This window comes from Gordonia sihwensis NBRC 108236 (assembly GCF_000333035.1).
In the GTDB taxonomy this organism is placed as follows: Bacteria; Actinomycetota; Actinomycetes; order Mycobacteriales; family Mycobacteriaceae; genus Gordonia; species Gordonia sihwensis.
On the sequence record NZ_BANU01000029.1, the window covers coordinates 1 to 83,382 of the forward strand.

The 83,382-nt window shown below is 66.4% G+C and carries 78 protein-coding genes; 36 read left to right on the forward strand and 42 right to left on the reverse strand.

Annotated elements, in window-relative coordinates; all coding sequences use genetic code 11:
• Nucleotides 1-696: 696 nt before the first annotated feature.
• From GSI01S_RS19565 to GSI01S_RS15395, 13 genes are all read right to left on the reverse strand, one after another.
• Complete coding sequence (locus GSI01S_RS19565; RefSeq protein ID WP_006897515.1) at nt 697-1,671, reverse strand: hypothetical protein; 975 nt, start codon at nt 1,669-1,671, stop codon at nt 697-699.
• A complete protein-coding gene (locus tag GSI01S_RS15360) occupies nt 1,672-1,860 on the reverse strand; it encodes a hypothetical protein (RefSeq protein WP_006897516.1) in 189 nt (62 codons plus the stop codon).
• Nucleotides 1,861-1,933: 73 nt separating this feature from the next.
• Nucleotides 1,934-2,125 (reverse strand): hypothetical protein, encoded by a 192-nt coding sequence (locus tag GSI01S_RS15365; protein ID WP_006897517.1) that lies wholly within the window; start codon nt 2,123-2,125, stop codon nt 1,934-1,936.
• Nucleotides 2,125-2,682: a hypothetical protein gene (locus GSI01S_RS15370; protein ID WP_006897518.1), complete on the reverse strand. Its 558-nt coding sequence runs from the start codon at nt 2,680-2,682 to the stop codon at nt 2,125-2,127. Before GSI01S_RS15370 ends, GSI01S_RS15365 begins: the two co-directional genes overlap by 1 nt.
• A 54-nt stretch (nt 2,683-2,736) precedes the next feature.
• Entirely contained in the window at nt 2,737-2,913 is a 177-nt protein-coding gene (locus tag GSI01S_RS20790) for a zinc finger domain-containing protein (protein WP_439644242.1), read from the reverse strand.
• A 1,359-nt stretch (nt 2,914-4,272) separates the two neighbouring features.
• Nucleotides 4,273-4,701 carry a hypothetical protein gene (locus GSI01S_RS20180; RefSeq protein WP_006897522.1) on the reverse strand — a complete coding sequence of 143 codons (429 nt, stop codon included), beginning with the start codon at nt 4,699-4,701 and terminating at the stop codon, nt 4,273-4,275.
• Nucleotides 4,698-4,976, reverse strand: a complete 279-nt coding sequence (locus tag GSI01S_RS20185; protein WP_006897523.1) for a hypothetical protein — start codon at nt 4,974-4,976, stop codon at nt 4,698-4,700. Before GSI01S_RS20185 ends, GSI01S_RS20180 begins: the two co-directional genes overlap by 4 nt.
• A gap of 109 nt (nt 4,977-5,085) precedes the next feature.
• Nucleotides 5,086-5,268, reverse strand: a complete 183-nt coding sequence (locus tag GSI01S_RS20700; RefSeq protein WP_081598133.1) for a helix-turn-helix domain-containing protein — start codon at nt 5,266-5,268, stop codon at nt 5,086-5,088.
• 364 nt (nt 5,269-5,632) lie between these two features.
• Nucleotides 5,633-6,103, reverse strand: a complete 471-nt coding sequence (locus GSI01S_RS20190) for a hypothetical protein (RefSeq protein ID WP_006897524.1) — start codon at nt 6,101-6,103, stop codon at nt 5,633-5,635.
• Between the two features lie 631 nt (nt 6,104-6,734).
• The gene (locus tag GSI01S_RS15380) at nt 6,735-7,253 is read right to left on the reverse strand and encodes a hypothetical protein (protein ID WP_006897526.1); all 519 of its coding nucleotides are present in this window, start codon (nt 7,251-7,253) and stop codon (nt 6,735-6,737) included.
• Entirely contained in the window at nt 7,250-7,405 is a 156-nt protein-coding gene (locus tag GSI01S_RS15385; RefSeq protein WP_101841725.1) for a helix-turn-helix domain-containing protein, read from the reverse strand. The genes GSI01S_RS15380 and GSI01S_RS15385 overlap by 4 nt, the downstream gene beginning before the upstream one ends.
• A 211-nt stretch (nt 7,406-7,616) precedes the next feature.
• Nucleotides 7,617-8,852 (reverse strand): tyrosine-type recombinase/integrase, encoded by a 1,236-nt coding sequence (locus GSI01S_RS15390; protein WP_233500098.1) that lies wholly within the window; start codon nt 8,850-8,852, stop codon nt 7,617-7,619.
• Between the two features lie 214 nt (nt 8,853-9,066).
• Nucleotides 9,067-10,131 (reverse strand): lactonase family protein, encoded by a 1,065-nt coding sequence (locus tag GSI01S_RS15395; protein ID WP_006897529.1) that lies wholly within the window; start codon nt 10,129-10,131, stop codon nt 9,067-9,069.
• Between the two features lie 44 nt (nt 10,132-10,175).
• On the opposite strand from GSI01S_RS15395, the gene GSI01S_RS15400 reads away from it, so the two are divergent.
• The gene (locus GSI01S_RS15400; RefSeq protein ID WP_006897530.1) at nt 10,176-11,774 is read left to right on the forward strand and encodes an FUSC family protein; all 1,599 of its coding nucleotides are present in this window, start codon (nt 10,176-10,178) and stop codon (nt 11,772-11,774) included.
• A 43-nt stretch (nt 11,775-11,817) separates the two neighbouring features.
• The gene (locus GSI01S_RS15405; RefSeq protein ID WP_006897531.1) at nt 11,818-12,420 is read left to right on the forward strand and encodes a DUF998 domain-containing protein; all 603 of its coding nucleotides are present in this window, start codon (nt 11,818-11,820) and stop codon (nt 12,418-12,420) included.
• A gap of 33 nt (nt 12,421-12,453) precedes the next feature.
• Here the strand turns inward: GSI01S_RS15405 and GSI01S_RS15410 are convergent, their stop codons facing one another.
• On the reverse strand, nt 12,454-13,722 hold the full coding sequence (locus tag GSI01S_RS15410; RefSeq protein WP_006897532.1) for a competence/damage-inducible protein A: 1,269 nt from the start codon (nt 13,720-13,722) through the stop codon (nt 12,454-12,456).
• Nucleotides 13,723-13,824: 102 nt separating this feature from the next.
• Here GSI01S_RS15410 and GSI01S_RS15415 point away from each other — a divergent pair, with 102 nt between their 5' ends.
• The 5 genes from GSI01S_RS15415 (at nt 13,825) to GSI01S_RS15435 (ending at nt 17,948) form a co-directional block, all read left to right on the forward strand.
• The gene (locus GSI01S_RS15415) at nt 13,825-14,235 is read left to right on the forward strand and encodes a hypothetical protein (protein WP_006897533.1); all 411 of its coding nucleotides are present in this window, start codon (nt 13,825-13,827) and stop codon (nt 14,233-14,235) included.
• Entirely contained in the window at nt 14,202-14,615 is a 414-nt protein-coding gene (locus tag GSI01S_RS15420; protein ID WP_051999673.1) for a hypothetical protein, read from the forward strand. The genes GSI01S_RS15415 and GSI01S_RS15420 overlap by 34 nt, the downstream gene beginning before the upstream one ends.
• A gap of 96 nt (nt 14,616-14,711) precedes the next feature.
• The gene (locus GSI01S_RS15425) at nt 14,712-15,242 is read left to right on the forward strand and encodes a DinB family protein (protein ID WP_006897535.1); all 531 of its coding nucleotides are present in this window, start codon (nt 14,712-14,714) and stop codon (nt 15,240-15,242) included.
• A 53-nt stretch (nt 15,243-15,295) separates the two neighbouring features.
• Nucleotides 15,296-16,147, forward strand: coding sequence for a patatin-like phospholipase family protein (locus GSI01S_RS15430; RefSeq protein WP_006897536.1), 852 nt, complete (start codon nt 15,296-15,298; stop codon nt 16,145-16,147).
• A 100-nt stretch (nt 16,148-16,247) separates the two neighbouring features.
• The gene (locus GSI01S_RS15435; protein ID WP_006897537.1) at nt 16,248-17,948 is read left to right on the forward strand and encodes a fumarate hydratase; all 1,701 of its coding nucleotides are present in this window, start codon (nt 16,248-16,250) and stop codon (nt 17,946-17,948) included.
• A gap of 32 nt (nt 17,949-17,980) precedes the next feature.
• Here GSI01S_RS15435 and GSI01S_RS15440 read toward each other — a convergent pair whose 3' ends face one another.
• The 5 genes from GSI01S_RS15440 to GSI01S_RS15460 all read right to left on the reverse strand — a co-directional run bounded on the left by GSI01S_RS15440 (nt 17,981) and on the right by GSI01S_RS15460 (nt 23,596).
• Complete coding sequence (locus GSI01S_RS15440) at nt 17,981-19,387, reverse strand: class II fumarate hydratase (protein WP_006897538.1); 1,407 nt, start codon at nt 19,385-19,387, stop codon at nt 17,981-17,983.
• Between the two features lie 90 nt (nt 19,388-19,477).
• Nucleotides 19,478-20,467 (reverse strand): siderophore-interacting protein, encoded by a 990-nt coding sequence (locus tag GSI01S_RS15445; protein ID WP_006897539.1) that lies wholly within the window; start codon nt 20,465-20,467, stop codon nt 19,478-19,480.
• A gap of 23 nt (nt 20,468-20,490) precedes the next feature.
• Nucleotides 20,491-21,534, reverse strand: a complete 1,044-nt coding sequence (locus GSI01S_RS15450) for a FecCD family ABC transporter permease (protein WP_006897540.1) — start codon at nt 21,532-21,534, stop codon at nt 20,491-20,493.
• On the reverse strand, nt 21,531-22,514 hold the full coding sequence (locus tag GSI01S_RS15455; RefSeq protein ID WP_231650041.1) for a FecCD family ABC transporter permease: 984 nt from the start codon (nt 22,512-22,514) through the stop codon (nt 21,531-21,533). The genes GSI01S_RS15450 and GSI01S_RS15455 overlap by 4 nt, the downstream gene beginning before the upstream one ends.
• 62 nt (nt 22,515-22,576) lie before the next feature.
• Nucleotides 22,577-23,596 carry an iron-siderophore ABC transporter substrate-binding protein gene (locus GSI01S_RS15460; RefSeq protein WP_039867848.1) on the reverse strand — a complete coding sequence of 340 codons (1,020 nt, stop codon included), beginning with the start codon at nt 23,594-23,596 and terminating at the stop codon, nt 22,577-22,579.
• 175 nt (nt 23,597-23,771) lie between these two features.
• Here GSI01S_RS15460 and nagE point away from each other — a divergent pair, with 175 nt between their 5' ends.
• Nucleotides 23,772-25,838 (forward strand): N-acetylglucosamine-specific PTS transporter subunit IIBC, encoded by a 2,067-nt coding sequence (nagE, locus tag GSI01S_RS15465; protein WP_006897543.1) that lies wholly within the window; start codon nt 23,772-23,774, stop codon nt 25,836-25,838.
• A 216-nt stretch (nt 25,839-26,054) separates the two neighbouring features.
• Here the strand turns inward: nagE and GSI01S_RS15470 are convergent, their stop codons facing one another.
• On the reverse strand, nt 26,055-26,684 hold the full coding sequence (locus tag GSI01S_RS15470) for a phosphoribosylanthranilate isomerase (RefSeq protein ID WP_006897544.1): 630 nt from the start codon (nt 26,682-26,684) through the stop codon (nt 26,055-26,057).
• Nucleotides 26,685-26,785: 101 nt separating this feature from the next.
• Between GSI01S_RS15470 and GSI01S_RS15475 the strand changes: the two genes are divergently transcribed.
• The 9 genes from GSI01S_RS15475 to GSI01S_RS15515 all read left to right on the forward strand — a co-directional run bounded on the left by GSI01S_RS15475 (nt 26,786) and on the right by GSI01S_RS15515 (nt 36,468).
• Nucleotides 26,786-27,403, forward strand: coding sequence for a TetR/AcrR family transcriptional regulator (locus GSI01S_RS15475; RefSeq protein WP_006897545.1), 618 nt, complete (start codon nt 26,786-26,788; stop codon nt 27,401-27,403).
• Nucleotides 27,404-27,453: 50 nt separating this feature from the next.
• Nucleotides 27,454-28,611, forward strand: a complete 1,158-nt coding sequence (locus tag GSI01S_RS15480) for an acyl-CoA dehydrogenase family protein (RefSeq protein ID WP_006897546.1) — start codon at nt 27,454-27,456, stop codon at nt 28,609-28,611.
• A gap of 37 nt (nt 28,612-28,648) precedes the next feature.
• On the forward strand, nt 28,649-30,049 hold the full coding sequence (locus GSI01S_RS15485) for a YibE/F family protein (protein ID WP_006897547.1): 1,401 nt from the start codon (nt 28,649-28,651) through the stop codon (nt 30,047-30,049).
• A gap of 47 nt (nt 30,050-30,096) precedes the next feature.
• On the forward strand, nt 30,097-32,352 hold the full coding sequence (locus tag GSI01S_RS15490) for an MMPL family transporter (protein ID WP_006897548.1): 2,256 nt from the start codon (nt 30,097-30,099) through the stop codon (nt 32,350-32,352).
• 9 nt (nt 32,353-32,361) lie between these two features.
• Nucleotides 32,362-32,982 (forward strand): TetR/AcrR family transcriptional regulator, encoded by a 621-nt coding sequence (locus tag GSI01S_RS15495; RefSeq protein WP_006897549.1) that lies wholly within the window; start codon nt 32,362-32,364, stop codon nt 32,980-32,982.
• 113 nt (nt 32,983-33,095) lie between these two features.
• Nucleotides 33,096-33,785, forward strand: coding sequence for a hypothetical protein (locus tag GSI01S_RS15500; protein WP_006897550.1), 690 nt, complete (start codon nt 33,096-33,098; stop codon nt 33,783-33,785).
• Nucleotides 33,786-33,793: 8 nt separating this feature from the next.
• Nucleotides 33,794-35,335 carry a serine/threonine-protein kinase gene (locus GSI01S_RS15505; protein WP_006897551.1) on the forward strand — a complete coding sequence of 514 codons (1,542 nt, stop codon included), beginning with the start codon at nt 33,794-33,796 and terminating at the stop codon, nt 35,333-35,335.
• A gap of 117 nt (nt 35,336-35,452) precedes the next feature.
• The gene (locus GSI01S_RS20350; protein WP_006897552.1) at nt 35,453-35,614 is read left to right on the forward strand and encodes a hypothetical protein; all 162 of its coding nucleotides are present in this window, start codon (nt 35,453-35,455) and stop codon (nt 35,612-35,614) included.
• Nucleotides 35,611-36,468, forward strand: coding sequence for an SDR family NAD(P)-dependent oxidoreductase (locus GSI01S_RS15515; RefSeq protein ID WP_006897553.1), 858 nt, complete (start codon nt 35,611-35,613; stop codon nt 36,466-36,468). Before GSI01S_RS20350 ends, GSI01S_RS15515 begins: the two co-directional genes overlap by 4 nt.
• Nucleotides 36,469-36,490: 22 nt before the next feature.
• Here the strand turns inward: GSI01S_RS15515 and GSI01S_RS15520 are convergent, their stop codons facing one another.
• From GSI01S_RS15520 to GSI01S_RS15530, 3 genes are all read right to left on the reverse strand, one after another.
• Nucleotides 36,491-37,339, reverse strand: a complete 849-nt coding sequence (locus GSI01S_RS15520) for an alpha/beta hydrolase (RefSeq protein ID WP_006897554.1) — start codon at nt 37,337-37,339, stop codon at nt 36,491-36,493.
• Between the two features lie 4 nt (nt 37,340-37,343).
• Nucleotides 37,344-38,123, reverse strand: a complete 780-nt coding sequence (gene aqpZ, locus GSI01S_RS15525) for an aquaporin Z (protein WP_006897555.1) — start codon at nt 38,121-38,123, stop codon at nt 37,344-37,346.
• A 74-nt stretch (nt 38,124-38,197) separates the two neighbouring features.
• The gene (locus GSI01S_RS15530; protein ID WP_006897557.1) at nt 38,198-38,611 is read right to left on the reverse strand and encodes a hypothetical protein; all 414 of its coding nucleotides are present in this window, start codon (nt 38,609-38,611) and stop codon (nt 38,198-38,200) included.
• 112 nt (nt 38,612-38,723) lie between these two features.
• Here GSI01S_RS15530 and GSI01S_RS15535 point away from each other — a divergent pair, with 112 nt between their 5' ends.
• Genes GSI01S_RS15535 through GSI01S_RS15550 form a run of 4 tightly spaced genes read left to right on the forward strand, consistent with a single transcriptional unit; the run spans nt 38,724 to nt 42,283 of the window.
• Complete coding sequence (locus GSI01S_RS15535) at nt 38,724-39,695, forward strand: pirin family protein (protein ID WP_006897558.1); 972 nt, start codon at nt 38,724-38,726, stop codon at nt 39,693-39,695.
• Nucleotides 39,692-40,144 (forward strand): MarR family winged helix-turn-helix transcriptional regulator, encoded by a 453-nt coding sequence (locus tag GSI01S_RS15540; RefSeq protein ID WP_006897559.1) that lies wholly within the window; start codon nt 39,692-39,694, stop codon nt 40,142-40,144. Before GSI01S_RS15535 ends, GSI01S_RS15540 begins: the two co-directional genes overlap by 4 nt.
• Nucleotides 40,141-40,899: a pirin family protein gene (locus GSI01S_RS15545; RefSeq protein ID WP_006897560.1), complete on the forward strand. Its 759-nt coding sequence runs from the start codon at nt 40,141-40,143 to the stop codon at nt 40,897-40,899. The genes GSI01S_RS15540 and GSI01S_RS15545 overlap by 4 nt, the downstream gene beginning before the upstream one ends.
• A 28-nt stretch (nt 40,900-40,927) precedes the next feature.
• The gene (locus GSI01S_RS15550) at nt 40,928-42,283 is read left to right on the forward strand and encodes a dipeptidase (RefSeq protein ID WP_006897561.1); all 1,356 of its coding nucleotides are present in this window, start codon (nt 40,928-40,930) and stop codon (nt 42,281-42,283) included.
• 34 nt (nt 42,284-42,317) lie between these two features.
• On the opposite strand, the gene GSI01S_RS15555 is transcribed toward GSI01S_RS15550, so the two are convergent.
• The 4 genes from GSI01S_RS15555 to GSI01S_RS15570 form a co-directional block, all read right to left on the reverse strand.
• Nucleotides 42,318-43,181, reverse strand: coding sequence for a serine hydrolase (locus GSI01S_RS15555; protein ID WP_006897562.1), 864 nt, complete (start codon nt 43,179-43,181; stop codon nt 42,318-42,320).
• A gap of 179 nt (nt 43,182-43,360) precedes the next feature.
• Entirely contained in the window at nt 43,361-44,278 is a 918-nt protein-coding gene (locus GSI01S_RS15560) for a serine hydrolase (RefSeq protein WP_006897563.1), read from the reverse strand.
• 14 nt (nt 44,279-44,292) lie between these two features.
• Nucleotides 44,293-45,750 (reverse strand): serine/threonine-protein kinase, encoded by a 1,458-nt coding sequence (locus GSI01S_RS15565; RefSeq protein WP_006897564.1) that lies wholly within the window; start codon nt 45,748-45,750, stop codon nt 44,293-44,295.
• A 44-nt stretch (nt 45,751-45,794) separates the two neighbouring features.
• Nucleotides 45,795-46,487 (reverse strand): TetR family transcriptional regulator, encoded by a 693-nt coding sequence (locus GSI01S_RS15570; protein WP_006897565.1) that lies wholly within the window; start codon nt 46,485-46,487, stop codon nt 45,795-45,797.
• 167 nt (nt 46,488-46,654) lie between these two features.
• Here GSI01S_RS15570 and GSI01S_RS15575 point away from each other — a divergent pair, with 167 nt between their 5' ends.
• The 5 genes from GSI01S_RS15575 (at nt 46,655) to recQ (ending at nt 52,183) form a co-directional block, all read left to right on the forward strand.
• Entirely contained in the window at nt 46,655-47,731 is a 1,077-nt protein-coding gene (locus GSI01S_RS15575; protein WP_006897566.1) for a ferredoxin reductase, read from the forward strand.
• A gap of 5 nt (nt 47,732-47,736) precedes the next feature.
• Nucleotides 47,737-48,906, forward strand: a complete 1,170-nt coding sequence (locus GSI01S_RS15580) for a fatty acid desaturase family protein (protein ID WP_006897567.1) — start codon at nt 47,737-47,739, stop codon at nt 48,904-48,906.
• Between the two features lie 154 nt (nt 48,907-49,060).
• Nucleotides 49,061-49,996 carry an alpha/beta fold hydrolase gene (locus GSI01S_RS15585; RefSeq protein ID WP_006897568.1) on the forward strand — a complete coding sequence of 312 codons (936 nt, stop codon included), beginning with the start codon at nt 49,061-49,063 and terminating at the stop codon, nt 49,994-49,996.
• Nucleotides 49,997-50,042: 46 nt separating this feature from the next.
• Nucleotides 50,043-50,348: a hypothetical protein gene (locus tag GSI01S_RS15590; protein ID WP_006897569.1), complete on the forward strand. Its 306-nt coding sequence runs from the start codon at nt 50,043-50,045 to the stop codon at nt 50,346-50,348.
• 8 nt (nt 50,349-50,356) lie between these two features.
• Nucleotides 50,357-52,183: a DNA helicase RecQ gene (gene recQ, locus GSI01S_RS15595; protein WP_006897570.1), complete on the forward strand. Its 1,827-nt coding sequence runs from the start codon at nt 50,357-50,359 to the stop codon at nt 52,181-52,183.
• Between the two features lie 3 nt (nt 52,184-52,186).
• Here the strand turns inward: recQ and GSI01S_RS15600 are convergent, their stop codons facing one another.
• Nucleotides 52,187-53,038: a putative endonuclease domain-containing protein gene (locus GSI01S_RS15600; protein WP_174302303.1), complete on the reverse strand. Its 852-nt coding sequence runs from the start codon at nt 53,036-53,038 to the stop codon at nt 52,187-52,189.
• A gap of 154 nt (nt 53,039-53,192) precedes the next feature.
• Here GSI01S_RS15600 and GSI01S_RS15605 point away from each other — a divergent pair, with 154 nt between their 5' ends.
• Nucleotides 53,193-53,702, forward strand: coding sequence for a DUF4395 domain-containing protein (locus tag GSI01S_RS15605; RefSeq protein ID WP_039867854.1), 510 nt, complete (start codon nt 53,193-53,195; stop codon nt 53,700-53,702).
• Nucleotides 53,703-53,725: 23 nt separating this feature from the next.
• Here the strand turns inward: GSI01S_RS15605 and GSI01S_RS15610 are convergent, their stop codons facing one another.
• The 5 genes from GSI01S_RS15610 to GSI01S_RS15635 all read right to left on the reverse strand — a co-directional run bounded on the left by GSI01S_RS15610 (nt 53,726) and on the right by GSI01S_RS15635 (nt 58,041).
• On the reverse strand, nt 53,726-54,688 hold the full coding sequence (locus GSI01S_RS15610; RefSeq protein ID WP_006897573.1) for a Ppx/GppA phosphatase family protein: 963 nt from the start codon (nt 54,686-54,688) through the stop codon (nt 53,726-53,728).
• On the reverse strand, nt 54,685-55,212 hold the full coding sequence (locus GSI01S_RS15615) for a DUF501 domain-containing protein (protein WP_006897574.1): 528 nt from the start codon (nt 55,210-55,212) through the stop codon (nt 54,685-54,687). Before GSI01S_RS15615 ends, GSI01S_RS15610 begins: the two co-directional genes overlap by 4 nt.
• Nucleotides 55,213-55,578 (reverse strand): FtsB family cell division protein, encoded by a 366-nt coding sequence (locus tag GSI01S_RS15620; RefSeq protein ID WP_006897575.1) that lies wholly within the window; start codon nt 55,576-55,578, stop codon nt 55,213-55,215.
• 355 nt (nt 55,579-55,933) lie between these two features.
• On the reverse strand, nt 55,934-57,217 hold the full coding sequence (gene eno / locus GSI01S_RS15630) for a phosphopyruvate hydratase (RefSeq protein ID WP_006897576.1): 1,284 nt from the start codon (nt 57,215-57,217) through the stop codon (nt 55,934-55,936).
• Nucleotides 57,218-57,297: 80 nt separating this feature from the next.
• Nucleotides 57,298-58,041 (reverse strand): lytic transglycosylase domain-containing protein, encoded by a 744-nt coding sequence (locus tag GSI01S_RS15635; protein WP_051999676.1) that lies wholly within the window; start codon nt 58,039-58,041, stop codon nt 57,298-57,300.
• Between the two features lie 308 nt (nt 58,042-58,349).
• Between GSI01S_RS15635 and efeU the strand changes: the two genes are divergently transcribed.
• The 6 genes from efeU (at nt 58,350) to GSI01S_RS15665 (ending at nt 66,950) form a co-directional block, all read left to right on the forward strand.
• Complete coding sequence (efeU, locus tag GSI01S_RS15640) at nt 58,350-59,243, forward strand: iron uptake transporter permease EfeU (RefSeq protein ID WP_006897578.1); 894 nt, start codon at nt 58,350-58,352, stop codon at nt 59,241-59,243.
• A gap of 81 nt (nt 59,244-59,324) precedes the next feature.
• Nucleotides 59,325-60,542, forward strand: coding sequence for an iron uptake system protein EfeO (gene efeO, locus GSI01S_RS15645; protein WP_006897579.1), 1,218 nt, complete (start codon nt 59,325-59,327; stop codon nt 60,540-60,542).
• A gap of 94 nt (nt 60,543-60,636) precedes the next feature.
• A complete protein-coding gene (gene efeB / locus GSI01S_RS15650; protein WP_372452502.1) occupies nt 60,637-61,938 on the forward strand; it encodes an iron uptake transporter deferrochelatase/peroxidase subunit in 1,302 nt (433 codons plus the stop codon).
• A 35-nt stretch (nt 61,939-61,973) separates the two neighbouring features.
• Nucleotides 61,974-62,387 carry a TIGR02611 family protein gene (locus GSI01S_RS15655; protein WP_006897581.1) on the forward strand — a complete coding sequence of 138 codons (414 nt, stop codon included), beginning with the start codon at nt 61,974-61,976 and terminating at the stop codon, nt 62,385-62,387.
• Between the two features lie 120 nt (nt 62,388-62,507).
• Nucleotides 62,508-63,812 carry a hypothetical protein gene (locus GSI01S_RS15660; protein ID WP_006897582.1) on the forward strand — a complete coding sequence of 435 codons (1,305 nt, stop codon included), beginning with the start codon at nt 62,508-62,510 and terminating at the stop codon, nt 63,810-63,812.
• A 63-nt stretch (nt 63,813-63,875) separates the two neighbouring features.
• Nucleotides 63,876-66,950: a DEAD/DEAH box helicase gene (locus GSI01S_RS15665; protein WP_039867845.1), complete on the forward strand. Its 3,075-nt coding sequence runs from the start codon at nt 63,876-63,878 to the stop codon at nt 66,948-66,950.
• A gap of 96 nt (nt 66,951-67,046) precedes the next feature.
• Here the strand turns inward: GSI01S_RS15665 and GSI01S_RS15670 are convergent, their stop codons facing one another.
• Together GSI01S_RS15670 and GSI01S_RS15675 are read right to left on the reverse strand one after the other, a co-directional pair.
• On the reverse strand, nt 67,047-68,189 hold the full coding sequence (locus tag GSI01S_RS15670; RefSeq protein ID WP_006897584.1) for a nucleoside triphosphate pyrophosphohydrolase: 1,143 nt from the start codon (nt 68,187-68,189) through the stop codon (nt 67,047-67,049).
• A 64-nt stretch (nt 68,190-68,253) separates the two neighbouring features.
• The gene (locus GSI01S_RS15675; RefSeq protein WP_006897585.1) at nt 68,254-69,231 is read right to left on the reverse strand and encodes a LysR family transcriptional regulator; all 978 of its coding nucleotides are present in this window, start codon (nt 69,229-69,231) and stop codon (nt 68,254-68,256) included.
• Between the two features lie 72 nt (nt 69,232-69,303).
• On the opposite strand from GSI01S_RS15675, the gene dapA reads away from it, so the two are divergent.
• A complete protein-coding gene (gene dapA / locus GSI01S_RS15680) occupies nt 69,304-70,236 on the forward strand; it encodes a 4-hydroxy-tetrahydrodipicolinate synthase (protein ID WP_006897586.1) in 933 nt (310 codons plus the stop codon).
• A 19-nt stretch (nt 70,237-70,255) separates the two neighbouring features.
• On the opposite strand, the gene GSI01S_RS15685 is transcribed toward dapA, so the two are convergent.
• From GSI01S_RS15685 to GSI01S_RS15705, 5 genes are all read right to left on the reverse strand, one after another.
• The gene (locus GSI01S_RS15685; RefSeq protein WP_006897587.1) at nt 70,256-71,812 is read right to left on the reverse strand and encodes an HNH endonuclease signature motif containing protein; all 1,557 of its coding nucleotides are present in this window, start codon (nt 71,810-71,812) and stop codon (nt 70,256-70,258) included.
• Nucleotides 71,813-71,873: 61 nt separating this feature from the next.
• A complete protein-coding gene (gene mfd, locus GSI01S_RS15690) occupies nt 71,874-75,464 on the reverse strand; it encodes a transcription-repair coupling factor (protein WP_006897588.1) in 3,591 nt (1,196 codons plus the stop codon).
• Nucleotides 75,465-75,820: 356 nt separating this feature from the next.
• The gene (locus GSI01S_RS15695) at nt 75,821-77,038 is read right to left on the reverse strand and encodes a Dyp-type peroxidase (protein WP_006897589.1); all 1,218 of its coding nucleotides are present in this window, start codon (nt 77,036-77,038) and stop codon (nt 75,821-75,823) included.
• On the reverse strand, nt 77,035-77,622 hold the full coding sequence (locus GSI01S_RS15700) for a copper chaperone PCu(A)C (protein ID WP_006897590.1): 588 nt from the start codon (nt 77,620-77,622) through the stop codon (nt 77,035-77,037). The genes GSI01S_RS15695 and GSI01S_RS15700 overlap by 4 nt, the downstream gene beginning before the upstream one ends.
• A 74-nt stretch (nt 77,623-77,696) precedes the next feature.
• Nucleotides 77,697-78,278 carry a hypothetical protein gene (locus GSI01S_RS15705; protein ID WP_101841605.1) on the reverse strand — a complete coding sequence of 194 codons (582 nt, stop codon included), beginning with the start codon at nt 78,276-78,278 and terminating at the stop codon, nt 77,697-77,699.
• Between the two features lie 341 nt (nt 78,279-78,619).
• On the opposite strand from GSI01S_RS15705, the gene GSI01S_RS15710 reads away from it, so the two are divergent.
• Nucleotides 78,620-80,386, forward strand: coding sequence for a BCCT family transporter (locus GSI01S_RS15710; RefSeq protein ID WP_006897592.1), 1,767 nt, complete (start codon nt 78,620-78,622; stop codon nt 80,384-80,386).
• A gap of 23 nt (nt 80,387-80,409) precedes the next feature.
• On the opposite strand, the gene GSI01S_RS15715 is transcribed toward GSI01S_RS15710, so the two are convergent.
• Nucleotides 80,410-80,907 carry a GNAT family N-acetyltransferase gene (locus GSI01S_RS15715; RefSeq protein ID WP_006897593.1) on the reverse strand — a complete coding sequence of 166 codons (498 nt, stop codon included), beginning with the start codon at nt 80,905-80,907 and terminating at the stop codon, nt 80,410-80,412.
• 41 nt (nt 80,908-80,948) lie between these two features.
• Here GSI01S_RS15715 and GSI01S_RS15720 point away from each other — a divergent pair, with 41 nt between their 5' ends.
• Entirely contained in the window at nt 80,949-82,370 is a 1,422-nt protein-coding gene (locus GSI01S_RS15720; RefSeq protein ID WP_006897594.1) for an amino acid permease, read from the forward strand.
• Here GSI01S_RS15720 and GSI01S_RS15725 read toward each other — a convergent pair.
• Nucleotides 82,315-83,049 (reverse strand): TetR/AcrR family transcriptional regulator, encoded by a 735-nt coding sequence (locus tag GSI01S_RS15725; RefSeq protein ID WP_006897595.1) that lies wholly within the window; start codon nt 83,047-83,049, stop codon nt 82,315-82,317. The genes GSI01S_RS15720 and GSI01S_RS15725 overlap by 56 nt on opposite strands.
• Nucleotides 83,050-83,382: the final 333 nt, after the last annotated feature.

The window sequence follows — 83,382 nt, forward strand, 5'->3', positions numbered from 1 at the left end:
GTACATCGTTCAATCTTCGCTCCCTTTCACCGGTTGCAACATCTTCAAGTTTCGGACGCAGAACGCTTACGCATCGACGCGACAAGTCAGGCAAAGACACACCAGACAGTTTGGCTATTCCCCGGTTCGACGCACGACTCAAGTGAGTCATTCACCAGATGCCTACGGAAGGTCTCAGGGTCGATGCCAGGCTGATCGGAAGACGACTTGATCGTCACGCCTGGCCTCATAGAGCCAGTCAGAAACAGCTACACCACTAATGGCAATCATTGCCACTAAACAGCGGGCGGCAATAGAGTCGCCCGATCAGACCACACCTCACCGCCCCGAGGGTGGGGGGTGACCCCTGATTTCCAGGGTGGGCTATATCCAACCCATGTCCCGCTTTACACACAGCAGAAAACCCCCGGAGAAACTGGTCTGAAACCGTTTACCGGGGGCTTTCGCTGCCTTCTTTAACTTATGGTCCTAGTGTACACGCTGCGTCGAAATTGGCAAGCATATTCGTCTCTGACTTTTCCGCTGCCGCGTGCTACGCGTGAGCGTTCTGCATTGTCTGGTCTTTACCAGCCCGAGGGTCGCGTGACCCTACGTGGATTATCGTTCTCAGTGTGCTCTTGTTCGTCGGCGCCCTGGCGTATTTTTGCGGCCCGGTAGTCGTCCCTTGCATGCGGAGCCACGTATGGCTCATGAGTGTCACGCATCGGGTGGTGTTATCCGCTTCGAGTTGCGCTGGCCGAACGAGGGCGATTCCCAACGCCGAGAAATGTTGATGTGCTCCGTGGGAGCCTGTGTTCCGAATGCGTCGAAATGGGCGGCGTCGATTCGGTCGGGGTCAACGTGGTCGCGCATTCGGTCCCGAATCTCTCGCGCTTCTTGTCGCTCTTCGGCCTGGGCGCGGGCGTCGTTGGGCGCGGGCTCAATATCAGCAGCGGGTGTTTCTGCGTCGTTCCAGCTCGCGAGCACGGCTGCGGCCTCTTCTTCTGTTGCAGGGACGTACGGCCCGCACTTAAACACGATCAGCTTCTTCTCGACGGTCCCGGTGTACCGGTCAAAATAGTGATCCGGGAGCGGGTGGCGCAGCTGCCAGTGATCGCCCTGTGCTTTGCTGCCCCGGGGCTTCGCGATAGGGGCGCTGTCGCGCATGGTGGTGACGACGCTGATTAGGTCGGCGAGTTCGTCGGCGGCAACGTGGAACTCTCCCCAGGCTTCGGCTAGGCCTGCGCGGATGGCCTCATCGGCAGAACTGATCTTCTTAGCGGTCAGCGCTTCTCCGAGAGGAATCGCGATGTCGCAGAGTTCGCTCATCCGCGCGTTGAGGGCGTCGATCAGCGCCGGTGTTGCATCGACCAGAACGCCCCAGGCGTTGTCGCCAGCATTTGTGTAAGCGGCTGCTGCGACGGCGTTTACCGCGTCGGCGGACGGCAGATCGGCGGCGAGTGCCACGATTGCGGCGGGATCGGCCGTCGTGGCCTTCGTCGCCAAATTCTCGGCGCGGGTCACGACGGTGCGCTCTAGGTTGTTTGCGGCTGTCGTCGCGGCTTCGGCGATGTCGAGTTGGTTCCGAACCTCGGCCCGCTGCGCGTCGGTCAGCGCGTGCTCGGAGTAGATGTCAAGCAGCTTCCGGACTTTGCCGATTGTGTAGCTACTGGGGTTGAATGCGATTGCCATTTACTTGCCTTGCTTTTCGTAGTCTGCGATTTCGTTCACGATTTCCTGAATCTCATCCGGCTTTACCGCAACAGTGTGCGGGATGATCACCAGAACCGAATCAATTGTGTTTCTCACGCGGATACTGGTGTCGCTTTCGTGTTCCGGACGCTGCCCTGACGTGTACTCGTGCAGTGCTTTGGCGAGCATCGGGAGAGCAGCCGTTGGAATGGTCGCGTTCCTCCGCTGGTCGTGATGGTTACCGAGTTCTCATGCGGGAAGATCACTCGGCGTCCGCCTTGTTCGTGAATCCGTCTAAGTTGTCTACCGCGTCAATAATTTCATCGAGCGTTTCGTCGTCAACCCTGATGCTTATCCCAGATTGTTTGATGATGATGTGGTTTGTGTTCCGGTCACGGCGAACGTGGATGGGGGCGATGGTTTCCCCGATGATTGTGATGCTCGGGTTCTGCATTATTTCGTCGCCTTCTTCGCCGTCGCCTTCTTGGCGGGTGCCTTCTTCGCGGGGACTGCTCGCACACCAGCAGGAGCCTTCGCCTCAGCCTTGCCGTTCTCCCACTCCTCGTCGGTCAAGTCGGGGCGCATCGCGCGCATGCGCATTTCCGTTCGCTGGATCGTCGCTTCCTCATCAATGCCGTTCGGGATGAGCCGCATCAGTCCCTCAAACAAATCCATCAGGAGTTCCAAGTACGCGGTGGCGGGACTGCTGTCGAGCACCTCGATCACGTCATCGAACTGGTCACCGAGGAAGGCTTTCAAGAACGCCATAAGCTGCTCTTCTGTGGGGTCGTTGCCTTGCTTTGCCCAGCTATCCATGATTATTGCGACAGTCCGGAGTGCCCGGGAGTTTGGCCGCTTGATGACAATGCCGGGCGCGAAGTAGTAGCCGAGCGTGTCGTTGTGGCGTGCGGAGATTCGCTCGGCTGCGCTAACTTCTGGCATAACTCCGTCGATGATCATCCCGACGTTGAGGTCTGCGAGAAGGTCGTCGTTCTTGTTTTCGGTCGTCATTCTTCTTCTTTCGTGTTATTTCTTTGAGTTCGCCAAACTTGGTGTTTGGCCGCCTTATTGTTTGCGGAATCTGTTGGGCCGGAGTTTCATCGCGGCCCAGCGCTCTACACGTTTTTGATGGCTTGCACCGGATCGAGTGTCGCAGGATTGTCCTGGTGGTGCGCCACACATTGTGCACGTAACCCAGCGAATTTGGTTTCGGCCTTCCGGGAATACTGGAACGATGCCCATTCCCACCCTCTCTGTAGTTCACAGACGGCCTAGAATCCGCTTCGGGTCCTTGAGTGCCGGGGGTGAACTGAACTGGTCTCAAATCACCAGGTGACTGGCCCGCCCAGGTAGTCGCCCGGTCGCGGAGTGAGGGCGTGCGCTGAGCTACGGCAGTTCGGCATCCACTTCTCGCCAACACACGTACACGGATAATCCGAGACTGTCGGCATGACGGACTTGCGGGTTCCACATTCCACACGCCGGGGTTCCACGTTCTTCGGGGAAGGTTCCACATCGCTCTCCCCCACAGCCCCGCGCAGGGTTCCAGCGTTCCCGCGTTCCATCTGCGGAGCAGTGGAATGAGGAATGTGGACCCGAGCACCATCACGCACCAACCGGCCATCAGTAACGGCACGATCAACAGCACTGACGATATGCGCACGATGCTTGGCCGCTGCCATACGACGCAGGGCGCCGACAGTGCTCGGACCTCTGTCTGTGACCTTGCGGACGACCCATTCGACGCGATTGTCAATCATGTTCATCGTCGCCAGTCTCGTGCCTCAGCCGAGTTCCTTGTGCGCCTGATGGCCTTCGCTCGGCACTTGAGGTAGGCGTCGTGTGAAATCCAGCCTTCAACAACATTGTCGTTTCCGCCGTGGACCGAGACGTGGAGTTTGGTGATCTGTCCATCGACCTGGTTTGTCCCGAGAACCGTGAACTCGTGTTGTTCAGCAGCAGCAAGTCGCTTTTCAAGTTTATTCATGCTTCAAGTCTTCTTTGTGATAGCGATTCCCACCGTCGCGGTAGGCGACAGACGGGATAAAATCAGGGTCCGGTCACTGAGTACCGGATTTGAGAAATCGACGCTTAGAATCGCGTAGCGAACATCTCCATCGCCGCGAAGCGGCGATAGCGCCGTCAGGCGCGGTCGGCTTTTCTTGCGGGAGTCCCGGCAGTCGCTCACCGCCGCGAGGCTCCCCACTCGCCAAGAACCTGCGCTGGAAAGACGCGCAGAACCTTGCTCGGGGATGTGGTTCTTCGGTTTGAGAATCAGTCCGCTGTCAATTGCTCTCGGTAATGGGCGTTGGCCTGCTCGAACTCATTAAATGTCAACAGGACCTTGTTGCCGTGCCGCTTAAATCGAACTGTCTTAGTCTCGTGGTCGATAGTGAACTCGACCCATTTCGCGCCAGGCGCGCAGTTCTTCAACATCATGCTGGTACCTCATTAGCGACATATGCGCAGGTCACACGCGGTTTTGTCGCCTTCTCACTTGGTGTTCTAGATAAGAGTCATAAGAGTGTTTTGCGGAACCGCAGGTCAAACCACGTATTCGGTCCCATTAATCGGGGCCAACGGTCCCATCAAACGGGACCATCAGTGGAGCGGACACCGCTTAGTAGACGTAGAACGTCCATAAACCATGTCGAACGGCAGAATCAGACACCGGACAGTCGAACCATGACCAAGCCATTCCTCTTCGATGGCAATCTTGATCTGCTCCTGTGCCTTCTTATTCTTCATCGTCGGCTTGCCAAGAATCTCCTGCAACTCGCCATCACCCAGCGGACAGTGCCCATTCTTGCCCGAGTTCCCCCACGCATGTAGAGCGATATGCTGCCAGTCAGGGACTCGCTTGCTCTTCGAGATTCTGGTAAACCAGCTTCGTCCTGCCTTCACCCAATCCCCTGGCATGTAAGTCTTGCCGTCAGCACTATCACCCGGCGCACTTCCGTAATCGGGACCATCAAGCGCCTTGAGGTCATCGAGATTCTTAACGCCATCAAGGCCGGTGACACTACTCACGCAGGGCCAACCTTCATGCCGTTCCGCTGTTCATCCAACGTCGCATAGCGCGAGTTCGGGCCAGTGAGCGCCATCCGGCTCTCAGCCAGCATCAGCAGAAACACGTCCGCCGGGCCGTAGCACTTCCCCAACCCGTAATAGTTCTGCGAGAACCGCACCCCCGCCGCATGAACACGTGCCTTCATTTCGCCGTGTTCGCCGCCCCACTTGACCGGAACCTCTGTGGCTCCACAGCAAGGGCATTCGATCACGATTCCAGTTCCATAGTTTGCCATCGTGGTTAAGCCTCTCTATTCAATGGGCGATTCCCGCCTTAGGAGTAGGCGTGAATCGGCCGAAAATTGATATTGGGTCTCTCAGTACCCGAAACGGGTTTCAATCGCTCTAATTCGAGCCACGCAGTGGACCGCACAGAACCTCAAGATCAGCACGCCGGATCAGGATTCGGGACATTCCTTTGCGGCGCACCGGCAGGAATCCGCTTCGGACGTAACGCCGGATCGTGGACAAGCTCAAGCCGGTCAGGTCAACCGCCTCACCTACAGTCACGTAATCATCATGGTTCATTTTCTAGCCCCCCTCGTGACACTATTTGAACGTCGACACACCTTAATGAAACCATTTGGCGGCACATCGACCTTTTCTAGAATTTCAGTTGTCAACGAACGCACGGATCGACCGTCAGGACGACCCCAAAAATAGAACGAGTTCAGTCGTCGCCTCGCGCGCGCGTACGCGCGAAAGGTTCAAATCAAGGGAAATCGCCAACAGACTGGAACGCGTTCTATCAAGAGAATGCTAGAATCAACTGATGCGTGAGCAGGACCAAGAATGGACCGAAGAGGATCAGGCGTTCAGTGATGAACTGACCCGCATCCTTGAAGTGATCGACGGCGGGCTGATCGAGATGCTTCGCGATGCCTAACTCTCGTCATGCTCGGCTACCGGTAATTTCACCTCCGCTTGCTACGTCATCGGGTTTCGGTGCAGGGCGCCTACGGATGCTCGCCACGGTCGGATGAGACACACCTGTCCGCTTGGCTATTTCCCGGTTCGACGCATCTGGTGATTCCTCGATTGCGTCACGAACCTTCGATTCCTTCTGCGCGGCAGTGGTAAAAGTTCGTCCGTGAATATTTTCCACTTCATGCTTGTGCCCAAGGCCGACTGATACCCCGGTCTGTTCTGCCGCAGACTTGATCGAAGCCCCGGCCTTGCGCAGTCGATCAAACAACTCCAACCGCCGAGACTGCGCCAACTCATACCCAGCAATCGACAACGCCGAATCGGACAACTCATCCAGCACATCACCAGCATCGCCCGAGATGGTGTTCCATGCGCCAGATTCGACAATCTCGTCATCTTGCTTGCGGATCAACTCGAACACCTTCTCGTACTCCACTGCAACAGCCGCCCGCTGAGAGGTGACAGTCGATTCCCACCCGCAGGGTAAGCACCAGACGCGACAGAATCACGCCGGGGTCACCTGGTGGCCGGGAAAGATTCACGGCGTCTGGAAACTGGCATCGCAGCAACCTTGATTTAGGTTCAGGCAGTGCGGGTTCGCCGCCTGGCTCTGGCCCATCCTTTGGCAGGCTTGATGGCCTTGAGGGCTTCCCGGATGGATAGGTCGGGGTTATCCGCGAGCAAATTTCGCCCGCGTGCGAAATTTGCCGGGTCAGCCAGTTTCATGTATCTGGCGCTGGTGTCTTTACCGCCGTCGAAGTTTTGTTTCAGCCACGGCAACCACTCGCCGTGTGGAATCTCGCCCGTGTCTTAGCCGCAAGCCTTAGCCGCAAGCGACGCCTTACCAGACTCGATAGCGAACTCAATCCGAGCGCGGCCCGCATCCTCAGACCGTAGACGGAAGTCGTTCGCGATGAACGCGACCTGACGCACGCCGAGAAGTCGATAGATGGGCGGATTCCAGCGTCAGCAGTGTGCGACAGCCCGAACGGAATCACGTCCTGGTCACCCAGTAGCCAGGAGCACCTTCACGACGCTCTGAGTACTGCATCGACTCGGGTGACACCTCACCCGCCGTAGATTCCCCTTACTTCCCGAGCGTTGTCAATAATTTGGTCAATGGACGCGATTGCCTGGTCGAGTTCGTGCGCCGTGAAGTCGCGGACGTTGACCGATGCCAAACCGGCCAAGAGGTCATGGATTCGAGTCTCAGCCAGGAACACCGGACGCAGGCGCGAAGGTTCCTGCGCCGGTTCCTCGTCCCCCTCATCAGGCCGCGCGCCGACCAGCGTTCGCCGTACCTGGGTCCACGACTCGCAACCATCCACCACCGTGGACAGTTCCGCCTCCGACACATACCGCTCCGCCAACTGAATCCGATACGAAAGCTCCGACCGCGAACGACCAGACAACGCGACCAACTCAGTCATCCGACCGTTCCGCAAGCGTCCCGCATCGCCGCGTTCGGCAAGCACGTGCTTGCCCCACTCCCAGCGGGCGAACACTGAGACGACATACGAGTCGCGGATTGATGCGTCGGCTTGGTCGATGGTCTCTTCCAGTTCGAGCAGTGCAACGTCGCTCACGCGGCCACGTCCAGCAGTGCCGAACGCCGGATGCGCACCAGGCGAGGGCCGAGACGATCAACTTCAAGACGACCAGACGTGTACCAGCGCCGGATCGTCTTCTCCGACACCTTCGCGAACGCTGCCGCCTCGGCCACCGTCAACCACTCCACGTGAACCCTCACTACTGCACCCGAACTCACCCGCACGGGCTGATCAATCACCGCACCCCTTTGGCCCGGTGCGAGTTGTCCTAGCCTGGCGTGTCCAGACTTGACTTCTCGTGCCTTCTACTATATGCGCAGTGGCTGAGATTTCTTTAGACCGCAAGAACATGCGTTCGAATCCGCATGTCGCGTCGGCGTGTCGCCCAAGCGGCCAGACTCAGCCGAGCACGGCGCGCACATCGTCCCACCGGGATTCGCCCGCGTCCGCGTACCGCTGGGTGACTAAGACTGACGAATGGCCCAGCAGCGCGCTTACAGTCTCCAGCGGGACGCCCTTCTGCAACAGACTGGACGCGTACGTGTGGCGCAGATCGTGCGGACGAACATGCCCAACACGACGCCTGTCTGCGCCCTCGCCCACCGACGCGGCCCTGCCCGACGCTCCGAGCGCATGCGAGAAGGAGGTTGAGGTGATCGGACGCCCCTTCTTCGACCCGGCGAGGATCAGGCCATACATCGGTCGATTTCCGCCGACGTACTCGACGCGCGGAGCCTCACCCAGGCCGCGATCTTCCAGCAGCTTGCGGAGTACGGACACGAGCGTGTCGCCAATCGGTATGCGGCGCTTCTGCTTCGACTTAGGCGACTTCATCACCTCGCCGTCCCACCCCCAGCGCACTGTTATGGCCTTGCCGTCAAGGTCCACGTGATCCCAGTGCAGGGCGACAGCCTCGCCCCAGCGCATGCCGGTGCCCAACAGTAGATCGAACGTCAGGCGATACCGTTCATCGAGCACATCGCGTACAGCAGCAACCTCATCATCGGACAGCCACCGCTCTGGGGATGGCGTCAGCGCCGGAAGGTCCAAACCTCGGGCGGCAGCCTCACACCGATAGCCCGCGTTGGCAGCGGCCTTGAGCGAACTCCCCAACGCCGCCACACACTTACGAACAGTAGACGGCGACAGGTGAGACAGGTCGTCATCAACCCAGCCCTGCGCCTGGACACGAGTAATCTCCGACAGCCGCATGCCGCCCCACTTCGGGATCAGGTGGGTATCGACTCGACCCTGGTCACGTCGTCGTGTCGACTCTTCCACCTTGCGGCGCTGCATCCATACCGTCGACCATTCAGCCCAGGTCGGATTGGTGGACTGCCCGCCGCCGCGTGCATGCTTCTCCGCGAGTTCGGCAGCGGTGATCGCCTCATCCTCGGTGTCGAACGTGCCCGCCGATTTCCGCTTGCCGTCCGCATCGCGGTACATGCCGTTAAACCGGCCAGATGGGAGCTTCCTGTGCCATGCCATGCGATGACCATAGCGTGTGCCACATGTGCTTGTCGTGTGCCACATCGTGTGACACATGGAGTACTCGCGTGAGATATCGTGATCCACGGTGTCCACATGGAAATGCGCTGACCAGGTGACATCCCTTGACTTGACCAGCAGGAACACTACATGCTATAAATCCTTCTCGGAAGGACTTAAAATCCGCTCAGTCCGGGTTCGAATCCCGGTGGGGGCACCCCATATTCGCGGTCACATCCGCAGTGGCGGAGATCAGTACGCACACCTCCGGCCGACCGAACGACAACGTCGGCGCAGGCTGTCGCCTGCGCCGACGTCGCGTCCACGGTCCACCGCGACCGTGGTCACCGGCCGGGGGTGACTACCGGCCGGGGGCCATTGTGATGACCTTTCCGTCGGAGATCAGCGTTCCAGTTCGCACATAGGTGGAGCGGTCGTGGCGCAGCGTGCCGTTGGGCATCACGAAGAACCGCTGCATGATGCACTCGTTGCCGCGCGCCATGTCCTGGCCGAGTGTCCACAGCACCTTGCCGCTCGGCGAGAGCGTGGAGGACTCGGGCATCGGCCCGAGCGGGCTGGTGCCGGTCTGCGCATTCGGCAGCGCGCGGAGTGTGCCGTTCGAATTGATCGCGAACACGCTGATGAACGTCGACGCCAGATTCGGGACGTACATGAATCGGCCGTCGGGAGTCACGCTGGCCACATGCGGGAACAGACCCGTCGGCATCGGAGCCTGCCCGGTCGGCACCAGTCGCCCGTCACCCAGGATGTTGTAGCCGGACACGCTGTTGCCGGTCTCGTTCATGATGTACACGTGCCGGCCATTGGGCGTGATGACCGGGAAGATCGGGCCCGACTGCGTCGGCACGCGCTGCCGCACCGGGGTGAGGGTGCGGTCCGCCTTGATGTCGAAGCGGAGCAACTCGTGGCGCAGGTAGCTGCCGACGATGAGATGGCGGGTGTTCGGCGTCACCATCACCGTCGTGAGACCGTCGAGCGGCTGCCCCACCGGAACCCGCCGGCCCAACGGCCGCGCCGAGCCGTCGTCCGTCATGCGGTACGGCTGAATCGTGGCGTTGGCGACGCCCATCGTGAGATAGAAGTTCTTGCTGTCCGGAGTGAACTCGAGACCGACCGGAATGTCCGGTAGCGGCGTCTCCTGCCGCAGGTGCAGTCGGCCGACGTTGTCGATGTCGTAGTTGCGCAGGACCGCGGGCACACCGGATGCGACGAGCAGATGCCTGCCGTCGGGCGACGCTGTCTTCGGCCACGAGCCCATTCCCGCGACGGGGTTGCCGCCGATCTTGCGCACCGGCCCGTGGTCGGTGACCCGGTAGCCCACGGTCGGCGAACTCAGGAAGCCGTGCGTGTACAGGTTGTACGGCTTCGACCCGGAGACGCCGCCCGACGGGGGCGGATCGGCCATCCCGCCGCGTCATCGGCTCGAGCGTTCGACTAACGTCGAACGGTGTGAATGAGAACGGTCCCGTACGCTCCCCCGCACTGCGTCGCGTGACCCGCGGGTTACTGGGCCTCTTCGCGGTGCAGCACATCCCGGGCGCCATCCGGCCGGCACTCGTCAAGGCCGCGATCACCGCGACGACAGTCCTGATCTGCTGTGCGCTCTTCGGCCCTGAACTCGGCATCTTCGGGATGCTCGGCGCCTTCGTCACGTTCTGGGAGACCGATCGCCCGCTGTGGCCCCGGGTGCGCAACACCCTTCTGGTCACGGCGCTGATCGTAGGATCCATGTCCTTCGGTGTGGCGATCGCGCCGCACCGCTGGGCCTTCGTTCCGGCGGCGGTACTCATCGTGGTGGTCTTCTCGATGCTGTACAACACCTTCATGCTCGGCCGGGGGCCGTCACCGGTGCTGCCGATGTACGCGGGCATCGTCGGCGCGTTCTTCGGTGTCGACCAGCACCTCGGCTGGAGTCTGGTCGGTCTCACCGCACTGGCCGGAACCATCACGGCGGCATTGCTCACCGTCCCCCTCCTGTTCGAGCCGCACGGGCCTGAGGAGCGTGCGGTGGCGCGAGCGAAGGCAGCGGTGGCCGCGTACGTCGGTCTGCCCGACGACGTCCCGGACGAGATGCGCCGCCAGATCCGGAACACCGCCTTCGCGGCGTGCGACAGCGCCCTCGTCACTCTCCGATCAGCATGGCCGGCGACCCGCAACGCACGGCACCACGAACTCGCGGACACACTGTACGAGGCGCAGTCAGCGTTGTACTCACAGATGCTGACCCGTCTCGGGGAGGACCCGACGCTGCGCGACGACGTCCCCCGCGCCGCGCTCGTCGAACGCAGGCCCGCCACTGCGTACCTCGCCTACCACGCGTTGCACTGGACCTCGGTGGAGTGGTTCACGTCATGGCGAATGGGCTTCGTCGCCGCCCTCGGCGGACTGGTAGCGCTCAGCACCGGCGCCGGACACCCGTACTGGGCGATCCTCACCGGCGTCATCATCCTGAACCAGTGGTCCCACCGCGCGACGTCGATCCGGCGAGCCGGTCAACGCACCGTCGGGACCATGATCGGCGTCGGTGCGACGTACCTGCTCTCGCTGCTGCACCCGAACGAGTGGTGGTCGATCGTGATCGTTCTGGCGTGCATGACCGGCATGAACGCGCTGCTCGCGCTGAACTACGCGATCGCCCTCATCTTCATCACGCCGATGGCACTGGTGATGGTCGAGTCGGTCACCGGTGCCGGAGCCGAACTCGTGTCCGCCGACCGCTTCCTCGACACCATCGTCGGCGCGCTCGCCGCGCTCGCCGTCACCTGGCTCACCTCGTACCGGTTCCCGAGGAAGCTCGCTCTGACCCAGTCGCGGCGAACCGCCCGAGCCATCGACGCCGTCGACGCCGTCAACCGTGCCGGCCGGGCCTTCGAGCCCGACGGCCATCGCGCGCGCGTGGCTCTCCACTACGAGCTGTCTCAGCAGCTCGCCGTCGTCGAACGAGCGGTCAACGACGATCCGCAGCTAGCCGATCTGCGCGCATCGGAACACGCGTTGTCCGAGCGCGGATACCGTGCGCTCGCGCGGTCGTGGCAACCGACCGTCTGAGATTCGGCGAGCGGCGTAGGCTCCGACGCGCAAGAATGCAGAGATGAGTTCCGTACTGGCCGTCATCTCGGTGATTCTGTGGCTTGCGCGCCTCGGCATGTTCGCCGGGCTGCACATGGTTGCGAGCCCCTACAACGCGATCGAGCACGCGGTCAGCGATTACGCCGTCGGTCCCACCAAGCGACTCTCCGCCGCGATGACCTGGACCACCGCCCTGGGCTGGCTCACTCTCGCAGGCGCGGTGTGGTGGGGCCTGACCGACTGGCCCGACCGCGGTCTGACGGTCTTCCTCCTGCTGATTCTCACGGCGATCTTCACTGTGCTTCCGCTGGTCCCGACCGACGTCGAAGGCCAGACGATCACGCGTATCGGCATCGTCCACTACGTCCTGGCGATCGCCTGGTTCGCCATCGCATACTCACTCACCGGGAACTTCTCCCGCTGGATGACCGACGCGGTCGGCGGCAGCCTGGCGGTCGCCGGACAGGTCCTTCACATCGTCACGCTCGTCGCCCTGATCGCGGCGATCGCGGCGTTGGTCATCACACCCCTGCGTCGCAGACTCTTCGGCACGGCCGAGCGGGTCTTCCTGGTCGCCGTCACGCTGTTCTACCTTCTGGTCGCGATCGCCCTGTTGGGTGCGTGACTGGGCCGGTTCCGGCCGCGGTTCTCGTCGGCGCTACTCGCGCAGTGCGCCGGCCACCATGTGCAGCGCCGCGGAGGTGGCGAGCCGCCGCACCGCACCGCGGTCGCCTGGGAACTTCCGCGTGACGGTGACGGTCGGGCGACCGTCGATCGCCAGGCCGAAGCACACCGTCCCGACCGGCTTTCCGGGACGTTCTCCGCCGGGCCCGGCGATTCCGGTGGTGGAGACCGCGATGTCGGAGCGCAGGACGCGCCTCGCGCCCTCGGCCATCGCAGCGGCGACGGGTTCGCTCACCGCCCCGAGATCGGCGATGAGGTCTTCGGGGACGCCGAGCACGCCCGACTTCACGTCGTTCGCGTACGAGACCACGCCGCCGAGCATGTAGGCCGAGGATCCCGCACGGTCGGTGAGCGCCGCCGCCACCATTCCGCCGGTGCACGACTCGGCCGTACCGATGGTGCGTGACCCGAGCAGCCGCGCGAGAACCTCGTTGATCGGCTCGCCGTCGGTCGAGAACACGCGGTCGCCGTGCCTGGTCAGGATGAGTTCTTCCAGATCCCGATACGATTGCGCGGCACTGGATTCGAAGCGGGTGACGATCTCGAGTTCGCCGCCTCGCATGCACGTGGTGATCTCGAGCTCGTCGAAGCCTTCGACCACTCCCTCGGCGCGTCGCAACGACACCGCCAGGTCCGCCTCCGACAGCCCGTACGCGAGGATCGTGTGCTGGTCGTACGAGTCGCGCCCGGCGATCGCGTCCTCGACGGCGGAGGTCGCGAGGGCTGCCGGCCACATCCCGTGCACCTCGTGCGGCGGGCCGGGCAGGACCAGGATCGCCGGAACGTCGTCGGTGGCGGCCACCGCCACACCCGGCGCGGTGCCGACAGGCGCAATCGCCTCCGCGCCCGCCGGAATCAGCGCCTGCTTGTCGATCGCCGCCACCACTGCGTCGGGGAGCACGTCGTCGTACTTGCGCCAGCCGCGGATCACCGACTCGATGGTCTGTCGCATCACCGGATCGGCGACGAGGTCGCGGCCGGTGAAATCCGCGACCGCGGCCACGGTGAGATCGTCGGCGGTGGGTCCGAGCCCGCCGGTGGTGACGATCAGATCGACGCGCTCATCGGAGAGGAATCGGAGTTGCGCGGCGAGATCGCGCGGGCGGTCGCCGCAGACGGTGATGTGCGCGACGTCGACTCCGATCTCCAGGAGTCGCTGCGAGACCCACGGACCGTTCCGGTCGGTGATTCGGCCGCTGAGGACTTCGGTGCCGGTGACGACGATTCCTGCGCGAATGCTCACACAGACGAGGTTACGTCGCGAGTGCACACCCGGCCATGAACCCGGCTTCCCGGACCAGCACGCCGTTGCGATGACTCGGTTCGTCTCGTTTACGGTTGGCACATGCGCGGTTCGACTCTTCTGGGCACCTTCGCGAGGGTTCTCGGCTTCTCCCTCCTCGCCGGCATCGTGTTCCCTGTCTTCATCATCGTCTACCTGGTGGTCCCGAGCCCGCCGCTGTGGCTGCTGATCGTCGGCGTCATCGGGCTGGTCGACGTCGTCGTCATCGCGACCTTCATCGCCCTCAAGCTCCACAGGTCGCATCCTCCGGTCCAAGAGCTCGACGAGCCCGGGGTCCCCGGCATCGGCACCATCGCGCACGTCGCCGACACCGCCACCGAGATCGGCGGCCACCGAGTGATGGCCTTCGACTGGAGATCCGCGGGCCGCGGATCGACGAGTTCACCACCGAACTCAAGACCGTGGTACCGACCGCTTCGGTGGGCTCGCTCGGCCGCGGGCTGGTCGGCGTGACTGTCGGCGCCGACGGCCGGGTCGTGATCGACTGGCACGCCACCGCGCTGTACACGGGTGCGGTGCCGGCCCGGTTCGTCTCGGAGGACGACGGTCGCACCCACGACCTCACGGGACAGGCTGAACCTCTGCTGCGGATCGTCGACGCGCTCAGCAGACACGGCGTCGCACTCGGCCCCACGCTCGACATCCGGAGCCATCCCGAGGTCCGCTCCGAGATCCAGACGATTCTCACCGAGCACGAGGCGTCTCGACCCGCGACCGCCGACGGCCGGTCGACTTCGCAGCGACTCGACGAACTCGCCGGGCTGCTCGACGGCGGGCGGATCTCGCGCGAGGAACACGATCGGCTGCGCCTGAAGATCCTCGACGGTCTCTGACGCGGTGAGCGCGGATCGAACCGCCGGCCTCGGGCGCCACGCGGACGGAGGTCGGAGGCCGCGCCTCTCCGGCCTCGGTGGACTTAGTCTGATTTCATGACTTTCGAGCCAGACGGCAAGGATTGGACCTGGGTGACGAGGCAGCGATGCCCCGCGTGCGGATTCGATCCCGCCACCGTCCGGCGGGAGGACGTCGCCGACCGGATCGCCGCGTCGATCACCGGATGGAACACCGTTCTGGCTCGTGCCGACGTGCGCGTGCGGCCCGACGACCACACGTGGTCGGCGCTCGAGTACGCCTGTCACGTCCGCGACGTCGGAAGCGTGATGACCGAACGCCTCGACGAGATGCTGCGCACGCAGCCGGTCTGCTTCGATGACTGGGATCAGGACGCCGCGGCGGTGGAAGCCGACTACGGGTCGCAGAGTCCCGACGCGGTGAGCAGCCAACTCACCGCGGCGGTGGCGGGCTTCGCCGAGATGTACCGGCTCGTGCGAGAGGACGATTGGTCGCGCGAGGGACTGCGCGGAGACGGCACCGTGTTCACGGTGGAGACCTTCGCGATGTACGTCCTGCACGAACTCGAACACCACCGCACCGACGTCGGGCTTCCCGCGCGCGAGTGATCGCACCCACTCCCGTGCCGCCCGACCTATCGTGGAGTCGAGGAGGTGGGGCGATGACCACGGGTTTCGTACTGTCCGGCGGCGCGAACCTCGGGGCGATGCAGATCGGTATGCTCCGCGCTCTCGCCGAACGGGAGGTGCAGCCCGATTTCCTGGTCGGTACCTCGGTGGGTGCGTTGAACGCGGCGTACGTGGCGGGCCGAGGGTTCGGTCCACGCGTCGTCGACGAACTCGGCGACATCTGGCGCGGCTTGCACACGTGGCAACTGTTCCCGCCCAGTCCACGGCACATCGTCAGCGGTCTCCTCGGGCATCAGCCCGCGCTCTTCGGCGACCAGGGACTGCGCAACCTGACCGACCGGTATCTCGACTTCGAGCAGATGGACGACGCGGCCATTCGGCTGACAGTGGTCGCGACCGACCTGCTGACCGGCGACGAGGTGAACATCGATCACGGCCCCGTGGCCGAGGCAGTCCTGGCCAGCACCGCGATCCCCGGACTGCTTCCACCCGTCGAGTGGAACGGCCGGCTGCTGATCGACGGCGGCGTCGCCGACAACACCGCGATCTCGCAGGCGCTCTCCGCACGGGCGGACACCGTCTACGTCCTTCCCTGCGGGTATCCGTGCGCGTTGACCGAACCTCCCACGGGTGTGGCGGGAACGCTGATCCACACGATGACCCTTCTCATCCACAAGCGGCTGATTCGGGACATCCGGGAGTACACCGGCGACGCGGAGCTGATCGTGCTGCCGCCGCCGTGCCCACTCGACATCGGCCCGATGGACTTCTCGCGCGGCGACGAGTTGATCGTCCGCGGCTACGAGTCGGCCGTCGACGCTCTCCGGGTCGACGGCGGCCGCCGCGCGTCTCCCGCGGACCACATCGACATGCATTGGCACTGAACGGACCTCGCGCCTGCACACCGGTCGCCCGGCCCGCCGGCGGCGCCCTCACCCCCGGCGGCGGTCAGCCGCGCACATCGCGAGGGCTACGATGCCAGTCGTGAGTGAATCAGCCTCAGCCCCCGAATTCCTCTACTCCGACCTGCTGCCGATCGGTGCCGACGAGACCCCGTACCGTCTCGTCACCACCGAAGGCGTCTCGACCATCGAGGTCGACGGCCAGACCTTCCTCAAGGTGGCACCCGAAGCGCTCCAGAGACTGACCGCCGAGGCGATGCACGACATCAGCCACTACCTGCGGCCGGCGCACCTGCGGCAGTTGCGGAAGATCATCGACGATCCCGAGGCCTCGGGCAACGATCGCTTCGTGGCCCTCGACCTGCTGAAGAACGTGAACATCTCGGCCGGCGGCGTGCTTCCGATGTGCCAGGACACCGGCACCGCCATCGTGATGGGCAAGAAGTCCGAAGGCGTGCTGACCGGCGTCGACGACGGCGAGTGGATCTCGCGCGGCGTCTACGACGCGTATACCAAGCTGAACCTGCGGTACTCGCAGAACGCTCCGATCACCATGTACGAGGAGCGCAACACCGGCACCAACCTCCCGGCTCAGGTCGAGATCTACGCGACCGAGCAGGGGCCCAAGGGACCGGAGTACAAGTTCCTTTTCATGGCCAAGGGCGGCGGCAGCGCCAATAAGTCGTTCCTGTTCCAGGAGACCAAGGCGATCCTGAATCCCAAGCGGCTGCTGGAGTACCTCGATGAGAAGATCCGCTCGCTCGGCACCGCGGCGTGCCCGCCGTACCACCTCGCGGTGGTCGTCGGCGGCACCTCCGCAGAGTTCGCATTGAAGACCGCGAAGTACGCCTCCGCGCACTACCTCGACACCCTGCCCACCGAGGGCGACCTCTCCGGGCACGCCTTCCGCGACCCGGAACTCGAGGAGGAGGTGTTCAAGCTGACCCAGTCGTTCGGGATCGGCGCGCAGTTCGGCGGCAAGTACTTCTGCCACGACGTCCGGGTGATCCGGCTGCCGCGCCACGGAGCGTCGCTGCCCGTCGCGATCGCCGTCTCGTGCTCCGCCGACCGTCAGGCTCTCGGCAAGATCACCGCCGACGGCGTCTTTCTGGAGCAGTTGGAGACCGATCCCGCGCAGTACATGCCGGACGCCGGCGTCGCCGAGGACATCGCGGGCGGCGAGGTGGTCGAGATCGATCTGAACCAACCGATGGACCAGATCCTGGCCGAGCTCACCAAGCACCCGGTCAAGACACGGCTGTCGCTGACCGGTCCGCTGGTGGTGGCCCGCGACATCGCGCACGCCAAGATCAAGGAACGACTCGACGCGGGCGAGCCGATGCCCGAGTACCTGAAGAACCACCCGGTGTACTACGCCGGTCCGGCCAAGACCCCGGAGGGCATGGCGTCGGGATCGTTCGGTCCCACCACGGCCGGCCGGATGGACAGCTACGTCGAGCAGTTCCAGGCCGCCGGCGGGTCGATGGTGATGCTCGCCAAGGGCAACCGGTCCAAGCAGGTCACCACCGCGTGCGATACGCACGGCGGCTTCTACCTCGGATCGATCGGCGGCCCCGCCGCTCGTCTCGCGCTCGACTGCATCAAGAGTCAAGAGGTCATCGAGTATCCCGAGCTCGGCATGGAAGCCGTGTGGAAGATCGAGGTCGAGAACTTCCCCGCCTTCATCGTCGTCGACGACAAGGGCAACGACTTCTTCACCGATCCGGGCGGCACGGTCAGCGTGCCGCTGAGCGGTGTGCGCATCCGCTCGAAGGAGCGGTAGGTCGCCCAGGTGACGCCGGGAGCGGGGAACGTCTACCGTTCCCGCTCCAGGTTCGCCATCTTGAGGACGTCGAGCCGCCGATCGAGTTCCTCCTCCGACAGCCGGTCGCCGAGGAGCCCGCGATCGATCACCGTCTGCCGGATCGTCTTTCCTTCGCGTAGCGCCTCCTTGGCGACGGCGGCGGCCTCCTCGTACCCGATCGCGGAGTTGAGCGGGGTGACGATCGACGGTGACGATTCGGCGAGCGTCCGCAGGCGGTCCTCATGTGCCACCAGCCCGCTGATGCACCGGTCGGCGAACAGTCGGGAGACGTTGGCGAGCAGAGTCACCGATTCGAGGACATTGCGCGCCATCATCGGGATGTAGACGTTCAACTCGAAGGCGCCATTGCCGCCGCCCCAGGTGACGGCGGCGTCGTTGCCGATCACCTGCGCCGCCACCTGTGTGACGGCTTCGGGAAGCACCGGGTTCACCTTGCCCGGCATGATCGAACTCCCCGGCTGGAGGTCGGGCAGCGCGATCTCGCCGAGCCCCGTGAGCGGCCCCGACCCCATCCAGCGGACGTCGTTGGCGATCTTGGTCAACGACACGGCGATCGTCTTCAGCTGTCCCGACAGTTCCACCAGCCCGTCGCGCGCGGCTTGAGCCTCGAAGTTGTCGCGCGCGAGGCGCAGATCCTCGACACCCGTCAGTCGGACGAGTTCGGCCACCACGAGCGACCCGAACCGGTCGGGCGCGTTGAGCCCGGTCCCGACGGCGGTGCCGCCGATCGGGAGTTCACCCACGCGAGGCAACGTCGATCGGAGGCGTTCGACGCCGGCTTCGACCTGCCGCGCATATCCGCCGAACTCCTGGCCGAGCGTCACCGGGACCGCGTCCATCAGGTGTGTGCGGCCCGACTTGACCACCGACCGCCACTGGTCCGACTTCTCGGCGAGGGCGCCCCGCAGATGCTCCAGCGCCGGAATGAGGGTGCGGACGACGGCCTCGGTGGCGGCCACGTGCGTGGCGGTCGGGAAGGTGTCGTTGGAACTCTGCGACATGTTCACATCGTCGTTCGGATGCACGGTCACGCCGCCGGCCGCCGCGATCGACGCGATCACCTCGTTGGCGTTCATGTTCGACGACGTCCCCGACCCCGTCTGGAAGACGTCGATCGGGAACTGGTCGTCGTGCAGGCCGTCGGCGATCTCCCGCGCCGCTGCGATGATCGCATCGGCCTTGGCCTCGTCGAGCAGCCCGAGATCACGGTTGACCTGTGCGGTCGCCGCCTTCAACAGTCCGAGCGCACGGATCTGAGTGCGTTCCAGCGGACGGAAGCTGATCGGGAAGTTCTCGACGGCCCGCTGCGTCTGCGCACGCCACAGCGCATCGGCCGGGACCTTCACCTCGCCCATCGTGTCGTGTTCGATTCGGTACTCACCAGTGTCTTCAGCCATGTTCTGTTCAACCTCTCCGTCTCGACCGATGTTCCGCTGGCCTGTTCCGTCTGTCCGACCATCCGCGGGCGGACCGAGCAGTTCCGCCCGTCATCCCTTCATCGCCACTCCCTCGCGCCAGTACCCCATGAAGGCGACCTGCGCGCGCGGAATCCCCAGGTCTTTGACCAGTCTGCGCCGCAGCGTGGTGACGACGCGACTCTCGCCCGCGATCCAGTAGTACGCCTGCGCCGCCCTCCCGTCACGACCCGTCTCGTCATGGCCCGTCCCGTCATGGCCCGAACCGGCATGGATCTCCTCGCCGAGTCCGGAGAAGGTCGGCGTCTCCCAGACCAGCGCGTCCGTGTCGGGTGCGTCGACGGCACCGTCCAGGTCGCCCGCGGACTCACCCAGATGACCCAGGACAGCCGCATGCAGCCGCACTCCCTGTCCCGCTCCCTCGCGCGGGAGCCAGTGCACCGCGACGCCCTCGGGCGCATCGATCGGCAGCGCGTCGTCGGGCTCGGGGATCTCGATGTAGGCCGCTCCCGCCAGATCAGCGGGCGCGTCCTCAAGAATGCGGGCGATCGCGGGCGCGGCCGTCTCGTCGCCGGCCAGCAGCACACGTTCGGCCGCGCCCGGCATGTACTCCACTCCGCCGCCGTCGAGTCGCCCGCGGCGCGGTCCCACGATCAGCAACTCGTCTCCCACCGCCGCCGCTGCCGCCCACGACGAGGCCGGTCCGGTCTTGTCGGGCGCCAAGTGCAGGACGAAGTCGACGTCGAACTCCGTCGCGCCGCCGTCGTCGATCCGGAGGTCACGGATCGAGTACGTGCGCATCGCTCCCCTCCGGTCCTCGGGAATCGCCAGCCAGTCCTGATACCAGGTGTCGGAGTCGGACAACTCCGGGAGCTCACCGGCGGCCGGAGGGAAGATCAACTTCATCCGCTGGTCGAATGTGGCGCCGGGATTGCCGAACCCGGTGAGGCCGGCCCCGGTGAACGTGATACGGACGAAGTTCGGCGACAGCCGCTGCACGGCGCCGACGGCGGCACGCGTGACGCACAGCGGCGGCAGCGGGGTGGTCTCGGCGACAGGCATGGATCTCCAATCGGTGCGGTCGGCTACATCGACGAGCCGGCGCGGTTGACACGGATGAGCAGGTAGATGAGGAAGGGCGCACCGAGGACACCGGTCACGACACCGACCGGATAGCGGTGGCCGAGCGCGTATTGACCGACCAGGTCGCCCGCCAGTACCAGGGTGGACCCCACCAGCGCCGACGGGATCAGCGGTGAGGAACCGGGGCCGACGAGCCGGACCGCGATGGGGCCGGACATGAACGCGACGAAGGAGATCGGACCGGCCGCCGCGGTTGCGAATGCCAACAGCAGCACGGCTCCGAGGATGAAGACCAGACGCGCGGCATCGACGCGAGTGCCGAGACCTGCGGCGGAATCGTCACCCAGGGTGAGCACCGCCAGGTTCCGCGAGTTGACGACGAGTGCCGGCAGCAGCACCGCCATCGCGGCGGCCAGCGGCACCAGTTGCGGCCAGGAGGCGTCGGCGAGGCTTCCGGTGAGCCACTGCAACGCGGCCGCCACATCCCACTGCGATGCCTTGGCCAGCACGTACGAGACGAGGCTGCTGAGCATCGCCGCCACGCCGATGCCGATGAGGATCAGGCGTGTTCCGGCGAACCCTCCGGCGATCGACAACCCGTACACCGCCCCCACGGTGAGCAGTGCACCGACCAGCGCGGCCACCGACACCGCCGGTCCGGTGAGTCCGAAGACCACGATCGCGCCGACCGCCGACGCCGACGCACCCCAGGAGATCCCGATGATGTCGGGCGAGGCGAGCGGATTGCGCAGCAGAGACTGAAAAGTCACCCCGGCCAGACCGAAGGCGGCGCCGGTGAGCAACGCCGTCGCCGCTCGGGGAAGTCGCAGCTCGCCGACGGTGAACGAGGCGCCCGGAACCGTCTGCCCGCTCAGCACGCGCAGGACGTCGCCGAGCGGATAGAAGGTCTTGCCGACCATCAGACTGACGAACAACAGCCCGATCACAGTAAGAGCCAACACCCCGGTCACGAGCCGGGCGCGCCGAACCCGTGCACGACGGCCGGCGAAGAGGTCGAAGGCGGGAGATTCCGTCGCGGCGGTCACAGCGCACGCACCCGCTGACGACGAACTATCCAGATGAACACGGGCGCTCCGATGAGCGCCGTCACCACGCCGACGTCCACCTCGCTCGGTCGGGCCACGAGCCGGCCGACGACGTCCGACAGCACCAGCAGCCCGGCGCCGGCGAGTGCGGAGAAGGGCAACAGCCATCGGTGGTCGGCGCCGATTGACGCGCGGCATGCGTGAGGCACGAGCAGGCCGACGAATGCGATCGGACCGGCGATGGCGGTGGCCGCACCCGCGAGCACGACCGCCGCGATCCCGGTCACCAGACGAGTGCGGAACACGTTCTCCCCCAACGCTGTCGCGACATCGTCGCCGAGTGACAGAGAATTCATCCCGCGAGCGCATCCGAGCATCACGATCGCCCCCGCCGCGAGGAAGGGCGCGACCACACCGATGCGGTGCCAGTCCGCGCCTCCGACGCCGCCGACCTGCCAGTGCTGGAACTTCTGCATCACGTCGACGCGAGGGAGCAGGACTGCGCTGATGAGGCAGGTCAGCGCGGCGGCGGTGGCCGCGCCGGAGAGGGCGAGCTTCAGCGGCGTCGCACCGCCGAAGCCCATGGAACCGACCGCGTAGACGAAGACCGCGGTGGCGAACGCTCCCGCGATCGCCACGGCGATGTACCAGTAGGGGTCGGACATCCCGAAGGCCACGATGCCGGTGACGACGGCGAGCGAGGCGCCCGTGGAGATCCCGAGGATGCCGGGATCGGCCACCGGATTGCGAGTCACGGCCTGCATACCCGCGCCCGAGAGAGCGAGGGCCGCGCCGACCAGCATCGCCAATACGGTGCGCGGAATCCGTTTGAGCACCGCGGCTTCGGCGATGCCGTCCGATCCGCCGGTGAGCGCGCCCCAGATCTCTGCTGGACTCACCGCGCGTACACCGAAGGCCACCGAGACACCGAACAGGATGACGAGGAGGAGCGCGCCCGCGATCAGACTCCCGATTCGCACCCCGACGCCGCGAGCCGCCGATCGGTCCGGGACAGTGTCCCGTCGGGTGGGCGCGACCGCGGTCACTTGTCGGTCAGTCCCGCGGCCAGAGTGGAGAAGTAGTCGTCGATGCCCCACGGGATCGACAGCGGCGACGGATTCGCCATGGCGGCCAGCGGGGTCGCGTCCTTCAAGATCGCGACGTGCCCGGCAGCGATCGCGGGGATCTTCGACAGCAGCGGGTCGGCCTTCAGCCGCGCGACCGTGGAGTCGTCGCCGTAAGTCACGACCAAATCGACGTCACGGAACCGTTCGGCCTGCTCGGCACTCTCCTCGACGTAGAACTCGTCGGTCCCCGCGCTCTTCGCGGCCACCTCCGCCGGCGGCGCCATTCCGACGCTGTCGAGGAAGCCCTGCCGAGTGTCGTGCGTCGTGTAGAAGCCGATCTTGCTCAGATCGGTCGGGTCGAGGTACGCGAACATCACCTTGCGCCCCTTGAGCTCGGGATGCTTGTCGAGGGAGCCGATCACCTGACCGGTGAGCTTCTCGATCAACCGATCCCCCTCTGCTTGGAGCCCGATCGCTTTGGAGTTCATGCGGACCATGTCCTGCCAGGACGTGCCCCACGCGGTCTTCGGGTAGGCCACCACGGGTGCGATCTTCGAGAGCTTGTCGTACTCCTCCTTCGAGAGCCCCGAGTACGAGGCGAGGATGACGTCGGGCCGCGTGTCGGCGACCGCCTCGTAGTCGATGCCGTCGGTTTCGTCGAACAATTCCGGCGTCGGTGCACCGAGTCGCTTGAGTTCGTCCTCCACCCACGGCAGCACACCGTTGCCGTTATCGTCGCCCCACGCCGCCTTGCTCATGCCTACCGGGACCACGCCCAGCGCCAACGGCACCTCGTGATTGGCCCACGCGACGGTCGCCACACGCTCCGGCTTGCTCTCGATGGTCGTGGTTCCGTACACGTGCTCCACCGTCACCGGGAATCCTGCGCCCCCGGCACCCGATGATCCCGCCCCGTCGCCGGAGGAAGAACAGGCCGCCAGCGAGACGGTGAGGGCGGTCGCGAGAACGAGGCCGAGCAGTCGGCGAGGTGACATCAGCAGCACTTCCGAATTGTCGAATTAGGTCAGCCTATTATTGGCTAGGCTTCCCTAATGTAACAGGCCCGGTCGTTGGCTCAGAACAGGCCCGTGACCCGCGACACTCGGGTTAAGGTCCATCCGAACGCCCCGTCAGTTCGCATGTCTCACGACCGAATGGGAGCCCACCGAGATGATGAAATTCCTGCAGAACCTCGGCAAATCGATCATGCTGCCGGTGGCCGTCCTGCCGGTGGCGGCGATCCTCGTCGGTATCGCCAACTGGATCATCGGTATCAACGACGACAAGCCGAACGTCGTCACCTCGTTCCTGCAGACCGCGGGCCTTGCGGTGCTTTCGAACATGGCTCTGCTGTTCGCGGTCGGCGTGTCGATCGGTATGGCCCGCAAGTCCGACGGCACGTCGGCGCTCGCCGGTCTGGTGTCGTGGCTGGTCGTCACCAGTCTGCTGGCGCCCACGTCGGTGATGACACTCCTCGGCCGCGGGTACACGACGTCGATCGCCGAAGAGGGCGCGACCATCACCGAGGGCCAGAAGCTCGTCATGGAGAACGGCCATCTGGCGATCCAGACCCCGGACGTCAACGAGGCCTTCGCACCCGGAGCGTTCCAGAACGCGTTCATCGGCATCCTGTGCGGCATCATCGGTGCGCTCTGTTACAACCGCTTCAAGGACGTCAAGCTGCCCGACGCGCTGTCGTTCTTCTCCGGCCGCCGGTCGGTGGCCATCGTGACGGCGGGAGTCTCCCTGATCGTCGCGCTCATCCTGCTGTTCATCTGGCCGCTCGTCTACAGCGGCCTCGTCTGGTTCGGTGAGCACATCGTCGATCTCGGCGCCGTCGGCACCGGGCTCTACGGCTTCTTCAACCGGTTGCTGATTCCGTTCGGACTGCACCACGCTCTGAACTCGGTGTTCTGGTTCGACGTAGCGGGGATCAACGACCTGAACAACTTCCTCTCGGGTGAGGGCACGTTCGGCGTGACCGGTCAGTACATGACCGGGTTCTTCCCGATCATGATGTTCGGCCTTCCGGGCGCCGCGCTCGCGATGTACACCACCGCGAAGACGACGCGGAAGAAGATCGCCTACGGCATCCTGCTCTCCGGCGCGGTCTCGTCGTTCTTCGTCGGCGTCACCGAACCGCTCGAGTTCGCCTTCATGTTCCTGGCTCCCTTCCTCTTCGTGATCCATGCGGTCTTCATGGGCATCTCGATGGCGATCTGCCAGCTTCTTCCGGTCCGAATGGGCTTCGGCTTCTCCGGCGGCTTCGTCGACTTGGTGCTGAACTGGAAGAACCCGATGGCCGAGAATCCCTGGATCATCATCGTGCTGGGCATCGGTTGGTTCTTCGTCTACTTCCTGGTGTTCCGGTGGGTGATCCTCAAGTTCCAGCTCAAGACGCCTGGGCGCGAGGACGACGAACCCGTCGACGCCGATGACGAGGGAGGCGTCTCAGCCGGGTTCATCGGCACCGCGGCCAAGTTCATCGACGCTCTCGGCGGCAAGGCCAACATCCTCGAACTCGACAACTGCGCCACCCGTCTGCGCATGGAGATCGACGACACGGGCAAGGTCGACGATTCCGCGCTCAAACGGGCCGGAGCTGCCGGCACCATGAAGCCCGGCGGCCATTCGGTGCAGGTCATCTATGGACTCAACGTCCAGTTCGTCAAGGACGCGATGGAGAAGATCATGTCCGGCGAGGTGGATCCGACGGCGGTCGAAGCCGCGGTGGAAGCAGTGGACGAGGCCGAGGCTGCCGTCGCCGAGGCGGAGGCCGAGGAGGGTGCCGCGCACGACGGCTCGACCGCCGTCCTGACGAAACCGGCAGCGAAGGTCATCACTCTGCAGCGCCCGCTCCAGGGGTACGCGGTCGACCTCTCGGAGGTCCCGGACAAGACCTTCTCCAGCGGCATGATGGGGCCGGGCGCGGCCGTCGTCCCCACGTCGGGCGAAGTGGTGGCCCCCGCAGATGCGACCGTCGTGACGGTGTTTCCCACCGGTCATGCCATCGGACTCCGACTAGAGGACGGCACGGAGGTGCTGATTCACGTCGGCCTCGACACCGTGAAACTCAAAGGCGACGGGTTCGAACCACTCGTGAAGGCCGGCGACACGGTCAGCGCCGGACAGCCGATTCTCAACGTCGATCTGGCCAAGATCCAAGCCGCGGGCTTCGCCACCGTGACCCCGGTGGTCGTCATGAACGACAAGTCCGCGACCGTCGAACTGACCTGACGGAGACCGCCGCGCGTGCTGGAATCATGCGCGGCGGCGGGTGCAGGTTCTGAGCTTGTCCGGCGTGGTGGATGGTGTTCAGGCGCCAGGGGTGGTCGGTGGTGGCTGGTCGCCAGGCCATGCGTCCGGCATCGGGCCCGTGGTCAAGCCGTCTTTACCTGACTAACTGAAAGCTATCACCCGGGCGTGACAGAGATCACTGACGGCCGGCACGACTCACCTTCGCGACTTCGCCGCCTCGACGAACCTGCTGATCGCGGCCAGATCCTTGACGCCCGGCGCGGACTCGACGCCACTGGACACATCGACACCCCACGGGTGCGCTTGAGCGATCGCGTCCGCGACGTTGTCCGGAGTGAGTCCGCCCGCGAGCAGCCACTGGCCCGACAGTCCGCGGTCAGTGAGCATCGACAGATCCCAGCGCTCCCCCGACCCCGGCTTCGGCGCATCGAGAAGCAGCCGCTCCTCCCCGTACGCTCCGACCGTCAACGGCGGCTCGTGCACCAGCGATGTCGCGCGCCAGATCCGGCCGATCCCTTCCGCCGCCGCACGAAAGTCCGCTTCTCCGTAGCGACGCCCGTGCAGTTGCAGAACGTCGAAGCCGAGGTCGACGGCCAGGGCCGCGGCATCGACCGCGGGCTTGTCGTTGACGACGAGAACGATGTCCAGGCCGGGCCCTCCCGCGCTTCGTCCAGCGCGCACCACCGCGCGCGCCCGGTCGCGATCGACGGCACGGGGACTCGTCTCGTTCATCACCACACCGATCGCATCGGCTCCGGCCGAGACCGCCGCACCGACAGCATCCTCCGACGTCAGGCCGCACACCTTCACGTACATGCCGTCCATGCTAGCCACCGGGCGATTAGGTGACCGGCCGGTAACCCGTGCTACAGTGCGATAGAAATAAGCGATCGCTTAGAAATTTCCCGGCGGAGCGGAGGTCAACCATGGCGAAGCACTCGGCCGTCGACCCCGACGAACCGACGACCAAGTCCGAGCAGACGCGCAAGCGTCTCCGCGAGGGCGCGATGGCGTCCTTCTCCGAACTCGGTTTCCACGGCACGGGAACCCGGCACATCGCGACTGCCGCGGGAATGAGTCCCGCCGCGGTCTACGTGCACTACAGCTCGAAAGAGGAACTGCTCTTCGAGATCTCGCTCGCCGGCCACGAGGCGATCCTCCGGATAGTGCGCGATGCCGCGGCGGGCACGGACGATCCCGTCGAGCAGTTGCGCCGCTTCATTCGCGAGTTCGCGATGTACCACGCCGACCGGCACGTGAGCGCCCGCGTGGTGAACTACGAGCTCCGCGCACTCGAGCCCGACCACCGTGCGCAGATCGTCGACCTGCGCAAGCAGATCGAAGACGTGCTCGCGGCGATCCTCCACCGCGGCATCGACCAGGGAGTCTTCGACACTCCCGATCCGCGGATGGCGGCAGTTGCGATCGTCGGCAGCAGCGTCGACGTGGCCCGTTGGTTCCGCGACGGCGGCACCTGGTCGACGACCCAGGTGGCCGACTTCTACGCGGACGCCGCACTCCGCATAGCCGGAGCCAAGTCCTGAAACACCCGCAGCCCTACCCGCTGTGACCCATCGAAGAAGGAGGTGGCGCGATGCGCCGCGAAATCTACACCGAGGACCATGAAGCTTTCCGGGAGACGATCCGGGCGTTCATCGAATCCGAGATCGTGCCCGTCTACGACGAGTGGCTCGAGAACGGCATCGTGCCGCGCGACTTCTACCTGAAGATCGGCGAGCTCGGCGTCTTCGGCATCGAGGTGCCCGAGGAGTACGGCGGCGCGGGCGTGGACTCGTACAAGTACGAGGCCGTCCTGACCGAGGAGATGGCCCGCGCCGGCGTCAGCCTCGGCGGCTCCGCGGCACACATCCCGCTGTGTCTCCCTTACCTCCTCAAGCACGCCAACGAGGAGCAGAAGAAGCGCTGGCTGCCCGGCATGGCGTCCGGCGAGACCATGTTCGCCATCGCGATGACCGAGCCCGGCACCGGCTCCGACCTCGCGGGTATGCGCACCACCGCGAAGCTCTCCGAGGACGGCAGCCACTACGTCCTCAACGGCGCCAAGACCTTCATCACCGGCGGCGTCAACGCCGACCGCGTGATCGTCTGCGCACGCACCTCGGCTCCGAGCGAGACCGATCGCCGCTTCGGCATCACCCTCCTGGTCGTCGACACCAAGTCGGAGGGCTACGCCGTCGGACGCAAGCTCGACAAGCTGGGTCTGCGCACCTCCGACACCGCGGAGCTGTCGTTCACCGACGTCAAGGTCCCCGTGGAGGACCTCCTCGGCGAGGAGAACCAGGGCTTCTACTACCTCGGACAGCACCTGCCGCGCGAGCGCCTCTCGATCGCCGTCGGCGCGTACGCGCAGGGTGCGGCGGCGATCCGCTTCGCCAAGGAGTACACGCAGGAGCGTCAGGTGTTCGGCAAGCCCGTCGCCGCGTTCCAGAACACCAAGTTCGAGCTGGCCGCGTGCAAAGCGAAGGTCGACGCGATGGAAGCGGTCGTCGACCGCGCACTCGAGGCCTACGACAAGAACGAGCTGACCGCCGCCGATGCCGCGTCCGCGAAGCTGTTCTGCACCGAAGCCGCGGCCGACGTGATCGACCGCTGCCTGCAGCTGCACGGCGGCTACGGCTACATGAACGAGTACCCGATCGCCCGCCTGTACGCCGACAACCGAGTCAACCGGATCTACGGCGGTACCAGCGAGGTCATGCGCTCGATCATCGCCAAGGACATGGGTCTGTAAGGGGACATCCGACCTCCGACGCTCTAGTCTCGGGCGCGTGAGCCATCGACTGCCCGAGCCGGAGCCGAGAGACGACCCACCGCCGCGTGCGGAGCGACGCCGAAAGGCCGACGTTCCGCACGCGGCGGCGCATTCCGGCCATTCGCACGGCCATCATCACGGCGGCGGCGACCTCCCGGGCCAGCTGACTCGCTACGCGAAACCGGTGGTGATCGGACTGCTGTCCGTCGCCGCACTCGCCGTCGGCATCGGGATGATCGTGCTGTGGCCGGGCCACGCCGACCGCCCGATTCCCATGCAGTTCCGATCCGCCACGGGCGGTCCGATCCAGGTGTCCGATGCCGAGGTGATCTCGCAGATCAAGGCCGACTGCTCGTCACCGGCGACGGGCGTGGCGTCCGCGGAGTTCCCCACCGTCCCGACCACCGGTGGCCCGTGCCGGGCGTCGATCCTCAAGCTGACGTCGGGCCCTGACTCCGGGCGCTACACGGTCCTGATGATCGCGACGAACGCCGCTCAGTCTGCGGACGTCCCCGGTGCGCCGGCGGCCGACCCAGCCACCGCAGACGAACCACAGCCCGGGCAGCCCACGCTTGAGAAGGGCGACGCGATCCGCGTCAGTGCGATGCCTGGCCCGGACGGCCGCGCCCGCTACGGCTTCTACGACTACCAGCGGGGAACCGGCATCATCGTCTGGGCCATCGCCTTCGTGCTCGCGATCATCGCCGTCGCGACGTGGCGCGGCGCCCGCGCGATCGTCGGTCTGATCGTGGCCTTCGTGGTCCTCGGCTTCTTCACTCTGCCATCGATCCTCGACGGGCATTCCGTGGTCGGCGTGGCGGTGGTCTCGGCGGCCGCGATCCTGTTCGCCGTCCTCTATCTCGCGCACGGCTTCAATCTGCGGACCAGTTCGGCTCTGCTCGGCACGCTGGCCTCACTCGTCCTCGCGACCGTCCTGAGCCGTCTGGCGATATCGACGATGAGTCTCACCGGACTGTCTGCCGAATCAACCGCCAATCTGCAGTTCTACCAGGGCACCATCTCCCTCAACGGACTGCTGCTGGCCGGATTCGTGATCGGCACCATCGGAGTCCTCAACGACGTGACGATCACCCAGGCGTCGGCGACCTTCGAGCTCGCCGCGATTCCGGGACAGACCCGCCTCGGCGCATTCCGCTCGGCGATGCGCGTCGGGCGGGACCACATCGCCTCGACGGTGTACACGCTCGTCTTCGCCTATGCGGGCAGCGCCCTGCCCCTGCTCCTGTTGTTCTCGGTGGCGGCTCAGCCCTTCAGCTCACTGATCACCAGCGAGGAAGTCGCGATCGAACTGGCGCGCGCCTTCGTCGGCGGCATCGCTCTCGCGGGCAGCGTGCCGCTCACCACCGCGATCGCCGCCGCACTTGTGAGGCCGGGCGCACAGGCAACGGAGAAGTGAACGAGTTCACCTTGCACGGAAAGTGGTACTGACTAACAATCGTTAGCATGTCATCGATTCTCTACCGCGTCGGACGGTTCTCATTCCGGCACAAATGGTGGGTGCTCGCCACCTGGGTGGCCGCGCTTGTGATCGTCGCGGGAGCCGTCGGCGCACTGCAGCCGAAGTTCGCGCAGGACTTCGACCTGCCGGGCACGGACGGCGGCGTCGCGATGGAGCAGCTTCAGGAGAACTTCCCCGCGCAGAACAAGCAGCAGGAGGAACCGTCGACGATCGTCGTCGTCGCGGCGGACGACGGTCTCGCCCGCCATGCCGACGAGATTCAGTCGCTGGTCGCCGACCTCAAGACGCTCGACGAGGTTGACGCCGGGACGGTCTTCGACCCGCTCGCCGTCGCGGCCGCCAAACCGGAGATGGCCTCCGCCGTCATCGGCGACGGCGGCAAGATCGGGCTGATCAGCGTTCACCAGAAGATCAATCTGATGGACGTGGACGTCGCGACCAAGAATCAGCTGCTCGACGTGCTGGAGAAGCATCGCGGCGACGGCCTGAAGGTCGAGGCCACCGGCGGCGTCATGTCGGCGCAGGAGCCCGCGGGCAAGGCCGAGCTGATCGGCTTCGCCATCGCCTTCGTCATCATGATCATCGCCTTCGGCGCGCTCATCGCGGCCTTCATCCCGTTGGTGACCGGCATCGTCGGCGTCGGACTCACGATGATGCTGGTGACTCTCTCAGCCGAGGTCCTCTCCATCAATCAGGCCGCCACGGCGATCATCACCATGCTCGGAATCGCGGTCTCGATCGACTACGCACTGTTCATCGTCTCGCGCTACCGGTCCGAAGCCGCGCGAGGCGGTGACCGAGCCGACGCCGCGGGCCGCGCCGTCGGCACCGCCGGATCTGCGGTCGTCTTCGCCGGCCTGACGGTGATCATCGCGGTGGCCGCCCTGATGGTCATCGGTATCCCGATCATCACCCAGATGGGCCTCGGCGCGGCCGTGGCCATCCTCGTCGCCGTCCTGGCCGCGCTGACCTTCATTCCGGCGCTGCTGGGCGCCTTCGGTCGCTTCGCCTTCACACCCCGGATTCCGTGGATCAGGCACGCCGAGGAATCGAAGGACTCCGACTCCCTCGGAGTCAAGTTCGGCCGGACTCTGGTCAACAAGCCGATTCCGTTCGTCGTCGCCGGCCTCGCGATTCTGATCGTCGCGGCCATCCCGATCAAGAACATGACCCTCGGTATGGACACCGTCACCGACGACCAGGTGGCCGGACAGGAGTTGATGGCGAAGGGCTTCGGCGCCGGTGTCGCAGGTCCGCTGGTGGTGGTGATGCACACCGACGAGGGCACCATCGACGCGGCGGCGAACACCGCCGTCGCCAAGATCAAGGCGCTGCCCGGCGTCGCGGCGCCGGAAATGGTGTCCTGGACCGGCAATGGCCCGTCCCCGCAGAACCCGAACGCGGGCGCGGATTCGGCGATGATCATCGTCACGCCGCTCAGTTCGCCGTCCTCGCCGCAGACCCACGACCTGGTCGAGGCCATCCGCGACACCTCCGGGGCGGTCGAGGCACAGGGAGCGGAGATTCATGTCGGCGGCCAGACGGCGATCATGTCCGATCTCTCGGCGAAGCTCGACAAGGCACTGATCCCCTACCTCGTCGTCGTGGTGGGTCTGGCCTTCCTGATCATGATCGGGGTCTTCCGCTCCATCTGGGTTCCGCTGATCGGCACCATCGGTTTCGTGTTCTCGATGCTGGCGACGTTCGGCATCACCACGGCCATCTTCACCGACGGCACCTTCGGCCTGATCGACCACACCAAGCCGCTGCTGTCGTTCCTGCCGATCTTCCTGATCGGCGTCGTCTTCGGCCTCGCGATGGACTACCAGGTGTTCCTGGTGACCCGCATGCGTGAAGAGTTCATTCACGGCATGAGCGCGAAGGACGCGATCGTCGCCGGCTACCGCCACGGCGCCCGCGTGGTGGTGTCCGCCGCAGTCATCATGATCAGCGTCTTCGCCGCGTTCATGCTGTCGCCGGACACGACCGCCAAGATGATGGGCTTCGCCCTCGCGATCGCCGTCTTCTTCGACGCCTTCCTCGTCCGAATGGTCATCGTTCCGGGCCTGCTGGCGTTGCTCGGCAACCGCGCGTGGGGTCTGCCCCGCTGGCTCGACAAGCTGGTCCTCAACTTCGACATCGAAGGCGAGAAGGTCCGCGACCGCGGCCTGCCCTCGACCGAGACACCGGTGGCGGTGGGCGGCAACAGCCCCGAGCCGAGCCCGAGCGGGACGGCATAGAGTACGGACATGAACGACAATCCGACCGCCGCGGCCCCGAGGACCTCCTCGGGGCCGCGGCCCGGTTTACGCGAACGCCAGAAGGCCCGGACTCGGGCCGACATCCGGGCGGCAGCACTCGAGCTCTTCGACCGGAACGGCTACGAGGCGACCACCGTCGCGCAGATCGCCGAGGCGACGAATGTCTCGCACACCACGTTCTTCCGCTACTTCCAGTCGAAGGAACAGGTCATCATCAGCGACGACCTGGATGACGAGCGCGACGCGATCCTCCAGGAGATCCCCGCCGGTCTGAGCCACTTCGGTCTCGTCCGCGAACTCATCACGCGGATGTACCGGATCGCGGAGAAGGACGAGTGGGCGGCCAATCCCGAACGGCTCCGGATTCTGCACAGCGAGCCGAGCCTGCGCGCGACGTACCAGTTCGAGTCCGACCGCGTGATCTCAGCGGCGACCGACTACTTCGCCGACTATCTCGGCGTCGCGCACGACGATTTCCGGCTCCGCGTGTTCGTCTCCGCAGTCTCCGGAGTGATGTTCCATCTCACCGACATCACCCGCACCGGCCTGGCCTCACTCGACGAATGCCTCGCAGCCCTCGACCTGATGGAGCAGGGGCTGCCGGTCTGACGGGTCGGCTGGGGGTCGGCTGATGGGGCTCCGGCTACCCGGTGCGGTCGGCGCCCCGCTCGAGACCGGTATCTCGGCCGCGTCCGCAGTACGCTGAATCCGTGGGTGGCGTGATGGGTGCGATCGGACACTACTGGTGGTTGATCTTCGTCTTCGGCGGAACGATCGGCGGTGCCGTACGTGCGCTCGGGGCATGGAACGAGCGTCGCGCCGAGCGACGGCTCGAGCGCTACCGCCTGCGGCAGGAGGCCAAGGTCGCGCTCGCCCGGGCCCAGAGCCGGGCCCGGGTGGATGCCGAATCGCTCGAGCGCGATCTGCGTCGCGCGGTCACCGAGCACCAGACCACCGACGATCGATGGTTCGGGTACGAGACGGATCTGGCGACCATCCTCGACTACCCGATGCTCGTCGACCTGCGCGAACCGCTGACCGCGGAGTTCCATCGCGCGCGCAGCCGCGCCGAACTGCTGCGTCCGTCTCCCGACGACACCTCACCCGAGGCCGTCGAACGCTATCGCGACGCCGTCCACGATTACGCGACAGCACTCGACGTGGCCGAGAAGGAGGCGCGCAGGCGCAGGCGCGGCGATTTCAATCCGGCCGAGCAGGAACGTCTCGCCCGTGCCCAGCGGCTGCTGAATCTGGCGGGCGACGAGGCTGCGAGTCCGCAGGAACGACAGCAGGCTTATGCTCGGGCGCGGCGGGAACTCGACGGGCTGATCGACCTCCCCGCGGCCGGCGCCGCGGAATTGGAGCAGCGGCTGCGCGTCGCATTGGAGGGACCGGCCCGCCCCGACAGTTGAGGACGCCGATGACCAGTGCTGACCGATCCGATTCGACCATCGGGCCGTATCGGCTCGTCCGACTCCTCGGCCGCGGCGGGATGGGCGAGGTGTACGAGGCGATCGACACTGTCAAGGACCGGACGGTGGCACTCAAACTCCTACCTCCCGGCCTCGCCGGCGACGACGCCTTCCGAGCGCGCTTCATGCGCGAATCACAGACCGTCGCCAGGCTGAACGACCCGCACATCATTCCGATCCACGACTTCGGTGAGATCGACGGTCGGCTCTTCCTCGACATGCGGATCGTGCACGGTCGCCACCTCCGCGCGCGGATCGACGACGGTCTGCGCGATCCCGGCCTGGCCGTCCATGTGATCGAACAGGTCGCTGCGGCGCTCGACGCCGCACACGCCTCCGGTCTGCTGCATCGAGACGTGAAGCCCGAGAACATCCTGCTCGACGGCCGGGACTTCGCGTACCTCGCCGATTTCGGACTCGCCCAAGCCGCCGGTCAGACTCGTCTCACGTCGACGGGAATGGCGATCGGTTCGTTCGCATACATGGCGCCCGAACGGTTCGGCTCCGAGACTCCGGTCAGCCCGCGCAGCGACGTGTACGCCTTGGCATGTGTCCTGTACGAGTGCCTCACCGGTTCCACGCCCTATCCGTCGACGAGCATCGAACAGGTCATCGCCGGCCACCTGAGCCGTCCGGTGCCACCGACGGGCACACCGTTCGACGCCGTCATCGCCGCGGGCACCGCCAAAGACCCGGCCGACCGAATCGCGTCCGCGGGTGCGTTCGCCGCTGCCGCCCGAGCGGCCCTGACCGGGCAGCGCCCCGCGGCGCCGATCCCCGCGGCACCGATTCCCGCGGCACCCATTCCCGCGCACGCGCCGACAATGGTCGCTCCGAAACCGGTGCCGACACCGACGACCGCACCGCGATCGAACCGCGCCCGAAACGGCGTCATCGCCGCCGGCGTGGCCGCCGTGGTCCTCCTCGCCGCTGGGACGATCGCCTGGCTCTACTCGTCTGGAACCGGCGGTCCCGATACGGCCGCGGCGACCAGCACCCTCAAGCCCGCGCCGGTCACCCAGACTGCGACGGTCGGAGGCACGGGGACGGTCGGAGGCACGGGGACGGTCGACGGCACGGGCGATCGATCGGAGTCCACACTGACCGAATCGGCTCACGCGGAGCCGACGCCGGTCGACGAAGTCAGTCCCGTCCCCGGCCTCGGCGCCGGAGATCTGGGCCTGCCGACACCCATCAGCCGGCCGTCGTGCAACGGGCAGGCCGTCACCGTCGTCTACAACGCGGTCACGCCGGGTGCATATGCGGCTGAGATCGCCGCGGCGCTCGCCCGGTACCCGGGTGCCTCCTATCTGCGTACCGATCACTCCTGCGCATCGCTCAAACAGTCAGAGAACGGGAACCCCGTCTACGCCGTCTACTACCCCGGTTCGTCACCGGCCGCCGCATGCGCCACCACCTCGCGCCTCGGCGGCGGAGCATACACGCGACGTCTCGATGACGTGACGCCCGTCGGTACCGACATCTGCTGAGGAGTCAGCGCGTCACCGATTCACCGGAACCCGCCACGACCTGCGGCGATGCACACCGGCCCGACTCGAGTCGCCGACCGGTCGAAGGCGTTCACCTTGAGGCGTTACCATCCTGCTGTGCTGGAAGATCTCAACAAGAAGGCCAAGAAGGCCGGACTCCACGTCGCCGACGCGAAGAAACGTGACCGTTACAGCATCCGAAAGGTCAAGAACGGCAAGCTCGTGGCCAAGAATGTCGACGCCGAGGAAGCTCTCCGAGTCATCAAGCAGTACAAGTGAATCCGATGTTGCACGCCGTCCGTAGCGCCCTGTTGAATCCGCCGCAGACCCTCGATGAACTCCGGCACATGCTCGGTGGGCGGCAGCGCGACCTGCACGGCGCCACCGTCGTCATCACCGGCGCTTCCTCCGGGATCGGTGAATCCGCGGCGCGGCTGTTCGCAGCGCGCGGCGCCACGGTGATCACCGTCGCACGACGGCCCGATGCTCTCGACGCGGTATGCGACTCCATCACCGTCGACGGCGGCACGGCCTTCCCGGTCACCGCGGACCTCTCGGATCCCGACGACGCCAAACGCCTCGCCGACGAGATCCTCGCGCGGTTCGGCGTCCCCGACATCCTCATCAACAACGCGGGGCGCTCCATCCGCCGATCAGCCCTCGACACGGTGGAGCGCTTCCACGACTACCAGCGCACGATGGCCCTCAACTACTTCGGGCCGGTCCAACTCGTTCTCGGTCTGCTGCCCGCGATGGTCGAGGCCGGGCGCGGACACATCATCAACGTCGTCGCCTGGGGTGTCAGTGCCGGCGCGATGCCCAAGTTCAGCGCGTACCACGCGTCGAAGGCCGCGCTGGCCGCCTTCGGCCGGTCGCTCGACGCCGAGTGCCGGGGCACCGGAGTGGCTGTCACCAATGCCGGTTTCCCGCTCGTCCGCACTCCGATGATCGCACCGACCGCCGACTACGCCGACGCCCCCGCTCTGACCAGCGATGAGGCAGCGGCCTGGCTGATCCGCGCCGCCGACACCCGGCCCGCGGAACTCTATCCCCGGTACGCCCTGGTGCTGCGCGCCGTGGCCGCCGTGTCACCGCGGCTGGCCGGTCGGCTGACCGCCGGTCTCGGAATCTGACGGCTCGCGCGGCCCGCGTCGGTCAGTCGGGCGGCGTCCGGCCCTCGGGACGGTGCGCTGCGATCCACTCGGTCACATCGCGCAGAACGGCGTCGTGCTCGGGCTCGTTGAAGATCTCGTGTGCGAGTCCGTCGTAGATCTTCACTGTGACGTCGCCGCCGGCGAGCCTCCCGACCATTCGGGTACCCTCCGGATTCGCGAGCCTGTCGCCGCCGCCGTGCAGCGCGAGCGTCGGCGTCGTCAGACTCGGCAACCGATCCGGGAATGTGGCCATCGTCGAGATGAGGGCGCCCCCGAGACCCGCCGGGATCTTCCCGTGCCATACCAGCGGATCGGCCTCATACGCTGCGACCACATTCGGATCGCGGCTGACCGCCGACGCGGGCAGTGCGGTAGCCGGCAGTCGCGGCACCAGCCTGCCGATCACCGGGGCCAGCCTGACCATGAAGCCGGGGAGATCGTCGCCCGGCACGAGTGCGGCCCCCGACAGCACCAGCCCGTCCAGAACGCCGGGATGCTCGAGCGCGTAGTCGAGTGCGATCGCGCCGCCCATGCTGTGCCCGATCAGGAAGGTGGGGCCGTCGCCGCGGTCGGTCTGCTCGATGACCGTGTGCAGGTCGCTGGTGAAGTCGCGGAAGTCCGTCACCCCGAGCCGTCTCCCGCCCGATCTGCCGTGTCCCGCATGATCGGGAGCGACGACCACGTAGCCGAGGTCGGTGAGCCTTTGCGCGACGTGCCGATAACGTCCGGCGTGCTCCCCGAGACCGTGCGAGATGATGACGACGCCCACCGCCCCGGACTCGGGACGATGGACGTCGTAGACGATCGAGACGCCGTGGACGCCTGCCACGGACAGCGTTTGAGATCTCACTCCATCATTCTGCGTTACGCCGAGTGCCGACCGCGAGCTTTCCGTTCTCGAACAGCAGCGGATACAGCACGCCGCCGATCAGGCCGCCGATCAGCGGAAACACGAAGAACGCCCACAGCTGGCCGGGCGCGCCGTCGCCGTTGAAGAACGCCACACCCATCGACCGCGCGGGATTCACCGAGGTATTCGAGATCGGGATCGAGATCAAGTGGATCAGGGTCAGCGTGAGGCCGATCGCCAACGGGCCGAAGCCCTTCGGCGCGCGACCGTCGGTGGCGCCCAGGATGACGATGATGAAGAAGGCGGTGAGCAGCACCTCCGCGATCGCGACCGCGGCCAGAGAGTAGCCGCCGGGAGAGTGATCGCCGAAGCCGTTCGCCGCCATGTTTCCGGTCGCGTCCCAGCCGGGCTTGCCCTGTGCGATACCGAATATCGCGGCACCCGCGATCAGACCGCCGACGAGCTGCGAGATCCAGTATCCGGGGACGTCGCGCCACGGAAGTCGCCCGCCGACTGCGGCCCCGAGAGTGACGGCGGGGTTGAAGTGCCCGCCGGAGATGTGACCCACCGCGTACGCCATGGTGACGACCGTGAGACCGAAGGCCAGTGCGACGCCGAGGAAGCCGACGCCGACCTGGATCTGCATCACGTCGCCGCTGTCGTTGGTGGCGTCCGCGACCTGTTTTGCGGCGAATACCGCGGTACCCGCGCCGCCGAATACGAGCCAGAATGTTCCGAACAGTTCAGCCAGCCATTTGGCCGGAGTGGAGACGGATTCCGTCATAGGGCCCTCCTCGTTCGATGTCCCCTTGTCGGGCGACACTACGAGATCTCGGCCACAATCGGACGAATCGTGTTTCAGCTGAGACCAATTCGCGATGCGATGCCCCGGCCCATCGCCTCGATCGTGTGCCCCGCGTTCTCGATCATCTCGATCGGCCGGAACGCCGGTTCCGCCACGGCGACGATGGTCTCGACACGTCCGACGACCTTCTCCAATCGCACCACCACGGCGGCCATCCGGCCGACGGTCTCGTCGACCTTCGAGAGGGTGGTGTTGAGCTCGTCGAGGGTCACGTTGAGCTTCTCGATCGTGGAGTCCAGACCGTCGATCGTCTTGCCCATCGAGCCGAGCACCGGCCCGACATCGCCGAGGATGCCCTCTACCTGATCCACCGTCTGATCTGCGTTGAGAGCGGCCTGAGCCAACTTCCGCAGACGCTGACGATCTCCGCCGCGGGACGGGCGGTCGACGATCGGATTGATAGCCATGACTGCGAGTATGACGGGTTCTTCGCGGAGATGGAACAAATCTCGGCACGATGGCGTTTCAGATGAGTGAAGTCGTTCAAATCTGAACTACTCATCCGATCAGGAGGACGCCATGCCCGCCGTCACCGCAGACACCTCGACCCTGCCTCGACTCTCGGAGACCACACCGACCAGCACCGACCGCACCGTCACCGGCATCACCACCGGCCCCCGCGGCTACGAGGGCGAGGGCTTCCCGGTGGTCCGCGCCTTCGCCGGAGTGCCCGCGCATCGCCTCGACCCGTTCGTTCACATGGACCAGATGGGCGAGGTGGAGTACGAGCCGGGCGAGCCGCGCGGCACCGACTGGCATCCGCATCGGGGATTCGAGACGGTCACCTACATGATCGACGGCCGTTTCCAGCACCAGGATTCCACCGGCGGCGGCGGGCTGATCGAGAACGGCGCCACCCAGTGGATGACGGCGGGCTCGGGCATCCTTCACATCGAGACCCCACCGGCGGAGCTGGTCGAGTCCGGCGGTGCCTTCCACGGCATCCAGCTCTGGGTGAACCTGCCCGCAGCCGACAAGTTCCTGACCCCGCAATACCAGAACCTCGAGGGCGGACAAGTCGAGTTGCTCGCCTCCTCCGACGGCGGCGCACTGGTGCGCATCATCGCCGGCGAGATCGACGGCCACCACGGTCCCGGGTCCACCCACACACCGATCACCTTCGCCCACGCAACCGTCCAGCCCGGGGCTCGGCTGTCGGTGCCCTGGCGCACCGACTTCAACGCGCTCGTCTATGTTCTCTCCGGGCGCGGTCGGGTCGGCGCCGAACAACGCCCCATCGAGGGCGGACAACTCGCGGTGCTCGGCGCCGGCGATCGGATCGCCGTCTCAGCGGACGCCGCTCAGGACTCGAACCGCCCGGCTCTGGAGGTCCTGCTGCTCGGCGGTCGGCCCATCCGCGAACCCGTCGTCCAATACGGACCGTTCGTCATGAACACCCGGCAGCAACTGATCGAGGCGATGGAGGACTACCGGGCCGGACGATTCGGCCTCATTCCGCCGAACGCCCTGATGCCGCACGTTGCACGATGACCGATCCAGCCGCCCGGGCGGCGTGGCGACTGTTCATCGAGAACTCCGCTCGACTGCAGACCGAACTCGACCGGCGACTGCGATCGTCCGCGGGCATGTGTCTGGCCGACTATCACGTGCTGCTCCTGCTGCACGAATCTCCCGACCGCCGACTGCGGATGAACGAACTCGGTCGGCGCATGGTGTTCTCCGCGTCGCGGCTGTCGTATCAGGTGGACGTCCTCTGCCGTCGCGGCTGGCTGCGCCGGGAGAACGCCGCCGAAGACCGTCGCGGCAGCTATGCGGTCATCACCGAGGACGGTGCCGCGGTATTCGAGGCCGCGGCACTCGTCCACGCGGCCGACGTCGACGAACTGTTCTTCCATGCCATCGGCGACGGCGACGCCGCCGCGCTCGCCGGTGTGATGCGCCGCCTCGCCGACCACCTCGACCGAAATGAGAACCGATGACTGTCACCGTGATTCCCGCCGCCGATCGCCATTTCTGGGCCAACGAATGGCTCAGCTCCCGGCAGTCGTTCCCGGGAACGGGCAACTTCGACATCTTCGCGAACGCACACGGCGTGCTCGCGATGCACAACGACGACGTCGTGGATCCCGGCGAAGGACTCGACGCCCATCACCACCAGAACATGGAGATCGTGACCTGGGTGGTCGAAGGCTCGCTCATCCATCGGGATTCGCACGGTCACACGGTCACTCTCGAAGCGGGTCAGGCCGGAGCCATGACGGCCGGGCGGGGCATCACCCACTCCGAGCGCAACGCCGCCTCGCGCGCGTCGGGGCGACGCCTGCGGGTGATCCAGATGTGGGTGCCACCGCATGCCGATGAACTGGAACCCGACCACGGCTACCGCGACTTCGGCTCCCGGCTTGCCGCGGGCGACCCGGTGGTCGTGGCGTCCGGACGACCGCAGCACGCCGGATCCGACGCGTTGACGATCGCCAACAGGTACGCCGCCCTGCACGTCGCGCGCCCGCGTCCGGGACGGGCGATCACCCTGCCGGCCGCCCCGTTCGCCCACCTGTTCGTCGTGCGCGGCGAGGTCTCCGCGAGCAGCCGCGAGCTCCCCCGGGCCCCGATCGCCGAAGGGGACGCCGTGCGGTTCACCGACGGCGGCGAGGTCACGCTGGAAGCGAGCACCGACGCCGAGATCCTGTACTGGGAGATGCACGCGAGCTTCGACGCGGCTCGTCCGGCGTGAGAACGGCCCGCGTGCCATCCTGGATGACATGAGCCTCGTGGACCTCACCCCGGAAACTCTGGCCTCCCGCGTCGACGACCTGATGGATCGCGCTCGCGCCGACCTGGCGCAACTGGTCGCGTTCCCCTCGATCCACATCGATCCCGCTCGCGCCGATGCGAGCCGGGCCAGCGCCGAATGGGTGGCGCGGGCTTTCTCCGAGCTCGGCTTCGACACCGAGGTCATTGTGACCTCCGACGGCTCGCCCGCCATCGTCGGTCATCGCGCCGGCCCCGCAGGCAGTCCCACGGTAGCCCTCTACAGCCATCACGACGTCCAGCCCGCGGGCGATGAATCCTTGTGGCGGACACCGCCTTTCGAACTCGTCGAGGACGGTGGACGGTGGTACGGGCGCGGCAGCGCCGATTGCAAGGGAAACGTGGTGGCTCACCTCACCGCGCTGCGTGCCCTCGGCGACGGGGCCGCGTGCAACGTGCGGTTGATCATCGAGGGCTCGGAGGAGGCCGGGGGCGAGGGACTCGATGAACTCGTCCGCACCCGCCCGGACCTGTTCGACGCCGACCTGATTCTGATCGGCGACACCGGGAACATCGCGGTCGGTGTCCCGACCCTCACCACCAGCCTGCGCGGCGTCGTGAACGTGAAGGTGACCGTCTCCGCTCTGGAGAACGGCGTCCACTCCGGAGCTGCGGGCGGCCCCGCGCCCGACGCGATGGCGGCGCTCGTCGCCGGACTCGCGTCGCTGCGCAACGCTGCGGGCGACACCACGATCGACGGCCTGCGCAGCGACCAGAAGTGGGAGGGCTTCGCATTCACTCCCGAGCAGTTCCAGGAGACCGTCGGCGCACTGCCCGGCACCGAGGTCCTCGGCAGCGGCACGCCTGCCGACATGGCGTGGGCCCGCCCCGCGGTCACCGTGATCGGGCTCGACGCTCCGAGCACGGACGAGTGCGCTGCGGCGATCATGCCGACCGCCGCGGCGATGCTCAACCTGCGCGTGCCGCCCGGCACCGATCCGCGGGAGTCGTACGAGTTGCTCGTCGCTCATCTGCGCAAGCACATCCCGTGGGGTGTGCGCGTGGAGTTCGAACCGGACGCCTTCGGGGGTCCGTTCTCCGCCGATCCGACCGGTCCGGGCTACCGGCAACTCATCGATGCGATGTCGACCGCGTACGACGGTCTGCCGGTGCAGTTCTCCGGTCAGGGCGGATCGATTCCGCTGTGCACGGTGCTCGCCGAAACGGTGCCGCGCGCAGAGATCGCGCTGCTCGGAGTCGAGGAACCGATGTGTGCGATCCACGCTCCCAACGAGAGCGTCGACCCCGGCGAGATCCGTCGCACGGCCCTCACTGAGGCGATTCTCTTGAGTTCGTTCGGTCGCTGAGCCGCCCGGGGACACGCCGGGGACGCAGCCGGGTTCAGCGCACCGGATTCGCAGCCGGCGGGCACTGCCCGGCCGGCATGTTCTTCAGGTTTCGCTGCACCCAGTCGCCCAGGCGAGTCAGCATGGCGGCACCGTCCTCGAAACGTCCGCTCGCGGGGACGGCCACCAGGCTCACGCCGACCCGGCCACGAGGCGTGGTCGCGACCGCGAGTTGCCGCACGACGTACTTGCCGGTCGCGTCCGACACCGGGCCCCAGCCGCCCTTCACTGCCGTCTGAACGCCCTTCTTCCCGTTTGCCAGCCCCCACCGCTGATTCGGTCCCACCGAACTCATATAGGCGAGGAGCGGATCTGATCCGGCCAGGCAGGGCAGATTCGCCGCGAACACCGATTGATCGGTGGTCGCCCACTGGGTGGCGCCGGGATAGCTCGCGGGGCGGCTCAGCTCGGACGAGATCCGCGTCCGAGAGTCACCGCCCTCGCGCAAGACCGCACTGACGGCGTCGATCGCCTGTCGCGTCGAGCCGAGTGAGTCCCAGATCGCCTCGGCCGAAGCGTTATCCGAGTCTCGGATCGACTTGGTCTCCATCGGCTCGAGGCCGGCGACGTGGGCCCGTTCCGCGGCCACCGCAACCGGCGCCTTCAGCGTCGACCACGCCCGCGCCGTCCGCACCGTTCCGAAGAACAGCGGCTCACCGGTTCCCGTCGCGGTGACGGCGAGACCCACGCGCCCAGGATTCGCCTTGACGATGCTCTTGCTGAGCTTGTCGAAGCTCTTACCCAGGTCGACCGGCGGCGGCGGACTCGGAATCCCCGGAATCGCGGGCAACGGCGGAAGCACATTCGGCAACGGCAGCGGCGGTGCGGCCTGCGCCACCCCGCTACCCGCGGCCGTCACCGCAACCGCCGCGCAGACTGCCGCACACCATCGAACCATTCGCAACACAAGCACCTCTTGCAACATTGACAACTTCAGTCACATTAGTGCAGGGCAATCGCCACCGACAGCGTCGTACCGCAGACGCAATCGCAGCGTTGCGGACGTGTTACCGGGGCGGCGGTGTCAGACGGCGGAAGTCACGAGGGGCACCGTCCACCGGGCAGCGCCCCGAGGTGCTTCGAGAGCCACTGGGCGACACCGTCGAGCACCTGGGTTCCGGGCTCCATCGATCCCGCCGACGCCTGGGTGCTCATCGCGACCCCGACCTGCCGGCCGTCGCGCAGCGTGAGCAGACCGATCTGGCGGACCAGGTAGCCGCCGGAGACACTCGGTCCCCAGCCGCCCTTCACCGCGGTCTGGCGGCCCGGTACGGACTCGAGCCCCCATTGCTGGTTACCGGCGACGTTCCGCATCAACGAGACGATCCGCCCGGTGTCGGGCAGGCACGGCAGATGCGCCGAGAACACCGCCGCATCCGCCAGACGCCACGTGGTCTGCCCGAAGACCGTGAACTCCGGGCGCAACCGGCGCGAGGGCACCGTGGTGTGTTCGTCGCCCCCTTCGCGCAGTACGCGCGTCACGGCCGCCGCGGCCTCCGCCGGCGACCCCAGCGACGCCCACAGGGATTCAGCGGCGGCGTTGTCGGAGGCCACGATCGCGGCCGTCTCGGCGTCACTCGGCCCGTTCTTCCGCTGCGCGGCAACAGCCAGAGGCACCTTGATCGTCGACCACGCGACCTGCGGTGACTGGTCACCGAAGGTCATCGCCGCACCGCCGCCGACCGGAACGAGAGCGAGCCCCACGGGAGCGGCCAGCGTCTTGGCCATCGCGTCGAAGCTCGCGGTCAACGCCGCATCGGTCGTCGCCGCCTCGGTGCGCGACGCCGGGCCGACCGGGTCGGACGACGCAACCGGTGAGCCCGCGGTCTCGGTCACCACGACGGTGGCCACCGCGTGTCCGTCGCCGTCGGACGTCCCGCACGCCGCGGTCGGGACCAGGCACGCCACCGCAGCCGCCACCGCGGCCGCCCGGCGTACCGCGGTCCGCCTCGTCACCGTGATCCGCCGAGTCAGAAGATCACCACCACTGCGTTGTTGCCTCCGCGGCACACCACTACTCCATCCTCTGGATTGCACGACATCGTGTAGCTGCGACCGGTCACCGGGCTGTCCGCCACCACGGTGCGAGCCTGTCCCTTCGGCCCGGCCGCGAGATAGGCCGACTTCACGTTGAACGCGAACTCACAGCTGGTGACGCTCGAGGCGACGCCCACCTCCGAATCGCAGTTCGTGGTACCCGGCGGAGGGGTGGCCGCGACAGTGGTCGGCGGCACGGTGGTGGTGATGGTGGTCGACGACGGTGTCGCGGTCGTGCCGGCGCCGCCGGAGTCACGGAAACCGAACCAGTAGACACCCAGACCGATCAACGCCAGCACCAGCAGACCGATCAGCGCCCCGAGCACGACGGGCAGCGCGCGACCGTCGCCGTTCGGCTGCGGCGGATAGTACTGCTGGGGTTGGGAGAACTGGGGCTGCGCGAACTGGGGCTGGGAGAACTGGGGCTCCGGGTAGGCCTGCGATTCCGGCAGCGGCGCCGTCTGCGGGCGGGCCCCGAGGACCGTCGGATCGTAGGCTCGAGGACCCGTCTGCACGGACGTGGTCGGCGCGGACGCACTGTCCGGCCAATGCCCCTCGAGCGCGGCCCGAGCGGCCGCGGCCATCTGTCCCGCCGAACCGAATCGCGCTGCGGGATCCTTCGCCAGACCCCGAACCACCACGGCGTCGAGCTGCGGCGACACCGAAGGCGCCGACTGCCGGGGCGAGGGCACCTCGTTCATCACGGTGGCCCGCACGATCTGGCTGACCGTGGCCCCCGGGAACGGCGGCTTGCCGGTGAGTGTCTCGAAGAGCACCGCGGCGAGCGAGTACACATCCGACATCGCACCGGACGGAACACCGTCGAGTTGCTCCGGCGCCATGTACGCGAGCGATCCGATCGCGGTCCCGGCCTGAGTGAGCCGCGTGTCCGCCGCCTGATGCGCGATGCCGAAGTCGACGAGGTAGGCGAAGTCGGTGGCCGTGACGAGGATGTTCTCCGGCTTCACATCGCGGTGCACCAGTCCGACCGAGTGAGCGGCGTCGAGCGCCTCGGCGATCTGCGAGATCAGCCCCACCGCGTCGGCGGGCGCCATCGGGCCGGTCCGACGCAGCCGCGACCGCAGATCCTCGCCGTCGACGAGCCGCATGTCCAGGTAGAGGACGCCGTCGATGGCACCGTAGTCGTGAATCGGAATGATGTGCGGCTCGCCGAGCCGTGCGACGGCCTGCGCCTCACGCCGGAAGCGCTCCTCGTACGTCTCGTCGCCCGCGAAACGCTCGTGCAGCAGCTTCACCGCCACCTCGCGGTCACGCACCGTGTCGTACGCCCGGTACACCTCGCCCATGCCGCCGTACCCGAGAAGAGCGTCGAGCCGGTAGGGCCCGAACTGCGTGCCGACCCGAGAACCCTGTTGTGCCATGCGGACCATCCTTCCTCATCCCTCCGACAGGGCGTGCCGGGAAGGTCCGGATCTCAGTGAGAGGGCCTCCACGCCGACATGCCGAGGAAGACCATCACCAGTTGTTTCTCGGCGCGTTCGACCAGCGCGCGCTCGGTGGACTCCCGGCCGTCGCCGTCGAGAAGCTCGGCCACCGTGGTCATCATGATCGTGACGATCAGATCGGCGGCGACTTCGAGATCGTCCACGCCCCAATCGGCGAGCGCGGGAACACGGGCCAGGTCGATCGCCAGTTCACGCGAGAACAAGCGCAGCTCGGTCGCGATCGCCCGGCGCACCTCGGCGACGCCGCCGTGGCGTTCACGCACCAGGAAGCGGAACTGCGCCTCGTCGCCGTGGACCTTCTTCAGCAGGGTCGACAGCGACTCGCGCGCGGTCGGCATGCCTCGCCCGGCCAGATCCCGTCTCGCCTCCCGCAAGGCGCCGCGCAGCACCCGCATGGCGTCTTCGACGAGTGTCACGCCGAGGTCTTCCATCGACGCGAAATGCCGATAGAACGCGGTGGGGACGATGCCCGCCCCGCGCGCCACCTCGCGCAGGCTGATGCTTCCGAAAGAACGGTCGTCCACCAAGTCGATCGTGGTGTCGAGCAGCGCCTGCCTGGTCTGCTCCTTCTTCTCCGCACGACTGCCCCCGGACCCCGGCCGCGACCGCTTCGCGCGCACCTTGCGCGGCGTCGTGCCTGGTGAGTCGGGAGAGGAAGTCACAAACCCGAGTCTAGGCGGTCGGGATCGGCGCCCGGTCCCGCGGTGGGCGAGCGCACGTGACGGCAGACACACCGGCAATGCCTTGACACCCCGGCGCGGTCATATGTCATGCTCGTTTGTGTACAGACGTTCACTGAAAGTGAACGACGATCCTCAAAGGAGGAACGATGGCCAGCAAGATCGCCCGCCTCGTCGAGACGATTGTCGAGGCGACCGCCACCCCGTACCCCGTCGATCGTTACCTGGAACTGATCGATCCGATGATCACCTGGCGCGACACACGCGCCAAGGTCACCGACGTCCGCCTGCAGACCGACCGATCGGTCACCCTCACCCTGCGCCCCACCCGCCAGTGGTCAGGCCATCGCGCAGGGCAGTACATCGAGGTCAGCGTCGTAGTCGACGGCGTCCGCCACCGTCGGTTCTTCTCCCCGGCCAACGCCGAGCAGAAGGCCTCGGAGATCGAGTTGACCGTGACCGCGCACTCCGGCGGCTTCATCTCCCGCTACCTGCGCGAGCAGACCCGCCCCGGCACGGTCCTCACCCTGAGTTCGGCCACCGGAGAGTTCGTCCTCCCCGACGTCCGCCCCGACCGGACAGTGCTCGTCAGCGGCGGCAGCGGGATTACACCTGTCCTCTCAATGTTGCGCACACTGATTGCCGAAGGACACGACCGTCCGGTCACCTTCGTGCACTATGCGCGCACACCGGAGGACGTTCCCTACCGCGCGGAACTCGACGCGCTCGATCGCACCCTGAACCACGTTGACGTGCGACTTCACTACACCCGCACGGATACTCCCGAGCACTTCCACGACGACCACTTGGACGGCGTCGCCGACGTCGACGGTGCACAGGTGTTCCTGTGCGGCCCCCCGGCCCTGATGAACGCGGTTCGCGAGTACGCGGACCGGCGCGACCTGGCCGACCGACTGCACACCGAAGCATTCACCGTCGACACCTCGCCGGTACTCGACCCCGACCAGCCGATCACCGGCGACGTCACTTACACCGAGTCGGACGTCACCACACCGAACGACGGTCGCACGCTGCTCGAACAGGCCGAAGCGGCCGGGCTGCGTCCCGAGTACGGATGCCGCATGGGCATCTGCTTCTCCTGCACCAAGGTCCGCAAGACCGGGTGCACCCGAAACATCCTGACCGGAGAGCTCGACTCCGAGCCCGATCAGCACATCCAGATCTGTGTCAACGCCCCCGTCGGCGACGTGGAAATCGAGGTTTAGCAGCAATGGCCATCAATATCAGCGACTACTTCCGCACCGAGACCGCCCCGGCGGCGGGCACCCGAGTCGACCTCAGCTACGAGCAGGTGGAGCAGTTGGGCCGGGAGCTCGACGAACTCCGCGCACGTATCGTGGCCGACCTCGGCGAGTCCGACCGCGAGTACATCTACTCGATCATTCGCGCGCAGCGGAAGCTCGAGTTCGCCGGCCGCGCGGCGATGTTCGTTCCGTTCCTTCCGCCGGTATGGCTCGCCGGCGTCGCGTCGCTCGGGATCGCGAAGATCCTGGACAACATGGAGATCGGCCACAACGTGATGCACGGCCAGTACGACTGGATGCGGGAGGACACCTACAACTCGCGCGAATTCGACTGGGACAACGTCTGCCCCGGCGACCAGTGGAAGCACAGCCACAACTACCTGCACCACACCTTCACCAATGTGCTCGGCGAGGACCGCGACATCGGCTACGGAATCCTCCGCATGGCACGCGACCAGAAGTGGCACCCGTACTTCCTCGGGAACCTCGCCTACGCCACCGCGCTGATGGTGCTGTTCGAGTGGGGTGTGATGCTCCACGATCTCGAGGCCGAGAACGTCATCCAGGGCAAACGCAAGTGGAGCGACGTCAAGGGGCTGCTGGGCGGAATGTGGCGCAAGGCGCGCAAGCAGGTCGCCAAGGACTACATTCTCTGGCCCGCGCTCACCGGACCGTTCTTCGTCTCCACCCTGGTCGGCAACGCCGGCGCCAACCTGGTCCGCAACATCTGGGCGTACTCGATCATCTTCTGCGGTCACTTCCCCACCGGCGCTCAGACCTTCACCGCCGAGGAATGCGTCGACGAGACCAAGGGCCAGTGGTACGTGCGGCAGATGCTCGGGTCGGCCAACATCACCGGCGGCCGACTCTTCCACATCATGAGCGGCAACCTCTCCCACCAGATCGAGCACCACCTGTTCCCCGACGTCCCGGCCAACCGCTACCCGGAGATGGCGGTCGAGGTCCGCGCGATCTGCGAGAAGTACGGTCTGCCGTACAACACCGGTCCGCTCCGCAAGCAGCTCGGCTCCACGTGGATGAAGATCGCGAAGCTGTCGCTGCCGAACTGGATGACCCGCGACGACAACGACATCGTGGTCAACATCGAGCGTTCGAAGGCCGTCGACGCCGCCTGAGGGTCGGACACGACTGAAATCGTCCCGTCGACGGTGCACCGAGGGCAATATGCCCTCGGTGCACCGTCTGCGGGACGTTTTCGGTCGCCGGCGGATACATTCGGCGCATCCCCACCGGCCGTGACCGGTGTCCTCCGACAGTCAGGACTCTCCCGTGGCACTCACCGAATTGACCTTCACCTCCCACAACGGGCGCGACACCGTGCACGGCTGGATGTACCGGCCCACCAGACCGGCCCGGGCCGTCGTCCAGCTGATCCACGGTCTCGGTGAGCACTCCCGCCGGTATCTGCATCTGATCGGCCGGCTCCTCGATGCCGGATTCGCAGTGGTCGCCGACGACCACGCCGGACACGGCAAGACCGCGATGGAGTCGGGGTTCTGGGTCGACACCGGCGACGACGGGGCCGCGACCGCCGTCGCCGACGAGCTCACGCTCATGGACATCGCACGCGCCGAGTATCCGGACCTGCCGCACGCGGTGTTCGGCCATTCGTGGGGATCGATGATCGCCCGCGGTCTGGCCGCACAGCGCGGCGACGATCTCGACGCCCTGATCCTCTGCGGCATCGCCGCGCAGATCAGGGGTATCGAGACCGTGGTCGATCGCGGGGCGCTCGCCGCCGAGCCCGACCGCAGCGCCGCCGCCTCCCCGGAGATCGTCGGCGCCGTGTTCGACGGATTCGTCTCCCGTTACGGCGACGGAGCCGGTCCCACCGACTGGGTGGCCCGCGACCCCGACGTGGTGCGCGATCACTCGGTGGACCCGTTCAACAATTTCGGCGCGCCCATGAGTGTCCGGTTCCTGCAGGGATTCATCGACCTCTACGACCAGGTGAACAGCGACGAGTGGTATCCGCAGATCCGCCGCGACCTCCCCGTCTTGATCCTCGCGGGCGACCAGGACCCCGTCACCGACTACGGTGAGGGCGCCTATCACGTCGCCAACCGGCTCGTCGCGACCGGCCACGCCGACGTGCGCACCCGCGTCTACACCGGCTTCCGCCACGAGGTGCACAACGAGCCGGAGATCCGCGACGAGGTCGAAGGCGAGATCGTGGCATTCGTCGAGAAGTCGCTTCGGCGGTGAGGCTTACCATTGGTCTTCAGCAGGGCACCGGCAGGAGGGACGAGAAGTGGTCGGACGTGCAGAACGGAACAAGGATCTGATCCAGGAGGTGGTCGAGAGCGCCGCGCATCGGGTCGGCAACATCACGTCGATCATCACCACCGCCGTCGCCGACGTCGCGCGAGAGATCGGCGAGTTGGTCACCGACGGGTTCGAGATGCGCGAGGCGGCCAAAACCGCACGGAACGACTCCGAACCGGAGGCGAAGCCGAAGACCCCACCGGAGGAACTCGACTCGCTGAACGGCTACGACGACGACACGGACGAGGATGCGGACGCCGACGACGGCGGCTCCGGTCGAGAGGACCACTGAGCGACATCGTGCCCGACCAGTATCAAGTCCTCCGGGACGTCTTCGGCTACTCGGAGTTCCGCGGCGACCAGGAGCAGATCGTCTCGCACGTGATCGGCGGAGGCGACGCCGTCGTGCTCATGCCGACCGGCGGCGGCAAGAGCCTCTGCTATCAGGTGCCCGCGCTCGTCCGTGAGGGGTGCGCCGTCGTCGTCTCGCCGCTGATCGCGCTCATGGCCGACCAGGTGGGAGCTCTGCGCCAACTGGGCGTCCGCGCCGCCTACCTGAACTCCACTCAGCTCCCCGAAGAGCGAGCGGAAGTCGAAAGAGCATTCCTCGCAGGCGAACTCGACCTGATCTACGTCGCCCCCGAACGGCTGAGCCAACGGGGGACTCGCGAGTTCCTGGCGCGCGGCACGCTGTCGCTGATCGCGATCGACGAGGCGCACTGCGTCTCGCAGTGGGGCCACGACTTCCGGCCGGACTATCTGGCGCTGGGAGAGCTGGCGGACATCTGGCCGGACGTTCCGCGAATCGCGCTCACCGCGACCGCCACCCGCCGCACGCACGAAGAGCTCACCGCGCGGCTGCACCTGGAGGGCGCACGCCACTTCGTCTCCAGCTTCGACCGGCCCAACATCACCTACCGCATCGAGCCCAAGGCGCAAGCCAACAGGCAACTGCTGGAGTTCATCCGAACGGAAGGCGTCGTCGACGGCGAGCCCGCGACCGGCATCGTCTACGCGCTGAGCCGCAACAGCGTCGAGAAGATCGCCGAGTTCCTCCGCGCGAACGACGTCGACGCGCTGCCCTACCACGCGGGACTCGACCGCCGGGTGCGGGAGGACACGCTGCACAGGTTCCTGCGCGAGGACGGGATCGTGGTGGTCGCGACCATCGCCTTCGGCATGGGCATCGACAAACCCGATGTGCGCTTCGTGGCGCACGTCGATCTTCCGAAGAGCATCGAGGGTTACTACCAGGAGACCGGACGCGCCGGCCGCGACGGCCTGCCGTCGGTGGCGTGGATGGCCTACGGGCTCGCCGACGTCATGAACCAGCGGCGCCTGATCGACCAGTCCGACGGCGACGCCGCACGGCGCCGGGTGCAGTCGCAGCTGCTCGACGCGATGCTCGCACTCTGCGAGACGGCGACGTGCCGGAGGCAGCAGTTGCTGGGGTACTTCGACCAGCGGATCGAACCCTGCGGCAACTGCGACACCTGTCTGAACCCGCCGAAGACCTGGGACGGCACGGTGCCGGCGCAGAAGCTCCTGTCGACCATCTTCCGGCTCGACCGCGACTTCAACCGGTCGGCCTATGGCGCCGGTCATCTCATCGACATCCTGCTGGGTGTGGACAACGCTCGTATCCAGCAGCAGGGCCATGATCGCCTCACCACCTACGGCATCGGCACCGAACTCGACGCCAGCGGATGGCGAAGCGTGGTCCGCCAGCTGGTGGCTCTCGGAATCATCGCTCCGCAGGGCGATTACGGAGTGCTGCGCCTCACCGAGAAGGCCGCCCCCGTTCTGCGCGGTGAGACCACGGTAATGCTCCGCGAGGACACGAAGGCTCCGGCACGCTCCCGGAAAGCCGCACGCTCGAGCGCACCGGACCTGCCGGACGCCGACCGCGGACTCTTCGAGGCACTGCGCCGCTGGCGCTCGTCCGTCGCGAAGGACGCGGGGCTGCCCGCCTACACGGTGCTCGGAAACAAGACCCTCGAAGAGCTCGCACGTGCGAAACCGTCCAATCACGAAGAGCTGCTGGCGATCTCCGGTATCGGGCAGAGCAAGCTCGAGAAGTACGGCGACCAGGTCCTGGAGGTCCTGGTCGATTTCGAGTCCGCGTAGCGGTCAGTCGACCGCAGTGCTGAGATCAGTACCGTCACTGCCGTCCTCCGGCGATGTTCCCTCGCCGGTCGACATAAGTACTGATCTTTGCAGCATCGCCCGGTGCTTCGCCGAGCGTGCCCGGTGCCGGTCCCTGGCGGTGACGGCTTTGATGTCGGCGAGGACCGCGTCCCAGCCGTAGAGCACGTCGTCGTAGGTCAGGCGCAGCGTGAGCCACCCGTCCACCAGAGCGCGGCGGTCGCGGCGGCGGTCGTTCGCGTACCCAGTCCGGGTGGCGTGGTGCAACACGCTGTCGCACTCGATCAACAGTCTCCCGATCCGCAGATCCGCCCACCCGACGCCCTCCACATACGGCTGGACCGTCACATCGAACCCCGCCGACCGCAGCCGGACACGGGCGATGCTCTCCGTCCCGGACTGCGCCCGCCGATCAGTCTTCGCTATCCGCCGTTCCACCGTCCGCCCGGCTCCGCGCAGCTCGGATCGGAGATCCGCACGCGTCTTACCCGTGAGATTCAGGTACGAGTCACCGACCGCGATCCATTCCTCGTCGGAGAGGCAGCGTGCGGCGTACGCCAACGCGACGGGAACCGGATCGACAGCCCGCGTCGCCGTCCGCAGTGAGCCACCGAAAGGCCGACAGGCGACGTTGACGCCGGTCAGGTTCGTGCTCCTTCTCAAGTGCAGACCGCCGTGTCCCGGCGGCACCCACAACTCGTGAAAGCGGAGAGCGTCGACGCAGGTGAGCACTCCACCGTCACGGACCGCCGCAGCCGCCCTCTCGTCGTGAGCCGGGAGCGCGAACCACCCAGCCCGCAGACGCACCAGCGATCCCCCGCGTACCGGTTCCGGCACGCGCCGTCGTCGAGCCACGACCGCGCCGCAGGCCTTCGGCTCACGGTGAGTCAAAATCTTGGATCCGAAGTCCACCGGCCTTATCGTGAAGCGTCATCGCTTGATTGGAGTACCCGTGACCGACTCAGACGTCTTCACCCAGGTCGATTCGTCGATCGCCGTCGCGGAGACGCCGTCGTGGCACCGCGGTGTGTTCGACTTCCCCAACCCGGTCAACGACTACGCGGCACGCTCGACCGCCGGTCTCGTCATCGCGCTCGCGATCGTGGCCATCGCCGTCGATAAGCCGTGGCTGTACGGGCTCCTGGCCCTCGGTTTCGCCCTGCGGGTCGCGGGCGGCCCGCGGTACTCGCCGTTCGGCAGGCTCGCCGTGCATGTCATCGTGCCGCGCGTTTGGAAACGCACGAAGATGGTTCCCGGACCGCCCAAGCGGTTCGCCCAGACCATCGGCCTGGTCTTCTCCGGCTGCGCGTTCGTACTGTCTGCGGCCGGTTTCGGTCTCGCGGCACAGATCGTCGTCGGGCTGTTGATCGTGGCGGCGGTCCTCGAGTTCGCCTTCGGTCTCTGCCTCGGCTGCATCGGATTCGGACTGCTCCAGCGCGCCGGAATCATTCCGGACAGCGTCTGCGAGGCCTGCAACGACTTCGGCCGCAATCGGGCCTAGAGGCGGGCTTGCGGCCGCCTCCCTCAGCGAGCGGCCAGACCCAACGCGATCCCGTCCAGGATGTCGTGCTCCGAGACCACCATCTCGGTGATGGCGGCACGGTCGGCCAACTGTCGCGCCAGCTCACGGGTCACGAGCGCGCCGCCGCCGATGACGTCGGCACGCCCCGGATGCATCGGTCCGAGCGCCAGCCGCTCCTCGCGTGTCATCGCGACGATGCGTCCGCAGAGGACGTGAAGTTCCGCCAGCGGGATCCGCGAGTGGTGGATCACCTCGGGGTCGTACTCGGTGAGACCGGCGTGAAGAGCCGCGAACGTCGTCAACGTTCCGGCGACCCCCACCCACGTGCGCGCGGGGCCGACATCGACCGCGGCGAACGCCTTTGAGAGTTCCTCCGCCGCGATCGCCGCGGCACGGGCGCGCTCGTCCAGGGTCGGCGGATCGGACGCGAGTGCTCGTTCGGTGAGTCGCACGCAGCCGATGTCGGCGGAGTACGCGCCGGCCACGACCGCCTGCCCTCGCGACACCGAGCCGACGACGACCTCGGTGCTGCCCCCGCCGAGGTCGGTGACCACGAAGGGACCGTCCGCCGGGTCCAGCCCGCCGACGGCGCCCCGGAACGACAGCCGTGCCTCCTCGTCACCGGAGATCACTTCGGCCACCGCGCCCTGCTGCACCTTGCCGAGCAGTTCGGCCGTCATCGCGAAGAACTCGTCGCGGTTGCCCGCGTCCCGCGTCGCGGACGTCGCGACCATGCGGACTCGCTCCACCCCGGCCGCGACCATCGCCTCGACGTAGCCCGCCAGCGCCGCGCGGGTGCGCTCGATCGCCTCGTCGGCGAACTGGCCGGTCGCGTCGACGCCCTGCCCCAACCGCACCACCAGCATGTCGCGCCGGACGTCGGAGAGCGCTCCGTTCTCGTCGACGTCGGCGATCAGCAGCCGGATCGAGTTGGTGCCGCAGTCGACGGCGGCCACCCGGGTCACGCGCCGGCCTCGTCGGAATCCGGTGCGTGCAACGGCCAGTCGGCGGGCACGGCGATGCCGCGGAGCTTTTCGATGTCGGCGAGCAGTGCGACGGCCTCGTCGCCCAGCGGGTTGACGCCCGGCCCCTTGGCCAGTGAATGCGCCACCAGCACGTGCAGGCACTTCACCCGATCGGGCATGCCGCCGCCGGCGAAGTCGGTGCCGAGCGATTCGATCGCGTCACGCTCGGCGAGGTAGCTCTCGTACGCCGCGCGGTAACCGGCAGCGAGGTCGGCGTCCTCGGCCAGCCGTGAGGTCATCTCGCGCATCACGCCACCCGACTCCAGACGGCTGCAGGCCCCCGTCAACCGCGGGTCGGTCAGATAGTAGAGCGTCGGAAAGGGGGTGCCGTCGGGCAACCGGGGTGCCGTCTTCACGACCGCGGGCTGACCGTCCGGAGTGCGGTAACTGATCTCCAGCACCCCGCGCGGCTCACGTCCCAACTGCTTCGCGACCAGTTGCAGGTCGGCTTCGGTGATGCTCACTTACCCTCGGGTCTCCGGCGGCGTCGACACCGCATCCATCAGATTCTCGTACCACGGCGTGGCTTTGCGTTGACGCTCCGCAGCCTGCTCCGCCTCTTGCTGCTGGCGCGTCGGGTTGATGATGACGATCGGCTTCTCGCCCTTCGGCACGTACTGCAGACGCTGCCGCGCCTGCGCCTCGATGTACGCCGGATCGCTCTGCTGCGCCAGCTTGTCCTTGTACTGCTGAGTCTCCCGCCGCAGCTGCGCATTCGACTCCTGCAGCTGGTTGAACTCGTTGCGCTGGGCGATGTAGGTCCGCACCGGGACGGCGAGCGTCAGCATCAGGAAGATCGCCATGCCGACCGCGATGCCGACTGTCGTCACGCTGACGCCGCGACGCTGCGCGAACAGGACGAGCCGGGACGGCGACGCCGGGAGGTCCCCGGACGCATTGCCGCGAGGACGCTCCGAGGTGCGACGACGGCGAGCGCCGGCATGGGAGGCGCCTACCGACGCGCCGCCGAGATCAGCACGCGGATCGCCGTCACCGGCCGACTCGCGGGGCGCGGTCGGCTGGGGCGGAACAGCAGAGTCGCGAGACCGGGTGCGCCGCTGGTCGGGACGCGATCGACGCGACGAACTCGCCGGCCGATCGGATCGCCCGCGACTGCTGCGCCGGCGGGCGGCGCCACCGCTCCCCCCGCTCCCGGTCTCGCCTTCTGCCATACCTACTAGCTAATCACGCACCGAACGAAAAGCGCGGGAACGCCAGGTCACCGGCGTAGCGCGCGGCGTCGCCGAGGCCCTCTTCGATACGCAGCAACTGGTTGTACTTGGCGACGCGCTCGCTGCGTGCCGGCGCACCGGTCTTGATCTGGCCCGAGCTGCACGCGACCGCCAGATCGGCGATGGTGGTGTCCTCGGTCTCGCCCGATCGGTGGCTCATCATGGTCTTGTAGCCGCTGTTGTGCGCCAGCGCGACCGCGTCGAGAGTCTCGGTGAGCGTGCCGATCTGGTTGACCTTCACCAGGAGTGCGTTGGCGATCCCCTTGCTGATGCCCTCTTCGAGGCGCTCCGGGTTGGTGACGAACAGATCGTCGCCCACCAGCTGCACCTTGTCGCCGATGGACTCGGTGAGCGACGCCCATCCGGTCCAGTCGTCCTCGGCGAGGCCGTCTTCGATGGACACGATCGGGAAGTCGGTGACCAGCTTCTCGTAGAACGAGATCATCTCGTCGGCGGACTGCGCCTTGCCCTGGAACTGGTAGGCACCGTCGCGGTAGAACTCGGTCGACGCCGAGTCGAGCGCGATGACGATGTCGCTGCCGAACTTGTAACCGGCCTTCTCGACGGCCTCGGCGATCACGCTGATCGCGGCCTCGGTGTTGGGCAGATCCGGAGCGAAGCCGCCCTCGTCGCCCAGCGCCGTGCTCATGCCCTGCTTGTGCAGGACCGACTTGAGCGAGTGGTACACCTCGGCGCCCCAGCGGAGCGACTCGGCGAACGTGGCCGCACCCGTCGGCGCGATCATGAACTCCTGGAAGTCGATGCCGTTGTCGGCGTGCGCACCGCCGTTGATGATGTTCATCATCGGGACCGGCAGGATGTGAGCGTTCGGCCCGCCGACGTAGCGGAACAGCGGCAGACCGGCCGACTCGGCCGCGGCCTTGGCGACCGCCAGCGACACACCGAGCAGAGCGTTGGCGCCGAGGCGCGACTTGTCGGGGGTGCCGTCCAGATCGACGAGGGTCTGGTCGAGGACGCGCTGATCGTCGGCCTCGATACCGATGACCTCGGGGGCGATATCGCCCAGGACTGCCTCGACGGCCTTCTTGACGCCCTTGCCGAGGTAGCGGTCGCCGCCATCGCGCAGCTCGACGGCCTCGTGCTCACCGGTCGAGGCACCCGAGGGAACCGCTGCCCGCGAGAAGGTGCCGTCGTCCAGGACGACCTCGACCTCGACGGTCGGGTTGCCGCGGGAGTCGAGGATCTCGCGCGCGCCTACCTGCTCGATAATTGCCACTTGTCAGCCCCAATTCGATGTTCGATGTCGTCGGGTCGGCGGAGACGCCGACAGATTCCGAGGTCCAGGATAAACGCAGATCAGTAGCGGATGTTCACGGAGTAGGCGTTCGCGTAGTTGCGCACCTTCAACACGTACTCGTCGTGATTGTTGTAGGCGTGCACGGCCGCTTCCCAGCCTTCGGGCGTGGTCATGTCGCCGCCCGCGTACACGCAGAGATACCGCGCCGCCGACAGCGCCGCGTCGTCGATGTTGTCCGGGTCGGCCGCGCCGTCGCCATTCGCGTCCACTCCGTAGCGCATCCACGTCTCGGGAATGAACTGGAACGGTCCCATCGCGCGGTCGTAGGTCGTGTCTCCGTCGAGCCGCCCTTTGTCTGTGTCACGGATCACCCGGTTGCCCTTGGTGCCGTCGAGAGCGGGACCGCGGATCTCCGGGCGCACGTCGCCGTTGGGTGCGACGTTGGCGCCCCCGTGCCTGCCGTGCTTGGTCTCCACCGCGGCGATCCCGGCAAGCGTGGTCCAGCCGATCCCGCACTCGGGATGCTGTTGACGCTGGATTTCGGCGGCGTTGCCGTACGCCTCCAGAGCGGTCAGCGGAATGGCCGTCGCATCGGAGATGGGCATGGCCCACTCACGCATCTTGTCCGCGGTGCGGCCGGGCGAGTTGATGTCGATGTAGGGCTGCTGGGTTCCGACCCCGGGCGGCAGCCCGTCGGGGATGTCCGGACGGTCCCACGGCATCCGGATCCCGCACGACGACAGCGAGACCGCGACGGCGACCGCGATGGGAGCGACCCACCACCGGCGCCGATTGGTCGTCACCGATCGCACAACTCGGGTCACAGGTCCTCATCTCTCGTCACTGCACTGGATCTCTCGTCACTGCCACTCGATCGCACCGCACCGGCTCGCCGGAACGGCCGGGGGTCACGGCGCGCACAAGCCTCGCACACCACCAGACCAACTCCGAAAACGCCGCGGGAGTTCCCGCCGCTGATCCGGTTTACGCATTTCCGGCGTCGATGCAGCTAGAGGACGAATCCGATTAGGAGAGGCTCACCCAACGTGGGTTATCCTTACCGGGTTGTCCGGCCAACCTGACCGGCGGCGCACGGCGGAAGGAAAAGACGGTGACGATGCTCATCGCACAGGGCGCCCCCTCGGTGGTGACCCAGATGGTCGGGAGCGGTCTGATCGGTGTGCGCGAGGGGCTGGAAGCCGGGATCGTGGTCATGGTCCTCATCGCTTTCGCGGTGAAGTCCGAACGCCGCGACTCGCTCAAGTGGATCTGGCTCGGCGTCGCCGCGGCGCTCACGATGATGATCGCGACGTTCCTCATCATTCAGTTCGGTTCGTCGACGATCTCCTCCCTGGGCGCCGAGCTGCTCGCAGGGATCGCGTCCCTGGTCGCCGTCGCCATCGTCACGTTCATGGTTCTGTGGATGCGCAAAGCCGCCGCACATATATCGGGCGATCTGAAGTCGGGGCTGACCAACGCTCTGGCGGTCGGCGGCGCCGCTGTCTTCGGACTGGCCTTCCTGGCCGTCGGACGCGAGGGCTTCGAGACCGCCCTGCTGATGGTCGGGTATGCCGAGAGCGTCTCCGGCGGGGTATGGCCCCTTGTGGGTCTGTTGCTCGGCATGCTCATCGCGGTGGTGCTGACGTGGCTGTTGTACAAGGGCGCCATCGCGATCGACTTCGCCAGATTCTTCACCTACACCGGCTACTTCCTGATCGTCGTCGCCGCGGGCATCCTCGCCTACGGTGTCGGTGCGCTTCAGGTGTACGGCTGGCTGCCCGGCCTCGGCGAAATCGCCTTCGACATCTCGTCCTGGTACGACCAGAGCGCCTGGTACGGCGTGATCCTGGCCGGCATCTTCAACTTCCGCCCGGAGCCCACCGTCCTGCAGGTGATCGCCTGGGCCGGATACATCGTCATCGTGGGCGGGCTGTTCTACGCCCGCGGACGGTCGTCGACGCGCAGACCCGAGGCTGCCCCCGCCACGCTGGAAGAGGCCTCATAAGCCGCATCGCCCGGGCGCACTCCCGTCCTCCCCCACCACGCCGACTCCGACTCACCGCGTGGACACCGTGAAAGGAACACCATGGTCAAGCTCTCCCCCGTTCTGCGGAACGTCGTCGTGCTCGGCGCTGTGGCCGCCACGCCGCTGGCACTGGCCGCATGCGAGGCGAAATCGTCCGGCGACGGCGCGGTGACTGTGACCTCGTCCAACGACGGCTGCGAACTGTCGACCACCGATCTGCAGACCGGCACCGCGAACTTCGAGATCAGCAACGCCGGATCCAAGGTCACCGAGTTCTACGTCTACGGCAAGAACAATCGCGTCCTCGCCGAGGTGGAGAACATCGGTCCGGGCCTCAAGGGCAAGCTCAGCGTGGAGTTCAGCGAGCCGGGGACCTACACCGTCGCGTGCAAACCGGGCATGGTCGGAACCGGCATCCGACAGAAGATCGAAGTGACCGGCGAGACCAAGCAGAAGAGCCAGGCTCCGGCCGATGTCGAGGCCGCCAAGCAGCGCTACCTCGAGTACGTCCGCGGCCAGCTCAACGGATTGGTCGCACAGGTGCAGACCTTCACCGGCGACGTCAAGAGCGGCGATCTGGATGCGGCTCGCAACGGCTTCGGCCTGGTCCGCACGTTCTACGAGCGCATCGAGCCGGTCGCCGAGTCGTTCCCCGACCTCGACCCCAAGATCGACATGCGCTGGGACGACACCGAGGACGGCAAGCAGGAGTTCACCGGATTCCACCGCATCGAGCGCTTCCTCTTCCCTCCGAAGGCCGATGAGGTCGGCGAAGCCGAAGGTCAGGTGGCGCCCGCGGACGCCGCCGCCGCGAAGACCGCCGATTCCAAGGCCGCCATCGACAAGGCCGCCGATCAGCTCCTGACCGACGCGACGCAACTGCGCGACGAGGTCTCCGCCCCCGGTTTCGAGTTCGAGACGCAGATGTTCGTCCACGGCCCGCAGGCGCTGATCGACGAGATCGCCAAGACAAAGGTGGCCGGCGAGGAGGATCGCTACAGCCACACCGACCTGTGGGACATCGCCGCCAACATCGACGGCTCCGAGACGCTGATCGCGGAACTGCAGCCGATGATCTCGGCGCGCGACCCGAAGCTGATGGACAAGATCACCGCTCAGTTCGCCGACGTCCGGTCGTTCATCGACCAGTTCCGCGAGGGCGACGGCCACGCCTCGTACGACAAGGTGTCGCCGGCACAGCGCAAGGAGTTGTCGGACAAGGTGGACGCCCTCTCGGCGACTCTGTCGCAGGTGCCCGGCCTGGTTCTGCAGAAGTGAGCGGGAATACGAAGTGAGTGACAGCGAAGCGCAGCCGACCGGAGACCCTGAGGCTGGTCGAGTGCCCGATGCGAGCGAAGCGAGCAACGGGCGTATCGAGACCCCCGCACCCGACGCACCCAAGCCCGGTGTGTCCCGCCGCACCGTGCTCGGTGCCGCGGGGGTCGGCATCGCAGCCGGTCTCGCCGGCGGAGCCGCGATCGGCGCGACCGTCGGAGGTCGTGGCGACTCCGAGCCCGACCGCGTCGTCGCATTCCGCGGCGAGAGGCAGGCCGGCATCGTCACCGAGGCTCAGGACCGCCTGCACTTCGCCGCCTTCGACGTCATCACCGACTCGCGTGAAGCGCTGGTCGACATGTTGAAGAAGTGGACTGTCGCGGCCGAGCGGATGACGCGCGGTGAGGAGACCGTTCCCGGCGGTGCCACCGGCATGGGCGAGTATCACCCGCCCGCCGACACCGGCGAGGCACTGGGCCTGTCGCCCGCACACCTCACCCTCACCATCGGCTTCGGCCCCGGACTGTTCGGGCCGAGCGCCTCCGACCCCGGCCGCAAGGACCGGTTCGGCATCGCCGACCGCAAGCCCGCGGCCCTCGCCGACCTGCCGGCGTTCGCGCAGGAGAAGATCGAGCCCTCGCGCTCGTTCGGCGACATCTGCATCCAGGCGTGCGCCGACGATCCGCAGGTCGCGGTCCATGCCGTCCGCAACCTCGCGCGTATCGGCGTCGGCGTCGTCTCCGTCCGGTGGTCGCAGCTCGGTTTCGGTCGCACGTCGTCCACGACCCGCTCGCAGGAGACGCCGCGCAACATGTTCGGTTTCAAGGACGGCACCGCCAACATCCGGGCCGAGGACACCGAGACCCTCGATAAATGGGTGTGGGTGGCTCCCGGCGACAACCCGCCGGCGGCACAGTGGATGACCGGCGGCACCTATCTCGTCGCACGGCGCATCCGGATGGACATCGAACCCTGGGACCGAGCGAATCTGAAGGAGCAGGAGGACATCATCGGCCGGACCAAGCAGTCCGGCGCGCCGCTCAGCGGCGAGGACGAGTTCGACGAGCCCGATTTCCAGATCACCTCATACGGCACGCCGATCATTCCGCTGACCTCCCACGTCCGTCTCGCTCACCCCGACATGAACAACGGTGCGCAGATCCTGCGGCGCGGATACAACTTCACCGACGGCTCGGACGGTTTCGGCCATCTCGACGCGGGACTCTTCTTCGTCGCCTTCAACCGCGACAGCTTCAAGCAGTTCGTGCCGATGCAGCACCAGTTGTCACGCAAGGACGCGATGACCGAATATCTGATACCGAACGGTTCGGCGATCTTCGCCGTCCCGCCGGGGCTGCGTCCCGGTGAATACTGGGGACAACGTCTGTTCGAGAAGTAGCAGCGTCCCCTGACAATCGTAAGGACCTCACCGCCGTGCCCACGACCATGGACCGGATCAGATCACTCGGAACCGCGTACACGCGCGTCCGTCGGACGTCTCGATTCGGCTGGGTGCTGCGGTACCTCACCATCGCGGTCGGCTTTCTGGTCACCGCCGCCGGGGTCATCACGATCCCGTATCCGGGGCCCGGATGGGCCATCGTCTTCCTCGGACTGCTCATTCTGTCGCAGGAACTGGAATGGGCGGCACGCCTGCGCAAGTGGATCATGTCCAGACTCAACTCGATGTACTCCGATTACATCGACGGCAATCGGCTGGCGCAGTTCGCGCTCGCCGTCGGTACGTGCGCCATCGTCTTGCTGACACTGTGGGTGACGGGGGCACTCGACTTGGCGCAGGGCTGGGTCGGCCTCGACTACGGCTGGCTCGACTCGCCGCTGGGCTGACGGGTTGAGCTGACGGGTTGCGCTCACGGGTTGAGCCGCCGGTCGTGTGATCGATCGACGCCTCGCCCGGCCGGGGCGACTTCGATCATCGGTGGCCCTCCCGGGTGCGAGGATCGACGGGTGAACGAGACCTCACCCGCCGCCGGCCGATCGACCTCCAGGCTGCGCGCCGTGGTCAGCGCACTCATGATCGTCGTCGCCTTGATCCTCGCGCCCGTCGCCTCCGTCGGGACATGGGTACGCCTGCAGCTCGTCGACAGCGACCAGTTCGTCGCGACCTTCGCCCCGCTCGCGGACGATCCGGCGGTCCAGAACTTCGTCGCCGACCAGATCACCGATCAGATCAACCAGCAGGTCGATTTCGAGCAGATCATCGGTCAGGCCTTCGACGGAATCTCCGAGTCCGGACTTCCGCCGCGGGCCGCTGCTGCCATCTCGTCTCTCCGGGGGCCCGCCGTCGCCGGCATCCAGTCGCTCGTCGCGTCGACGGCCCAGCGGCTGGTGGCCTCCGATCAGTTCGCCGATCTCTGGGCGCAGAGTCTGCGCGTCACCCACAGACAGGCGACGGCGCTGCTCAAGGATCAGCCCGACGCGGCGCTGGCGCTCTCCGACAGCGGCACCCTGAGCCTGCAGCTCGCCCCGCTGGTCGACGCGGTGAAGCAGCGTCTATCCGCCCGCGGCCTCGACTTCGTGAACCGGATCCCGGTGACGAACCGATCAGTCACGATCCTCCACTCGGACTCGTTGGGTCTGGCGCGCGTCTCGTACCGGGTGGCCGTGATCGGCGGACTCTGGCTGTCGTGGGTGGCGGTCGGACTGCTCGTCGGCGGGATCCTGGTAGCCAACCGCCGGCGACGGGCGACGGTCGCGTCGTCGTTGGCCGCGGCCGTGATCTTCGCGCTGATGTCGATCGGCGTCTGGATCGGTGGAAATGTCTTCGTCTTCTCGATGAGCCCGAATCCGTTGCCGAGCGCTGTCGCGCACGCGATCTTCGACCAGGTGACCGCGATGATGGCGTCGACGCTGCGGGCCCTCACCTTCCTCGGACTGCTGATCGCGGTGGTCGGCTGGTTCGCCGGCCCGGCGCGGCCCGCCCGCGCCGTGCGGTCGGTCCTCGACTCGGGGTTCACTGGTCTGCGTGGCGCGCTGGACCGCGCCGGCGGCGACACCCGTGGCTTCGGCCGAGCCGTCGACAAGTACCGCGCCGTGATCTACTGGATCGCCCTCGCACTCGGCATGGCCGCCATGTTCGCCGCGCGGCCGGTGACGTTCACCGCGATGGCCTGGCTGGTAGTCGCGCTGGTCGTCGTGGCAGTGGGTGTCGAGGTGGTCCGGAGACCGGAGGTGGGTGAGGGCGGCGTCACGTCTGAGCCGCCAGAAACCAGTTTGCCCGCAGCGACTCCTTCACCGACCGACCTCGGGTAGTCGCTAACAGCGCAAACCGGGGTGTTCGTGAGAAATGTCGGTGGCGGATGCAACACTGTGCGAGTGGAAGAAGGCATCTACGAACAGCTGGTAACCCAAGAGCTCCACGCTGAACTCGAGTCCAGCGGACGGCGTTACGAAACAGCCCGCATCGATGCTGTCGACGAACCGCATCTACTCGCTCGGCACGTGAGCGACGTAGTCTACCGGCATCTCACCGCGATCAAAGATCGATCGGACCGGTTGAATGCCGCCAACGACGTCATCCGTCGTCTCGACTCCGAGAGCGCCGCTGTTGAGGAGCCTGCACGTCAGCTCCTCCGCGTTTACCAATCAGAGCATCCCGGCCTAACAAACCGATCTTCAATACGCCCCACAACTCCTTTGTCCGAAGCTGCGCTCCTCACCAACGCTAGCGGCGAGCCTTCGATCGGGCATGAGCTCCCAGCCGAACTTGCGTCGGCAGATTCGGTCGACCTAGTCTGCGCGTTCATCCGTTGGAGCGGCGTCCGTTTGCTCGAAGCTCAACTCGCGACGCTCGCTGACACTGATAAACCATTCCGGGTCATCACAACGACGTATCTGGGTTCCACCGAAAGAGAGACCCTCGACCGACTCGTGCGCAATTACGGGGCGCAAGTCCGCGTGCAATATGACAATCTCCGAACCCGCCTCCACGCGAAAGCGTGGTTGTTCCGCCGCCATTCGGGTTACGATACCGCATACATCGGTTCTTCGAATCTCTCCAATGCCGCGATGATTGACGGCGTCGAATGGAACGTGCGACTGTCGCGAGTCACCACCCCTGCCTTAATCGACAAGTTCACATCGACATTCGAGACCTATTGGAACAGTGACCCTTCGTTCGAATCCTATGATCCGGATCGAGACAGAGATCGCCTCGACGACGCCCTCGCAGTGGCTTCGGGTAATCGAAGTCACCGTTCGCTAACTCTGAGTACTTCAAGACTCGAAGTGAGGCCGTACCCATACCAGCAAATCATGCTCGAGGAGTTGCAGGCGGAGCGTGACGTACATGGCCGACACCGAAATCTGATTGTAGCGGCGACAGGAACCGGCAAGACCGTTCTTGCAGCTCTGGACTATCGCCGCATCGCTCACGCAGCCGAACACCGCCCACGGCTACTATTCGTAGCGCACCGTGAGGAGATTCTCAATCAGGCACTCAGGACCTTCCAAGAGGTGTTAACCGACCCAAATTTCGGCGAGTTGTATGTCGCCGGAGCTCGCCCAGAGCGACGGGATCACGTTTTCGCGAGCGTACAGTCGCTCAGTAGTTACGTCACCGAAATTCCTGCGAACCACTTCGAAGTGGTAATTATAGATGAGTTTCATCACGCTTCGGCACGTACATATCGACAGATAGTCGATCACCTGCAGCCCAATGAGATGGTGGCACTCACTGCTACCCCAGAGCGCGCCGACGGTATCGATGTTCGCCATTTCTTCGATGGTCGCATCGCATCTGAACTTCGATTGTGGGATGCACTCGAGGCCGAGCTGCTGTGCCCATTTCACTACTTTGGAATTGCCGACGGTACCGACCTATCCCGACTCAGCTGGAAGAGAGGAGGTTACGAAACAGCAGAACTTGAGACGTTGTATACCGGGGATGATGCGCGTGCACGGATCGTGCTCAACGCAGTACGCGATAAGATCGTCGCACCGCTCAACATGCGTGCACTGGGATTTTGCGTGAGCGTTCGCCATGCCGAGTACATGGCGCGAGTATTCACAGAAGCCGGAATCCCCTCTGCATCGGTGTCTGGCAAAATCCGGGGCGCCGAGCGGACCAAACTCCTCGCTAGTCTGGGCAATCGCTCCATCAATGCAATATTTTCGGTTGACGTATTTAACGAAGGCGTCGACATTAAGGAAGTCGACACGATCTTCATGCTCCGGCCAACAGAGAGCGCAACCGTATTCCTGCAGCAACTGGGGCGTGGACTTCGCCGCACTGAATCGAAACCTATTCTCACTATTCTCGATTTTGTCGGCAACCAACGCGAAGAGTTTCGCTGGGATCTCCGGCTCCGAGCACTAACGGGAGGCAGTCGACGGTCACAGAAACAGAAGGTCATCGATCAATTCCCAACGCTACCGTCCGGGTGTCGGATCGTGTTCGATAAGACCTCCCAAGAAATTGTTCTGGCCAGCCTTCAACGGCAGCTCACGATGCGATGGAAAGACATGGTCCGCGAACTACAATCGGTGGGCGATATCACCTTTGGAGAATTCCTGGACGAAACCGAATTGCCACTTGCGAACCTTGTCAAGGACGGCAACAAGTCATGGACTCGCCTGCGCCGAGATGCCGGCCATCTCTCCGCGTCAGGTTCGGTGCTGGAATCTGAGATCCTCAAGCGAAACCGAGCATTTTCACATGTTGACGATCCCGTCCGCGCGATAGCGTATCGGCGCTTACTCTCCGACACGAAGACCTACAGCGAACTATCCGATCGAGACAGGCGACTCGCGGATATGTTGATATTTTCCGTCTGGCCGACAGGCGGAGATTTCGCTTCCCTCCGTGAAGCTCTAGAACTTCTGCGATCAGAGCCTGAGGCATGCAAAGAACTGATCGCGATTACGGACTACGGATTTGAGAATTCTCGACAGCAAACAAGACCACTGGCGGGATCACTGCGTGATCTACCGCTGCAGCTCCACGCACATTACCAGCGCGAGGAGATTCTTGCTGCTCTCGGTGTTGCGTCACTACAATCCAAGCCAGGGAATTTTCGCGAAGGTGTAAAGTATATCGACGACCTCAATGTCGACGCATTCTTTGTGACGTTGACGAAGTCTGACACCGGATTCTCGCCGACGACAATGTATCGGGACTATCCGATAAGCCGTAGGTTGTTCCATTGGGAAAGTCAGTCGACAACGACACTTGCTTCAAGGACTGGTCAACGTTATGTGAACGGGACCAGCACTGTGCTGTTGTTCGTCCGACATCGGAAGGTGGGCGAGTTTGGCCCCATGCCGTACATGTTCATCGGCCCAGCAACGATGGCAGATCACCGAGGCGAGCGACCGATCGCCGTCACCTGGAGACTTTCATACGAGATGCCCGCCGAGTTCTTCCACGAAGCCAAGGTGGCTGCGGGGTAGATTCGCCGCCCCCGCGCTCCCGTGGTTTCGACACGCTCGTCGCTCCGCTCCTCGCGGCTCAACCAGCGGGCAGGGCTCAACCAGCCGACGGGTCGCCTACTCCCCCTCGGCGCTCCACTTCTCCACCACGACCATGCCGGGGACCTTCGGGACCTTCAGATCCTTGACCTTGTGAGTCTTGCCCTTCTTGTTCCGGGCGATCGGGTCTTCGTCGACGACCAGTTCCTCGTAATCCTCGTCAGCAGGGTCCTCAGCGGTGTCCTCGATGCCGGCTTCCTCGACGTCCGCGCCGGAGTCTGCGTCCGCGTCGGGCTCCGCCGATTCCTCGACATACGTCATTCCCAGGTACTTGCGCCACGTGTTGTCGTCCCGGGGCACCACACCGTCCTCGGCGGCGGCGCCCTCGGCGGTACGGACCTGGTTCATCAATGCGATCGCGCGACGACGGAGGTCGTCCTCGACGCTGCCGACGGCATGCTTGCGGAAGGGGATATCGACTCGATAGAGCGAGGGGCTCACGGCCGCGACGGGGAAACCTGCGCCGGCGAGACGCTCGAACACCTTCTGCACCAAGGCCAGCGCCGGCTGGGTGGTGACGATGCCGTCGAGCACACTGCCGCGTTCGCGCTCGGCGGCTTTCGCCGCCTCCCACTCGTTGATCTGACGGTGCAGATCGGCGTGCTCACCGCCCAGAACACCGGGTGTTCGATTCGACACTTTGTCGATGAAGCTCTGCGCCACGTCGTCGATGTCGAACGCCCCGACCGCCGAATCAGCGGCGATGCGCGCGTGGAACAGCACTTGCAGGAGGAGATCGCCGAGCTCAGAGCAGAGTTCCTCGGACGTACCGTGGTCGATCGAGTCGAGCAGCTCGTACACCTCTTCGAGAAGGTACTTGCGCAGCGAGTCGTGCGTCTGCAACCGCTCCCACGGGCCCATGCGACGAAGCCGGTCCATCAGCTCGACAGCCCGCAGCAGCTTGCCGCCCGGGAGATTGCTGCCTTCGATGACCGGCTCGCCCCACTTCAACCGCTCGACGACAGCCGGATGATCACGATCAGAACTCACCAGGGTCTTAGTACCGTCGTCCTCGACCAGACCGACGAGCTCGTACGACGGCAACTGCCACAACAGCGACGGGTGCACCTCTTCGGTGACGGCCACGGTCTCCGCGAGCAGCGCCACCGCACCGGCAGGAACGAGATCGGGTCGCGACGCGTCGAGCAGGACCACGGTCATGGAAGCTCCTCCTCGCAAATCAGTGTCAACCTCGACATTAACGCGTCACAAGGCTTCGCTCCGGTCACACGCGCGGGAAGGAATCGTGTCGCGCATTACTGCCGGGATGGCGGCCTGACACCGAGCCATCCTCACTGCCGTCTTCACTCGGCACGCCCCTGATCTCCGTCAGTACTGCCCGCAATGCCGGGTCGGCCTCCGCGCTGTGTCTCCACACGGTATGGACCTCACGCCGCGGCGCATTCTGCAACTCGCGCACCGCCACCCCCTCCGGCACGCGAGGCCGGGCGAGGCGCGGGATCAGCGCGACCACGTCGCCCGCCTCGACCAACGCCATCTGCGTGCCGAAGTCGTCCACCGAGTGGATCACGTCCGGCTGCTGCTCCGACTCGGCGAACAACCGCTCGAACCACCGATGACAGACCGTGCCGACGGGACTGGTCACCCATCCGCAGTCGCGGAGCTCGGCCCGCCGGATCGGCCGGTCGGCCTCAGCCAGCGGATGCCCCAGCGGCACCGCGAGGTCGCCGATGTCGGTGTGCAGATGCGACCGCTCCAGCCCCGCCGGCACCGCGACCGTCACGCCGTCGGCGTCGTGAACCATCGCGAGATCGGCGTTGCCCGACTCGACCGCGTACACGGCGGGCACCGGATCGAGTTCCGTCACCTCGACTCGCACCTCCGGATGGAGGCGTCGCACACGCTTCAATGCGGGCGCGACGATGCCGCGGACACCGGTCGAGAACGCTGCGATCCTCACCACACCGCGCGGCGAACCGGCATCCACCGACCGTGCCGCCGCCACCGACTTCTCAAGCGCGTTCAGCACTTCCGGCGCGGTCTCGACGAGCGCATGTGCGGCCGGAGTCAGCACCACCCGGCGCCCGGCCGGCGCCACCAGACGCACCCCGACCTGCGACTCGAGCCTCTTGATCTGCTGAGAGATGGCCGAGGGCGTGAACCCGAGCTCGTCGGCGGCCCGCGCCATCGTCCCCAAATCGGCGACGGCCCGCAGAGCTCTCAATGCTCCGACATCGATCATGAAGTACTCCTAACGATTACTCACGATAACTCCTCGCTTGTGGTGAACTATTTCCGTGGCGACGATGAATGCATGACTTCGACCTCGCATCCCGCGCGCGCGATCTTCGGATCGAACCTCGTCGCCATGCCGACGCCGATGAACCCCGACGGCTCGCTCGACGAGGTCGGCATCGGCGCGGTGGCGAAGCATCTCGTCGACACCGGCTGCGACGGGATCGTGGTGGCCGGCACCACCGGGGAGGCTCCGACCCTCGAACTCGTCGAATTGCTTCGCGTACTGGAACTGGTCCGCGCCGCGGCGGGTTCGGCGACCCGCCTCGTCGTCGGCGTGGGCACCAATCACACGGCTAAGAGCGTCCAGACCGCCAGAGCAGTCGCCGCGGCAGGCGCCGCCGACGCTCTGCTGGTCGTGACGCCCTACTACTCGAAGCCGTCTCAGGCCGGAGTGATCGCTCACACGGTGGCGATCGCCGACGCCACCGAACTCCCGGTGATGCTCTACGACATCCCCGGCCGCACCGGCCTCGCTCTCACCCGGGAGACGCTCGTCGAACTCTCGCACCACCCGCGCATCGCCGCGGTGAAGGATGCGAAGGGGGATCTGTTCGAGGTGATGTCGGTGATGGCCGAGACCGGGATGGCGTACTACTGCGGCATCGACGAGCTGAACCTGCCGTACCTGGCGGCCGGAGCCTCGGGTCTGGTCAGCGTGATGGGAGTGGTCGGCGCAGACCGCAACAGGGACCTCATCACGGCGATCGATGCGGGCGATCTGCCGCGGGCCCGCGCGATCAATGACGCCGTCCTCCCCCTGACGATCGCACTGATGCGCACAGCACCGGGTGTGGTGACCGCGAAGGCCGCGCTCCGCGAGATCGGCGTCATCTCCCATGCCGCCGTACGCGCGCCACTGCTCGAGGCGACCGCCTCTGAGGTCGCCGTCATCCGTGCCGCCCTCGCAGCCGACGGTCAGCCGACCGGCGATCGGTTGCTGACGGCATAGCCGACGCGCGCTATCACCCTCAGAACGGCGGTTCGCCGTCGCCAACCAGCATCGCCTCTCGGCGTCGGCGGTTAGCCGCGCGCCGCTGCATCCGATAGCGATGTTTGGCCTGGGTGCGGGTCCGTGCCCTCTCGGGCTCCCCCTCGGCGTGTCGTGGCGGTTCGCGCGACTGACCGATCGACACGCCGTGACGGCACTGGAAGCGGCCCAGCTCCGGCAGCAACCAGAGGTTCAGCGCCTCCTGACGCACCGAGACTCCGTCCGGGGTCGTCACCTCCGACCAGAGAACACCGGCCGCATCGACGACCTGGTCGTCGACCCACCCGCTGCCGAAGGTCTTCAGACCGTGATGGAAGCGGCATTTCGGGTTCAGATTGCACAAGCAGGTCGGGCCGCCCGCGGCGGGGTCCACGTGATCGAACTCGACGACGTGATCGAGATCGGATTTCCACGCGGGACGATCGCAGCCCGGCCAGGTGCACGTGCCGAACAGGGCACGCACCGCGGTGGCTACAGCGGCGGACGGCCGGTATCGATCCGCATGGGCGGCGCAGTCGGCGATGACCTTGTCGATGTCGAGTTCCCGTACCACCGCGTCGGGCCGAGCCATGAGTTCACGGGCACGCCTGGCCGAGATCGGACCGACCCCGTCTTCGTACGCCGGAGTCTCCGACGCCCCGTCGAGGGCGTCTTTGCGGACCACGACGTGAACCACGATCTGACCGCGCCGCGATTCGACCTGCTCCGGCGACAGGGTCGAAGCGCAGTCCTCGCGATCGCATCGGCAGGTGAACTCGGCGCGATGCAGCAGCGCGGTCGCGGCATCGGACCGACGGGTCTGCTTCGTGCGGGGATCGAAGGGACAGACGCCGTCGGCGAGGGCGTCGATGGTTCCGAGCGCGATCACCGCATCCTCGGACGAACCGGTGATGACCATCTCCGATATGCCGTCGGACACCGGGGACACGACCACGTTCTTTCCTGCTGCGATCTGCTCGCGCGTCATGGTCACCGCATCGGGATCGTACTCGGCGACCACTGCGGAGACGATCGACTCGACGCGGGCGGCCGATAGCCCGCCCGCCTCGGAGAGACGGTGCGCGATCTCCGCGTCGATGAACTCCAGGAGCTCCAGGTCGTCCACGAGAGCCGTCTGCTCGACGGCCCGCGTGAACCACGCGATCGTGATCCGACCGTCGCGCAGGAGCCTGCCCACCGCCGGGATCCGCTCCACGCACGCGATCGCGCGATCGACGAACATCTCAGCGGTGTGCGGCCGTACTCCGGCTGCGACCGCGTAGGCCGCGGCCGTCTGGCATTGCGGGTCGTAGAGCCGCGAGTACGCGTCCACCGCCGAATCAACCTCCAACTCAGCCCTTCTCGCCTGATACAGGCGGTACACGGCGGCGTAGCGATGCCACATCACCGCGCCCTGATAGCAGTCCGATCGAGCGGCGAATCGCAACAGCGCGGCTCGATCGCCCTTCGCGCCGTCCGGGATTCCGATCCGGATGACGATCGCATCGTCGTCGATCCGGACCGTCGAACCCTGAAAACGGTCGATTCGAGTACTCATGCCGCCCCCTTCATCGAACTCACATTCGAGACTATCGGAGGGGTCTGACATCGACCGGACGCTACGACTCCAGCGGCGCGATCGTCTGAAGGAACGTGACGAGATAGTCGACGAGCTCTGTGTCCCGGAGTCGGGGGGAACCGACGCCGCCGGTACGCGGGATCGGCAGTGTCACCATGTGGGTCGCGGCACGGTAGCTCGCCGACGAGTACATGCGCGCGAGCCGGACCTGCTGGCTGTCGAGCAGAAGCATCGGTGAGATCCGGATGGATTGACCGGCCAGACCGACCTCCGCGATACCGCGTTCGCGGCACCGGAGCCGCAGACGTGCGATCGCCGCGAGACGCTGCGTCTCGACGGGCGGCTCACCGTAGCGGTCGGTCAGTTCGCTCATCACCTCGTCGACGTCATCGTCACTGGTGGCCGACGCCAGCTTGCGGTATGCCTCCAGCCTGAGCCGGTCCGCCTCCACGTACTCGACGGGGATGTGCGCGTCCACCGGCAGGTCGATGCGCACCTCGACGTTCTCCTCGGTCGCCACTGCCTTGCCGTCGGCCGCGGCTCGGTACGCCTCGACCGCTTCGCCGACCAACCGCACGTAGAGGTCGAAGCCGACACCCGCGACGTGCCCGGACTGCTCGGCGCCGAGGACGTTGCCGGCACCGCGCAGCTCGAGATCCTTGAGCGCCACCGCCATGCCGGCACCGAGTTCGTTGTTCTGGGCGATGGTCGCGAGCCGGTCGTAGGCCGTCTCGGTCAGCGGCTTGTCCGGGCTGTACAGCAGGTACGCGTACCCGCGCTCCCGGCTTCGCCCGACGCGCCCGCGCAGCTGGTGCAGCTGCGAGAGCCCGAAGTTCTCCGCACGGTCGACGATCAGGGTGTTGGCGTTCGAGATGTCGAGCCCGGTCTCGATGATCGTGGTGCACACGAGGACGTCGTACTCGCGGTCCCAGAAGCCCTGGACGGTTCGTTCCAGTTGCTCCTCGCCCATCTGCCCGTGCGCGACCACCACCCGGGCCTCGGGAATCATGTTCGCGAGATGCTTGGCGGTCTTGTCGATGGTCGAGACGCGATTGTGCACGTAGAACACCTGACCGTCGCGCAGCAGCTCGCGCCGGATGGCCGCCGCGACCTGCTTGTCGGAGTATGCGCCGACATACGTCAGGACCGGGTGCCGTTCCTCGGGCGGAGTGAGGATGGTCGACATCTCGCGGATACCCGCCATCGACATCTCGAGGGTGCGCGGGATCGGTGTCGCCGACATGGTGAGCACGTCCACGTGGGTGCGCAGCGCTTTGATGTGCTCCTTGTGCTCCACACCGAAGCGCTGCTCCTCGTCCACGATCACCAGACCGAGGTCTTTCCATCGGACGCCGGTCTGCAGCAGCCGATGCGTGCCGATGACGACGTCGACCTCACCGGAGGCCATCTGCGCGATGATCTCCTTCGACTCGGCCGGATCGGTGAACCGCGACAACCCGCGCACGGTGACCGGGAAGCCCGCCATCCGCTCGGTGAAGGTCTGCAGGTGCTGCCCGGCGAGAATCGTCGTCGGTACCAGGACCGCGACCTGCTTCCCGTCCTGAACGGCCTTGAACGCGGCGCGGACTGCGATCTCGGTCTTGCCGTAACCGACGTCGCCGACCACCACCCGGTCCATCGGGACCGGCTTCTCCATATCGGCCTTGACCTCGCCGATCACCGTCATCTGGTCGACGGTCTCGGTGTAGTCGAAGGCGTCCTCCATCTCCCGCTGCCACGGGGTGTCGGGGCTGAACGCGAAACCCGGTGCCGCATGCCGCGCGGCGTACAGCTGCACCAGTTCGCCCGCGATCTCCCGGACCGCCTTGCGCGCCTTGCGCTTGGTATTGGCCCAGTCGGAACCGCCGAGCTTGCTGAGCCCCGGCTGCTCGCCGCCGACGTAGCGCGACAACTGGTCGAGCGCGTCCATCGGAACGTACAGGCGGTCGCCCGGCTGTCCCCGCTTGCCGGGCGCGTACTCGATCACGAGGTACTCGCGCCGGGCACCGGAGACCGTGCGTTCGATCATCTCGACGAACTTGCCGATGCCGTGTTGGTCGTGCACCACCAGGTCACCGGCGCTCAACGCCAGCGGGTCGACCTGATTGCGCCGCTTGGCCGGCAGTCGCCGCCCGTCCTTCACACCGACGACGCGAGCGCCGGTGACGTCCGCCTCGGTGGCGATCACCAGACGCGCCGACGGGCAGACCAGTCCGCGCCGCAGCGTGCCGTGGAAGACGCCGACCGCGTCGGCCGGCAACTCATCGCCCGGCTCCACGAGCCGGGCCGGGACCTCGGCCTCACCGAGACGGTCGACGAATCGCATCGCAGTGCCCCGGCCGGCGGCGATCAACGCCGCACGACCGCCCGAGGCGACCTGAGCGCGCAACGACGTCATGAACTCGTCGAGCTCGGCGGGGTCGCCGTGCGGCGCCGGCCCGGGCTGCAGATCGAGTTCGAGCTCCTCGCCCGATCCCGCCGAGAGCGGACTCATCGTCCACCACGGTTTGCCCGCCTCCACGGTCGCACGTTCGACGTCACCGACGCTGCGGTAGGCACTCGCCGACAGGTCGATGGAGGGTTCGCCCGCGGCCACGGGCGCCGCTGCCCCCAGCGCCGCGGCGTTCCACGACGCCTCCAAGAACTCCTCGCCGGTCCTCGCCAGATCGACGGCACGGGTGCGCACCTTCTCCGGATCGAGGACCAGTACCCGAGTGCCGTCGGGCATCACCTCGGTGAGCATCTGCATCCGGCCGTCGACGAGTGCCGGGATCAGCGCTTCCATTCCCTCGACGGGAATGCCCTCCGACAGTTTGGTCAGAATCTCGCGCAGCGACTCGTCCTCGACTGTCGACGCGAGTTCGGCGGCCCGGTCCCGGACCTCCGCGGTCAGCACCAGTTCTCGGCACGGATGAATCTGGACCACCGACGTGTCGATCTCCGGCTGCGTCCGCTGGTCGGCGACGGAGAACGCGCGGATGTCGGTCACCTCGTCGCCCCAGAACTCCACTCGCACCGGGTAGTCGGCGGTGGTCGGGAAGATGTCGAGGATGCCGCCGCGCACCGCGAACTCGCCGCGGGCACCGACCATGTCGACGCGCTCGTAGGCCATCTCGACGAGCTTCTCGATCAGACCGTCGAACTGCGCCTCCGTGCCTTCGGTGAGCGTGACCGCGCGCATCGCTCCGAGCCCGGGAGCCATCGGCTGCACGAGGGAACGGACGGTCGCGACGACGACGCGCAACGGGGACACCGCCGGGTCGGCCAGTCGACTGAGCACCGCGAGCCGGGCACCGACCGTGTCGGCGCTGGGCGAGAGCCGCTCGTGCGGCAGCGTCTCCCACGACGGGAATTGAGCGACGACCGACGTCCCGTTGGGCCCCGACGGCAGCAGTTCCGACAGTTCGGTCGTGAGGTCGTCGGCCTCCCGACCGTTGGCGGTCACGACGAGGACGGGGTTCTCGGAGATCTCGGCCAGTTGCGCAACCACCAGCGGCCGGGCCGCGTCCGGTGCCGTGATGTCGAGGCGAGTCTCGCCCACTCGTTCCCGCAGCAAACCGAAGGCCGCATCACGAAACGCGAAGGAGGTCAGCCCGGACAGGGAGGGACGCGGCGCAGAGGGGGTCGACACTGTGTCAAGTGTAGAAGACCACCACGGCCTGTCGCCCCCAGGCTGGTTCGGTGCTCAGGCTGGTCGGTTCCCAGGCTCGTCGGTCCCGGGCTTGTCGGTCCCCCAGGCTCGTCGAGTAAGTCGAGGAGCGGAGCGACGAGGCGCATCGAGACCGCGCAGGCCGCCTGACACGGTCTCGATACGCCGCGGCGCTGCGCGCCGAGGCTACTCGACGAGCCTGGGGAGGGCGCTGCGCGCCGAGGCTACTCGACGAGCCGGGGAGGGCACCGCGCGCCGAGGCTACTCGACGAACCTGGGGAGGGCACTGCCCGCCGGGCCCTCTCGACGAGCCTGGGGAGGGCACCGCTCCCCCTCCCTCACCCCGACCGACCGGCGGCCGCGAGCAGCGATGCGCCGAGCGGGCGCGAAGGAGCGGCGCCGGGCAGAATCGCGTACACCGAGGAGCCGATGGGCGTCGTCCACTCGTTCAGGTCGTCGTGTTCGTCCAGGCGCTGCTGAACCGGAATGTACTGCTTGACCGGATCCCGCTGATACGCGGCGAAGATCAGCCCGCTGTTGGACGTGTCCGCCGAGCCCGCCTCGGGCGGGTCGTCGTAATTGAACCCGCGACGGATGAACTGCTCGTCCGGCGCCCGACGATGCGCCCGCGCGATGTGCGACGACGGCGGGATCACCGGGATGCCGCCGCGTGAGGCGTCGAAATCAGGATCGTCGAACTCGTCGCGCCCGGTCAGCGGTGCGCCGTTGTCGAGGGTGCGACCTGTGGAGAGCTCCCGCCCCCGGCGATCGAGCGCCTCCCAGGTGTCCATGTGCATCGCGATACGCCGCAGCACCAGGCTCGTCCCGCCGGCCATCCAGGGCTGTTCGCGCCCGTCGTCCCAGAGGAGGGAGCCGTAGTCGTCGGGGCTCGGCTGGACGGTGCCGTCCACCTGTCCGAACAGGTTGCGCATCGTGCCCGGCGCCATTCCCGGACTGTTGCGGAACCCCCGCTGCACCCACCGGACCCGCACACTGCGGCGGACCGACGAGGTCAGCATGCGCGTCGCATGTGCCAGGGCCACGGGGTCGTCGGCGCCGATCTGCAGAAGCAGATCAGTCTGTCCCCACCGCGGATCCAGCCGGTCGATCGAGAAGGGCGGGAGCGGCGCGAGCCATGACGGCCGCAGAGGCGCGAGAGCCGGCGCCCGGAACACCCGGTCACCGAGACCGACGGTGACCGTCAGGTTGCACGGCAGCACCGCGAGTTCGGGCTCGGTGTCGGACAGGCTCGGCTCGGCACGGGTGAGCCTCGACGCGTCCTGCGTCCACAGGCGAAGGACCCCCGCGAAAGTGTCGACGTCGGTCGGGTCGACGAGATCCAAGCCGACGAATTGAGCGTGCGACTGAGCCGGGGTCACGATGCCGGACTGATGCGTGCCGTAGAACGGCGTCAGGCCGGAACCCGCGGCGGGGTCGGGCGAGGAGAACTCTCGCCCGACGCCCACCGCGGCCGCCCCGATGCCGATGCCCGCCAGGCCCGCTCCGCCGGCGAGGAGGGTACGGCGCGAGACGCGACCAGTCCGCTGCTCAGTCACTGATGCGAGTCGGCGTGCGCCGACTCGGACTGCTGCATGTCGTGCCCGGCCGTGCCGTGGTCCATGTCCGGGTGGTCAGTGTCCCCGCCGGGCGCGTAATTCTCCTGATTGCCGTCGAAGTCTCGGGCGAGAGCGTCGAAGGTCTTGGTGGAGCCGTCCTCGAAGCGGATCGTGAACGCGACGTTCTGTCCGGTCGTGATCGGCCTGGTGACATCCATGAGCATGAAGTGCTCAGCGCCCGGCGACAGCGTGATCGACGACTTCGCCGGGACGAGGAAGCCGCCGTCCTTCTGGCGCATCGTGGTGCCGCCGGAGCCGTTGTCGACCACTTCGTGCATCTCGGTGGTGCGGGCGAGGTCGGTGTGCGCCGACACGATGCGGATGTCGTGGTCGGACGAGTTGGCGATGGTCCCGAAGGCGGCGGTCATTCCCGATTCGGCGGCCTTGACCCATTGGTCGGAGACGGTGATCGAATCGGAGGCCGGTGCGGAGGAGTCGTCGCTGCCGCAGGCCACGACGACGAAGGACAGCAGGGCTGCGGCGGTGAGGCCGAGCGAACGGATGAGGGTACGGCTTATCGCCATGAGTGATGTCTCTTTCGTGCAGAGTCTGATACCCCGCGATCGGACGAGACCGCCGGGGTGGTGTCGGATGGGGTTCAGACCAGCGAAGGAGGACCGCGGACCGCGGCGGAGGCGACCATCGGCGCGGGCCGGAGCGCGGCAGCGTGACGGTCGGCGCGGATGACGACGAAAGCGGGGTCGAGACACACCCGCGTGCTCACCAACCGCCAGACATGGGACACGCTGTTGCCGTACGCCCGGCTCAGTTGCTCGGCGACGAAGAGCACGGCAGCCGCGGCGGGGACGGCGAGTGCGTGCCAGAACAGCATCAACGGCCCGGGCGTCACGCCGGCTCCGTGTCCCGCGTGCCCTGCCATCAGCGACAGCACTCCGTGAGCGGTCGCCTGGCCCGCGGACAGCGCGACCAACGCGCCGGTCGCAGAGATGCCGATCCGGCCGCGAGCCCGTGCTCGCTCCACCGATCGCACCTGAGCGGCGCGGACCAGTCCGACCCCGAGCGCCAGGCCGAGGAGCACCGCGGACTGCGCCGTCGTGGGAAGGTGCCCACCGCCGATCGAGTGGGCCGCGACACCCAGGATGAGCGAGACCACCGATGCCAGGAACCCGTGCGCGGTCGCGGGGACCTGCGCACCGGTCGGCGTCGGGCGAATCAGCACGTCGTCAAGGGTACTACCGGAGGTCGTACCGGCCGAGTCGGCCGCCCTTCGCGGCTCTTGCGCGCGACTGCTCGTCGTCGACGCGCTCGTCGAACGGACCGTCGTCGACCCGACCGTCGGACACGCTGCCTGACCTCGGCGATCGCCGCCTCGGTTTGAATCATCGCCGTTCGCCACCGATCGTGGAGTGCATGTCTGACGAACGGGAGAATGCTGACAGCGAACCACGGGGGACGGACACAGAGCACGGGACGGACACAGACGCCGTGCTCTTGGACGGCGCAGTATTGATCGACCCGTACACAAAAGAGGCGACATCCGTATCTCCGGGCGTTGCACCGGTGCCCCACCACTGGCACGTCGGCGAGAACGACACCGATGAGGAGATCACCGAGAAGCTCAAGCGCCAGGGAGTCCGGCTCGGCCGCGGTGGAATCGCTCCGGCGGTGTTCTGGCCGGCACTGATCGTGATCGTCGCGGTGAGCGCTCTCGCCGTCGCGTTCCCCGACCAGACGAGCGAAGTCTTCACCGATGTCCAGAACTGGATCGTCTCGAACCTGGGCTGGTACTACATGCTGATCATCGCGTGTTTCGTGGTGTTCGCGGTCGCGCTGTGCTTCTCCAGGCTCGGCCGCATCCGGCTGGGCAGACCCGATGAGGCTCCCGAGTTCGGCAGGGTGAGCTGGTTCTGCATGCTGTTCGCCGCCGGAATGGGCATCGGACTGGTCTTCTACGGCGTCGGTGAGCCACTCACATATGCGACCGTGCAACCGAAACCCGGCTGGAGCGGTAGCCAGGAGGACATCGCCGGTCTGGCGATGGCCCAGACATTCATTCACTGGGGTCTGCACCCGTGGGCGGTGTACGCGGTGATCGGGCTCGCGCTGGCATACGCGATCCACCGCCGCGGGCGACCGGTGTCGATCCGGTGGGCGCTCGAACCGCTGCTCGGCGATCGGGTGAAGGGCTGGGCAGGCGACCTCATCGACATTCTCGCCATCTTCGGCACGGTCTTCGGCGTCGCCACGTCGCTGGGGCTCGGCGTGCAGCAGATCTCAGCGGGCATGCAGTCGATCGGCGTCATCGACTCCGTCGACAACACCCTCCTGGTGATCCTCATCGTCGCCATCACCTTCCTGGCGACCCTGTCGGTGGTGAGCGGTCTGGGCACCGGAATCAAGTGGTTGTCGAACATCAACCTGTCGATCGCCGGACTGCTGGTGATCGCGATGCTGCTGATCGGTCCCACTCTCTTTCTTCTGCGCAACTTCGTGCAGTCGATCGGCGTCTACTTCGCCAACCTGTTCAACATGACGCTCGACGTCGGAGCCTTCCAGGGCCAGGAGGCACAGGACTGGCTCAGCGACTGGACGATCTTCTATTGGGGCTGGTGGATCGCCTGGGCGCCTTTCGTCGGCGTGTTCATCGCCCGGATCTCGCGCGGGCGGACAGTGCGCGAGTTCATCGCCGGATGCCTGATCGTGCCGACTCTGGTCGGATTCGTCTGGTTCTCGGTGCTCGGTGGTACGGGCCTGCACCGGCAGTTCTTCGGCGAGGGTGACCTGGTGGAGGACGGCAAGGTCTCGCCCGAGGGATCGCTGTTCCACGTGCTGTCGGACATGCCGCTCGGCACGGTCTTCTCGATTCTCGGGATCGTCCTGGTGGCCGTCTTCTTCATCACCTCCTCCGATTCCGGCTCACTGGTCGTCGACATGCTCGCCTCGGGCGGCCACCCCAATCCGCCGGTGTGGTCCCGCGTGCTCTGGGCGTCGCTCGAGGGCGTCGTCGCAATCGCTCTCCTGCTCGCGGGCGGACTGCGGTCGCTGCAGGCCGCGTCGCTGGCCACGGCCCTGCCGTTCAGCGTGATCCTCGCGATGATGTGCTTTGCGACCGTGCGGGGTCTGCGATTCGAGCACGACAAACTGCGGCGGGCCGCTCAGGCACAGCGGTTGGAGGCCGCGACGTCGCACATCGCGGGCGAGGTCTTCAGCACGATGCCGGACGAGCCGGCCCTGCGCGACTATGTCGACGACCGCATCGACTACCGCCTGAGCCGGACCCGGGGCGGGTGGCGACCCGAGCGTTTCGGCCCGAAGCACCGCGAGTAGACCGTACTGGGCCTTCGGGCGGTCTACGCCCCGATCGTGTACTGCAGGTAGACGCAGCCGATCCAGCGGTCGAACTTGCGCCCGACACCGGGTGTGCGACCCACTTCGACGAAACCGACCTTCGTGTGCAGCGCGATCGACTCCGGAACGTCCTCGGAGACCACGGCCATGATGGTGCGCGTCACCGCCGGGTCCGCCGCGTCGATCAACGCGCGCAGCAGGTGCTTGCCCGTCCCCCGGCCCGCCGCCTCAGGCCGAAGGTAGATGCTGTCCTCGGCGGTCCAACTCCAGCCCGCCTTTCCCCGATACACGCCGAGATAGGCGTAACCGACCACCTCGCCGGGTGCGCCGGCCACGAGGAACGGGCGTCCCGCGGCAACAGTCGTCTCGAGTCTGGTCCGCCACTGCGCGACGGAGGGCGCCTCGAGGTCGAACGTCGCAGTGGAGTTCTCGACGTAATACCGGTAGATGTCGGCAACGGCCTCGCAGTCGTCGGACGTCGCCGGGCGAACGGTCAGCATGTGCTGATCTTGCCGCACCGCCGGGCAACTACGCTCGACTGGTGGGCGATAACGAGTCAGAACCTATCGAGGTCCGCGAGGAGGACGTCGAGGACCACGGAGCCGACCGCCTCAAGACGGGGCTGAAGCCACGCCACCTCGTGATGATGAGCCTCGGATCCGCCATCGGCGCGGGACTGTTCGTCGGGTCCGGAGAAGGCATCGCGCTCGCCGGACCCGCGGCACTCGTCTCGTACGCCATCGTCGGCGTCATCATCGTCTCGGTGATGCGAATGCTGGGCGAACTCGCGGCGGCCGATCCGAATCCCGGCGCGTTCTCCTACTACGTCGGCAAAGCTCTCGGGCCCGGAGCCGGCTTCATGATGGGCTGGCTGTGGTGGGTCCAGATGACGATCGTGGTCGCAGCCGAGTCGCTCGCGGCGGCGGAAGGACTCAACGCACTCGTCGGCCTGCTGCCCGTCTGGGCGTGGGCGCTGGTGTTCATGACTGTATTCAGCGTGCTCAATCTGACCGGAGTGTCGAACTTCGGCGAGCTGGAGTTCTGGCTGTCGTTGATCAAGGTGACGTTCATCGTGCTTTTCCTGGTGATCGGAGCGGCCTACCTCTTCGGGTGGATGTCCGAGCCGTCTCCTGGACTCGCCAACGCCGGCGACTTCCTCCCGCACGGCATCGGCGGTGTCACGGCCGCACTTCTGGTGATCGCGTTCGCCTTCGGCGGAATCGAGATCATCGCCGTCGCCGCCGCGGAGACCGACGATCCCGGTCCGAGCGTCACGAAAGCCATCCGGACCATCGTCTGGCGCATCCTGGTCTTCTACGTGGGATCGGTGGCGGTGATCATGCTCGTCCTACCGGCAGACGATCCGCGCATCCGCGAATCGCCGTTCGTCGGCGTGCTCGAGCAGACCGGCCTTCCGGCGGTCGCCGCCACGATGGGCGCCATCATCGTCGTCGCGCTGCTGTCGTCGATGAACGTCAACCTCTACGGCGCGTCGCGGATGCTGTTCTCCCTGTCGGTGCGACGGATGGCGCCGCGGTCGGCGCGGCGGGTCTCCTCCCGTGCGGTTCCCGTCCCCGCGCTGCTCGCCAGCACCGTGTTCGGCTTCCTCGCAGTGCCCGCGACCTACTTCTGGGGCGACCAGGTTCTCGATCGTCTCCTATCGGTGGTCGGCTCGACGCTGCTCGTCACGTGGCTCGCGATCACCTGCGCCCAGATCGTGCTGCGCAGACGCGCCGAGCGCGACGGAACGCCGCTGCCGCTGAAGATGTGGGGGTATCCATACCTGTCGTGGCTCACGCTGATAGCTCTGGTCGCTATCACGGTGCTGGCGATCGTGACCCCGTCGGTTCGCGGTCAGGTGATCTCGACCGCCGTTCTGGTGACCGTTCTCTGGACTGCCGGAGCAGTCACTTATCGTCGTCGTTCGACGCAGCCGAGTCGGCGAGCGCCGGGTGCACGGTAGGCTGCGTCGGCTCTTTGTACTCCGCGTCGACGAGCATCGGCTCGGGATCGAGCCGCGTGAGGCCGTTCCAGCACAGATTCACCAGATGCGCGGCCACCACCTCCTTCTCCGGCTGCCGGACGTCGAGCCACCACTGTGCGGTCACTGAGACCATGCCCACCAGCGCCTGCGCGTAGAGAGGCGCCAGCGCGGGATCGAATCCGCGCCGCTCGAAGTCCCCGGCGAGAATGTGTTCCACCTGGCTGATCGCGTCGTTCAGCAGGCTCGAATAGCGAGTGTCCTCGCCCCCGCTGGTCGACTCTCCTCGGACCAGGATGCGGAACCCGTCGGTCCGCTCCTCCATGTAGGTCAGCAACGCCAGCGCGACCTGCTGAATCCGATACAGCGACCGATTCTTCGTGAGCGAGGACGTGACCATTTCCAGCAGGGTCTCCATCTCGCGGTCGACGACGACGGCGTAGAGACCTTCCTTGCCGCCGAAATGCTCGTAGACGATGGGCTTCGACACACCGGCACGCTGCGCGATCTCCTCGATCGACGTTCCCTCGAAGCCACGTTCGGCGAACAGCCCCCGCGCCACCTCGATGAGCTGCAGTCGACGCTGAGCCCCGGTCATCCGGGCCCGGGGTGCCTTCGTGACGACTTCTGCTCCGCTCTCCGCGGGCCTGCTGATGGCCATGCCACCAATGGTAGTGTCGGCCTCAGACTCCGAAAGCCACCGAGCACGGAGAGAGGGAGTCGCGCTGTGCCCGGTCTCCCGAGGTTGGTCGAGTAGGCGGGTGAGCGTAGCGAGCACGCCGTATCGAGACCACTCTCCCGTCGTGTGCGGTGGTTTCGACTCGCTTCGCTCGCTCAACCAGCCTGCGGGAAGACGGTCCCTCGAGGTTTGTCGAGTAGGCGGGCGAGCGTAGCGAGCACGTCGTATCGACACGACTCTGCCCGTCGTGTGGTGGTTTCGACTCGCTTCGCTCGCTCAACCAGCCTAAGAGGGGTGCGCGCTCAGCCGGCCTGG

What these genes read in the sequence shown, in the direction of transcription:
- GSI01S_RS19565 (WP_006897515.1), bottom strand. Translation starts at nt 1,671, where the DNA reads ATGGCAATCGCATTCAACCCCAGTAGCTACACAATCGGCAAAGTCCGG.
- GSI01S_RS15360 (WP_006897516.1), bottom strand. Translation starts at nt 1,860, where the DNA reads ATGCTCGCCAAAGCACTGCACGAGTACACGTCAGGGCAGCGTCCGGAA.
- GSI01S_RS15365 (WP_006897517.1), bottom strand. Translation starts at nt 2,125, where the DNA reads ATGCAGAACCCGAGCATCACAATCATCGGGGAAACCATCGCCCCCATC.
- GSI01S_RS15370 (WP_006897518.1), bottom strand. Translation starts at nt 2,682, where the DNA reads ATGACGACCGAAAACAAGAACGACGACCTTCTCGCAGACCTCAACGTC.
- GSI01S_RS20790 (WP_439644242.1), bottom strand. Translation starts at nt 2,913, where the DNA reads ATGGGCATCGTTCCAGTATTCCCGGAAGGCCGAAACCAAATTCGCTGG.
- GSI01S_RS20185 (WP_006897523.1), bottom strand. Translation starts at nt 4,976, where the DNA reads ATGGCAAACTATGGAACTGGAATCGTGATCGAATGCCCTTGCTGTGGA.
- GSI01S_RS20700 (WP_081598133.1), bottom strand. Translation starts at nt 5,268, where the DNA reads ATGAACCATGATGATTACGTGACTGTAGGTGAGGCGGTTGACCTGACC.
- GSI01S_RS15395 (WP_006897529.1), bottom strand. Translation starts at nt 10,131, where the DNA reads ATGGCCGATCCGCCCCCGTCGGGCGGCGTCTCCGGGTCGAAGCCGTAC.
- GSI01S_RS15405 (WP_006897531.1), top strand. Translation starts at nt 11,818, where the DNA reads ATGAGTTCCGTACTGGCCGTCATCTCGGTGATTCTGTGGCTTGCGCGC.
- GSI01S_RS15415 (WP_006897533.1), top strand. Translation starts at nt 13,825, where the DNA reads ATGCGCGGTTCGACTCTTCTGGGCACCTTCGCGAGGGTTCTCGGCTTC.
- GSI01S_RS15425 (WP_006897535.1), top strand. Translation starts at nt 14,712, where the DNA reads ATGACTTTCGAGCCAGACGGCAAGGATTGGACCTGGGTGACGAGGCAG.
- GSI01S_RS15430 (WP_006897536.1), top strand. Translation starts at nt 15,296, where the DNA reads ATGACCACGGGTTTCGTACTGTCCGGCGGCGCGAACCTCGGGGCGATG.
- GSI01S_RS15440 (WP_006897538.1), bottom strand. Translation starts at nt 19,387, where the DNA reads ATGGCTGAAGACACTGGTGAGTACCGAATCGAACACGACACGATGGGC.
- GSI01S_RS15445 (WP_006897539.1), bottom strand. Translation starts at nt 20,467, where the DNA reads ATGCCTGTCGCCGAGACCACCCCGCTGCCGCCGCTGTGCGTCACGCGT.
- GSI01S_RS15460 (WP_039867848.1), bottom strand. Translation starts at nt 23,596, where the DNA reads ATGTCACCTCGCCGACTGCTCGGCCTCGTTCTCGCGACCGCCCTCACC.
- nagE (WP_006897543.1), top strand. Translation starts at nt 23,772, where the DNA reads ATGATGAAATTCCTGCAGAACCTCGGCAAATCGATCATGCTGCCGGTG.
- GSI01S_RS15470 (WP_006897544.1), bottom strand. Translation starts at nt 26,684, where the DNA reads ATGGACGGCATGTACGTGAAGGTGTGCGGCCTGACGTCGGAGGATGCT.
- GSI01S_RS15475 (WP_006897545.1), top strand. Translation starts at nt 26,786, where the DNA reads ATGGCGAAGCACTCGGCCGTCGACCCCGACGAACCGACGACCAAGTCC.
- GSI01S_RS15480 (WP_006897546.1), top strand. Translation starts at nt 27,454, where the DNA reads ATGCGCCGCGAAATCTACACCGAGGACCATGAAGCTTTCCGGGAGACG.
- GSI01S_RS15490 (WP_006897548.1), top strand. Translation starts at nt 30,097, where the DNA reads ATGTCATCGATTCTCTACCGCGTCGGACGGTTCTCATTCCGGCACAAA.
- GSI01S_RS15495 (WP_006897549.1), top strand. Translation starts at nt 32,362, where the DNA reads ATGAACGACAATCCGACCGCCGCGGCCCCGAGGACCTCCTCGGGGCCG.
- GSI01S_RS15500 (WP_006897550.1), top strand. Translation starts at nt 33,096, where the DNA reads ATGGGTGCGATCGGACACTACTGGTGGTTGATCTTCGTCTTCGGCGGA.
- GSI01S_RS15505 (WP_006897551.1), top strand. Translation starts at nt 33,794, where the DNA reads ATGACCAGTGCTGACCGATCCGATTCGACCATCGGGCCGTATCGGCTC.
- aqpZ (WP_006897555.1), bottom strand. Translation starts at nt 38,123, where the DNA reads ATGACGGAATCCGTCTCCACTCCGGCCAAATGGCTGGCTGAACTGTTC.
- GSI01S_RS15530 (WP_006897557.1), bottom strand. Translation starts at nt 38,611, where the DNA reads ATGGCTATCAATCCGATCGTCGACCGCCCGTCCCGCGGCGGAGATCGT.
- GSI01S_RS15535 (WP_006897558.1), top strand. Translation starts at nt 38,724, where the DNA reads ATGCCCGCCGTCACCGCAGACACCTCGACCCTGCCTCGACTCTCGGAG.
- GSI01S_RS15540 (WP_006897559.1), top strand. Translation starts at nt 39,692, where the DNA reads ATGACCGATCCAGCCGCCCGGGCGGCGTGGCGACTGTTCATCGAGAAC.
- GSI01S_RS15545 (WP_006897560.1), top strand. Translation starts at nt 40,141, where the DNA reads ATGACTGTCACCGTGATTCCCGCCGCCGATCGCCATTTCTGGGCCAAC.
- GSI01S_RS15550 (WP_006897561.1), top strand. Translation starts at nt 40,928, where the DNA reads ATGAGCCTCGTGGACCTCACCCCGGAAACTCTGGCCTCCCGCGTCGAC.
- GSI01S_RS15565 (WP_006897564.1), bottom strand. Translation starts at nt 45,750, where the DNA reads ATGGTCCGCATGGCACAACAGGGTTCTCGGGTCGGCACGCAGTTCGGG.
- GSI01S_RS15575 (WP_006897566.1), top strand. Translation starts at nt 46,655, where the DNA reads ATGGCCAGCAAGATCGCCCGCCTCGTCGAGACGATTGTCGAGGCGACC.
- GSI01S_RS15580 (WP_006897567.1), top strand. Translation starts at nt 47,737, where the DNA reads ATGGCCATCAATATCAGCGACTACTTCCGCACCGAGACCGCCCCGGCG.
- efeO (WP_006897579.1), top strand. Translation starts at nt 59,325, where the DNA reads ATGGTCAAGCTCTCCCCCGTTCTGCGGAACGTCGTCGTGCTCGGCGCT.
- GSI01S_RS15670 (WP_006897584.1), bottom strand. Translation starts at nt 68,189, where the DNA reads ATGACCGTGGTCCTGCTCGACGCGTCGCGACCCGATCTCGTTCCTGCC.
- GSI01S_RS15675 (WP_006897585.1), bottom strand. Translation starts at nt 69,231, where the DNA reads ATGATCGATGTCGGAGCATTGAGAGCTCTGCGGGCCGTCGCCGATTTG.
- dapA (WP_006897586.1), top strand. Translation starts at nt 69,304, where the DNA reads ATGACTTCGACCTCGCATCCCGCGCGCGCGATCTTCGGATCGAACCTC.
- GSI01S_RS15685 (WP_006897587.1), bottom strand. Translation starts at nt 71,812, where the DNA reads ATGAGTACTCGAATCGACCGTTTTCAGGGTTCGACGGTCCGGATCGAC.
- GSI01S_RS15700 (WP_006897590.1), bottom strand. Translation starts at nt 77,622, where the DNA reads ATGGCGATAAGCCGTACCCTCATCCGTTCGCTCGGCCTCACCGCCGCA.
- GSI01S_RS15715 (WP_006897593.1), bottom strand. Translation starts at nt 80,907, where the DNA reads ATGCTGACCGTTCGCCCGGCGACGTCCGACGACTGCGAGGCCGTTGCC.
- GSI01S_RS15725 (WP_006897595.1), bottom strand. Translation starts at nt 83,049, where the DNA reads ATGGCCATCAGCAGGCCCGCGGAGAGCGGAGCAGAAGTCGTCACGAAG.